At 66.6% G+C, this 113231-nt stretch carries 105 protein-coding genes, 2 tRNA genes and 4 pseudogenes (2 of these 111 cut by a window edge); 82 read left to right on the top strand and 29 right to left on the bottom strand.

What is annotated here, in order from left to right:
- Positions 1-688 carry the 5' portion of an XRE family transcriptional regulator gene (locus ABIE41_RS19555; protein WP_192641916.1) on the bottom strand. The gene continues 296 nt to the left of window position 1, outside the view, so the window shows 688 of its 984 coding nt (coding positions 1-688); the start codon lies at positions 686-688; the stop codon falls past the left edge of the window.
- Positions 689-1207: 519 nt separating this feature from the next.
- On the opposite strand from ABIE41_RS19555, the gene ABIE41_RS19550 reads away from it, so the two are divergent.
- From ABIE41_RS19550 to ABIE41_RS19445, 22 genes are all read left to right on the top strand, one after another.
- Positions 1208-1516: a hypothetical protein gene (locus ABIE41_RS19550; RefSeq protein ID WP_354192869.1), complete on the top strand. Its 309-nt coding sequence runs from the start codon at positions 1208-1210 to the stop codon at positions 1514-1516.
- A gap of 2 nt (positions 1517-1518) precedes the next feature.
- Entirely contained in the window at positions 1519-1998 is a 480-nt protein-coding gene (locus ABIE41_RS19545) for a hypothetical protein (protein WP_192641914.1), read from the top strand.
- Complete coding sequence (locus ABIE41_RS19540) at positions 1995-2204, top strand: hypothetical protein (RefSeq protein WP_192641913.1); 210 nt, start codon at positions 1995-1997, stop codon at positions 2202-2204. The genes ABIE41_RS19545 and ABIE41_RS19540 overlap by 4 nt, the downstream gene beginning before the upstream one ends.
- Complete coding sequence (locus ABIE41_RS19535; protein WP_192641912.1) at positions 2201-2854, top strand: SAM-dependent DNA methyltransferase; 654 nt, start codon at positions 2201-2203, stop codon at positions 2852-2854. The genes ABIE41_RS19540 and ABIE41_RS19535 overlap by 4 nt, the downstream gene beginning before the upstream one ends.
- Entirely contained in the window at positions 2851-3921 is a 1071-nt protein-coding gene (locus tag ABIE41_RS19530; protein ID WP_192641911.1) for a bifunctional DNA primase/polymerase, read from the top strand. The genes ABIE41_RS19535 and ABIE41_RS19530 overlap by 4 nt, the downstream gene beginning before the upstream one ends.
- Positions 3918-5852, top strand: a complete 1935-nt coding sequence (locus tag ABIE41_RS19525) for a DNA cytosine methyltransferase (RefSeq protein WP_192641910.1) — start codon at positions 3918-3920, stop codon at positions 5850-5852. The genes ABIE41_RS19530 and ABIE41_RS19525 overlap by 4 nt, the downstream gene beginning before the upstream one ends.
- Entirely contained in the window at positions 5849-7603 is a 1755-nt protein-coding gene (locus tag ABIE41_RS19520) for a DNA primase family protein (RefSeq protein ID WP_192641909.1), read from the top strand. The genes ABIE41_RS19525 and ABIE41_RS19520 overlap by 4 nt, the downstream gene beginning before the upstream one ends.
- A gap of 332 nt (positions 7604-7935) precedes the next feature.
- Positions 7936-8718 carry a hypothetical protein gene (locus tag ABIE41_RS19515; RefSeq protein ID WP_192641908.1) on the top strand — a complete coding sequence of 261 codons (783 nt, stop codon included), beginning with the start codon at positions 7936-7938 and terminating at the stop codon, positions 8716-8718.
- A gap of 203 nt (positions 8719-8921) precedes the next feature.
- Positions 8922-9575 carry a hypothetical protein gene (locus ABIE41_RS19510; protein WP_192641907.1) on the top strand — a complete coding sequence of 218 codons (654 nt, stop codon included), beginning with the start codon at positions 8922-8924 and terminating at the stop codon, positions 9573-9575.
- 1 nt (position 9576) lies between these two features.
- Complete coding sequence (locus tag ABIE41_RS19505; RefSeq protein ID WP_192641906.1) at positions 9577-11583, top strand: phage terminase large subunit family protein; 2007 nt, start codon at positions 9577-9579, stop codon at positions 11581-11583.
- Between the two features lie 4 nt (positions 11584-11587).
- Positions 11588-11797: a phage head-tail joining protein gene (locus ABIE41_RS19500; RefSeq protein WP_192641905.1), complete on the top strand. Its 210-nt coding sequence runs from the start codon at positions 11588-11590 to the stop codon at positions 11795-11797.
- Positions 11798-11802: 5 nt separating this feature from the next.
- Positions 11803-13314 (top strand): phage portal protein, encoded by a 1512-nt coding sequence (locus ABIE41_RS19495; RefSeq protein WP_192641904.1) that lies wholly within the window; start codon positions 11803-11805, stop codon positions 13312-13314.
- Positions 13311-15296: a phage major capsid protein gene (locus ABIE41_RS19490; RefSeq protein ID WP_192641903.1), complete on the top strand. Its 1986-nt coding sequence runs from the start codon at positions 13311-13313 to the stop codon at positions 15294-15296. Before ABIE41_RS19495 ends, ABIE41_RS19490 begins: the two co-directional genes overlap by 4 nt.
- 97 nt (positions 15297-15393) lie before the next feature.
- The gene (locus ABIE41_RS19485; RefSeq protein ID WP_192641902.1) at positions 15394-15720 is read left to right on the top strand and encodes a DUF2190 family protein; all 327 of its coding nucleotides are present in this window, start codon (positions 15394-15396) and stop codon (positions 15718-15720) included.
- Between the two features lie 192 nt (positions 15721-15912).
- The gene (locus ABIE41_RS19480) at positions 15913-16512 is read left to right on the top strand and encodes a hypothetical protein (protein WP_192641901.1); all 600 of its coding nucleotides are present in this window, start codon (positions 15913-15915) and stop codon (positions 16510-16512) included.
- Positions 16513-16521: 9 nt separating this feature from the next.
- A complete protein-coding gene (locus ABIE41_RS19475; protein ID WP_192641900.1) occupies positions 16522-16926 on the top strand; it encodes a head-tail joining protein in 405 nt (134 codons plus the stop codon).
- 11 nt (positions 16927-16937) lie between these two features.
- The gene (locus ABIE41_RS19470; protein ID WP_192641899.1) at positions 16938-17738 is read left to right on the top strand and encodes a hypothetical protein; all 801 of its coding nucleotides are present in this window, start codon (positions 16938-16940) and stop codon (positions 17736-17738) included.
- Between the two features lie 15 nt (positions 17739-17753).
- A complete protein-coding gene (locus ABIE41_RS19465; RefSeq protein WP_192641898.1) occupies positions 17754-17960 on the top strand; it encodes a hypothetical protein in 207 nt (68 codons plus the stop codon).
- Between the two features lie 40 nt (positions 17961-18000).
- Positions 18001-19503, top strand: a complete 1503-nt coding sequence (locus tag ABIE41_RS19460; protein ID WP_192641897.1) for a phage tail sheath subtilisin-like domain-containing protein — start codon at positions 18001-18003, stop codon at positions 19501-19503.
- Positions 19504-19575: 72 nt separating this feature from the next.
- Positions 19576-19956, top strand: a complete 381-nt coding sequence (locus ABIE41_RS19455) for a hypothetical protein (protein ID WP_192641896.1) — start codon at positions 19576-19578, stop codon at positions 19954-19956.
- The gene (locus tag ABIE41_RS19450; RefSeq protein ID WP_192641895.1) at positions 19953-20321 is read left to right on the top strand and encodes a hypothetical protein; all 369 of its coding nucleotides are present in this window, start codon (positions 19953-19955) and stop codon (positions 20319-20321) included. The genes ABIE41_RS19455 and ABIE41_RS19450 overlap by 4 nt, the downstream gene beginning before the upstream one ends.
- Before the next feature lie 68 nt (positions 20322-20389).
- Positions 20390-22426 carry a phage tail tape measure protein gene (locus tag ABIE41_RS19445; RefSeq protein ID WP_192641894.1) on the top strand — a complete coding sequence of 679 codons (2037 nt, stop codon included), beginning with the start codon at positions 20390-20392 and terminating at the stop codon, positions 22424-22426.
- Here the strand turns inward: ABIE41_RS19445 and ABIE41_RS19440 are convergent, their stop codons facing one another.
- Positions 22427-22780, bottom strand: a complete 354-nt coding sequence (locus ABIE41_RS19440; protein WP_192641893.1) for a hypothetical protein — start codon at positions 22778-22780, stop codon at positions 22427-22429.
- 207 nt (positions 22781-22987) lie between these two features.
- Positions 22988-23248: a helix-turn-helix domain-containing protein gene (locus ABIE41_RS19435; protein ID WP_192641892.1), complete on the bottom strand. Its 261-nt coding sequence runs from the start codon at positions 23246-23248 to the stop codon at positions 22988-22990.
- Between the two features lie 69 nt (positions 23249-23317).
- Here ABIE41_RS19435 and ABIE41_RS19430 point away from each other — a divergent pair, with 69 nt between their 5' ends.
- From ABIE41_RS19430 to ABIE41_RS19350, 17 genes and pseudogenes are all read left to right on the top strand, one after another.
- The gene (locus ABIE41_RS19430) at positions 23318-23674 is read left to right on the top strand and encodes a hypothetical protein (protein WP_192641891.1); all 357 of its coding nucleotides are present in this window, start codon (positions 23318-23320) and stop codon (positions 23672-23674) included.
- A 131-nt stretch (positions 23675-23805) separates the two neighbouring features.
- Entirely contained in the window at positions 23806-24726 is a 921-nt protein-coding gene (locus ABIE41_RS19425; protein WP_210320836.1) for a Rha family transcriptional regulator, read from the top strand.
- Positions 24727-24869: 143 nt separating this feature from the next.
- Positions 24870-25124, top strand: a pseudogene (locus ABIE41_RS19420) (DNA circularization N-terminal domain-containing protein); the annotation flags it as partial.
- A 93-nt stretch (positions 25125-25217) separates the two neighbouring features.
- Complete coding sequence (locus ABIE41_RS19415) at positions 25218-26060, top strand: hypothetical protein (protein ID WP_354193549.1); 843 nt, start codon at positions 25218-25220, stop codon at positions 26058-26060.
- A 383-nt stretch (positions 26061-26443) separates the two neighbouring features.
- Positions 26444-27553, top strand: a complete 1110-nt coding sequence (locus ABIE41_RS19410) for a phage baseplate assembly protein (RefSeq protein WP_192641888.1) — start codon at positions 26444-26446, stop codon at positions 27551-27553.
- Positions 27543-28040, top strand: a complete 498-nt coding sequence (locus ABIE41_RS19405; RefSeq protein ID WP_192641887.1) for a phage baseplate assembly protein domain-containing protein — start codon at positions 27543-27545, stop codon at positions 28038-28040. Before ABIE41_RS19410 ends, ABIE41_RS19405 begins: the two co-directional genes overlap by 11 nt.
- Before the next feature lie 15 nt (positions 28041-28055).
- Positions 28056-28583 carry a phage GP46 family protein gene (locus ABIE41_RS19400; RefSeq protein WP_192641886.1) on the top strand — a complete coding sequence of 176 codons (528 nt, stop codon included), beginning with the start codon at positions 28056-28058 and terminating at the stop codon, positions 28581-28583.
- A gap of 11 nt (positions 28584-28594) precedes the next feature.
- On the top strand, positions 28595-29704 hold the full coding sequence (locus ABIE41_RS19395; RefSeq protein ID WP_192641885.1) for a baseplate J/gp47 family protein: 1110 nt from the start codon (positions 28595-28597) through the stop codon (positions 29702-29704).
- Positions 29701-30330, top strand: coding sequence for a hypothetical protein (locus ABIE41_RS19390; protein ID WP_192641884.1), 630 nt, complete (start codon positions 29701-29703; stop codon positions 30328-30330). The genes ABIE41_RS19395 and ABIE41_RS19390 overlap by 4 nt, the downstream gene beginning before the upstream one ends.
- A gap of 10 nt (positions 30331-30340) precedes the next feature.
- Positions 30341-31654, top strand: coding sequence for a hypothetical protein (locus ABIE41_RS19385; protein WP_192641883.1), 1314 nt, complete (start codon positions 30341-30343; stop codon positions 31652-31654).
- On the top strand, positions 31647-32186 hold the full coding sequence (locus ABIE41_RS19380; RefSeq protein ID WP_192641882.1) for a DUF4376 domain-containing protein: 540 nt from the start codon (positions 31647-31649) through the stop codon (positions 32184-32186). The genes ABIE41_RS19385 and ABIE41_RS19380 overlap by 8 nt, the downstream gene beginning before the upstream one ends.
- A 114-nt stretch (positions 32187-32300) precedes the next feature.
- A complete protein-coding gene (locus tag ABIE41_RS19375) occupies positions 32301-33161 on the top strand; it encodes an N-acetylmuramidase domain-containing protein (RefSeq protein WP_192641881.1) in 861 nt (286 codons plus the stop codon).
- A 1-nt stretch (position 33162) separates the two neighbouring features.
- A complete protein-coding gene (locus tag ABIE41_RS19370; protein ID WP_192641880.1) occupies positions 33163-33726 on the top strand; it encodes a hypothetical protein in 564 nt (187 codons plus the stop codon).
- Positions 33723-34034 carry a hypothetical protein gene (locus ABIE41_RS19365; RefSeq protein WP_192641879.1) on the top strand — a complete coding sequence of 104 codons (312 nt, stop codon included), beginning with the start codon at positions 33723-33725 and terminating at the stop codon, positions 34032-34034. Before ABIE41_RS19370 ends, ABIE41_RS19365 begins: the two co-directional genes overlap by 4 nt.
- A gap of 43 nt (positions 34035-34077) precedes the next feature.
- A complete protein-coding gene (locus ABIE41_RS19360) occupies positions 34078-34455 on the top strand; it encodes a hypothetical protein (protein ID WP_192641878.1) in 378 nt (125 codons plus the stop codon).
- Positions 34455-35726, top strand: a complete 1272-nt coding sequence (locus ABIE41_RS19355; protein ID WP_192641877.1) for a hypothetical protein — start codon at positions 34455-34457, stop codon at positions 35724-35726. Before ABIE41_RS19360 ends, ABIE41_RS19355 begins: the two co-directional genes overlap by 1 nt.
- Entirely contained in the window at positions 35723-36409 is a 687-nt protein-coding gene (locus tag ABIE41_RS19350; protein ID WP_192641876.1) for a nucleoside/nucleotide kinase family protein, read from the top strand. The genes ABIE41_RS19355 and ABIE41_RS19350 overlap by 4 nt, the downstream gene beginning before the upstream one ends.
- Before the next feature lie 65 nt (positions 36410-36474).
- Here ABIE41_RS19350 and ABIE41_RS19345 read toward each other — a convergent pair whose 3' ends face one another.
- From ABIE41_RS19345 to ABIE41_RS19335, 3 genes are all read right to left on the bottom strand, one after another.
- Entirely contained in the window at positions 36475-36780 is a 306-nt protein-coding gene (locus ABIE41_RS19345) for an HNH endonuclease signature motif containing protein (RefSeq protein ID WP_192641875.1), read from the bottom strand.
- A 280-nt stretch (positions 36781-37060) separates the two neighbouring features.
- Positions 37061-37558, bottom strand: coding sequence for a hypothetical protein (locus ABIE41_RS19340; RefSeq protein WP_192641874.1), 498 nt, complete (start codon positions 37556-37558; stop codon positions 37061-37063).
- A gap of 171 nt (positions 37559-37729) precedes the next feature.
- Positions 37730-37807 (bottom strand) — tRNA-Pro (locus ABIE41_RS19335).
- Between the two features lie 218 nt (positions 37808-38025).
- On the opposite strand from ABIE41_RS19335, the gene ABIE41_RS19330 reads away from it, so the two are divergent.
- Positions 38026-38844, top strand: a complete 819-nt coding sequence (locus ABIE41_RS19330; protein ID WP_192641873.1) for a class I SAM-dependent methyltransferase — start codon at positions 38026-38028, stop codon at positions 38842-38844.
- Here ABIE41_RS19330 and ABIE41_RS19325 read toward each other — a convergent pair.
- Together ABIE41_RS19325 and ABIE41_RS19320 are read right to left on the bottom strand one after the other, a co-directional pair.
- A complete protein-coding gene (locus ABIE41_RS19325; RefSeq protein ID WP_192641872.1) occupies positions 38814-40076 on the bottom strand; it encodes an O-antigen ligase family protein in 1263 nt (420 codons plus the stop codon). The two genes, ABIE41_RS19330 and ABIE41_RS19325, sit on opposite strands and share 31 nt — an antisense overlap.
- Complete coding sequence (locus ABIE41_RS19320) at positions 40073-41623, bottom strand: undecaprenyl-phosphate glucose phosphotransferase (RefSeq protein WP_192641871.1); 1551 nt, start codon at positions 41621-41623, stop codon at positions 40073-40075. Before ABIE41_RS19320 ends, ABIE41_RS19325 begins: the two co-directional genes overlap by 4 nt.
- 524 nt (positions 41624-42147) lie before the next feature.
- Between ABIE41_RS19320 and ABIE41_RS19315 the strand changes: the two genes are divergently transcribed.
- Positions 42148-42510 carry a DMT family transporter gene (locus ABIE41_RS19315; RefSeq protein WP_192641870.1) on the top strand — a complete coding sequence of 121 codons (363 nt, stop codon included), beginning with the start codon at positions 42148-42150 and terminating at the stop codon, positions 42508-42510.
- Positions 42507-42845, top strand: a complete 339-nt coding sequence (gene mdtI, locus ABIE41_RS19310; protein ID WP_192641869.1) for a multidrug/spermidine efflux SMR transporter subunit MdtI — start codon at positions 42507-42509, stop codon at positions 42843-42845. Before ABIE41_RS19315 ends, mdtI begins: the two co-directional genes overlap by 4 nt.
- Before the next feature lie 4 nt (positions 42846-42849).
- Here mdtI and ABIE41_RS19305 read toward each other — a convergent pair whose 3' ends face one another.
- Together ABIE41_RS19305 and ABIE41_RS19300 are read right to left on the bottom strand one after the other, a co-directional pair.
- Positions 42850-44007, bottom strand: coding sequence for a glycosyltransferase (locus ABIE41_RS19305; protein ID WP_192641868.1), 1158 nt, complete (start codon positions 44005-44007; stop codon positions 42850-42852).
- Positions 44008-44026: 19 nt separating this feature from the next.
- Positions 44027-44587, bottom strand: a complete 561-nt coding sequence (locus ABIE41_RS19300) for a polysaccharide biosynthesis/export family protein (RefSeq protein ID WP_192641867.1) — start codon at positions 44585-44587, stop codon at positions 44027-44029.
- A gap of 192 nt (positions 44588-44779) precedes the next feature.
- Here ABIE41_RS19300 and ABIE41_RS19295 point away from each other — a divergent pair, with 192 nt between their 5' ends.
- A complete protein-coding gene (locus tag ABIE41_RS19295; protein WP_192641866.1) occupies positions 44780-46957 on the top strand; it encodes a GumC family protein in 2178 nt (725 codons plus the stop codon).
- 6 nt (positions 46958-46963) lie between these two features.
- Here the strand turns inward: ABIE41_RS19295 and ABIE41_RS19290 are convergent, their stop codons facing one another.
- Positions 46964-48214: a GNAT family N-acetyltransferase gene (locus ABIE41_RS19290; RefSeq protein WP_192641865.1), complete on the bottom strand. Its 1251-nt coding sequence runs from the start codon at positions 48212-48214 to the stop codon at positions 46964-46966.
- A gap of 134 nt (positions 48215-48348) precedes the next feature.
- Between ABIE41_RS19290 and ABIE41_RS19285 the strand changes: the two genes are divergently transcribed.
- Complete coding sequence (locus ABIE41_RS19285) at positions 48349-49401, top strand: polysaccharide deacetylase family protein (RefSeq protein ID WP_192641864.1); 1053 nt, start codon at positions 48349-48351, stop codon at positions 49399-49401.
- Positions 49402-49712: 311 nt separating this feature from the next.
- Here ABIE41_RS19285 and ABIE41_RS19280 read toward each other — a convergent pair whose 3' ends face one another.
- On the bottom strand, positions 49713-49925 hold the full coding sequence (locus tag ABIE41_RS19280) for a DUF2842 domain-containing protein (RefSeq protein ID WP_192641863.1): 213 nt from the start codon (positions 49923-49925) through the stop codon (positions 49713-49715).
- Between the two features lie 140 nt (positions 49926-50065).
- On the opposite strand from ABIE41_RS19280, the gene ABIE41_RS19275 reads away from it, so the two are divergent.
- Positions 50066-51133, top strand: coding sequence for a COX15/CtaA family protein (locus ABIE41_RS19275; RefSeq protein WP_354192846.1), 1068 nt, complete (start codon positions 50066-50068; stop codon positions 51131-51133).
- A 122-nt stretch (positions 51134-51255) separates the two neighbouring features.
- Here ABIE41_RS19275 and ABIE41_RS19270 read toward each other — a convergent pair whose 3' ends face one another.
- A complete protein-coding gene (locus ABIE41_RS19270) occupies positions 51256-52533 on the bottom strand; it encodes an O-acetylhomoserine aminocarboxypropyltransferase (protein WP_192641862.1) in 1278 nt (425 codons plus the stop codon).
- A gap of 134 nt (positions 52534-52667) precedes the next feature.
- Positions 52668-52790: pseudogene (locus ABIE41_RS24290) on the bottom strand (IS3 family transposase); the annotation flags it as partial.
- A gap of 176 nt (positions 52791-52966) precedes the next feature.
- Here ABIE41_RS24290 and ABIE41_RS19265 point away from each other — a divergent pair.
- The 4 genes from ABIE41_RS19265 to ABIE41_RS19250 are packed head-to-tail and all read left to right on the top strand — an operon-like array spanning position 52967 to position 56591.
- Positions 52967-53164 carry an alpha/beta fold hydrolase gene (locus ABIE41_RS19265; protein WP_354192843.1) on the top strand — a complete coding sequence of 66 codons (198 nt, stop codon included), beginning with the start codon at positions 52967-52969 and terminating at the stop codon, positions 53162-53164.
- Between the two features lie 12 nt (positions 53165-53176).
- Positions 53177-53728 carry an alpha/beta fold hydrolase gene (locus ABIE41_RS19260; RefSeq protein ID WP_354192841.1) on the top strand — a complete coding sequence of 184 codons (552 nt, stop codon included), beginning with the start codon at positions 53177-53179 and terminating at the stop codon, positions 53726-53728.
- Positions 53729-53742: 14 nt separating this feature from the next.
- Positions 53743-54531, top strand: coding sequence for a PAS domain-containing protein (locus ABIE41_RS19255; RefSeq protein ID WP_192641861.1), 789 nt, complete (start codon positions 53743-53745; stop codon positions 54529-54531).
- Positions 54532-54569: 38 nt separating this feature from the next.
- Positions 54570-56591, top strand: coding sequence for an EAL domain-containing protein (locus ABIE41_RS19250; protein WP_192641860.1), 2022 nt, complete (start codon positions 54570-54572; stop codon positions 56589-56591).
- Positions 56592-56682: 91 nt separating this feature from the next.
- Here ABIE41_RS19250 and ABIE41_RS19245 read toward each other — a convergent pair whose 3' ends face one another.
- Both ABIE41_RS19245 and ABIE41_RS19240 read right to left on the bottom strand, forming a co-directional pair.
- On the bottom strand, positions 56683-57213 hold the full coding sequence (locus tag ABIE41_RS19245) for a CoA-binding protein (RefSeq protein ID WP_192641859.1): 531 nt from the start codon (positions 57211-57213) through the stop codon (positions 56683-56685).
- 164 nt (positions 57214-57377) lie between these two features.
- Positions 57378-58190, bottom strand: a complete 813-nt coding sequence (locus ABIE41_RS19240; protein WP_192641858.1) for an enoyl-CoA hydratase — start codon at positions 58188-58190, stop codon at positions 57378-57380.
- Positions 58191-58308: 118 nt separating this feature from the next.
- On the opposite strand from ABIE41_RS19240, the gene ABIE41_RS19235 reads away from it, so the two are divergent.
- Positions 58309-58752 (top strand): PaaI family thioesterase, encoded by a 444-nt coding sequence (locus ABIE41_RS19235; RefSeq protein WP_354192837.1) that lies wholly within the window; start codon positions 58309-58311, stop codon positions 58750-58752.
- A gap of 24 nt (positions 58753-58776) precedes the next feature.
- Here ABIE41_RS19235 and ABIE41_RS19230 read toward each other — a convergent pair whose 3' ends face one another.
- A complete protein-coding gene (locus tag ABIE41_RS19230; RefSeq protein ID WP_192641857.1) occupies positions 58777-59553 on the bottom strand; it encodes a substrate-binding domain-containing protein in 777 nt (258 codons plus the stop codon).
- Positions 59554-59790: 237 nt separating this feature from the next.
- Between ABIE41_RS19230 and rplM the strand changes: the two genes are divergently transcribed.
- The 6 genes from rplM to argC all read left to right on the top strand — a co-directional run bounded on the left by rplM (position 59791) and on the right by argC (position 64381).
- The gene (gene rplM, locus ABIE41_RS19225) at positions 59791-60252 is read left to right on the top strand and encodes a 50S ribosomal protein L13 (RefSeq protein ID WP_066734687.1); all 462 of its coding nucleotides are present in this window, start codon (positions 59791-59793) and stop codon (positions 60250-60252) included.
- Positions 60253-60254: 2 nt separating this feature from the next.
- Entirely contained in the window at positions 60255-60734 is a 480-nt protein-coding gene (gene rpsI, locus ABIE41_RS19220; RefSeq protein ID WP_192641856.1) for a 30S ribosomal protein S9, read from the top strand.
- Between the two features lie 160 nt (positions 60735-60894).
- Positions 60895-61647 carry an SDR family oxidoreductase gene (locus ABIE41_RS19215; protein WP_192641855.1) on the top strand — a complete coding sequence of 251 codons (753 nt, stop codon included), beginning with the start codon at positions 60895-60897 and terminating at the stop codon, positions 61645-61647.
- A 177-nt stretch (positions 61648-61824) separates the two neighbouring features.
- A complete protein-coding gene (locus ABIE41_RS19210; RefSeq protein ID WP_192641854.1) occupies positions 61825-62106 on the top strand; it encodes a hypothetical protein in 282 nt (93 codons plus the stop codon).
- A 16-nt stretch (positions 62107-62122) separates the two neighbouring features.
- A complete protein-coding gene (gene speB / locus ABIE41_RS19205) occupies positions 62123-63079 on the top strand; it encodes an agmatinase (protein WP_192642877.1) in 957 nt (318 codons plus the stop codon).
- A gap of 366 nt (positions 63080-63445) precedes the next feature.
- Complete coding sequence (argC, locus tag ABIE41_RS19200; RefSeq protein WP_192641853.1) at positions 63446-64381, top strand: N-acetyl-gamma-glutamyl-phosphate reductase; 936 nt, start codon at positions 63446-63448, stop codon at positions 64379-64381.
- Positions 64382-64457: 76 nt separating this feature from the next.
- On the opposite strand, the gene ABIE41_RS19195 is transcribed toward argC, so the two are convergent.
- Complete coding sequence (locus ABIE41_RS19195) at positions 64458-65306, bottom strand: fumarylacetoacetate hydrolase family protein (protein ID WP_192641852.1); 849 nt, start codon at positions 65304-65306, stop codon at positions 64458-64460.
- Positions 65307-65733: 427 nt separating this feature from the next.
- Here ABIE41_RS19195 and ABIE41_RS19190 point away from each other — a divergent pair, with 427 nt between their 5' ends.
- The gene (locus ABIE41_RS19190) at positions 65734-67071 is read left to right on the top strand and encodes an OmpP1/FadL family transporter (protein ID WP_192641851.1); all 1338 of its coding nucleotides are present in this window, start codon (positions 65734-65736) and stop codon (positions 67069-67071) included.
- Positions 67072-67655: 584 nt separating this feature from the next.
- Here ABIE41_RS19190 and phaC read toward each other — a convergent pair.
- The gene (gene phaC, locus ABIE41_RS19185; RefSeq protein WP_192641850.1) at positions 67656-69479 is read right to left on the bottom strand and encodes a class I poly(R)-hydroxyalkanoic acid synthase; all 1824 of its coding nucleotides are present in this window, start codon (positions 69477-69479) and stop codon (positions 67656-67658) included.
- A 272-nt stretch (positions 69480-69751) separates the two neighbouring features.
- Here phaC and ABIE41_RS19180 point away from each other — a divergent pair, with 272 nt between their 5' ends.
- The 5 genes from ABIE41_RS19180 (at position 69752) to glpX (ending at position 74602) form a co-directional block, all read left to right on the top strand.
- Positions 69752-70051, top strand: a complete 300-nt coding sequence (locus ABIE41_RS19180; RefSeq protein ID WP_354192831.1) for a hypothetical protein — start codon at positions 69752-69754, stop codon at positions 70049-70051.
- Positions 70052-70261: 210 nt separating this feature from the next.
- Positions 70262-71482, top strand: a complete 1221-nt coding sequence (locus ABIE41_RS19175; protein ID WP_192641848.1) for an LL-diaminopimelate aminotransferase — start codon at positions 70262-70264, stop codon at positions 71480-71482.
- A 222-nt stretch (positions 71483-71704) separates the two neighbouring features.
- On the top strand, positions 71705-72136 hold the full coding sequence (locus ABIE41_RS19170) for a hypothetical protein (protein WP_192641847.1): 432 nt from the start codon (positions 71705-71707) through the stop codon (positions 72134-72136).
- Between the two features lie 57 nt (positions 72137-72193).
- Positions 72194-73540 (top strand): homoserine dehydrogenase, encoded by a 1347-nt coding sequence (locus ABIE41_RS19165; RefSeq protein WP_192641846.1) that lies wholly within the window; start codon positions 72194-72196, stop codon positions 73538-73540.
- A gap of 63 nt (positions 73541-73603) precedes the next feature.
- Positions 73604-74602: a class II fructose-bisphosphatase gene (glpX, locus tag ABIE41_RS19160; RefSeq protein ID WP_192641845.1), complete on the top strand. Its 999-nt coding sequence runs from the start codon at positions 73604-73606 to the stop codon at positions 74600-74602.
- 96 nt (positions 74603-74698) lie between these two features.
- Here the strand turns inward: glpX and ABIE41_RS19155 are convergent, their stop codons facing one another.
- Positions 74699-75370 carry a GntR family transcriptional regulator gene (locus ABIE41_RS19155; protein WP_192641844.1) on the bottom strand — a complete coding sequence of 224 codons (672 nt, stop codon included), beginning with the start codon at positions 75368-75370 and terminating at the stop codon, positions 74699-74701.
- 197 nt (positions 75371-75567) lie between these two features.
- Between ABIE41_RS19155 and dctP the strand changes: the two genes are divergently transcribed.
- The 7 genes from dctP (at position 75568) to ABIE41_RS19120 (ending at position 82981) form a co-directional block, all read left to right on the top strand.
- The gene (gene dctP, locus ABIE41_RS19150; protein WP_192641843.1) at positions 75568-76557 is read left to right on the top strand and encodes a TRAP transporter substrate-binding protein DctP; all 990 of its coding nucleotides are present in this window, start codon (positions 75568-75570) and stop codon (positions 76555-76557) included.
- 34 nt (positions 76558-76591) lie between these two features.
- On the top strand, positions 76592-77110 hold the full coding sequence (locus ABIE41_RS19145; RefSeq protein WP_192641842.1) for a TRAP transporter small permease: 519 nt from the start codon (positions 76592-76594) through the stop codon (positions 77108-77110).
- Positions 77107-78402: a TRAP transporter large permease gene (locus ABIE41_RS19140; RefSeq protein WP_192641841.1), complete on the top strand. Its 1296-nt coding sequence runs from the start codon at positions 77107-77109 to the stop codon at positions 78400-78402. The genes ABIE41_RS19145 and ABIE41_RS19140 overlap by 4 nt, the downstream gene beginning before the upstream one ends.
- 36 nt (positions 78403-78438) lie before the next feature.
- Positions 78439-78882, top strand: coding sequence for a type II 3-dehydroquinate dehydratase (locus ABIE41_RS19135; protein ID WP_192641840.1), 444 nt, complete (start codon positions 78439-78441; stop codon positions 78880-78882).
- Between the two features lie 82 nt (positions 78883-78964).
- Entirely contained in the window at positions 78965-80767 is a 1803-nt protein-coding gene (gene recJ / locus ABIE41_RS19130; protein WP_192641839.1) for a single-stranded-DNA-specific exonuclease RecJ, read from the top strand.
- A 158-nt stretch (positions 80768-80925) separates the two neighbouring features.
- Positions 80926-81000, top strand: a tRNA-Glu gene (locus ABIE41_RS19125).
- A 142-nt stretch (positions 81001-81142) separates the two neighbouring features.
- A complete protein-coding gene (locus ABIE41_RS19120) occupies positions 81143-82981 on the top strand; it encodes a site-specific integrase (protein ID WP_192641838.1) in 1839 nt (612 codons plus the stop codon).
- 102 nt (positions 82982-83083) lie between these two features.
- Here ABIE41_RS19120 and ABIE41_RS19115 read toward each other — a convergent pair whose 3' ends face one another.
- From ABIE41_RS19115 to ABIE41_RS19080, 8 genes are all read right to left on the bottom strand, one after another.
- The gene (locus tag ABIE41_RS19115) at positions 83084-83479 is read right to left on the bottom strand and encodes a helix-turn-helix domain-containing protein (protein WP_192641837.1); all 396 of its coding nucleotides are present in this window, start codon (positions 83477-83479) and stop codon (positions 83084-83086) included.
- 365 nt (positions 83480-83844) lie between these two features.
- Complete coding sequence (locus ABIE41_RS19110; RefSeq protein ID WP_192641836.1) at positions 83845-84663, bottom strand: hypothetical protein; 819 nt, start codon at positions 84661-84663, stop codon at positions 83845-83847.
- 46 nt (positions 84664-84709) lie between these two features.
- Positions 84710-85951: an AAA family ATPase gene (locus ABIE41_RS19105; protein ID WP_192641835.1), complete on the bottom strand. Its 1242-nt coding sequence runs from the start codon at positions 85949-85951 to the stop codon at positions 84710-84712.
- Between the two features lie 127 nt (positions 85952-86078).
- Complete coding sequence (locus ABIE41_RS19100; protein WP_192641834.1) at positions 86079-87023, bottom strand: hypothetical protein; 945 nt, start codon at positions 87021-87023, stop codon at positions 86079-86081.
- Between the two features lie 128 nt (positions 87024-87151).
- Positions 87152-88249 carry a hypothetical protein gene (locus ABIE41_RS19095; RefSeq protein ID WP_192641833.1) on the bottom strand — a complete coding sequence of 366 codons (1098 nt, stop codon included), beginning with the start codon at positions 88247-88249 and terminating at the stop codon, positions 87152-87154.
- Positions 88250-88272: 23 nt separating this feature from the next.
- Positions 88273-89274 (bottom strand): hypothetical protein, encoded by a 1002-nt coding sequence (locus ABIE41_RS19090; RefSeq protein WP_192641832.1) that lies wholly within the window; start codon positions 89272-89274, stop codon positions 88273-88275.
- 119 nt (positions 89275-89393) lie between these two features.
- Positions 89394-90800, bottom strand: a complete 1407-nt coding sequence (locus ABIE41_RS19085) for a hypothetical protein (protein ID WP_192641831.1) — start codon at positions 90798-90800, stop codon at positions 89394-89396.
- Between the two features lie 11 nt (positions 90801-90811).
- Complete coding sequence (locus ABIE41_RS19080; RefSeq protein WP_192641830.1) at positions 90812-91270, bottom strand: hypothetical protein; 459 nt, start codon at positions 91268-91270, stop codon at positions 90812-90814.
- 517 nt (positions 91271-91787) lie between these two features.
- Here ABIE41_RS19080 and drmD point away from each other — a divergent pair.
- From drmD to ABIE41_RS19065, 3 genes are all read left to right on the top strand, one after another.
- Complete coding sequence (gene drmD, locus ABIE41_RS19075; RefSeq protein ID WP_192641829.1) at positions 91788-94952, top strand: DISARM system SNF2-like helicase DrmD; 3165 nt, start codon at positions 91788-91790, stop codon at positions 94950-94952.
- Between the two features lie 697 nt (positions 94953-95649).
- Complete coding sequence (locus ABIE41_RS19070) at positions 95650-98991, top strand: Eco57I restriction-modification methylase domain-containing protein (RefSeq protein ID WP_354192821.1); 3342 nt, start codon at positions 95650-95652, stop codon at positions 98989-98991.
- Positions 98988-99539: a hypothetical protein gene (locus ABIE41_RS19065; protein WP_192641827.1), complete on the top strand. Its 552-nt coding sequence runs from the start codon at positions 98988-98990 to the stop codon at positions 99537-99539. The genes ABIE41_RS19070 and ABIE41_RS19065 overlap by 4 nt, the downstream gene beginning before the upstream one ends.
- 26 nt (positions 99540-99565) lie before the next feature.
- Here the strand turns inward: ABIE41_RS19065 and ABIE41_RS19060 are convergent, their stop codons facing one another.
- Complete coding sequence (locus tag ABIE41_RS19060; protein ID WP_192641826.1) at positions 99566-99790, bottom strand: hypothetical protein; 225 nt, start codon at positions 99788-99790, stop codon at positions 99566-99568.
- Between the two features lie 99 nt (positions 99791-99889).
- Between ABIE41_RS19060 and ABIE41_RS19055 the strand changes: the two genes are divergently transcribed.
- The 10 genes and pseudogenes from ABIE41_RS19055 to ABIE41_RS19010 form a co-directional block, all read left to right on the top strand.
- Positions 99890-101020: a helix-turn-helix domain-containing protein gene (locus tag ABIE41_RS19055; protein WP_192641825.1), complete on the top strand. Its 1131-nt coding sequence runs from the start codon at positions 99890-99892 to the stop codon at positions 101018-101020.
- 7 nt (positions 101021-101027) lie between these two features.
- Positions 101028-101543 (top strand): hypothetical protein, encoded by a 516-nt coding sequence (locus ABIE41_RS19050; RefSeq protein ID WP_192641824.1) that lies wholly within the window; start codon positions 101028-101030, stop codon positions 101541-101543.
- A complete protein-coding gene (drmA, locus tag ABIE41_RS19045; RefSeq protein WP_354192817.1) occupies positions 101540-104698 on the top strand; it encodes a DISARM system helicase DrmA in 3159 nt (1052 codons plus the stop codon). Before ABIE41_RS19050 ends, drmA begins: the two co-directional genes overlap by 4 nt.
- Positions 104699-104702: 4 nt before the next feature.
- Positions 104703-104993 carry a hypothetical protein gene (locus ABIE41_RS19040; RefSeq protein ID WP_354192815.1) on the top strand — a complete coding sequence of 97 codons (291 nt, stop codon included), beginning with the start codon at positions 104703-104705 and terminating at the stop codon, positions 104991-104993.
- Between the two features lie 10 nt (positions 104994-105003).
- The gene (gene drmB / locus ABIE41_RS19035; protein ID WP_192641823.1) at positions 105004-106881 is read left to right on the top strand and encodes a DrmB family protein; all 1878 of its coding nucleotides are present in this window, start codon (positions 105004-105006) and stop codon (positions 106879-106881) included.
- Between the two features lie 477 nt (positions 106882-107358).
- A pseudogene (locus ABIE41_RS24285) lies at positions 107359-107493 on the top strand (ATP-binding protein); the annotation flags it as partial.
- 217 nt (positions 107494-107710) lie between these two features.
- Positions 107711-107943: pseudogene (locus ABIE41_RS19025) on the top strand (transposase domain-containing protein); the annotation flags it as partial.
- Positions 107944-108697: 754 nt separating this feature from the next.
- Positions 108698-109231, top strand: a complete 534-nt coding sequence (locus tag ABIE41_RS19020) for a hypothetical protein (protein WP_192641822.1) — start codon at positions 108698-108700, stop codon at positions 109229-109231.
- Between the two features lie 548 nt (positions 109232-109779).
- On the top strand, positions 109780-111600 hold the full coding sequence (locus tag ABIE41_RS19015) for a hypothetical protein (RefSeq protein ID WP_354192812.1): 1821 nt from the start codon (positions 109780-109782) through the stop codon (positions 111598-111600).
- A 301-nt stretch (positions 111601-111901) separates the two neighbouring features.
- A protein-coding gene (locus ABIE41_RS19010; RefSeq protein WP_192641820.1) for an AAA family ATPase crosses the window boundary here: on the top strand, positions 111902-113231 show its 5' portion. 815 nt of this gene lie beyond the right edge of the window; the window shows 1330 of its 2145 coding nt (coding positions 1-1330); it begins with the start codon at positions 111902-111904; its stop codon lies off the right edge, out of view.

Below are 113231 nucleotides of genomic sequence, written 5' to 3'. Positions count from 1 at the left end.
CGTTGCGCAGCACCTCCGGCCGCAGGACATAGTCGATAACGCCACCTTCCAACCTAAACGCCCCCTTGCCCAGGCTGCCCGCCGCCGTCCCCATCACCGGCAGATTGCGCCCGCCTGCCGCCATCGTTCCTGCGGGGATGCGGATGTCGGAGACGCGGACATTCGACTTCGGCGCTTCCGTCATGGTCGGCGGGGGTGGTGGCGGGCCGTCTCCGTTGAGCAGCCAATCGACGTTGGTCTCGAGGGTTTGGGCCAGCTTCTCCAGAGTGTCGGCACGCGGGTGCAGGCTGCGGCCGCTCAGGATATTCTTGATCATGTCCTTGCTGGCGCCGTCGCTCGCCTTGATCGACGCGGCGTAGGCGCTGAGGTTCATCTCGGCCAGGCGCTGGCGGATACGGTCGGCGAGGGGCGATGTCATGATGTGAGAATACACCGCCGATGCCTTGTCGGCTTGGCGGTATCGATGCCTTGACAGCGGTGTAAGAATACCCCTAGTGTCCGGGGTATGGACTTCACCGACCAGCTCCTGCTGCTTGCCGAGCGCTACCGGGCCGCCACCGAGGCCCCGGTCGGCCGCGTCTCGCTGCACGCCCTCGGCGACCGGCGCCTGCTGCCCGGTCTGATCGATGGAGCGCTGACCGTCACGCTGCGCCGCGCCGACCGCGCCCTGCAGTGGTTCTCCGATCACTGGCCCGACTCCGCCGCCTGGCCGGAGGGCGTGCCGCGTCCCCCTTCCTCCCTCCCTTCGGTTCCGGACAGTCGGGCTTCCCAGCCCAACACCGACCACCCCCGTGGCTCCGAAGGGCCTTGCCCGGAGGCCGGCTCGCCGGTCTCCGGGCCCTTTGTTCCGGCGGAGGCCTGCGCATGAGCGCGCGCCGCCGCCACCAGCGCCTGCCGCAGCCTCTCTCGCGGTGTCGTTTCGTTCGTCTGCATGGGGCTCGTCCTCCGTGATCTGACGACTGCGACACTGTGCCCGCACCGCCTCTTTCCCAACGAAAAAACCGATGGGGGTTTTTCGTGAGCGCTACCTCTTTGCCTGAGATGCCGATGCTCGAAGGGCTCAACACGCTGCTGAAGAGCGCGGCGCGCAGCCTCGTCAACGCCTGCGCGGCGCCCGGGCAGACCGGGCCGCAGCGTGTCGAGGCTCTGACCGCGCTACAGCGCCGGCCAGATCTCGAAATGGCAGAGCGAGGCCGACCCGACCCTGATGCCCGTGCATGTCGTGGCGCAGCTCGAGGCCGCGACGGGCTTGCCGATCATGAGCCGGGCGCTCGCCAGCCTGTCGGGCCACCATGTCGTGCCCGCCGGTGTCGGGCCGGGCGGCGATTTCGACCTGATGCAGGCCGTGACGCGGCTGACCGCGCATCATTCCCGCTTCGCCACCCAGGCCTGCGACGCCCTGGAGGACGGCAAGCTCTCCCGCGGCGAGCTGAAGCAGCTGCTTTCCACCCTGCTCGCCAAGCAGGAAGAGACAGGGCGGATCATGCGGCTCCTCGCCGAAAAGGTGGAGGGCTGAGGATGGCGCAGGCGGGAGAGATCAAGCCCGGGTCGGTCGCCGAGCGCGTGCTGACCATCCTGCGCGAGGAGGGGCGGCCGCTGTCGCGCGTGACGCTGCGGCTGCGCACCGGCGCCAGCAACGGCAATCACATCGACCGGGTTCTGACGGGCCTGGTCGTCCGCAAGCTGGTGCGCGAGAGCGTGCACGGCTTCCGCCTCGCCGATCTGCCGGCGCCCGCACCCGCGGCGCCAGTGCTCGAGCCCGAGCCCGGCCCGGCGCCGTCTCATCTGATGCGGCTGGTCTCGGCCGTGATCCGCCGGGCGCACCGCCACCGCGCTGCCGGCCAGCTTACGCAGGCGAGCACGCTGGTGCGGCAGGCTGCCGGCGCCTGGGGGCTCGATGGCTTCCCGCATATCCGCGCCGACCTGCTGGCGCTGGCCGACCTCTTCGCCGCGCATGGGGCGACCTATCCCGAGCTCGATCTGCGGAGGGCGGCGTGAAGCGCCCCTTCCGTCGCGAGATCGCCGGGCGCTGGCGCCGGTCTGCCGCGCGGGGCATGGCGCTCGCCGGCTTCGCCCCGCTGACGATCGCCGTGGTGCTTCGGCTGCCGCTGACGGTGTGCCGCGAGATCCACGCCTGCCGCCATGCACCGGCGGGCCTCTGGAGCGCGGCGGAGAAGGCGCTGTTCCGGGAGGTGGGGCGGTGAGCGCCAATCTCTCGACAGCGGTGATGCAGAGGCGCTCGCTCCCGGCGCGCGGGCTCGACTTCTTTCCGACGCCGCCTTGGGCGACGCGGGTCTTCCTGCATGAGGTGCTTCAGGCCGAATTCGCCTCGTTCTGCCTGAACAGCGTCTGGGAGCCGGCGGCCGGCGCCGGCCATATGGCCGAGGTGCTCGGCGAGGTGTTCCCGCGCGTCGTCCGCTCCGATGTCGAGGATTACGGCACCGGCCATGCCATCGGTTCCTTCGTTGGGCAGGGGCCTGACGTGATCCCGCCCCAGCGGGTCGAGTGGATCATCACCAACCCGCCCTTCAATCTCGCCGTCGATTTCGCCGAGCGGGCACTGCGCGAGGCCACCGTCGGCGTCGCGCTGCTGCTCCGGACGAGCTGGATGGAAGGCGGCGAGCGCTATGAGCGGCTTTTCCGCGATCGGCCGCCGCGCTTCGTCGCCCAGTATTGCGAGCGCGTGCCCATGGTGGCAGGCCGATGGGATCCGACAGCTTCGGTCGCGACCTCCTATGCTTGGTTTGTCTGGCATCAGGCGCATTTCCGGAAGGAGACGCGGCTGATCTGGATCGCGCCAGGCGCGAAGGCGCGGCACCTCCGCGACGCCGACCTGAAGCGGTGGGCGTCATGACCCCTCTCGACCACGCGCTCGCCTATGCCGCCGCCGGCTTTCCGGTGTTTCCGTGCAACCCCGCGCAGAAGCCTGATCCTTGGTCTAAGGCGCCCCATACGCCGAAGGAATCGAAACCCGGCGCGCGCGATGGTGGGCACTGGCTGGCATCGACGGACGAGCGGCAGATCCGGCGCTGGTGGCGTGACCATCCCCGGGCGCTGATCGGCTTTCCGACCGGGCTGCGGAGCCGCTGCATCGTCATCGATCTCGATCCGAAGGAGCACGCGCCCAAGGCTATGCTGGCCGCGCTGACGGCCTGGTGCGGCCGGCTGCGGCATGAGGATGGCGAGACGGGCGAGGTGATCGAGCCTGCGCTGGCACGGACGCAATCGGGCGGCTTGCACCTCTATTTCGCTTGGCCGGAGGAGGCTGTGCTCAACGATGTCGAGGCGCGGCTCGGCCGCCGGGGCGAAAGCTTCGACCGTCTGGTCGGCAACCGGACGGGTCTGTTCCGCGGCTTCCTGAAGCATGGCGAATGTGCGCCCGAGCTCGCCTATATCGATGTGCGGGGGGAGGGCGGCTATGTCATCGCCCCGCCTTCCGTGATGACCGATGGGCGCCGCTACGAGTGGCTGATCCCAAGGTCGTTGCAAGGATCTGGCGACGCCCTGCCAGCGCTGCCGCGGAGGCTGCTCGCCGCCATCACCGGCGAGATGGTGCCGCAGGGCGAACAGCGCGAGCGGCAGGCCACCAGTGCCCGGGCGCAGCGCTACAGCGCCCGCGACATCAGCGATGCGCGGGTGCGCCTCTATGTCGAGCGCTCGGTGCGCGGAGCTCTGGCGAAGGCCGCGAGCGCCGGCGAGGGCAACCGCAACGCCGCCGTGTTCTGGGCCGCCTGCCGGCTCGGCGAATTCGTGCGCGGCGGCCAAATGGGCGCCGGAGAGGCCGAGGCGCTGCTGCTGGCACATCTGCCCGCCGGCGTGAACCCGGCCGAGCCGAAGATCCGCGGCACCATCCGCAGCGGGCTTTCCAACACATCATCCCCGGCCTTCTCGCCGGACCATCTCAGGGGGAGGGCGGCGTGAGCCAGGGCCTGATTATCGATTCCTTCGCCGGCGGTGGCGGTGCCTCAACCGGTATCGAATGGGCGCTCGGGCGCTCACCCGACTTCGCGGTCAATCACGACGACGACGCGCTATTGATGCACGCCGCGAACCACCCCGACACGGTCCATCTGAAGGAGAACATCTGGAAGGTCGAACCGCGCGCGCTGACCCAAGGCAAACCTGTCTTCCTGCTCTGGGCCTCGCCCGATTGCCGGCATCACTCGAAGGCCAAGGGCGGCGCGCCAGTGTCGCGCTCGGTGCGCGGGCTCGCCGATGTCGTGCTGGTCTGGGCCGAGACTGTGTCTCCGCAGATCATCCTGCTGGAGAATGTCGAGGAGTTCGCGCAGTGGGGGCCTCTGGCTGAGGACGGCAAGCCCTGCCCGGCCCGCAAGGGCGCCGAGTTTGCCCGCTGGGTGCGGCATCTGGAAAAGCTCGGCTACGCCGTCGACTGGCGTGAGCTGCGCGCCTGCGACCATGGCGCGCCGACGATCCGCAAGCGCCTCTTCGTGGTGGCACGGCGCGACCGCAAGCCGATCCTGTGGCCGGCGCCGACCCATGCCAAGCCGGATGACCCGCGAGTGAAGGCCGGTGTACTAAAGCCCTGGCGCACCGCGGCCGAGATCATCGACTGGTCGCTGCCCTGCCCGTCGATGTTCCTGACGCGGCCGGAGGCGAAGGCGGCCAAACTCCAGGTGGTGCGCCCGCTCGCCGACAAGACGATGGCGCGCATCGCCCGGGGCTTCAAACGCCATGTGCTCGATCGGGCCGAGCCGTTCGTCGTCACGCTCAACCATGCCAGCGAGGGCTTTCGCGGGCAGGCCCTAGGCGAGCCCTTCCGGACGGTGACCTCCGCACGTGACGCGCATGGTCTGGTGACACCCTTCGTCAGCCATGCCCAGCAGGGCGGGCGCTCGCGCCCGGCCGATGCGCCGCTGCACACTGTCTGCGCCTCAGCGAAAGATCAGAACCAGATCCTTGCGCCCTTCCTCGCCCAGCAGAACGGCGGCTGGGATCAGCGTGGCGGGCGCTCGATCGACGAGCCGCTCGCGACGATCACCACCGCCGGAGGGCAGGTGACGCCCATCACTGGCTTCCTCGTCCCTCGCTATGGCGAGCGCCCGGGGCAGGAGCCTCGTTCGCGCAGCGTCGAAGAGCCGGCGCCCGTAGTGGTGCCGACCGGGAACGGCGGCGACCTCGCCGCCTGCTACTTAGCCCAGCAGAACACGGACATGATCGGCCATGATGCCGAGACGCCGCTCTCGACGATCGTCGGCAAGGGCTGCACGCAGACGCCCGTGATGGGCTTCCTCGCCAGCTTGCAGAACAACACGGCGCGCGGCGCCTGCGACGAGCCGGTCGGGACCGTCCTGGCTGCCGGCAACCACCACACGCTGATCTCGCCCTTCGTCACCAGCTACTACAGCGAAGGTGGGCAGGATTCGGCAGCTGATGCGCCCATGCCGACGGTACCGACGCGAGCGCGGTTCTCGCCAATCACGCCGGAAATCGTGCTGCCGCCATTGACGCCGGCCATGGCCGAGCGGGCGCGGCAGGTCGCGTCCTTCCTACGCGCGCATGGCGCCTGGGACGGGCCCGGCGAATTCGTCACGCTCGGCGACTTCATCGTCTGGGACATCGGCATGCGGATGCTGACCCCGCGCGAGCTCGCCCGGGCGCAAGGGTTCCCCGAGAGCTACGACATCACCGCCGGCGGGCGCCTGACCGAGACCGCGCAGCGCCACAAGATCGGCAACTCGGTCTGCCCGCCGCTGGCTGAGGCTGTGGCACGGGCGAACTGCATCAACGCGCTGGCGCTGCCCGATGTGCGGCGCCGCAAGGCCAAGGTCGCATCCTGGGCCGGCCTGCCGCCGCGAACGGTGCAGGACGCTTTCACGGTGATGTTCGCATGAGCGGCGCTCTCGACGACGACACCCTGTCGGCCGACGATCTGCGCGGCGTCATGGCGGCGGCGGAGGCCCCGCTGACGGGCGCCCATGCCGATGACGGCCCCGCAACCCCGTTCGGGGAGGACGAGTCCGACGGGCCTTCCGACATGCCCGTCGGCAATGTCGCGCTCGCCGATGTCGAATGGTGCGCGGCGCTCGACCATTCCGACACGGACAATGGCAAGCGCCTGCTGCGGCACCGCGGCCGCGACCTCGCCAATATGCTCGAGGAGGGCTCCGACAAGGCCAACTGGCTGGTCTGGAGCGGCAAGGTCTGGGACCAGAGCGACGGCTCGAAGCAGGCGCTCGCCACGGCGCAGCAGATCGGCGGGCTGATCGGCCTCGAGGCCGAATATCTCAACCACACGCCGGCGGAGCTTGCGGCGATCCGCAAGGCCGCGAGCGAGCCGACCGAGGACAATCTCAAGGCCAAGGCGGCCGCGATCGAGGCGCTGGAGAAGCGCCAGGGCAAGCGGCGCGCCTTCGGTGTCTCCTCGAAGAACCTGGCGCGGATGAATGCCATGCTGACCTGCGCGGCGCCCTTCTGCGTCGTGAAGCCCGAGGCCTGGAATGCCGAGCAGCGGCTCGTCTATGTCGGCAACGGCTCGCTGCGATTCCGCCGCGAGACGGCCCCGGCCGATCCCGATAGCTGGCAGAGCGAGGAGGCGCGCTTCGTCGGCCTCGTCGACTTCGAGCCGGAGGGCTGGAAGCGCGAGGACCGCGTGACGCGGCTGGTGCCGGTCGATTACGACCCCAAGGCGACCTGCCCGAAATGGCGCGCCTTCGTCGCGAAGATGCTGCCGCAGGATCTGGTGCCCGATGTCGCCTGGGCGGTGCAGAAGTTCTCGGGGCTGGGTCTCACCGGCCTGCCGATCCAGCTTCTGCTGTTCCATTACGGCCTCGGCGCCAACGGCAAATCCGTCTTCCTCGAGGTGCTCGCCCGCGTCTTCGGGGCGCTGGGCGAAGGGCTACCGGCGGAATCCATCACCGGGCAGGCGCAAGGGGCTGCCGGCGGCGCCTCGCCCGACCTCGCCCGGCTGCCCGGCGTGCGCTTCCTGCGCATCACCGAGCTGCCGCAGGGCGAGCCGCTGCGCGAGGCGCTGGTGAAGCGGCTGACCGGCGGCGAGAAGATGGATGTGCGGACCCTGTTCAAGGGCTACTTTTCCTTCCAGCCCCAGTTCAAGGCGCATATGTCGGGCAACGGCTATCCGACGATCGCCGGCTCCGACAACGGCATCTGGCGGCGCATGGCCGTGGTGCCCTGGAAGGTCACCATCCCGCCCGAGGAGCAGCGCGACTTCGAGGAGGTGGTGCGCGAGCTCTGCGCGGAGGCGCCTGGCATCCTCAACTGGCTGATCGAGGGCATGTGCGCCTATGACGCCGAGGGCCTGCGCCTGCCCGCCGCCATGGTCGACGCCGCGAAGGACTATCGCGACGAGATGGACCCGATCTCGGTGTTCATCGAGAGCTGCATCCGCCAGCACCCGCCCGACACGGTCGAGCCCGTCCGCGCCCGGCACGCCTTCGACTGCTACGAGATCTGGTCTCACGAGAACGGCCGGCGGCCGAAGACCGAGACGATGTTCGGCAAGGTGATGGGCCAGCGCTTCGGTCGGGCGAAGACCGCCGCCGGCCAGGTCTATCTCGACCTCGAACTGCACTCGATCCCCGCCAGCACGCGCCGGCCCCGCAACCCCGACGAGGCGGGTTCGTGACCGTCATGACCCTGCAAAACGGCCGATTTCATGGAGGGTTGTGCAGGGTTGTGCAGGGTTTGCGGCCAACCCTGCATCGCGATTTCCGCTTGCGCCTCAACGACTTGGCGGGCGCGATGGAGGGTTTGCAGGGTTTACGCGTGCCTATGCGTATCAAACGGGGTTCGGGGGAAATGGACTTTTCTCATGCGTCTAGACCTCTTCAAACCCTCCATACCCTGCATGACTGTTCTTAAGGTATTGAATTGTTTGATTAAAAACCGATGCAGGGTTTGTTTTGAACCCTGCATGACCCTGCACAACCCTCCATCCTCATGAAACAGGGGCTGACCATGGCGACGAAAGAGATGATCGACATCGAGGCGCTGCTCTACCGGGCCTATGCCCAGTATCGCGTCGACAAGGTCACGCCGCAGAGCGTGCTCGGCCTGGCGCGGATGAAGCCGGCCGGCTCGCTCGTCGGTGCCATGCAGGCCGTGGCGCTGGGGACGATCGTCGACAACTCCGGCGCGGCGGCGCGGATGATCGGCCTGCAGACCATGGCGGCGGCGACGCCTGACGACCTGCTCACCGTCCACGACCATGTGCTGGCGCTGATGGACTGGCGGATCGAGGATGCGCGGGGCGACGAGCCGCGCGCCTGGACGCTGGCCGAGATCGACGGCAAGGGCTGGTATGCCGAGGAGACGGCTTCGGGCGCCTGGCTGGTGCGGCCGGGCGAGGGGCCGAAGGGCGAGGATCTGCTGGCGCCGCTGACCAATCCCTATCTCAGCGTGCTGGTGATCGAGCATGCGCGGGCCGGCACACGGCCGGAGCATGGCGAGCCGTTGGCGGCGCGGCGCGGGCGGCCCAACGCCATGGCGCGCGAGGAGCGGGCCGACCTGCGGATGATGCGGGCGGTCTATGCCGTCTGGCATGCGGCGCTGGCCACGCTTGCGGCGGACCTTGGGAAGGTGTTGCTGAGGCATCATGTGCTGCCCCCTTCCGCTCCCGCCGAGCCGTGGTGCGGGCAGGCTGGGGGCGCCGTGCTCGCCGGTCAGGGCGGGGAGGGCTTCGCGGAGGTTAATTCGGCAGGGCATAAGCCATTGAAAGCGCGAGACAATCGCCGCTTTTGACGGCGTGCCCCTCTTGTGGCACGTTCGAAGCATCCCAATAGAGACCGGCCGCCGCCCCGTCGCCCCCGCGTCGGGGCGGTCGCCGTTCGGGCACCACCCCACCCCCGTCGCGGGTCCTTCCCCGGGCACCCCACCCCGCGACGTGAAAGCGGCGCGGGATTTTTCTAGCGCCGGTCCCTCAAACCTGACCGAACACACCGAACATGGCCGAGATTGACCCGAACACGGCGGATGCCGGCTGGGTGTCGGTCTCGGAGCTGGCGCGGCTGAAAGGCCTGAGCAAGGCGGCGGTGTCGGAGCGGGTCGCCCGCTTCATCAAAGGCGGCCAGCTCTCGACGAAGCCCGGCAAGGGCAAGGTCAAGCTGGTGAACCTGGCCGCCTTCGACCGCGTCGCCGGCGAGACGACCGACCTGGCGAAGGCCACCGGCCACGCGACCCGCAAAGGCCAGACCACCGCCGGCACCCCGGCGCTGACGCTCCCGCCCGGCGCCGATCCGCTGGCGCCAATCTACACCGCCGAGCAGGCGCGAGACATGGCCTATCGCGCCGAGATGCGGCGCATGGATTTGGAAGAGCGGCTCGGCAAGCTCGTCACCATCGCCGAGGTCGAGCAGGCCATCACGGCTGCCGCCGAGGCGCTCGTCCGGGTGATCGACCAGATGCCGCTCCTCGCCGACGACATCGCCGCCGCGGTGGCGCAGTCGGGTGCAGCCGGCGCCCGCACGCTGCTGAAGGCCAAGGCCCGCGAGACGCGCGAGACTGCGGCCCGCGAGCTCGCCGCGGTGCTGACCCTGAAACGGACCGAAGCGTCCCAAGCCCCGGCCGATCCGCCGGAGGAGCCGCCGCCGGAAGCGTGACATGGCCCCGACGAAGCCCGACGCGCTGACGATCGTCGTGCGGGCTCTGGTCGCGGTGCTGACCCCGCCGGAGCAGATCGACCCGCCGACCTGGGCGGAGCGCAACCTCACCGTGCCGGATGGCCCGCGCAAGCTGGAGCCCTGGAGCCGGCAACTGACGCCCTTCGTGGCCGAGCCGCTGTCGCACACCAGCGTCGACAGCCCGGTGAACGAGTTCTGCGTGATGAAGTCGGCCCAGACCGGCTTCACCACGCTGATGATCGCGGCCATCGGCCACACGATCGATGTCGAGCCCTGCGATCAGATGATCGTGCAGCCGACGGACGGCGCGCTGACGGACTTCAACTCGAAGAAGCTGCAGATCGCGATCGACCATTCGCCGAGCCTCTCGGCCAAGGTGTCGCCGCAGACGGCGCGCTCGGGGAAGGCCTCGACGACCTATGAGAAGCGCTACGGCGCCTCGTCCCTGACGCTGGCGCTGGCGTCCTCGACCGCCGATCTGCGCTCGAAATCGGTCCGCAAGGCCTATTGCGACGAGATCGACGAATATGCCGAGGATCTCGACGGGCAGGGTTCGCCCTTCGACATGATCGAGGCCCGGCAGGAGAGCTTCCTGCAGGACGGCTCTTGGAAGCGGATTTACGTCTCGACCCCCACGATCAAGGGCGGCTCGCATATCGAGCGCTATTGGGACGGGTCGGACAAGCGGAAATGGTTCGTCAAATGCCCGCATTGCCGGGACGAAACGGGCGAAAACAGCGAGTTCGTCTTCGAATTCGGTCCGAATTTCCGCTATGACGAGGAATGGCCCTTCCGGGCCTATTACGTCGCCCCCTGCTGTGGCTCGGTGATCGAGGAGCATGAGCGGCGCGATCTCGTCAGGGCAGGCCGCTGGAAGGCGACCGATCCCGGCCCCGGCAAGATGCCGGGCTATCATTTCAACGCGATGTCCTCGCCCTTCGTCCCCTGGGCGAAGATCGCCGAGCGCGCGGTCAAGGCCGGCAGCGATGTCGCCAAGCAGAAGACGTTCTGGAACCTGACGCTCGGCCTGCCCTTCGAGATGAAGGGCGATGCGCCGGACCATGTCAGGCTCTTCGAGCGCCGCGAGGACGGGTTGCCGCGCTACCGCGTGCCGCCTGGCGGTCTGCTGCTCACCGCGGCCGCCGACGTGCAGATGCGCGGCATCTGGTATGAGATCACCGCCTGGGCGCAAGACGGGCAGAGCTGGGTCGTCGACAGCGACTATTGCGACGGCGACACCTCCGACCCCGACAGTCCGGCCTTCGCGCTGCTGCACAAGGCGACGATCGGCCGAACCTTCCCCGACGCCTTCGGTGGCGAGAGGCGGGTCGACGCGCTCGGCGTCGATTCCGGCTACCGCTCGCATGTCGTCTATGCCTGGGTCCGCCAGAACCAGATGCTGCACCCGGACACGGGTAAGGATGTGGTGCTGGCGCTCGACGGGCGCGACGGCTGGAGCCTGCCGGCGATCGGCATGCCCAAGCTGGTCGACATCGACCTGGCTGGGCGCAAGATCCGCGAGGGCTGCAAGCTCTGGCCGGTGGGCACCTGGTCGCTGAAGGGCACGATCTATGACGATCTCCGCAAGGACGGTCTGAAGTCCGGCGCCCTGCGCGATCCCGGCGGCTACTGCCATTTCCCGCTCTGGCTGGGAATGAACTATTTCGAGCAGCTCACGGCGGAATATCTCGCCGACGAGAAGTATCGCGGCCGCTCCCGCAAGGTCTGGAAGGTCCGGCGCGACAACCACCTGCTCGACTGCCGGGTCTACAATCGCGCATTGGCCGATTATCTCGGCCTGTCCTCGACCACGCCGGAGGAATGGGCCCATCTCGCCCGCTCCCGCGGCCTGCCGCCCGAGGTGACCAAGCGCGATCTCTTCTCGGGCCCTGCGCTTCCCGCGCCGGATCCCGCCCCCTCGCAACCGCCGCCCCGCGAAGCGCCGCCCGCCGAAGACTGGCTGGGCGGCCGCGGGCGCAACTGGTGATCCCATGGCCTGGACGCAGACGGATATCGACCGGCTGAAGGCGGCCATGGCGACCGGTGCGCGCAAGGTCGCCTTCGGTTCGGGCGAGACCCGCCGCGAGCAGGAGTTCAGGTCGCTTGAGGAGATGGAGCGCCTGCTCGCCCGGATGGAATCCGAGGTGCTCGGCGTCCAGGCGCCGGCCACCACCGCCTTTGCCCAGCACTCGCGCGACTGAACCCGATGAACCTGCTCGACAAGATCATCGGGGCCGTCTCGCCGGAGGCTGGCGTTCGCCGGCACCAGGCGCGGCAGGCTCTGGAGGCAATTCGCGGCTATGATGCCGCGCAGAATGGCCGTCGCACGGGCTCCTTCCGCCCCGGCCTGCCCTCGGCCAATGCCAATATCGGGCGCGCCCTGCCGCTGCTGCGGGAGCGCTCGCGCGAGTTGGTCCGCAACACCTTCATCGGCGCCCGCGTGCTCGATCTGCACGCCACCCACATCGTCAGCCCGGATCTCTCGGTCCGGTTCTCTGGCACCGGGCCGGCCGTCCGCCAAGCGCAAGCGCTCTGGGACGAATGGGCCAAGGCCTGCGACATCGAGGGCGAGACGAATTTCACCGGCCTCGTCGCGCTGGGCGTGCGCGCCTCGCTCGAGGGCGGCGATTCGATCATCCGCATGATCGACCGGCCGCTGCGCGACGAGCGCGCCGTGCCGCTGGCGCTGCATGTCGGCGAGGGCGACCTGATCGACGAGACGCGCGATGCGGATTCGGCGCTGTCGGGCACGCGCCGGGCGCGGCTCGGCGTCGAGCTCGGCGAGCATGACGAGCGCTTGGGTTACTGGCTGCACAGGGTGGCGCCGGGTGAGCCGCAGCGCGTGCTGGTGTCCGGCCTGCCGCTGTCGGAATTCATCGCCCGCGAGCAGGTTTGCCATCTCTATCGCCGCATCCGGCCCGGTCAGGTGCGCGGCGTGCCGCTCTTCGCCCCCGTTTTGATGGGCGCCCGCGATTTCGCGGATGTGATGGACGCGCTGGTCGTCAAAAGCCGGCTTGAGGCCTCGATCGGCGTCTTCATCAAGTCCAACGAGTCGGCGTCGAGCGTCGGCGCCGCGATCACCGGCAACCAGGGTGCCGACAGCGCCCGCCTGGAGCAGATCCGCCCCGGCCTGATCAAGTATCTGCGCCAGGGCGAGGAAATGCAGGCCTTCGCGCCCTCGTCCAACACCGCCTTCGAGCCGATCGCCCGCTCGGCGCTGATGGGCATCGCCGCCGGCGTCGGGCTGACCTATCACCAGCTCACCGGGGACCTGTCGCAGGCCAACTATTCCAGCCTGCGGGCCGGGCTGCTCGAGCATCGGCGGTTCACCGCCGATCTGCAGTGGCACATGCTGGCCCCGCAGGTGCTCGACCGCATCATCGCGCGCTTCATCGACCGGGCCATCCTCGCCGGGCGGCTTCGTCGTCGTGCCGAGGGCTATCCGGTCGAGGTCATCATGCCTGCCCATGAGCCGGTCGACCCGAAAAAGGATCTCGAGGCCGACATCCTGGCGGTCCGCGCCGGCCGCATGTCGCCGCAGGACTTCATCGGCGCCTGGGGCCGCGACTGGCGCGCCGTGATGGCCGAATACGCCGAGTTTTTTGCCGCCGCCGACGCCGCCGGCGCGATCTTCGACACAGACGCCCGCAAGCGCACGCAAACGGGCCAGGTCGTCAGCGCGGGCACGCCCGCGGCCGCCACCGAGGGGCAACCATGAAAAAGCGTTCCGCCCAGCCTTCCGTCACGCCGGACGGCTTCATTCCCGGCTCGACGCTGGACCGGCGCAGCGGCGGAGACATCGCCGTGCGCTTTGCCTCGACGAGCTACAATGCCGAGGCCCGCACCATCCAGGCGGTGGCCTCTACCGGCGCCCGCGTGCGCCGCTGGGGCATCTATGAAGAGCTGGCGGTCTCGCCGGAGGCGATCGACCTCGCTCGCGTGGCGCTCGGCCAGGTCAAGCTGCTCGACAGTCACGACCAGGGCTCGATCGACCGCATTCTCGGCAGCGTGACCCGCGCCTGGATCGAGGGCGGCAATCTCATGGTCGAGATCCGCTTCGCCGACACCGAAGAGGGACGCGAGGCCGAGATCCGCGCCACTGGCCCGGACGCGCCCGGCCTCTCGGTCGGCTACCGCGTCACGACCTGGACGCTGACGCAGGTCGAGAACGATTCCGAAATCTGGCGGGCCGACCGCTGGGAGCTCCTCGAAGTCTCCCTCGTCGCCGTTCCCGCGGATCCCGCCGCCATGTTCCGCGCGGCTTCCACCACCACCCCCGAAACCCTGGAGACTGACGACATGCGTCGCAATGCACAGCCGGCGGATGCGCCGGTCGCCACGCCGATCACCACCCCGGCCGCGGCCGCGCCGGCCCCGGTCGAGACCCGCGCCGCCCCGGCTACCGCTGGCGCTGCCGATGCCGCTGTCGAGGCCCGAGCCGTCGCCGCCGCCACCCGCCGCGCCAGCGACCTGCTCGACATCGGCACCCGCGCCGGCATGGACGCCGCCGCGATCCGTGCCGCGGTCGAGAACCCCGCCATGACGGTCGAAGCCTTCCGCTCTGCTGCCTTCGACTCGCTCGTCGCCCGCCAGAGCCCGGCCAGCCATGTCCGCGTTGAGCGCGACGAGACCGAGACCCGCCGCCTGGCGATGGAGGAGGCCGTCATCCGCGCGATGAATCCGCGCAACGCCCCGGCCACGCCGAGCGAGGCTTCCCGCGCCTATGCCGGCATGTCGCTGGTCGCGCTCGCGGCCGAGCGTCTCGGCGAGCGGCGCTATCCGGAGACGATCGCGGCCCGCGAGGACGTGCTGCGCCGCGCCATGCACTCGACCAGCGATTTCCCGATCATCTTGGAGAACGCGGTCAACCGCTCGATCGCCTCGAGCTACGCGCTCGCCACCCCGACCTATCGCGAATGGTCGGTGCGCGAGGACTTCAACGACTTCCGCCCGCACATCACCGTGCAGACCGGCGATTTCCCGCTGACCCAGCCCGTGCTGGAAGGTGGCAAGTTCGCCTTCGGCACCGTCGGCGAGAAGAAGGAGCAGGTCGCGGTCGCCGCCTATGCGATCCAGGTCGCGCTCTCGCGCCAGCTCCTGGTCAACGACACGCTCGGCGCTCTCGAGCGCGTCATCGCCAATTACGGCCAGTCGCTCGCGCTGGTCGAGGAGCAGGTCGCCTATGCGGTGCTGCTTCAGAACAGCGGCGACGGCCCGACCCTGCTCGAGGGCTCGGCGGCGATGTTCACCACCGGCCGCACCAACAAGGCCGGCACGGCGACCGCCATCACCGAGGCGGGCGTCTCGGCCATGCGCGCCGCGGTGCTGAAGTATCGCAGCGTCGACAACAACCTGCTGGCTCCGGTGATGCCGACGAAGCTGCTGGTCTCGCCCGACAAGCTGACGGAGGCGGAGAAGTTCGTCTCGGCGGTGGTCGCCGCCCAGACCTCCAACGTCAACATCTTCGCCGGCAAGTTCAGCGTCATCACCTCTTCGCAGCTCTCCGGCAACCGCTGGTGGGGCTTCGTCGACCCGTCGGTGCGCGCCAACTTCCGCTATGGCCTGCTCGCCGGCTACGCGGCGCCGCGCATCCGCACCGACACGCCCTTCGGCCAGAACGGCATGGCGGTCTCCGTCGAGCATGATTTCGGCTTCGGCGGCATCGACTGGCGCGCCGGCTACACCAACGCTGGCGCCTGATCGGCGCTCTCCCGTCTTCGCAGACCTTGCGTCGGTCCCGCCGCCTCGCGCGGCGGGGCTTGGCAAGGTCTGAACCCCTTCAACCAGGAGCTTTCCCATGAAGAATTATGTGCGCGACGGCGACCGGATCCCGCTGATCGCCCCCGCCGGCGGCGTCGTCTCCGGCACCGGCTACCTGATCGGTGCGCTGTTCGCCGTCGCTGTCCACTCGGCAGCCGCTGGCGTCGAGTTCACCGGCCAGACCGAAGGCGTTGTCACCCTGCCGAAGGCGACGGGCGCAATCACGCAGGGTGCTCTCGTTTACTGGGACAACGCGGCCAAGAACGTTACCACGACCAGCGCTGGCAATACGAAGATCGGTTACGCCGCTGCCGCACAGCTCTCCGGCGACGCGACGGTCAACGTCCGCCTGCATCCGGTCTGATCCCATGGCCTGCGGCGGTTGTGCAGAGCGGCGGGGGCTCCTCGCCTCCGCTGGCGGTGCAGCAGCGCGGGGTGCCTGGGCCGAGGCGGCGTCAGCGGCAAGAGCCGCCGCCGCCACGGTGCCGCGCGATCTCGCGCGGGTCGCTTCCGCCGTGGCCCAGGCCGCGGCGGCGGCGAAGGCGGGGAGGGGGCGATGAGCCTGGTCGTCCGGACGGATATCGAGATGCGCGGCGTCGAGCGGCTGATCGCCGCCGCTGGGCCGCGCGCCGCTGGGCCGATCGCGCGGGCTCTCAACCGCACGGGGACGCCAACGGCCAATCGCGGCAAGCGCGAGATCCGCAAGGTTCTCGGACTGCGCAACCACCCCTATGCCAAGAGGCCGCTCGGCGACGCACTCAAGCGCCGCACCAGCATCCGCAAGGCCAATGCCGCCACGCTGACCTTCTCCATGGCCGGTTTCGGCCAGGGGCTTCCGGCACTCTATTACCGCCCGAAGGAAGCCCCGGCCGGGGCCAGCATCAACTGGCTGGGCGGGCGGCGCATGATCGCGCGCTCCTTCTATCTCGGCGGCAAGTTCCCGCGCCGCCGGCGCTCCAAGATCTCGCATGTGGTCTGGCAGCGCACCGGCAAGGGCAAATGGGCGCTCGGGCGCGTGCGCGGTCCCGGCGTGCCGGAGGCCATGCAGACCTTGCCCTTCGGCTCGGCCTGGGAGGGGGAGGCGGCTCGCCGCCTGCCGGCCCAGATGAAGACGGCGCTCGAAGCGCTCTTCGCCGGCTATCACCGCTCCCGCTGAAGGTCCGCCATGTCCGCTTTCGACGCCCTCGACGCGATGGTGCTCGACACCGCACAGCGGCTCTTCGGCGACACGGTGACGCTCTATCCGATGAAGCCCGGCGCGGCGGGCGTGAACGCGAAGCCGGTGGCCGATGCCAGCCGCGCCATCGTCTCCGGCCTGCGCGTCATCCGCTCGGAATGGTCGGAGCGGGTGCAGATCGGCGGGCAGGGCCTGCCGACGCCGCCGGGCCAGTTCCGCCAGGCTGCGGCCGGTGTCGCAGCCATCGCCACCTTCGCCCTCGCGGATCTGCCCTGGCGCCCGCAAAAGGGTGACGAGCTGGTCTATGCCGACCGTCCGGGCGAACGCTGGCGCATTGTCGAGCCGATGCCCGATGGCCTTTCCGGCCTGCATTGCGGCCTCGCCCGGCTCTGAACGGACATCCCATGTCGCTCTCCCGCACCGCGCTGCGCCTCGCCGTGGTCGAGGCTCTGAGCCCCTATGCCCAGAACGTGGCGGCGACGCCGGTCTGGCCGACCTTCGCCGCCGGCCAGGTCTTCGATTCGCAGAACAGCCCCGACGTGCTGCACGCGATCGCCGGCGGCAAGCCCGTCATCGTCGTCTCGGTCGATGGCGGCAAGACGGAAGCCCAGGGCAGCGCGTCCGATGTGACCCTTGCCGGCGCCGGCCTCGAAAAGGCGGCGCTCGCCTTCGAGATCCATGTGCCGGTCGCGGTGCGCGGCGAGAGCGGCGAGGCCGTCTTCGATATCGGCCCGACCGATGCCGCTGCCAAGGCCTTCCTCGAGCTGATCGAGGATCAGATCCTGCAGCGCCTCGCGGAGGCCCGTATGAATGGCCCGCTGCGCCATGTGTTGGTGACGATCGGCGAGGTCGAAAGCCAGCCCTATTCGGACGCCGATGCCGGCGTTCTGCTTTCGGCGACGCGGCTGGAGCTGACCTGCACCATCCGCCAGCGCGAAAGCTGGCCGGCGGCCGGCGCGACGGGGCTCGATCGCCTGCCCGCGCCGCTGCGCGATGTGGCGAAAGCGCTGCATGCCGAAAGCTATGGCGGGCAGATCGCGGCAGGGCTCGCCGAGATCCTCGGCAATCCCGCGCTGTTCCCCGACCTCAACGAGATCCGCCTCGCCGCCAATCTGGCGCGCGCGGCCGGCGATGCTGCCCCGCCCGCGGCGAACGCCGCCCCGACGCCCCCGGTCGGCGATGTCGCCGGCACGCTCTCTCCCTGACGCCCGGAGCCCCTCATGAGCCTGATCAAATCCGTCGTTCTGGCGAATCCCGAGCATGTCGTGCCGCGCCCCGGCGTGCCCGGCGCGATCCTGCCGCAGAACGAGGCCTTCACGGTCTCGGTGCTCGACCCCTTCTTCGCCGGCCTGCTCGCCGACGGAACCCTGATCGACGCTCCCGCGCCGGAGCCCGAGAAGGCGCCGGCCGGCAAGGCCAGGGCCTGATCCTCCTCCCATCCCAGTTCCAACACCAGGAGCGCCAAACATGGCCGTGCTGTTCAACTTCATCCCGGGCAGTGGCCTGATCGCGCCGGGCACTTTCTTCGAGGTCAATTCCGGCGGGCAGTATCAGAGCCAGTCGCGCGGCCTGATCATCGGCCACAAATCGAGCGCCGGCAGCCTCACCGACAACACCCCGACGCTGTGCTCGACGATCGAGGACGCTGCCGCGCTCGCCGGCGTCGGCTCGCAGCTCTATGAGATGTTCCGCGTCGCGCGCCGGGCCGCCCCGGTGCAGGAGCTGTGGATCGCCTCGGTCCCGGTCACCGGCACGGCGGGCGTCTGGACGGCGACGCTGACCGCCATGGCCGCGGCCGGCGGCACCGGCACCTTCGAGATCGCCGGCCGCAAGATTACAGTGGCCGTCGGCGCCTCCGAGGCGGTCAACACCTCGGCCACGAACCTCGCCGCGGCGATCAATGCCTTCGTCGATCCGCTGACCAAGGCCTGCCTCCCGGTCACCGCGGCTGCCGCCACCAATGTGGTGACGATCACGGCACGCCATGCCGGCGTGACGATGGCCGGCCTGGAGCTGACCACCGACGCCAACATCCCTGGCAATGTCTATGCCGGCAAGATCGTGGTGGCGAACCCGACCGCCGCCACCGGCGCCGCCTCGGTCTCGGCCGTGCTGGCGGCGCTCGGTGACGAACCCTTCGACTGGATCATCTCGCCCTTCGGCGATTCGACCAACGTCACCGCGGCCAAGGCCGCCTTCTCCGACCTGTCGGGCCGCTGGGCCTGGAATGCCCAGCTTTACGGGCATTACTTCACCGGCAATGTTGGCACGACCGGCGAAAACACGACCTACGGCCTCGCCCAGAACGATCGCCATGTCTCGGCGGTCGCGATCGTCGCCTCGCCGACGCCAGCCTATGAGTGGATCGCGCAATATGCCGCGCGCCAGCTGCCCTGGCTCGCCGACGACACCAACGGCAATGCCGCGCGCAACATGACTGACCTCGCCCTCGAGGACATTCGCCCGCCCCGCGACCGCACGCTCTGGCCGAATTATGCCGTCCGCAACACGCTGGCCGGCTCGGGCATGTCGACCTTCAAGGTCAATTCGGTCGGCCAGGTCACCATCGACAAATGCGTGACGATGCAGCGCCTCAACGCAGCCGGCCAGCCGGATACGGTGTTCCGTGACGTGCAGGCCATCGCCCAGACCATGCACGCGCTGCGCTACATGCGCGCCGGCCTCAGCTACCGCCACGCCAACAAGGCGGTGGCGGACGCCAACCCGGCGAACCTGCCGACGATCTCGACCCCGGCCGATATCAAGGCGGATGTGATCGCCCTCTATGGCGATCTCGTCGATCGCGGGCTGTTCGAGAACAAGGCCGAGTTCGCCCGGCGCGCCAAGGCCGAGCGCGACGCCTCCAATCCGGCGCGGGTCAATATCGGCATGGACCTCGACCGGGTGAACCCGCTCGACATCCTCGCCGCCAACGCGACGATCTACGCGCAGTATCCCGCCGCGGCCTGATCGCCCTTCACGCCCGCCGCTTGATGCGGCGGGCGACCCTTCTCTCGTCATCGCCAGCGCCAGGAGCCGCCCGTGTCGAATTACGGCCTGATCAAGTTCCGCCTGCCGACCGGCCAGAACCTTTCGGTTCGCGGTTCGGTGACCCGCAACCCCGCCCGCGTCAGCCGCGAATCCGTCGTCAATCTGGACGGCACGGTCGACCGCACCGAAACCCCGATGGGCTATCGCTTCGCCCTGTCGCTGCAGCCGAAGACGGCCGAGGGCGTCGGGATCGACTTCGACGCACTGATGGCCTTCGACAAGGTCACCTTCACCTTCCTGCATGACAGCGAGCGTGTCGACCGGACCTATAGCCGAGCCTCGCTGATCGGCGACCCGCAGGTCGACGACATGACCGGCGAGGTCACCGGCATCACCGGCGTCGCCGAAGGCTATCTGGAGACGCCGCGGTGAGCGCGCCCCGCCGCGAGGATCTGCCTGATGGCACGGTGCGCATCTGGTTCGCCACGCCGATCCTTTTGCATGCCGAGCCCAAGGGCTTCGTCGATCTGCGGCCGCCGACGGCGGGGGAGGTCTGGGAGCTGGGTGACCCCCGCGCCTATATCTTCAACGATGCGGGGCTCGGCACGCCCTATGTCGACCGCCCGCTGCTGCGGCAGTGGATTCCCCGGCTCATGGTCGGGCATGATGCCGACATCCTCGGCCGCGAGCGCGATGCGGGCCTCGGCCTACTGATCGAGGAGGCGGTCCTCGATTTTTTCGCGAACGCTCGGAAGCGGTCGAAGCCCGCATCCGAGCCCTCGCCCAAGCCGGAATAGCCCCCCGCGAGATCGAGGCCATGTCCCTGCCGCGCCTGGCGCGCTGGGCGGAACTCTACAGGTAAGCCATGGTCGTCGCCGTCCGCGCCGAGGCGCTGATCACCGCGCAGAACCGTCTCCGCCCCGGCCTCACGGGCGCGGCGCGCGAGCTGGACCGGTTTCGGGCCCAGCAGACCAAGGCGACCTCCGCCTTCGGTTCGACGGCCGCGCGCGCCTTCGCGGCTGTCGGCGGCATCTATGCCGGCGGCCGTGTTCTCCAGGGGCTCAACCAGGCCTCGAAGCGCTTTGCCGAGGTCGACCGCGCCATGGCGCGCACCGGCATCACCGGCGACGCCAATGTGCGCCAAACCCGCGAGGGCACCGAGGAGCTGCGCAATCTCGCACGCGACACGGCGACACTGTTCGATCCCGCCCAGAAGGGCCTCGACGCGATCACCTCCTCGGGCCGCGACTTCACCGACGCCATGAAGATGATGCCGTCCGTGCTGAAGACGGCGCAGGCTTCGGGCGCCGGCGTGGACGATATCGCCAACACCTCGACCGCCCTGATCGACCATATGAAGATCTCGATCGAGGGGCTGGCGGAGGCGCAGGACACGCTCGCCATGGGCGGCAAGCTCGGCAAGTTCGAGCTGAAGGACCAGGCCCGCTATTTGCCTTCGCTCCTCCCGGCTTACAAGGCCGTCGGCCGGACAGGGCAGGAGGGTCTGCGCAGCCTGATCGCCATGCTGCAGGTCATCCGCAGCGGCACCGGCACGGCCGAGGAGGCCGCCGCCTCGGCGCAGAACATCTTTTCGAAGATGGAGAGCGACGAGACGGTCAAGAACTTCAAGGAAATGGGCGTCGACCTGCCGAAGGCGATGACCAAGGCCCGGAAGGAGGGCAAGGACCTCGTCGCCGTCTTTCTCGAGCTGTCGAACAAGGCCCTGAAGGGCGACCTGTCCAAGGTGCCGCAGCTGTTCAAGGACATGGAGGTGCAGCGTGGCATGCGCCCGCTGCTCGAAAACCTTCAGAAGATCTTGGACTATACGGGCCAGCTTAAGAACGCCAAGGGCACGATCGACAAGGACTTCATCCGCATCAGCGCCGATGCGCAGGCGACCTTCGACCGCTTCGCTGAATCCTCCGATCGCGCCAAGACGGCGCTCGGCGCTCTGGCGGCGGAGGCGACGGCGCCGATCGTCAAGGCCGCCGCCGACCGGCTCAACGAGCTGGCGCAGTCGATGGAGCGCGCCGCGGCCGCGGCCCGGGACGATGGCTTCGGCGCGGCGGTGAAGCGCCTGGCGAAGGACGCCGTCGATTCGGTCGAGCCCTATGCGCCGAAGCCGCAGGACGATCTGACCGAGCTGCAGGCGGGTCAGGATGCCTCGACCATCAGTCGCATTCGTGACCGTGGCCAAAGAGCCAACCGCAAGCCGCGCGACCCCTATGAGGCGGCCAATCTCGACGAGGACATCGCCCAAGCCGAGCAGACCGTGGCGGCCACAACGGGGCCGCAGCGAGAACGGGCACAGCTGCGCCTTGACGCCCTGCGCAACAAGCGCATCGGCAAGGTCACGACTTTCGATCTGACGGAAGAGGAGATCAAGGCGTTCCAGCGCGACCAGATCGCGCGGATGCCACCTCTGCCGATGCTGCCGAAGACGGCAGCATCGGCGACGCCCGAGCAGGCGCCGGATCTGCTCTGGCCCAACGCGCCCAGCTTCGATGCGGCCCGTGAGGCCGATCGCGAAGCGCGGCGTGGAAAAGCATTCCGCAGCGACACCTCCGGTCAGCCGGCCTTCGCGAAGGGCATGGGCCAGAAGGGCCTCGTGCAGCCGCCGAAGCGCCCCGTCGAGCTGAAGGGCGCGATCGACATCCCCGTCCAGCCGCTGGAGGAGGTGCAGTCCAAGGTTTCATCTGTCGCCAACAGCTTCGGGCTGCTCGGCCCGGCAGCTCAGACGGCCGGTTCGGCCATGGCGACGGGCATCAGCTCGGGCGAGGACGCGCTCGACCGCGCCATCGCCAAGGCGCAACGGCTGCAGCAGATCCTGAATGGCCTGAAGGTGCCGCCCCTCGGAGGTGGAGGGGGCGGCTTTGATACGGGCAGGCAAGGCCCGAACTGATCAGCTGCGGCGTTTCAGCAGACCAGGAACGCTTTTCCCGCCGGGTCCATACATGTTCCAGCCGGAGAGGCAGCCCACTGTTTCGCCGGAGGCGTCCATAGCGTCCATGTGGTGCCGATAGCGGGCCTGCCTGAACTCGACAACCTCGGTTCGCTCCATATCGATACGGTGGCGCTTTATCATTGCGCTCAGCTGAAGATCGTTCGCGTAGTATTCTTGGCAGCGATCGGAAAGGACGGAGACCTGGGCGAAATGGTCAACCGCATTGCGTTGATCGATCGACAGGCTCGCGCCGGCGGCGCTCGCGAGTGGGACGAACAGGGCTGCGGCGAGGATTCCCTTCAGCGGCTGCATGGCTTTTTCGACTGGCTGGTCGTCCCATCCTTGCAGACGAAATAGCTGCCCATGCAGTGGCTGACGCCACCTTTCTTGCCGGAGCAAGGCGTGTTTCGCGCCTCAGCCTGGCCGCCCCACCCGATCGCCAATAAGGCGATGACCACACCGCGCATAGCAGCCCCTCCAGAAGGATGGCGGCATCATCATGAGCGTCGTGGTGGTTGTCTAGCGCTCTTTGCGCAACCGGACGCCGGGGCCCTCGCCGTTTTCGGGCACGAAGATCACGCCGGCTCGCTCAAGCGCGCTGCGGATTACGGTTTCGTTCGCTGCATTGATACCCAATGCGCCTTCGGCGGTCTCCGCTCTGCGAACAGTCGAAACGCCTACGCCGGCATTCTTGGCGAGGTCTTCGGCGGTCCAGCCTACGAGCGCCCTAGCTGCTCGCAGCTGCGCGGAAATGAGCGGAAATGGTTCAAGTGAACTCATATTGACCACCAATCAGCCAAGTGATATGTTTCCTATCACGCGAACGGTTTTCGTTCAACGGAGGAAGCGATGTCGATGGCGGCGGCGGTTCAACAGGATGACCAGCGCGACATGCCGCCCGATCAGGCGGTCGCGCTGTATGAGGGGCTAACGACGCTTACCGAGGTGATCGACGCCATGCTTTGCCAGCCGCGATTCGCGGAGGGTGCGGTCTGTAACGCGGCGGGCGAGGTGCTGTCCCATCTGCGCGACCGGATCGGCGAGCAGGCTGAAGCGGCGATGGCCGCGGCCACCGCCAGCGAGCCGAAGGGCCACTACGCCCGGCAGGCCTGGGCAGCGGCGCAGCTCCGCCACGCGGCCGACTCCTCCGAAGAGGTGGACTTGCTCGTCGCCTTTGCCCGGTCGCTGGCCGCCCGGGCTTTCTGACCATGCCGATCCGCCCTGGCAGGGCGGCACGACCCTCGCGGGAATTCAGAGCTTCATCGGCTCCGGTCTCGCGAAAGCGAACCCGTAGCGATGGTCCGGGCCTGCCAGGGCCGGAGCCGATGGAGGCACAGATGACGACGCAGACCCAGACGCAGACAACTTTCGAGCCCGGCGTGATCGCCCCCGTTCTGACGATCAAGGATGGTCGTGTCGTAGCCAACAGCCGCGACGTGGCGATCGCCTTCGGCAAGCGGCACGCCGACGTGCTGCGAGCGATCGAAGATCTCGAGTGCAGCCGGGAATTCACTGAGCGCAATTTTGCGCTCAGTGCGTATCGTGACAGCACGGGCCGCGAGTTGCGGGCTTATGACCTTACCCGCGACGGCTTCGTCTTCCTCGTCATGGGCTTCACCGGCCGTGAGGCCGCCAAGTTCAAGGAAGCCTATATCCTCGCCTTCAACCGGATGGAGGAGGAGCTTCGCCAGATGGGCCTCGCGGTCCATGATCTCGATGGCGAGGATCTGACCGCATGGGGCTTGCCGCTCCGCAAGGTCGACACCGCCTCCCGCCTGATCAGCACTGCGCTGCGGGTCTATGGCCCCGATGCCGCGCGACGGCTCTGGGAGAAGGACAAGTCGCTGCCGAACCTCCGGCGCTTCTCGATCGAGCGGCTGGTCGAGACGCCGGAGGATGATTCCGCCGGCTGCCTGAGGCATCTGCTGCGGATCGAGGCCCGCTCGGGCATGACCATCGGCCAGATGCTCGACCTCGCGATGCGTGACTCGGCCGCCGCCGGCTCGCTGCGCGATTTCGGCATCATCCTCGATCCCGGCATCCACAAGGGCTATGTCGCCTTCGCCGATTCCCATCCCTTCCTGCGCGGCGCCTTCGCCGGCACGCAATGGGCCGGGGCGTGGCGGCGCGCGCTGCTCCTGCTCCTCGGCGCCAAGGCCACGAACAAGAAGCTGATCTTCGCCGGGCAGAGCAGCCTCGCCGTGCTGGTGCCGAAGGAAGCGATCCTGAATCTGCGCCACGGCAGCCCGCTCAACTGACCTAATTCGAAGGGTCATAACTCCTTGACCTGTCACGGCTTTCGACCGTTTTGACAGGCGCAACCCCTTGCGCCTAGAGTGATCACGGTTCCAACCGCCCGGAGGCTCGCGCTTCCGGGCGGTTTTCGTTTGAAGGCATCCCCATGACCGACTGGACGCGCCGCCTGCTGCCGGCCTCGTTCAACGGAATTCCGTTCTATGTCGAGGGCGCGGATGTCGAGGCGGGGCACCGCGTCACCACCACGACCATCCCCAATGGCGCCCATAAAAACGAGGGGTTCGGGCCAAAAGCCCGGAAATATGAGGTCGATGCCTACCTCACCGGCATAACGTCTCCGGTAATCGCTGAGGCCTTGCTTTATGCAAGTGAAAATAAGCATCTTGGTGTTATCGTTTTACCTGACAGTGGCCCTGCTCTTGTCAGACTTTACAAAGCCAAGCGATCCTTTGCGAAGGATAAGCTGGGTTATATTGCAATTGAGATGGAGGCCGTGGCCGAGCCGGCGCTGTCCGGCATTAGGCTTTCGGCCAATGCGCTGGCATCGCAGCTCTTCGCGATCGCCGGGCTGGTGCCGGCGGCGCTGGGCGGCTTCGTCGCCTCGGCCTTTCGGTTGGCAGGCCAGCCTTCCACGGTGCTCGATGCGGCGCTGACCTCGGCCGCCGGCGCGCTGGGCGACCTGGTTGCGTTGCGAGAATCGGTTCGACTGCCCCCTGCCGCTCGCGATGCGGTCTCGCCTGCCTTCGCAGCGGCGACGCTTGCGCTGGGCAACCTGGCCGCCGACCCCGCCGGCTACGGCGACGCGGTCGCCCGTGCGGCCATCGCTCTGGCCGATGCCGCCGACCCCGCCACCCTGACCGAGTCGCTCGTTTCGCTCGGCCCCCCCGTTGATGCCGCGCCGGCGCAGGTCAGCCAGGGCACGGCGCTGGTCATTGCTGCCAATGCCGGCCACGGCGTCGCGCTGACGGCCGCCGTGCGCGCCTTGGCGCTCGGCGAGGCGCTTGGCTATCGCAGCTATCGCGACCGGGGCGAGGCGATCACAGCCCGCGCCCAGGCCGCCGCCGTCTTCGACGATGCGCTCGCGCGGATCGGCCGGCCGGGGCTCGACCTCGCCCGCGAGCTCGCCGCGATGAAGGGCGTGGTCGCCGAGCTGACCGCGCGCCTCGAGGCCGATATCGCACCGCTTATCACGGTCTCTGCTGGGCGGCGCTTGCCGTCTCTGGTCTGGGCCCATGCGCTCTATGACGACCCGAGCCGGGCCGAGGATCTGGCCCGCCGCGCGCGCGCCTTCCACCCGGCCTTCATGCCGGAGCGTTTCGAAGCCTTCGCGGCGTGATGCCGCATTCGTCACGCATGGGGGTTGGAATGTGCGCCGAGCACTGGGGTCCAGATACGAGCCCGACCGGCGGAACGCACACTTTCAACACGTCATTTGCGACGGCGACAGTAAGCCTCGGGTCGTATCCCACGGGCGCGATCGTCTCCTTCGGCGTCGCCGGCCCCGATTTTTCCGCAGGGGTTCCGGTCAGGCCCGAGCGCCGGCGGCCAGCCAAGCGTTCGGCGGCTGCTGTCCGGGTTCGGGATGGCTGGATCGAGACACTCCACCCGACCAAGGGTTGGCGGCGGGGCCGCCGCTTCCTGCCTGAGATTCTCGGGTCTTCGCTTCGCTTCGCCCGAGAATGACGGCTGGCGACTGCCCCGACCATGACGGTGTGACCCATGGCCTTCGAGATCGTCACCATCAAGGCTGGCGGCCTGGTGCTTCGGCCCGTCACCATCGCGATCGAGATCGCCATGGACGAGGCGGCGCGCTCTTTCGAGGCCAAGGTCAAGGATCCCAATCTGACCCAGGCCGCGCTGCTCGACGCGCTCGCCAACCGTCCGGCCTGCACGATTCACAGCCTCGCCTCCGACGGCGTCTCGCTGGCGGCGGGCGAGGGCGGCGATCTGCTGTTGACCGGCTTCGTCGAGAAGCGCTCGCCCTCGCTGCGCTCGGCCGAGGCCGAATTGCCGATCGCGGGGCGCTCGAAGACGGGCGATGCGATCGACAGCGCCGCCGATCATGATAGCGGCGAATTTCGCGACAAGACGGCGAAGGCCGCCTTTGAGACGCTGGCCGGCAAGCAGGATGTGCAGGTCGAGAGCGATCTGCAGCACCCGAAGCGGCCGCTGTTCCGCCTGCGGCCCGGCGAGCGCATTTTCGACGCCGCCGAGCGCTGGGCCCGGGCTGAGGGTTTTGCCATCGGCGACACGCCCGAGGGCAAGCTGAAATTCGCCAAGGCCGGCGAGAAGCGCCATGCCGGCAGCCTGACGGAAGGGCTCAACGTCGTCGATGCCAGCGCCGTGCATGACGATTCCAAGCGCTTCGGCACGGTCAAGGTCCGCGCCCAGGCGCCATCAGGCTATAGCCCCGACGAGCTTCAAATCGAGGCGCAGGCTTCCGACAATGTCGGCGGCAAGCGGCTGAAGGTGATCGTGCCGCCGGAGCAGATCCGCAAGGCCGATGCCCGTCAGCGTGCCAAATGGCACCGCGATCGGGCGGCCGGCGAGGGCACGACCTGCGAGGTCACGACGTCGGGCTGGCGCGACGCGGTCGGCAAGGTCTGGACTCCGGGGCTGCTCGTCTTCGTCGAGATCCCCTCGCTCGGCATCGTCCAGGACATGCTGGTGAAGAAGGTCTCGCTGAAGCAGGACGACAGCGAGAGCGCCGGCACACAGGCCGCGCTCTCCCTGGTTGATCCGCGCGCGTTGGGCGGGAAGAAGAGCAAGGGCTCGAAATCAGGCAAGGCGCTCGACCTCGGCAAAAGTGGTGGCGACGATGCCGAGTGAATTCTGGACGGCGTCCGAGGTCACGACCGGCCGCGTCAAGTCGATCGACGACAGCGGCGACAACCAGAAAATTGTCGCCGAGGGCTACAAGGGTGAGCGCTTCACCGAGGTGGTGCGCGCCCAGCCGCATGGCTTCTCGTCGCATCCGCCGGTCGATGCCGTCGGGCATATCCTGCGCTTCGGATCGTCGGATCGCGTGATCGCGCTGGGCTTCGAGACGCCCGGGCGCCCGAAGTCCCTGCCGGCCGGCGCCTGCGTTCTCTACGATTCCGCCGGCAACGTCATCTTCGCCCGGGCGGCCGAGGGCATCCGCCTCAAGGCCGTGCAGGGCGGCGTCATGGTCGAGGCCGAGACGGGCACGATCGAGCTGAAGCGCGGCGACATGCGCGTCATCGTCTCCGAAGACCGGGTCGATCTCGGCGGGCCCGGCGGCTCGCGCGTCGTCACGCTGGCGGGCCCCTCAACCAAAGTCTTCGCGATTCTCTGACCGGCAAGGCGGGCCATGGCTTACGACATCGCGATCGGCAAGGCCGCGGCCAACGAGCCGGCCCTGTTCTGGTCGACCTTCTGGACTGCGGGCGAGGCTCTCGGCGACTGGCGCATCGCGCCGGCCGGCGACCGCCGCAACCCCGGCGGTCTTGATGCGTCCGGCCAGATCGCCTCGGCGGTTGTGATCTCGCTCTTCACCGACAAGCGCGCTCCGGAAGGCTGGCGCCCCGACGAGCCCGACCGGCGCGGCTGGTGGGGCGACCGGGTCGCGCCCGAGGGTGAGCAGCCGGAGGAGATCGGCAGCCATCTCTGGCTGTTGAAGAACGAGGTCGCCACCGATGCCGTCGCGGCCCGGGCGCAGCTCTACGCCACCGAGGCGCTGGCCTGGATGCTTCGGGACCAGGTCGCGGCGTCCGTCACGGTCGAGACCGGGCTGATCGAAAACCCGCGCCGCGGCGTCTGGATCGACATCCGCATCGCCGGGCGCGACGGCGCGCTGGCCTATTCGCAACGCTTCGAGCGCCTCTGGCGCGATCTGTAGAAGGTCTCCCCATGCCCTGGCAGTCGCGCTCGCTGAAGCAGCACGTCACCGACGCGCAGCGCGCCTTCACCGCGAATTTGCCCGGCGCCGATGCCGCGCTGGCGCGCAACAACCTCGCCCCCGTGGCGCGCATCCTCGCCGGGTTCAACTACGACCTCGAGCGCTTCGCCGCCTGGGCGGCCGATCAGCGCTTCGTGGCGACCTGCGATGCCGACCAGCTCGACCGCCATGGCGCCGAGATGAAGCCCGCCGTGCCGCGCAAGGCGGCGAGCGCGGCGCGCGGGCCGGTGACGGTAACCGCCATTGGTCCGGTCACGCTCGACACTGGCGCCATGCTGCTGCGCTCGGATGGCGCGGCGTTCTCGGTCGATGCCGGCATCGTGCTCGCCGGCGCGGGCTCCGCCACCGTCCAGGTCACGGCGGCGCTCGCCGGGGCCGATGGCGCGACGGCGGCCGATGCGGTGCTGACCGCGGGCTCGGGCCTCACCGGCACGGCGACCTTCGCGGTCGCTTCCGCAGGGCTGGGCGGCGCGGCCGATCCGGAAGCCGACGGCGCCTATCGCGCCCGCCTGCTCTTCGCCAAGGCCTTCCCCGAGCATGCCGGCGCCCCGCCGGACTGGCTGCGCTACACGCTCGCCGTGCCGGGCGTGACGCGGGCCTTCATCGAGCCGCTCGGCCAGGGCCGCGGCACGGTCGTGGTCTATCCATTCTTCGACCAGACCCGCCCGAACGGCATTCCGCTCGAAAGCGACCGGGCCGCTGTGCTCGCGGCGCTAGAGATCGCCGGCCCCGGCGCCGGCCTGCCGGTGGTGCGGATCCCCCAGGCGGTGCCGGTCCATGTCACCGTGCAGAACCTCGCTCCCGACACGCCGGAGGTGCGCCAGGCCGTGGCGGCAGAGATCGCCACCAGCTTCTTCGTCAACAGCCGTGTCGCCGGCCTCGCGACGCCGCATCCCTCCATGCCTTTCCTGGCGACGCCGGCCGCCTTCTCGCGCAGCTGGATCTGGCAGGCGGTCGCCAACGCCTCGGGCGAGGAAAGCCACAGCATCACCGCGCCCGCGACCAACATCACCCTCACCGCCGGGCAGACCGCCGTGCCGGGCACGCTGACCTTCGCATGACCACGTCCTATTGCCACTCCGACGCCACGCTCGGCCGCCAGATCGCCGCCTATCGCCCGCGCGGCGACGCCTGGCGGCATGGCGGGCATGACGGCATCGAAGGCTCGGTGATGGGCCAGGTCTTCGCCGCCTTCGGTGCGGCGATGGGCCCGACCGAGCGGCGCCTCTGCGCGCTGATCGACGAATTTTTCTGTTCGAGCGCTGTCGAGACGCTGGATCTCTGGGCACTCGACTATGGGGTGCCTGACGGCTGCGACCCGTTTGCGGATGTCTGCGAGAAGGTCAATGCCGTCGGTGACAGCACGCCGGAGTATGCGGAAGCCGCCGCGCTGCGCCGTGGCTGGTCGATCGCCATCGCGCAGGAGTGGATTGTCGCACCCCAGTCCTGCGTCATGGGGATTGGCCAGATGGGTGCCGTGCGTATGGGCGCGCAACAGGGCGTCGCCTGGCGCATCGCCATCAATCTGGCGGCCTCCCCGGCCTATGCGCCCGCGGCGATCCAGCCACTCATGGGCCTGACCCGCCTCGGCCTGGGCTTCAACTGCCCGCCCGATGTCGAAGGCCTGCGTTGCCTGGTGCGGCGGATCGCGCCCGCGCACGCAGACCTGATCTTCACAACCGTTTAAGGACAACGTCATGGTCAATCTCTGGGGCCCTTCCGCTTTCGGCGGCGCCAATGCGGCTGCGACCCGTCCGGATTTCACGCCATTGAACGGAGCCGGCGACGCCGACGACTTCGCGAAAGACTGTTCCTCGCCCGCGGCCTTCGACGGCACCGAATGGCGCGCCGCGCTGCTCAATGCGCTGATCGTGAACATGCGCAGCGTTGTGCGCGCCAGCGGCGTGGCGGACGACAATCTCGACGATGCGCTGCTGATGCGAGCCATCCGGTCGAGCGGCTCGATCTATATTCAGGCCGGCGGAACCGCGAACGCCCTGACCGCGACGTTCCCGACGCAGATCAACTCCTACGCTCAGTTGCGGTTGATGCTTCTGGTGGCGGTGCAGGCCAACACCCGATCGGGCGTGACCTTCGCGGCGCCGCCTTTGGCTGCCCGGCCGATCAAACGGCGTGGTGGCGGCGTCCTGCGCCGCGGTGATATCCAACCCGGCCCGGTGATCCTGATCGATGCCGGCTCTCATTACGAAATCGTCGGCGGCGGTGGCGCGGGCCGCACGCTCCTGCAGGCGAATCTGACGCTCTACGTCGCGCCGACCGGCAACGATACGCTCAACGACGGCCTGGACGCAGCCGCGCCGTTCCTGACGCTCCAGCGGGCCTGGTCGGAGATCGTCAACAACTACGATCTCAACGGCTATGTCGCTACGGTCGAGATCGCTGACGGCACCTACACGGCGGGCGTTACCGCGACGGGATCTCCCCAAGGGGCCAACTCAGGCACCGGCTCGGTCATCTTCAAGAGCACTTCGGGCAACGCAGCCTCGCTCGTCGTCGGCGTCACCGGATCCAACGCCTTCACGGCCCAGGGCGGCGCGCAGTTCACGCTCCAGAACTTCACGGTTCAGACGGCGGGGGCCGGCACGTCGTGCCTTGTTGCCACAACCGGCGGCCTCATTGCACACACGGGAATGCGGTTCGGCGCGTCCGTCCTCGCGCATATGAACGCGGCCAACGGCGGCTTCATTCAGGCGACGGGCAACTACACGATCGCCGGCAATGCCTCGTTCCATGCGGTCGGCTCATCGGGCGGCCAAGTGTCTTTGGCCGGGCGGACGGTGACTCTTGCCAGCACGCCGGCTTTCTCCTCCGCGTTCGCCTATTCCCAGCAGGGTCGGGTCGATGCGACCGGGGCGGTTTACAGCGGCGGCGCAACCGGCTCGCGCTACCTCGCCGTCGAGAACGGCGTCGTCACCACCGGCGGTGCGGGCGCCTCCGCCCTTCCGGGCAACGCCGTCGGCTCGGTCGCATCGGGAGGCCAGTATGTTTGATCCTCGCGACCATTACTGGTTGGCGGAGGACGGCCGACTGTTCGGCTCCGCCCGCGCCGGCCTCGTCAACGCGCCTGAATCGGACGAGGCCTATGCCGCATGGCGCGACCTCGGCCGCCTACCGACGCCCTGGCCGAGCGGGGACGGCGGCGAACAGTCGCTTGCGACTCTGCAGGCCGTTCTTTCCCCCTATGGCCTCTTCGCCGATTTGCTTTCCTATGCCCGCGATCGGCGGTGGCGCGCGGAAGTCGGCGGCATGACCTGGAACGGCGTGCCGATCGCTACAGACGACAGCAGCAAGGTGAAGATCGCAGGCGCCCGCATCAAAGCGCAGGCCGACCCCGCTTTCGAGACGACCTGGTATGGCGCCGATGGTGAGGGCGTCGTCGTCGATGCGGCGCTGCTCACCGCGCTGTCTGACGCGGTGCTCGAGCATGTCGACGGCACCTTTACGACCTTCGGCCTCGTCAAGGTCGGTATTGCCGCAGGCGCGATCACCACCACGGCCGAGATCGACGCGGCCTTCGGCTGAAGATCGGCCATATGCCTCTTTCCCCCGTCGGGTCCCCTCCGGCCACCCGGCGGGACTTCACGCCATGCGCCAACCCGCCGCCACCGGGCGGCTTTTTCATGACCGGAGCCTGCCATGATGCTGGGCCAGGGCCGCGCCGCGGCCATTTCCAATGACGACATGGCGGCGCTCGCCCGTGAGCTGGGTTGCCACCCGGCCACGCTCGAGGCGATCGCGGAGGTCGAGTCCAACGGCTTCGGCTGGTTCGACGATGGCCGGATCAAGATCCTGCCGGAGCCGCACAAGTTCGACGACTATCTCCCGGCGAACCGCCGGGCCGAGGCGCTGCGCCTCGGCCTCGCCACGCGCTCCTTCGAGGCCACCAAGGCCTCCGGTCACTACAAGCGGATGACCAACGGGCCCGGCCCCCGCTACGCCTTCCTGGCGCGGCTGATCGCCTTCGACGAGAACGCCGCCTTCAACGCCATCAGCATCGGCCGCTTCCAGATCATGGGCTTCAACCATGATGTCTGCGGCTATCGGACCGCGAAGGCGATGTTCGACGCCTTCGTCGATTCGGAGGCGAACCAGCTGCGCGCCTTCGGCCGCTTCCTTGTCAGCAAGGGGTTGAAGGACGAGCTCGCCCGCGAGGACTTCGCGACCATCGAGACCCTCTACAATGGGGGGGGGCTCAACGGAGTCTATGCCGCCCGCATGCGCGCCGAGGCGGTGAAGCTGAAGCGCGGAAAATGGGCGAAATGGCCCCATGACTGGCCGGGCAAGGGCGTCACGCTGCCGCCGCCGCCGATGGTGCCGCCGGCGCCTGCTGCGCCCGTCGCGCCCGTGGCGCCCTCTCCGGCCCGCGATGCTCGGGTCAAGCCCGAGCATGACGCGCTCCCTCCTGTCCCCGCGCCGCCCCCTGTCGCCCCAGCCGCTCCCGCCCCCTGGTGGTCGCGGCTCTGGTCGGGCTTCTTCACCGCTGCGAAAGGGCCCTGAGATGGATCTCGCCACCACGCTTGGCTCGCTCGCGGGCGAGCTTTTCAAGCAGGGCGCCAAGCAGCTCGGCGGCATCGTCGGCGGGGCGGTCGGCGGCCCGGCCGGCGCCATCGCCGGGACGCTCGCTGGCAAGGTCGTCGAGACGCTCGCCGGCAAGCTCGGCACACCCGCGACGCCGGAGGCCGTCACCGAGGCGATCCGGAAGGGGCCGGAAGCGGCCGCCCCCGTGATCGCGCAGGTCGAGGCCGCGGCGCCGGAGATGATCCGGCTCTGGGAAATCGAGGCGCAGCGCGGCAGCGATGCCCAGGCCGCCGAGATCGAGAAGGGCTTCGGCGCGTGGCAGTTCTGGCGCGGGGCCTGGCAGGGGCTGATCATCGCCGGCTGGGCGGTGATCCTGCTCGCCGGCGTCTTCGGTGGCAATGCCGGCGTCAGGCCGCTCCTGCCGATGGCCGATCTGATCTCCGCCTGGGGCACGGTGACGCTGACCTGGCTCGCGGTCTTCAATGGCGGCCACACCCTGAAGGAAATCGCCCCGCAGCTCGGTTTCGGGCGGGGGCGCAAGTGACGGTCGCCGGCGAATTTTCCCTCGCCGCCGTCCTGCCGCTGCTGGGCATGCTCGCCACGCTGGCCGCGAGCTGGGGCATCGTGCGCTTCCAGGCCGCCCAGCACGACAAGCGCATTGCCCGGCTCGACGAGCGCTGCGAGGCACTCGGCAAGGAATTGGCCGAATTCAAGGTCGAAGCCGTGCAGCGCTTCGTCAGCGACGAGGCGCTCGCCAAGGTCGAGTCGCGCATCTCCGACGGCTTCAACCGCCTCGCCGACCGGCTTGATCGCCTGGTCGAGGCCACGCCCCGGCGCACGCCCCGGAGCTGATCCCAGCCTTCCGCCTTTCCCCGCAACCGAAGGATGCCCCGCCATGTCGAAGCTTGCGCGCGCCGGCCTGCTGCTCTTCGCCGCCCTTCTGCTCCTCGCCGCCACCGTGCCGCCCTTGCTGGCGCAGGAGCCCGGCTGCCGCCCGCTCGAGGTCGTCGCCTTGGAAGCGGCCGAGGCCGGCGCCGCCGGCGCGACCATCCATGTACTGACGGGCGCGGAAGCGCAGGCCGGCATGGCCTTCCTCGAGGCGCGGCTCGGCCCCTGGCCCCGGCCGGAGCGGCCGACGACGCTGATCCTCGCCATCGGCCCGCATGCGGCGCTCGTGGCCTTCGGAGAGGGCATCCAGGTCTGCCTGATGCTGCCGATGCCGCCCAGCCTCGCCACCGTCCTCGTCAAGGCCGCGCGCGGAGAGCCGGCCTGATGCGCGTGACCGGTCGGCACTGGGACGATGATTTAAAGGCGAAGATCGAGCATCGGCATTTCGTCGACGGCGAGAACGCCAGCACGATCGCCGTCGCTCTCGGGCTGCGCTATTGCAGCGTGCAGCAGCATCTGCGGAAGGTGCGGCTGCGCGCGCAGACCGGGGCGCTCGGCTTCAAGCCGGTGCTGCCAGGCTATCGCATCGCTCGCGTCACCGAGCAGACCAACGCCGACGGCTCGCTTCGTGCCCGCTCGGTCGAGCAGAAGATCGCGCCGGGCGAGGCCTTCGCGCTTCCGGCCGGGCATGTCGTCAAGGGCGTCTCGGCGCTGACCGACCCGGACGGCCGCGTGACCCAGCAATGGGTCAAGACGAAGCTCGGCGCCGTCGATCCCTTCGCGGTCGCGGCGGCGCTGAAGACCGCTTTCAAGGGTCTGCGGGGGCCGAAGGAGCCTGTGCCGCAGCCTGCGACCGTGCTATCGTCGCAGATGACGCTCTATCCGCTCGCCGATCTGCATGTCGGCATGCGGGCCTGGGGCCGCGAAACGGGCGTCAACTGGGACCTGAAGATCGCCGAGCGCGTGCTCGGAGGGGCGATGGCCTCCCTGGTGTCGCAGGCCCCGGCATCGGGCCATGCGATCGTGCTCGGTGGCGGCGACCTGATCCATTCCGACAACCAGGAGAACCGCACCGCCCGCTCGGGCCACGCGCTCGATGTCGATGGCCGCTATCCGGAGGTGGTGCGCGCCGCGGCGCGGCTGATGGTCGGCATGGTCGAGGCTGCGCTGGCGCGTCATGAGCGGGTGATCGTGCGTATCCTGAAGGGCAATCACGACGAGCACTCCTCGGTTGCGGTCGCCTATTTCCTGCTCGCCTGGTTCCGAAACGAGCCGCGCGTGATGGTCGACGACGACCCCTCGCTGTTCTTCCGGCACCGCTTCGGCAAGGTGCTGCTCGCCGGCACGCATGGCCACGCGGCGCGGGCCGAGCGCATGCCCGAGCTGATGGCGCATCGTTGGGCCGCCGACTGGGGCGAAACGCTGTTCCGCTACGCGCATATGTTCCACTTGCACCACAAGCGACTGGTGGCGAGCGAGGGCGGCGGCGTCATCGTCGAGACGCATCAGGCCCCGATCCCCCCCGACGCATGGCATTTCGGCTCCGGCTTCCTCTCGGGCCGCTCGCTGCAGGCGATCACCTATCACCGCGATTATGGCGAGATCGGCCGCAACCGCATCGCCATCCTCGACGCTGCCGGAAGCGAGGCCGCATGAAGACCGATCGATGGCCGATGGCCCCGCCGCTGCGCGGGCTGATCCCTCACAAGGATTGCCCGCACTGCGCCCGCAGTTGCGGCAATGACGAGCATGACTGCACCGGCGGCTGCGCCGCGGCTTTCCGCGTGCGGACCATCGGGCTGTGCGGCCCGGCCGGCGCGGGCAAGTCGACGGCGGCCGAGCGTCTCATGCTCCTTTGGCACTTCCAGCGGGTGCGCTTCGCTGGGCCGCTCAAAGCCATGATGCTGGCGCTCGGGCTCGACCCTGCTCAAGTCGACGGCGACCGCAAGGAAGAGCCTTCGGCCCTGCTCTGCGGCCGCACGCCGCGCCAGGCGATGCAGTGGCTTGGCACCGAATGGGGCCGCAACCTGATCGGGGAGGGGTTCTGGATCGCGGCCTGGCAGGCTGCGACGCAGTCCGGTCATCTCCAGCACCCATGGCAAGGGCATCAGCCGCTAATCGTCGCCGACGATGTCCGCTTCGCCAATGAGGCGAAGGCGATCCGCGATCGTGGTGGCCTCGTCGTGCGGATCGAGCGCCCCGGCGCCGGCTCGGCCAGCGGGGGCGACCACGCCTCGGAGCGGATGGACTTCGTGCCAGACCGGATCATCCGCAACACCGGCGACCTGGTCGCCTTCCGCAAGGCGATCGACGATCTCGCGGCCTCGCTGCGCGACTGACCGAGGCGCCCCGCAAACAGGAAGCCCCGCCCCGGCCTTGCAGCCAGGGCGGGGCTTTTCGTCGTTTAGGCGCGGGTCAGCCCTTGGCCCAATTTGCTGATGGCGCTCGCGAGCGACCCGCCGAGCGAAGCGTTCGCGCGGCAATGCAGCGGCCTCAGATTCGTTAGGTCGTCTGAGCCAAGCAAGGCCTGGGGCCTGATGTGGTCGATCTCCCATCCGTATGGAGACGATCTGTCGCCATAGTCACTGCGACGGATCAGATTGCCGAAATCATCACGGCGCCAGACGGCAGGGTCAAGGTTCGGATCAGGCCGGCCTTTTCCGAAGACGTTGAGCCGCTTCAAGGCTTCAATAAGGGTATCGGTAGGCATGTGATGGACCTTTCTGGGAGGCCCAACTGAAGCTTGACACCGTGCTCGTGTTCTCACTTAAGTGAGATGCACCCACTGGAACGGGCTTGGCTTCGGCCGGGTCCTTCCAACGAAAAGCCGGGGCTCTGCCTCGGCTTTTTGGTGACCACGCCGGGGGCGTGGACGTCGTGATGATTCACGAACGCAGTCGCAAACTACCACGCGGATCGGCACAACCCCAAGTCGCGACACGACCATCCACAGCCTGACACGACATGTTGTGGGTAAGTCTGGCTTGTGATCAGCGCCATGCGGTCGCGTCGTCGTGCTTCGCGTCCCAGATCTCGATCGCCAGCACGAGGTCGATCAGCCGCCGCTCTTCGGGTGTGTTCTCGGGCGCGCCGGTGAGGTCCTGGACCTCCTGCGTCGCGGCCTCATACTCTTCGACGGTGGTGATGACGACCTTCGGCATGGCGTGCCCTCCGGCTGGCTCAACGCGGCGCGGGAGCGGGGCGTTCCCATGTGTCATGCCGGTCCGCTCCTGAAGCACGGCATAGTGCATGAGGACGCTCGGCCGCGAGGTCAGGTTGCGGCTGCCGCAGGCCGAACAACGATAACGCAGGCAGATGTCGGGGATGGCGAGCCCGGCCGGCATGCCGTCGGTCGAGACCGCTCCATGGTGATGGCAATCGCCGCACCAGATCTCGGCCTCGGTCACGCCATTACCGCGCTCGCTGCCGACCGTCGCCGGCGCGATCTCGCGACCCTCGGCATCATACGCACGACGGGGGTTCCTCATGGATGGCGAGGCTATCGCGGAATCGCCCAGGCGAACAGCCGGAGAACATCTGTCGGGACTCTGTCGGGACTTTTTGTCCCGAAGCCTGCAGATTGGGCTCGTTTCGTTCCCAATCGCGCCGAAGCAAGCCTTTGGAGGCACAAGCTAAAGTGCTGTAATGATTAGGAAAAATGGTCGGAGCGAGAGGATTCGAACCTCCGACCCCTTGTCCCCCAGACAAGTGCGCTAACCGGGCTGCGCTACGCTCCGACGGGTCGGCTTATAGTGGCGGCGTCGCGCGGATGCAATCCGCTTGCGCCGCTTGTTTTGAGAAGGCGCTCTTCGCCCGTCATCCGTTGGGGCCGGGCCAGCCCGGAACGCCCGGATGTCAGGCCCTATTAACTGTCGAAGCACTCGGTGATTGCGGTTTTCGGGGCGAATCCGCATTGTTTTCACGTTCCCAAAGGGTTGAGCAGGCGGAGAAGACCATGTCACTGGCGACTGTCACGGCCGATCCGGTCCGGCCCGCTACGCGCGCTCAGGTCAACCCGAACCGCTCGGTCGAGGGCTTCTTCCGCGAGCTCGCGCCCGACTGGCATTCGCAATGGGCCTGGGATCACTACGAGCCGACGATTCTCGGCCTCGCCCGGCAATTCGGCCTGCGCCGCGTCTGCGAGATCGGCGGCGGTCGCGATCCGCTCTTCACCGCCGAGCAGGCGGCCGGCCATGGCATCGACCTGATCGTCAACGACATCGACGCCGGCGAACTCGCCCTGACGCCGGCAGGCCTGAAGACGGCCCGCTTCGACATCGCGGGCGATCTCTCCGAGCCCGACATCGCGCGGGGCGGCTACGACCTGATGGTCTCGCGCATGGTCTTCGAGCATGTCGCGGATGTCGAGCAGGCCTGGACCAACATCCACGCCCTGCTGGCGCCGGGCGGCGTTGCGCTCGCCTTCTTCCCGACGCTCTGGGCGCCCGTCTTCGCGCTGAACCATCTGCTGCCGGAGAAGGCCTCGCGCGCCATCGTCCACGCGCTCTTCCCGCTGCGCCGGGACGGCGGCGGCGATCCCAAGTTTCCCGCCCATTACGACTGGTGCCGCGGCAGCCGGGCGACGCTCGCGCCGATGCTGAACCGTGCCGGCTTCTCCGACGTCCACATCCAGCGCTTCTGGGGCCATGGCTATTTCGACCGGATGCCCGGGCTGAAGCAGGCCGACCACGCCTTCAATGCGCTGGCCGCGAAGATCGGCTGGGATTTCGTGACGACCTACGCCTATGTGGTCGTGCGCAAGGACCGCGGCTGAGGCGCCGCCTGCGGGGCGACGGGGAGGGCGGCGAGCCCCCAGACGAGCCCCAGCATCAGATACATGTGGCGCCAGTGGTCGGTGTCGATCTGCATCCCCTGCAGGATCGTGATGAACAGCACCGACCACAGCACGATGACATGGCCCTGGCGCGCCGAGCGCTGGAACACCAGCCGCCAGCCGACGAGGCAGGTCGCCGCCATCAGCGCCAGCCATGAGAAGCCGCCGAGCCAGCCATAGGAGGCGAAGGCGTTGATGTAGACGTTGTGCGGGTCCTCCGGGAACAGCCAGCGGAAGCGCAGCGGCCCGAAGCCGTTCGGCTCGTCCAGCAGCAGCGGGATCGAGCGGAGCTGGTTGCCGAAGCGGCCGGTGACGCCGCCGTCATACTCCTGCACCAGGCTGGCGCGGACCTCGAAGACGCTGCGGATGTTCTCGAAGGAGAGCGCAAAGAGCAGGGCCACGCTGACCAGCCCGAGCGCCGCCAGCGTCAGCGCCACGATGCGGGTGCGGCCGGCCGCGTTCGGCGCGGTCAGGAAGGTCAGCGCGATCATCAGCAGCGTCGCGCCGACGAGATTGCCCCAGGCGCCGCGCGAGAAGGTCAGGAACAGCGCGACCAGCGGCACGCTCATCAGCAGGAGCCCGCGCATCAGGCCGAGCCGGCCGATCAGGACATGGTGCAGCAGATAGACGATCGGCAGCACCAGGAAGGGCCCGAGCACGTTGGGATCCTTGAAGGTGCCCGAGGCGCGGCCATAGAGCGTGAACACAGAGCCGAGGCCGGCGATGTCGAAATAGCCGAGGATGCCGGCCAGCCCCGCGCCCCAGGCGGCGAAGAGATAGCCGCTGCGCAGTGTCTCCAGCCGGCCGAGCGGGTCTTCCGCCATGATCCCGGCGAGGAAGACGGCGGTGATCATCAGGTAGACCGAGACGGCGGTGAAGCGCACAGCCGCGGCATCGTCCATCCACGGGATCAGCGAGAAGGTGCCGCCGATATTGTAGAGCAGCAGCAGCAGCGCCAGCGGCAGCAGCTTCTGCGAGAAGCGGATCCCCGTCAGCGCGAAGACGAACAGCGCGAGCAGGAACACGACCTCATAGGGCGAGGGCTCGATCAGGGCGAGACCGCTGCAGGCGGTCAGCAGCCAGAGCACGCCGCGCTTCAGCGTCGCATAGGAGATGCGCAGCCGGCCGCGTCGTGCCGGCTCCTGGCCGCTCCTGTCGGCGAGCGCGCTCAATAGGCGTTCTCGCTCTTGGTCATCAGCGAGAAGGGGGTCTTGATCAGGATGTAGAGGTCGAGCAGCACCGACCAGTTCTCGATGTAGTAGAGGTCGTGCTCGACGCGGCGCTGGATCTTGTCCTCGGTGTCGGTCTCGCCGCGCCAGCCATTGACCTGCGCCCAGCCGGTGATTCCGGGCTTGACCTTGTGACGGGCGAAATAGCCGTCGACCACCTGCTCATAGGCGCGGTTCGAGGCGGTGGCGTGCAGCGCATGCGGGCGCGGGCCGACCAGCGAGAGATTGCCCTTGAACACGACGTTGAAGAGCTGGGGCAGCTCGTCGAGCGAGGTCTTGCGGATGAAGCGGCCGACGCGGGTGACGCGCGGATCGTCCTTCGTCACCTGCTTGGCGGCGGTGTGGTCGGTCATCTCGTGATAGAGCGAGCGGAACTTGAAGACCTCGATCTGCTCGTTGTTGAAGCCGTAGCGCTTCTGCCGGAACAGCACCGGCCCCTTCGAATCGAGCTTGATCGCGATCGCGGTGGCCAGCATCACCGGCGAGAGCAGGATCAGCGCCAGCGTGCCGACGACCTTGTCGAAGGCCCATTTGACGACGATGTCCCAGTCCGCGATCGGCCGGTCGAACACGTCGAGCACCGGCACCGCGCCGAAATAGGAATAGGAGCGCGGCCGGAAGCGCAGCTTCGACATATGCGCCGATAGGCGGATGTCGATCGGCAGCACCCAGAGCTTGCGCAGCATCGCCAGAAGCCGCGCCTCGGCCGAGATCGGCAGCGTGAAGATCACGAGATCGAGCTTGGTGCGCCGCGCGAACTCAACGAGGTCGTCGATCGTGCCGAGCTTGGGATAGCCGGCAACGAGGTCGGGCGAGCGGTCGTCGTTGCGGTCGTCGAAGACGCCGCAGATGCGCAGGCCCGTGTCGCGCTGTGCCTCTAGCGCCTGGATCAGGGCTTCGCCGCCTTCGCCGCCGCCGACGATGGCGGTGCGCCGCTCGAGCCGCCCCGAGCGCGTCAGATGCCGCACGGCCAGCGTCACCGCCAGACGCTCGCCCAGCAATGCCGCCGCGCCGACGCTGTAGAAGCCCAGCAGCCAGACGCGCGAGACCTGATCGCCGATCTTGAGGAAGAAGAAGGCGGCCAGCGTGATCAGGAACAGCAGGGTCCAGCCGCTGGCGAGCCGCACCGCCATGGCGATAAAGTTCCTGAGCGCACCGACATGGTAGAGATGCAGCGCCTGGAAGGTGGCGAGCGCGCCCACAGCGAGCGCGGGAATCGTGATCTGGTAGGGCAGGATGCTCTCGGTCGTGCCCGCGGCGTAGAGCCAGTAGATCAGGCCGCCGGCCCCCACCACGGCCAGCACGTCGAGCAGGCGAACCAGCCCCTCGATCATCACCGGCGACAGCGTCGGCTTGACCGGGATCGCGGCAATGCGCTCGGCCAGAGGGTGGAACACGCGTGTCCCGCTTCGGGCCGGCCCGAACATGTCGGGCGTCGCCGAGGCGGCGGCATCCGCCTTCATCAGGTCGCGGACATCGAAGGCACCCATGACGTCACATCCCCGTCGCGGTCGGCACCGCCGGACGCGATCTTCGCCGGCCCGCCGATCTTGCCGCTGGCCTACCGGAAAATGCTCACGGAAGGCTTAATCGGACGCATCGCTGTTTCCCGGAGCGGGGCCCGGATTTCGTGCCGCAGCGCGGGATCCCGGGGGCGTCAAATTTCAGGCGCTTTGGAAAGTCGAAATTCGCGTGGTCCGTCAAGGTATTGATGCAGGTTCTGAGCCGACGAAGATCCTTCCATCGGCATCGCTATAATCGACTGTAAAGTGATGAAAGGTTGACGCAAAGCAATTGCGAGGCTATATTCACCGGCGATGAGTGTCTGAGAAGCACATATTTGGGCGATTGCGGGTGCGGCCAGAAAGCCGACTGCGTGCATATTGCCGTGCTGCCTTCGCGACTGATGTCGCGATGGCCTTTTGATCCGGACGCTGATTTCAAACTCGAACTCTTGCCGACCCCTCCGGCCTCGCTCCCGCGTTGGCCACTGCCGGTCCGGCCCGTGTGCAACATGTCTTCCCATTGGTTCTTCCTGCTCGCGGCGATTGCCGTCGAGATCGTCGCGACGGCCGCGCTGAAATCGGTCGTGTCTGAATCCTGGCTGGTCGCGTTCCTGCCGCTCCTGCTCATCGGTCTTTCCTTCGCGCTGCTCAGCGTCGCCCTGCGCGTCATACCGCTCGCGGTCGCCTATGCGGTCTGGGAGGGGCTCGGCATCGTCGGCATCGCCGTGGTCGGCCATCTCCTCTTCGGCGAGCATCTCACCGCGGGGCGCGTCGCCGCGCTGGCGGCGATCCTCGCCGGCATCCTTCTCCTCGAGCGTGGCGTCGGCGAGAGCCCCTCGGCCGCCGAGCCGCGCCAGGGGAGGCTGGCATGACCTCCGCCCTTCTGCCGCAGTCGCTCGCCATCGCCTGGCTCGCCCTGGCCGTGGTGCTCGAGGTGACCGGGTCTTGCCTGCTCAAGCTGTCCGACGGCCTGCGCCGGCGCCTCCCGGGCGCGCTCGGCATCCTGCTGGTGATCGGAGCCTTCGCCGCGCTCACCCAGGCGATCCGCGGCATGGATCTCTCGGTCGCCTATGCCGTCTGGGGCGGGGCAGGGCTGGTGATCACCGCCCTCGTCGGTGCCTTCGCCTTCGGCCAGCGCATCAGGCCGAGCGGCTGGGCCGGAATCGTCCTGGTCGTGGCCGGCGTCGTCGCGCTGAAATCGCTCTGATGGCTCAGCCGCCGGCGCGCTTTGCCAGCGCGTCGCGATAGGCGTCGAGCACGCCGTCGATCATCGGCGCGAGGCGGAAATTCTCCCGCACATGCGCGGCGAGATCGGCGGCCTCGGCCGCGCGATCGGCTTCCGGCGCTGCCAGCAGCTTGGCGATCGCGCCCGCGAGGATGGGGGCGTCGTCGGGCGGGATCAGCCGGTGGCGATGGCGCGGCCCGTAGATCTCGTTGATGCCGCCGACATCGGTGGCTACCAGCGGCTGCGCCGCCGCCGCCGCTTCCAGCACGACATAGGGCAGCGATTCCGCCCGCGACGGCACGACCATGACATGCGCCCGCGAGAGCGCCCGCCTGATCGGGCCCGGCGGCTCGAACTCGCATTGCGCGGCGACGCCGCGGGCGATGGTGAGCGAGCGCAGCTCCGCCTCGTCCGGGCCGGAGCCGACGATCAGGATGCGCGGAGTCAATCCGTCCCGCGTCTTCAGCAGGCCGAGCGCGTCGATCAGCGTGTCGATGCCCTTGGCCGAGCGCAGCTCGCCCAGATAGACGAGATCGAAGAGCGCATCGCTGTGATCGATCGGCTCGAATTCGGGGTCGGACACGCCGTTGAGGACGATGCGGTGGTCGGTACTGGGCTCGTGGCCGATATAGGCCTCGAAGCGGCCGGCGATGAAGCGGCTCTCGAACAGGAACATGTCGGTGGCGCGTTCGAGCAGCCGCTCCACGGCCATATAGACCTTATGCTCCGTGCCGCCGGGCTTGTAGTTGAAGCTGCCGCCATGGGGCGTATAGGCGGTGACGTAGCGCCGTCCGGGACTGACCATCGCCGGCATCCGCCCGTAGACCCCGCCCTTCGAGCCATGGCAGTGCACCACGTCCGGCGCCAGCTTGCGGCGCAGCGCGATGGCGGCGAGCTGGGCGCGGGCGTCGGTGAGGCTCGGATAGCGCGACATCGGCACGCGCGTGATGCCTAGCGAGAGCCGGTCCGACAGGGCGGCGAAAACCTCGTCGGCGCGTTGGCCGCCCGTCGTGGCGTCGCAGAAGATGCCGACCGCGTGGCCGCGCTCGGCCTGGCCGCGAGCGAGGTCGAGCACATGGCGGAAGAGCCCCCCGAGCGGGGCCCGGAAGACATGCAGAATCCGCAGCCGCGCGGCGTCCGTCATCGGGCCTCTCCGCGCAGGCTCAGAACCAGCGTTCCTTGATCACGATCGTGTCGCCCGGCTGCACCTGATAGGTGATCGGCACGCTCGCGGTCACGAGCCGGTCCTCGATCTGGCGCGTCACCTCGGCGGTGCTGCGCTGGCCGCGCGGGGTGAAGCCGCCCGCGATCGCCACCGCGGTCTGCACGGTCATGCCGTGGACATAGGGAAACTGCCCGGAATTGGTCACCTCGCCGAGCACGAAGAAGGGCCGGTAGGTATCGACCTCTACGGAGACCTTTGGCTCGCGCAGGAAGCCGGCGCGCAGCTTGCCCTCGATCGCGCGCTCGAGCTGCTGGGTGGTGCGGCCCTGCGCCTCGACGGTGTCGATCAGCGGCATCGCGATCCGGCCCGAGCCGTCGACTGCGTAGATATTCGAGAGATTGTCCTGTCCGAAGACGATGATGCGCAGCCGGTCGCCGCTGGCGAGCCGGTAGGGGCCCGCGGGTTGGGCAAGGGCGTACTCCGACGGGCCGATACGCGGCGCGCAGGCGCCTGCCATCATGGCGACGGCCAGTGCGAGAGGGGCGAGACGACGACTCATCACAAGCAATACCCATGCGAAGCTCGCCGGAGCATTGCCGGGATATGGTTAAGAAAAGCTTCCGCGCCAGGCAGTCCGCATCGGTTCGGAACGCCGCCCGCGGAGGGCTCTTAACTCAGCACTAACCTTACTGCGCTTTCATCGCCCCGCGTCCTGTCCAGGGCGCGTGCGTTTTGCGTGAATGGATGGGTCATGACCGCTCATACCGAGAGCCTCGTCAGGGATGATCTGCGCGAGCCGTCGGCGCGCGACGACGGTCGCGGCGAGATGCTCGACCTCTCGGCACTGTGGGAGGCGGTCAAGCGCCGCCGCGGCTGGATCATCGGCCCGACCCTTGCTGTGCTGGGCCTGTCCTTCGTCGCGGTGAACCTGGTCTCGCCGCGCTACACCGGCGAGGCGCGCATCCTGCTGGAGAACCGGGGCACCTTCTTTGCGCTGCCCGGCCAGTCCGCCGACGCCTCGGCGCAGTTCGATTCCGAGGCGGTGCAGAGCCAGGTGCAGATCATCATGTCGCGGGATCTCGCCCGCGAGGCGATCAAGCGCATCGGCCTCGTCGGCAATCCCGAATTCGATTCCGGCGCCGGCGCGCTGAATGCGCTGCGCAAGATCGGCGTCCTCGTCGGGCTCGGCGGCCACCCGGCCGACCGTTCGCCCGAGGATCGCGTGCTGGAGAAGTATTACGACCGGCTGCTGGTCTATCCGGTCGGGCGCTCGCGCATCGTCGCGGTCGAGTTCACCTCGCAGGATCCCGCGCTTGCCGCCAAGGGCGCCAACATCATCGCCAACGCCTATCTCGAACTGCAGGAGGCGGCCAAGCAGGACTCCGCCCGCAGCGCCTCGTCCTGGCTGTCCACCACCATCGAGCCGCTGCGCCAGCGCCTGGCCGATGCCGAGGCCAAGGTCGAGCAGTTCCGCTCCCGCAACGGGTTGCTGGTCGGCGCCAACAACACGACGATCAATGCCCAGCAGCTCGGCGATCTCTCGACCCAGCTCTCCGCCGCCCGCAGCCAGCAGGCCGAGGCGCAGGCCAAGGCCGGCCTGATCCGCGATGCAATCAAGCAGGGCCGTACCTTCGAAATCCCCGACGTCGCCAACAACGAACTGGTGCGCCGCCTGATCGAGCAGCGCGTCAATCTGCGCGCGCAGATCGCGCTCGAATCCCGCAACCTCCTCTCCGAGCATCCCCGCATCAAGGAGCTCAACGCCCAACTCGCCGATCTCGAGGGGCAGCTCCGCGCCGCCGCCGAGCGTACGGTCCGGACGCTGGAGAACGAGGCCAAGATCGCCGGTCAGCGAGTCGAGAGCTTTACCGCCGCCCTCGACGGCCAGAAGAAGAGCGTCTCGACCGGCAATGACAGCGAGGTGCAGCTGCGCGCGCTCGAGCGCGAGGCGCGCACGCTGCGCGAGCAGCTCGAGCAATACATGCTGCGCTATCGCGAGGCCGTGGCCCGCGACACCCAGAACGCCACCCCCGCCGATGCCCGCGTGATCTCGCGCGCCATCGAGCCGACCGAACCCTCCTTCCCGAAGAAGCTGCCGACCGTGCTGGTGGCGACGCTCGCGACCTTCCTCGTCTCGCTGGCGACGGTCGTCTCGCGCGAATTGCTGAACGGCCAGCGCGAGGCGCCGGCCTCCGGCCCTCGCCGGACGCCCGGCTGGGTCGGGGGAGGCGCCACCGGCTCCCCCCGTCGCGAAGAGCCGCAGACCGATGCGCGCCGCGAGCGCGTCGCCGGCCTGCTCACCCATGGCGGGCGGCTCGGCCAGGTCACGATCGATCTCGTCCATCCCGAGCAGACGCTCGCCGATCTCGCCGAGCGGATCGAGGAGCCAGCGCGCGGCATGGCGCCGATGGTTCTGGTGCTCGACGGGGCGGGCGAGGGCGCGACCACGCCGCTCGACCTCGCCGATCTGCTCTCCCAGCGCTGCCGCTGCATCATCGTCGACCTCGCGGCCGATGAGGGACGCAGCCAGCCCGGCTTCTCCGAGCTGCTCGCCGGGGAGGCGCTGTTCTCCGACATCATCACGCGCCAGCAGGGCTCGCGCCTGCATCGCATCGGCCCCGGCCGGGCCGGCCGCGACGCGGTGCTGGCGGCGCCTGATCTCGTCCAGGTCGCGCTGGATGCTCTGTGCGAGACCTATGACTGGGTCTTCGTCTCCGCCGCCTCCAATGATGAAGGGCCGGTGCTGGCACCGCTGGCGAAGCGCGCCCAGGGCGGGCTCGTCATGGCCGGCCAGCTCGGCAACGGCCATGCCGTCGAGGCTGCATATCGCCTGGCCGATCTCACCAAGGCTCCGGTGACGCTGATGCTCGATGCGCCCGAGCGCGCGCGCATGGGCGAGCTGCGCGAGCGAGACCCCGCGCCGCTCTGAAGGCGGCTACTCCTCGGCAGCGGGCTTGCGCCCGCGCCGCAGCCAGCCCGACACCCGGTGCGCGAGCTTCAGCGCGACAGGCGAGGCCTTGATGCGCCGCTTCATCTCGCGCTTGGCCCGGCTGAACAGGGCAAAAGCCCGGCCCTTGGCAGTCAGTGGCAGGAAGGTGTCGACGAGATCGTCGCGCTCGTCGCAGATCGTCGTCTTGTAGCGCGCCTCGCCGACGCCGAGATCGAAGACCGTGAACCCCTCCCGGCACTTCAGCTTGATCAGGTCGATCAGCAGAATCTCGCCCGGGCTGGTCTTCGCGACCTCGCTCTCCATGTCGAAGGACGTCGCCATGCCGGAGAAGCGATCGCCCTGGACGGCGCCGACATAGGTCGCGACCGACTGCCCCGCAACATCCAGCGAATACAGCTCCAGGGCCGGCGGCCGGTCCCCTTCCGGGGCCGCTCCACGCTCGAGGAAGCGGCGCATGGCGGGTGGCGCGAAGGGGTCGGCGATGCCCATCATCGCGAAACGGGCCGCCTTCTGCCGCAGGAAGGCGTCGATCACCCGCGCGATCTCTTCCGGCGTCCGCGCCCGCACCATCTCGGAAGGGCCATGGGCGATGAAGCGGTTGCGCTTGTTCTTGAGCTTCTTGTGGGCATGGCTGCTCATCGAGCGCCGCAGCGAGCCCTCGGCGTCGCCGGGCGCGAGCGCGAGCTTGTAGGCCCCGCTCGGGCTCGGGCCTCCGGCGAGCTGCGCCAGCGGGTTCGGCACGCCCTGCCACTGCGTCGGCTGGTTGACGAAGATGAAGGCGTCGAGCCCGCCAATGGCCGCCCCGATCTCGGCCAGCATGAGCCGCGCGCCGGCGGCGTCCAGGCCGGCGGCGAAGGCCGGGTCGTAGAGGCCCATATGATAATTGGCGTGCTTGCCGCCGATGAATTCGGCGAAGCGGATGCCGTTGCGGCGGGTGATGACGAGAGGCAGGATCGCCAGCGCCGCGCCGGCAGCGTCGCGCAGCACGGCATGGCGGAGCACCATGCGCTCGGCCCGGCCGACCGTCTCGGCGAAGGCGCGCACCCAGCCATGGGCCTGGTAGGGCGTGACGAGGGCACGCTCTTCCAGAGCCCGCCATTCCCCTGCGAGCGCGGCGATGTCCTCGACCACGGACAGGCTGGCCCAGCTCCTTGCGACGGCCTCGTCGCGGATGGGCGGCGCATCGGCGAGGCGATGCGTGGCGGCGGAGCGGCTTTGTTCGACGAGCGCTGACATGGAGCTGAAAGCCTCGGAGGCGACGGCAATGCCGCCTCCTTAACCCGCTATTGTGAACGGACTGGCCAAGATCGCCCGCGATGGCGCCGCCATCGGACAACAGCGTTAGCGGGCGGTTGCCGCGGAACGGACAGATGAACCTGCGCCACCTTGCCTTCTCGGCGATCTTCAAGGCGATCGCGGCCACGGGGGCCGACCGCTGGGGCCGGGGCCTCGCGCAGGGCCGCGGCGTGATCCTGACGCTGCATCATGTCCGGCCGCAGGGTGCAGGCGGCTTCCGGCCCAACGGCCTGCTCGAAATCACCCCCGACTTCCTCGATCGCACGCTCGGCCTGATCCACGCCGAGGGCTACGATCTGGTGTCGCTGGACGATGCGCTCGCCCGGCTCGCGGCGCCGCAAACGGGGCGCTTCTTCGTCGCGCTGACCTTCGACGACGGCTACCGCGACAATGTCGAGCAGGCCTGGCCTGTGCTGGCGAAACACGGCGTGCCCTGGACGCTCTTCGTCACGCCGGGCTTCGCCGATCGCACCGCGCGGCTCTGGTGGCTGGAACTGGAAGAGGCGCTTCGTGCGCTGCCGGCGATCTCGCTTTCCCTGCCAGACGGCCCCTTCACGGCACGGACGGCGCGTGATTCCGAAAAGCAGCGCGCTTTCGACAGGCTCTACTGGCGTCTGCGCAAACAGCCCGAAGCGATTCTGCTGTCAGCCATTTCGGATCTGACCGCACAGGCGGGCATCGACCCCGCCGCCTTGGTCGAGCGCGAATGCCTGCCCTGGGAGACACTGCGGGCGCTGGCCGGCGCGCCGGGGGTGACCATCGGCGCGCACACGCTGACGCATCCGATGCTGGCCAAGCATGACGAGGCCTTCGCCCGCGCAGAGATCGTCGATAGCAGGACCCGGCTCGAAGCCGAGCTCGGCATGCCCATCCGCCACTTCGCCTATCCGGTCGGCGACCCGACCTCGGCTGGCCCGCGGGAGTTCGCGCTGGCAAGGGACGCAGGCTTCGCCAGCGCGGTGACAACGCGGCCAGGCCATCTGTTCAAGGAGCATGCCGACCACCTCCACGCCCTGCCGCGCGTCTCGCTCAATGGATTGCATCAGAGCGACGAGGCCGTGAAAGCGCTGCTCTCGGGTTTGCCGTTCTGGCTGTGGAATAGGGGGAGGCGGGTCAATGGCCGATAAAGAGATATTCTTTATCTTCTCAGTCGGTTTGGCGCTATCGGGGTTTTTGATTTCCGAACGAGGGCTCGTGTCAAAATGCATGGGCGTGCTAATATTGGTTCCCTTTATCGTATTCTATTGGCTTAGTCGGAATGTTGACGGGATTCCGAGAGCGAATGCGGCAGCAATCATTGGTTTGATGTTTGTGGCATCTGGATTCGCGAGGGTGTTGCCTAGGCCGTTATTTATTATAGCCTTGTTGACGCCATATATTCTGGTATTCTTGTTAAATTATTTCGATCTGAAAATGTTGTAGTAAGGTTGGTGCTCCGTCATCGTGCGTCGTCCTTCCGCTCCATCCACTTGATCAGCGGCAGGAGCGGCAGCACCCAGGCGAGGCCGAGCGCGACATAGGCGATGGTCTGCACGACCTTCGGTGCCTCGGTGATGCGCCCCTGCGCCAGCGCCATGGCGACGAGGGCGTAGACGCAGACGAAGACGATGATGACGACGGTGCCGATCAGCTTGCGGTGGGTCTGTCTCATCGGCTGTCTCGTCCTGGCGTTCGGGGCGGGGCGCGCCGCCTGCGGCAATGCGGGCGTTGTCGGCCTCGGGCGCGCCGACTATCTGTCACCTGCTTCCACGCTTGTGAAGCCAATCTGATGCGACCGAAGGCCCCGCTTCCGTGACGATCGCTCTCGACAGACACCCCTCGATCATCCTGCAGGGCGGACAGCATGCCGGGGTCCGGCGCTGGCTCTGGGCCGTGGCGGCGCTGGTCTTAGTCATGGTCGTCGTCGGCGGGGCGACGCGGCTCACCGGCTCGGGCCTCTCCATCACGGAATGGAAGCCGATCACCGGCGCCCTGCCGCCGCTCTCGGCCGAGACCTGGGCAAGCGAGTTCGCGAAATACCGCGCCAGCCCGCAATACCAGCTGCTGAACCAGGGCATGAGCCTGGGCGAATTCCAGTTCATCTACTGGTGGGAATGGGGCCACCGCCAGCTCGGCCGCTTCATCGGCCTGGTCTATCTCGGCGGTTTCCTCGTCGTTGCGGCGCTGCGGCTGCTGCCCTGGCGCCAGACGCTGGTGCTGTTCGGCATGGGGCTGCTGCTCGGCCTGCAGGGCACAATCGGCTGGATCATGGTCGCCTCGGGCCTGCAGCCCGGCATGGTCGCGGTCGCGCCGGTCAAGCTGACGCTGCACCTGACCTTTGCCGCGCTGTTCTTTGCCTCGGTGATCGCTTTCGCCACCTGGAAGACGCCGGCTCGCCGGGCCGAACCGGGTCATGGACGTGCGATGGCCTGGGTGCTGCTGGCGCTGCTCTTCGGGCAGATCGCGCTCGGCGGGCTCGTCGCCGGCTCGCGCGCCGGTTTCGTCTACAACACCTGGCCGCTGATGGATGGCGCGCTGGTTCCGGGCGTCGAGACGCTGTTCGTGCGGCCCGCTTTCTGGGAGAACTTCGTCGACAACGCGGCGCTGGTGCAGTTCAACCACCGCATCGGCGCCTATCTGCTGCTGGCGCTGGCGATCTGGCACATGGTCTCGCTGCGCAAGGCGGCGCCGGGCTCGGGCGGCGCCAAGCGCGCCACGGCGATCCTCGGCCTGACGCTGAGCCAGGCCGTACTCGGCATCGTCACGCTGCTGCTCGTCGTGCCGCTCTGGGCCGGACTCGCCCACCAGGCGCTCGGCTTCCTCGTGCTGGCGATGGGCGTCGTCCATGTGACGCGCACGGAAGCTGCCGCGCGCGGTTGAAACGCGCCGTCATGCTCGGGCTCGGCCCGAGCATCTCGTGACGAGATAGCGCCGCTTCCTACGCCTCGACGGCCTGAGGTTCTCGGGTCTACGCTGCGCTTCGCCCGAGAATGACGCGAAGATCAGGCCAGCGCCTGATCCAGATCGTCGATCAGGTCCGCCACATCCTCTAGCCCGATCGACAGGCGGATCACCTGCGGGCCGGCGCCCGACGCCGTCTTCTGCTCGTCGGTGAGCTGGCGGTGTGTGGTCGAGGCCGGGTGGATCACCAGCGAGCGCGTGTCGCCGATATTGGCCAGATGCGAGAACAGCTTCAGCTCGGTGACAAGCTTGACGCCGGCGTCGTAGCCGCCCTTCAGCCCGAAGGTGAAGACCGCGCCGGCGCCCTTCGGCGAATAGCGCTTGGCCAGCTCGTGATACTTGTCGCCGGGCAGGCCGGGATAGCTGACCCATTCCACCGCCGGGTGCTTCGAGAGATGCGTTGCGACCGCCAGCGCGCTCTCGCAATGGCGCTGCATGCGCAGCGGCAGCGTCTCGATGCCGGTCAGGATCATGAAGGCGTTGAAGGGGGAGAGCGCCGGGCCCATGTCGCGCAGGCCGAGCACGCGGGTCGCGATGGCGAAAGCGAAATTGCCGAAGGTCTCGGCCAGCACCATGCCGTTATACTCCGGCCGCGGCTTAGAGAGCATCGGGTAGCGCTCGTCGCCGACCCAATTGAACGAGCCGCCATCGACGATGATGCCACCGATCGAATTGCCGTGCCCGCCGAGGAACTTGGTCAGCGAATGCACGACGATGTCCGCGCCGTGCTCGAAGGGCCGCACGAGATAGGGCGTCGCCATGGTGTTGTCGACGATCAGCGGGATGTTGTGCTTCTTGGCGATGGCCGAGATGCCGGCGATGTCGACGACCACGCCGCCTGGATTGGCGATGGATTCGATGAAGATCGCCTTGGTCTTGGGCGTCACGGCAGCGGCGAAGGCCTCCAGATCGTCCGAATCGGCCCAGATCACGTTCCAGCCGAAGTTCTTGTAGGAGTGGTTGAACTGGTTGATCGAGCCGCCATAGAGCTTCTTGGCCGCAACAAACTCGTCGCCCGGCTGCATCAGCGCGTGGAAGCAGAGGAACTCGGCGGCATGGCCCGAGGCCACCGCGAGCGCCGCCGTGCCGCCTTCCAGCGCTGCGACGCGCTCTTCCAGCACCGCGTTGGTCGGGTTGCCGATGCGGGTGTAGATGTTGCCGAAGGCCTGCAGCCCGAAGAGCGAGGCGGCGTGGTCGACATCGTCGAAGACGAAGGACGTCGTCTGGTAGATCGGCGTGGCGCGCGCGCCGGTGGCCGCATCAGGCGCAGCGCCGGCATGGATGGCGAGGGTGTGGAAACCCGGTGCGCGGTCGGTCATGGCGTGCTCCCTGAATGCTCTGATGGCATGATGAAACGATCATCGTGCCGTTGCGTTCGTTTTAACGAACGACCGGGATGACGTCAAACAGGATCCGGTGTTTCGCAAGCCCGTTCTCTGGTTCGGGCGGACGATTGCAGCGCCAGATCGGCCAGCGCTGTCTCGCCCTCGATGGCTGCCAGCGCGACCTTCGCCTCGAAAGCCGGGCTGTGGTTCCGGCACATGCGTCTCGTCTGACCCGCTGGTGTTCGCGGCAATCATGCCGCGTTCCGGCCGAAAATCCACCGATGACCGATGTCCAAATTTTCCGAGGCAGTCCCTCGTCGAATCCGGAATGCATCACTATACAGTGGCGCCGGGGGAGACGAGACGCCGATCAATGACAGTGTTGAGACGTAATAATGTCACGGTGCATGGCGCTCAGGGGGCGTTCATGGTCTACGCCCATGGATTCGGTTGCGATCACACCATGTGGGCACGTGTCGCGAAGCAGTTCACTACGACCCATCGGGTGGTCCTGTTCGATTATGTCGGCAGCGGCAGGTCAGACATCAGGGCTTTCGATGGCGAACGTTACGGCACGTTGGACGGGTATGTGCAGGACCTCCTCGATGTGTGTGATGCGCTTTAGCTGACATCCGGCGTGTCGTTCGTCGGCCATTCTGTCAGCTGCAGCGTCGGCCTCCTGGCGTCAGTCAGGCGACCGCACCTGTTCGATCGACTGATCCTGCTCGGTCCATCGCCGAGCTTTCTCAACCATCGCCCTGAGTATGAGGGCGGCTTCGAGCGGGAGGATCTGGAAGGTTTGCTGGCGCTCATGGATCAGAATTACATGGGCTGGGCAAATTATCTCGCCCCTGTCGTGGCTGGTCCGGACGGCGCGGGCACCGTATCGGCCGAACTGTCGGACAGCTTCTGTTCAACCGATCCAGTGTCTGCGCGCGTGTTTGCGCAGACGACGTTCTTCGCCGACAATCGATCCGACCTTCAATACGTGACGGCGCCGAGTCTTATTCTTCAACATCGAAATGATGCACTGGCTCCCCTGTCGGTTGGAGCGTATATGCACGAGCGTCTCGTGGGCAGCGAACTCGAAATCCTCGATGTGGCCGGCCATTGCGCGCACATGACCCACCCGGATCTCGTCGTCGCGGCCGTCACACGCTATCTCGCCTCCGACGATAATCAGCGCTGAAAAGAAGACAATCGGTGATCCTCGTCGATAAGCTGCCCTGTTCCGTTCTGATAACCGATGTCAGCGGGACCATCCTCGGGCTGAACCGCCAGATTACAGCTGTGACCGGTCTCGATGCTGCGGATCTGCAGGGCCAGTCGATCGACAGGATCCTCCCGCCTGCCAGCCGGATCTTTCTGCAGACCCATGTTTTTCCGACATTGTTGCGGAATGGGACGATTTCCGAATGCTTCTTTCAATTGATCGGGGCTGATCGGAAAGCCGTACCCGTATTGGCAGATTGCCGGTCGGACAGCTACGAAGGCCGCGAAAGCTACGTCTGGACATTCTTCGTCGCATTGGAGCGCACCCGCTTCGAGGCGGAGCTGATCGGCGCGCGCTCGCGCGCCGTGGAATCGGCGCTCGCAGTGACCACGAGCGAGCGCTTCCTGCGGTCGATGGCGGACGCGCTCCCGGGCTTGGTCGCCTTTTGGTCCAACGATCTGGTCTGCAAGTTTTCCAATCGGCACTATGCCGACTGGTTCGGCCGGAACGCCGACGAAATGGCCGGAGTACACATTCGGGATGTTTTGGGAGAAGAGCTTTTTAAACTCAACGACAAACACATCCGGGCAGCGCTTGCGGGTGAGCCGCAGCAATTTGAACGAAATATGCTCCGGCGAGATGGTTCGATTGCGTTCACCATCGCCCATTACACGCCGTTTTTCGTCAAGGGGAAGGTCGAGGGCTTCATTGCTCAGGCGAGTGACGTTACGGAGCTCAAGCTCTCTGAGGTTGCACTCACAAATCCCAGGAATTCCTGAATCGCACGGGAAACCTTGCAGGAGTAGGCGGCTGGGAGTTGGATATACCCACCGGATCGTTGACGTGGTCGGATGTCATTCGCGACATTCACGGAGTGCACGCCGGCTTCACGCCTGATCTCAATGAAGCCATTGGATTCTACACTGCGGAATCGCGGCCCGTCTTGGAAGCCGCCGTCAATGAAGCCTTTTCGACAGGAAAGAGCTTTGATCTCGAGTTGTCGATCAATCGCGTTGACGGCGTGCAGCGTTTTGTGCGCGCTGTCGGGTCAGCCGAGTTCTCCGACGGCCGCCCGGTCCGTCTCTCCGGCGCCTTGCAGGATGTCACCGAGCGTCGGAAACTCAGTGCTCAACTTGCCGAGCAGCACGAGTTGATGCGCGTGACGCTGCAATCGATTGGTGATGCGGTGATCACCACGGATGCCACGGGCCGGATTACATGGCTCAATCCCGTCGCTGAGCGAATGACGGGGTGGCGACAGGACGAGTCACAAGGCAAAGCTCTGGAAGAGATTTTCAGGATCGTCGATGAGACCACGCGCGCTGTTGCACCCAACCCGGTGGCGGCGTGCCTTGCCGAGGGGCGTATCGTAGGCCTCGCCGATCATACCATCCTGATTTCGAAAGACGGCACCGAATTCGGAATTGAGCATTCCGCCGCCCCGATCGTGCGGAATGACGGCGTGGTCCTGGGTGTTGTTCTGGTGTTTCACGATGTATCGGAACAAAGACGCCTTTCCAAGGAGATGAAGTATCGTGCAACGCATGATGCTTTGACGGGGCTGAAAAACCGCACCGAATTCGAAGCGCGTTTGAAGCTCTTGCTGGGCAAGTCCCGCGAGGACAGGTCCTGTCATGCGTTGCTGTATCTGGATCTCGATCAATTCAAGATCGTGAATGATACGTGTGGACATGCCGTGGGCGATATTCTGCTACGGCAGTTCAGCAGGCTGTTTCGCGATATCGCCCGAAACTGCGATACATTGGCCCGTCTCGGCGGTGATGAATTCGGCATCATTCTCGAAAACTGCTCCGTCGAGCTTGCCGAAAAGCTGGCGCAGCGGATTTGCGATGCCATGGATGATTTCCGGTTCGTGCACGATGGCCGGAAGTTTCGCGTCGGTGCCAGCATCGGACTGGTGCCGATCGACGCCCGCTGGGGTGATATCGCCGCTGTCCAGAAGGCTGCGGACTCGGCCTGCTACGCCGCGAAGGAAGCGGGACGGAACCGCTTTCACGGCTGGCTCGAGACCGATGTGGCCATGCAATCGCGTCAGTTCGAGGTGCAATGGACAAACCGGATCGAACGGGCGCTGGACGATGGCGGCTTCGTCCTGCATGCACAGACGATCCGTGCCCTCTCTGCAGACAAGCCCGGACTGCATGCTGAACTCCTGCTTCGGATGAAGAGCGATGATGGCTCGCTGGCAGCCCCGGGGGCCTTTTTGCCCGCAGCAGAACGGTTCCATCTGATTTCGCGCATCGATCGCTGGGTTCTGCGCGAGGCAACCAGGTGGATTGCCAGCGTCATTGCGGTTCAGGACATTCGGCTGATCAGTTTGAACCTCTCGGGACGGTCGATTGGCGACCGGGCCTTCCACTCCTGGGCGTTTGACGTCTTGGAACGCGCCGGGCGAGACATCTGCTCGAGAATCTGTATCGAGATCACCGAGACCGAGGCCATTACCAATCTCGCGGATGCAGCCGCCTTCATCGAGCGCGTGCGATCGATGGGGATCAAGGTCGCACTGGATGACTTCGGTGCGGGAGCATCGTCGTTTGGCTATCTGAAATCGCTCCGGGTCGATTTCATGAAAATCGACGGCCGCTTCATTCGCGATCTCGTCACCGATAAGCTGAACGACGTCATGGTTCGCTGCTTTGTCGATATTGCGAAAGTCGTCGGCGTCCAGACCGTTGCGGAGTTTGTCGAGACGAGCGAAACGCTAGACCGTCTCCGCATCATCGGCGTCGACTATGCGCAGGGGTTTCTGCTCGGCAAGCCGGAACCGCTCGCTCGCATCTTCGATGGCGTGCCGGCCGTCCTGGAGCCGACCTGACCTGGCACGATTTCGTTAGCCAGCGGAGCCGTCCAGCAGCGCTTCGATTTCACGCGCGAGATGGAGCGGCTGGCCCGCGCCACGTGGCTCTCTATGTCCCCGGGCGGTGGATCGTCAGCTTCTGGAAGCCCTTGCCGGCCAGCACAGGCTTCTTCGAGGAGAGGATGCGGGAGTTGATGCCCTGCCAGCCGATCTCGCCCGAGAGCCGGCCGTATTCGATCTTGGGACAGCGGTTCATGATCACGGTGACGCCCTTCGCCTCGGCGCGCGCCGCCGCCTCGTCGTTGCGCACCGAGAGCTGCATCCAGATCACCTTCGGCAGCGGATCGAGCGTCAGCGCCTCGTCGGTGAGCGGCCCGGCGGCTTCCGAGTTGCGGAAGATCTCGACCATGTCGATCGCGCCCGGCACGTCCTTCAGCGAACCATAGACGGTCTTGCCCAGCAGCGTCTGGCCGGCGAGGCCGGGATTGACGGGGATGACGTCATAGCCCCGGTCGAGCAGGTATTTCGTCACGATCCAGGAGGGGCGCGCCTCGTTGGCTGAGGCGCCGACCAGCGCGATGCGCTTCACGCTCTTGAGGATATCGCGGATCTGGCTGTCAGGGTAGGCGTCGTGGGACATGGAATTCCAAGGGTGAGGCGGCGGGGATGAAGAGCGTCATGCTCGGGCTCGACCCGAGCATCTCCGGCCAGAGATTCGCGGGTCTGCTCGGAGTTTATCCTTGGGCCGATCGAAGATCTGACCCGAGGGCTCCGCCCGAGAATGACGCCAATGTTGCGCCCGCGCTACCCCTTCCACACCGGCGCCCGCTTCCCCACGAACGCACCGATTCCTTCCTCGGCGTCGCGCGCGAGCATGTTCTCGACCATCACCGCCGAGGCGTGGTCATAGGCCGCCGCCAGCCCCATCTCGCGCTGCTCGTAGAAGGCGCGCTTGCCGATGCGGATGGTCGCCGATGATTTCGAGGCGATCACGGCCGCCAGCCGCTGCGCCTCCGCCAGCGCGCTGCCGGCCACCACCACGCGGTTGACCAGCCCCATACGGGCGGCCTCGTCGGCGGGCACCATCTCGCCCAGCAGCAGCATCTCCATCGCGTGCTTGGCGGAGAGGTTGCGCGTCAGCGCCACCATCGGCGTCGAGCAGAATAGGCCGATATGGACGCCCGGCGTGCAGAAGCGGGCGGCTTCGCCCGCCACTGCGAGATCGCAGCTTGCGACGAGCTGGCAGCCGGCCGCGGTCGCCGTGCCCTCGACGGCCGCGATCACCGGTTGGGGCAGGGCGGTGATCTGCTGCATCACGCGCGAGCAGCGCCCGAGGATGTCGGTGAAATAGGCCCTCCCGCGATCGGGATCGGCGCGGTGCGCGCTCATCTCCTTGAGGTCGTGACCGGCGCAGAAAACCGGGCCTTCGGCTGCCAGCACGACCGCTTTGACGCTCCGGTCGGCGGCGATGGCGGTGAAGCTTTCTGCCAGCGCGGCCAGCATCGCCTCGCTGAGCGGGTTGCGCGATTGCGGCCGGTTCAGCGTGAGGACGGCGATACCGTCGTGGTCCTCGCGCCGCAGCGCGGGCGCCGCCTCGGGGCGGGCATGGGCATTCATGACGGGGACCTCGGCGTTTCCGTGAGCGTTTGCCTGTGCGTTTTGACGTATTGTCCGCCGCGCTCCCCCATGCTGCAAGGGGCATCTCCTCATCGCAGCCTGTGCCGGACCGCCCGAGATGACCCTGCGCGACACCACACCCCGCATGAATGCCGCGCAGCTCGAGGCTTTCCTCGACGAGGTCTTCCCGCAGCTCCATAGCGGCGGGCGGACCTATTTCGTCGAGGAGGTCGGGCCGATGACGGCCCGCATGCGCTGCGACTATCATGAGAAGCATCTGCGGCCGGGCGGCACAATCTCCGGCCCGACCATGATGGCGCTGGCCGATCTCGCGCTCTATGCGGCGATCCTCGGCCAGATCGGCCCGGTCGCGCTCGCCGTGACCACGAGCCTGTCCTTCAACTTCCTGCGCAAGCCGGCGCCCGCAGCACTGATCGGGGAGGCGCGGCTGCTCAAGCTCGGCAAGCGCCTGGCCGTCGGTGAGGTCTCGCTCTACTCGCAGGGCGAGAGCGAGATGGTCGCCCATGCGACGGGGACCTATTCGATCCCCGCCGATCGCTGAGCCGATTCGATCACGGTCTGCCGGCTACTTGACCGGCAGCGGCTCGAGCCCGGATTTGCGGATGGTCGGGGCCGACTCCAGCGAGCCGAGGCAGGAGATCAGCCGGCGCGCCGCCTCCGGCTCTTTGGTCCCGGCGGCGAGCCCGGCTGAGAAGATCGTCACCCGCTGCACCTCCTCGGGAAGCGTGCCGACGAAATCGAGCCCGTCGATGGTGACGAGTTCGCTGACCTGCTGGAAGCCGAGCTCGGCCTCGCCGCGTGCGACCACCGAGCCGACGCGCTCGCTGAAGATCTTCTTCGACTTGGCCATCACGGCGCCGCTGGGGTCGAGCTTCGGGAACAGCTCCTCGGAGAGATAGGTGCCGCTGGCGCTGGCCGAATAGGCGATCGACTTCGCCTCCAGCAGCGTCTTCCTGAGGGCCTCGACCGTCGAGATGTCCGGCTTCGGCGCGCCGGCCTTGACCGAAAGGCCGATGGCCGAGCGCACGAGATCGACCCGGCTGCCGGGCACGCCCTTGCCGTCGGCGACGAGCTTGTCGAAGGCCTCCGACGCCAGGATGACGATGTCGGCAGGCTCGCCCCGCGCCAGCCGGTTGGGAATCGCGTCGGGCGCGGCGCCCATCGAGGCGCCATAGGCGCTGACGACCTTCTGGCCGATCTTCGCCTCGCAGCCGGCGACCAGCTCCTTGTAGGCAGCGGTGAAGCCGCCCGAGCTCATGACATGCACATCGGCCAGGGCCGGCGTGGCTGCGAACAGGGCCAGCGCAGTCAGGATGGCGGGGCGGGTCAGTTTCTGTTTCATGGCGTTTCCTCCGGCCGACATGATTTGCCGGAACGAAGAGGGCAGGCAAGCAGCGTGGTTTCGCTCATGCGGTATCTGGATACCTTTATCGGTATCTCTCTCGAAAACTTCGCGATTTCGGCTTCCGCTGCGCATTCGCGTGCTTGACACCGGAGCGGCCTGCCCCTATCCCCCGCTCACACCGCCGCCGGTTTCCGGCGGCTTCTCCTTTTTTCAACGCTCCGAAGGGTGCCCGCGATGAAGACCATCTCGCTCAAGCCCGCCGATGTCGAAAAGAAGTGGGTTGTGATCGACGCCTCCGGGCTCGTCGTCGGCCGTCTCGCCTCCGTGGTGGCGATGCGTCTGCGCGGCAAGCACAAGGCGGCGTACACCCCCCATGTCGACTGCGGCGACAACATCATCGTCATCAATGCCGACAAGGTGGTCCTGACCGGCCGCAAGCGCGACCAGAAGGTGTACTACCACCACACCGGCTATGCCGGTGGCATCAAGGAGCGTTCGGCCAAGTTCATCCTCGAGGGGCGCTTCCCTGAGCGCATCGTCGAGAAGGCCGTCGAGCGCATGCTGCCCCGCGGCCCGCTCTTCCGCCAGATCCTCGGCAACCTGCGCGTTTACAAGGGCGCCGAGCACCCCCATGCGGCCCAGTCGCCGGAGACGCTCGACGTCGCCGCGCTCAACAGCAAGAATGCGAGGGTCTGATCATGGCTGAAGTTCTCCAGTCTCTCGCCGATCTCGGTGGGGTCAAGGCCACGCAGGCCGAGTCCGCTCCGGTTCACGTCAAGAAGGTCGACGCCCAGGGCCGCGCCTATGCCACCGGCAAGCGCAAGAACGCCATCGCCCGCGTCTGGATCAAGCCCGGCACCGGCAAGATCACGGTCAACACCCGTGACCAGGAGGTCTACTTCGCGCGCCCCGTGCTGCGCATGGTCCTCCAGCAGCCGCTGCAGCTCGTCGATCGCCTGACCCAGTACGACGTTGTCGTCACGGTCAAGGGCGGCGGTCTCTCCGGCCAGGCCGGCGCCGTCCGTCACGGCATCTCCAAGGCCCTGACCTTCTATGAGCCCGAGCTTCGCGGCCCGCTCAAGAAGGAAGGCTTCCTGACCCGCGACTCGCGCGTCGTCGAGCGTAAGAAGTTCGGCAAGGCCAAGGCCCGCCGCAGCTTCCAGTTCTCGAAGCGCTGATCGTTTCCAGACTGTCCGATATGTGGAAAGGGCGGCTCGCAAGAGCCGCCCTTTTCGTATTGACTGCTCCGCCAGCCAGCATCCTTCGAGACGCGGGCCAGGGGCCCGCTCGTCAGGATGAGGCCCCGGTATCAAACGCGACAATCCCAAGGAGCCACCCATGTCCCGCCCCGTCCTCCTCGTCACCGGCGGCAGCCGGGGCATTGGTGCCGCCATCTGCGTCATGGCCGCACAGCGCGGCTACGACGTCGCGGTGAACTACCAGAGCGCGGCGCAGGCCGCGGCCGAGGTCGTGGCCGCCTGCGAGGCGGCCGGAGCGAAAGCGGTCGCGCTGCAGGGCGACATGGCCCAGCAGGACGATATCGCGCGCGTCTTCGCGGAAGCGCAGGCGGCGCTGGGCCCGCTCACCCATGTCGTCAACAATGCCGGGATCACCGGCCCGGCGAGCAAGCTGGCCGAAGCCGACCCGCAGACGATCCGCACCTGCATCGACGTCAACGTCACCGGCGCGATTCTGGTGGCGCGCGAGGCGACGCGCGCGCTCCTTGCCAACGCGGAAGCGAAGGGCAGGACGATCGTCAACATCTCCTCGATCGCGTCGGGCCTTGGCGCACCCGACGAGTTCGTCTGGTATGCGGCCTCCAAGGGCGCGATCGATTCCCTGACGGTCGGCATGGCGAAGGAGCTGGCGCCCGCCGGCATCCGGGTCAATGCGGTCGCGCCGGGCATGACCGAAACCGAGATCCACGCTCTTTCGTCAGGCGAGCCCGGCCGCGTCGCCCGCATCGCGCCCTCGATCCCGCTCAGGCGCGCCGCCCAGCCCGAGGAGATTGCGGAGGTCGTGCTCTTCGCCCTGTCGGACGCCGCGTCCTATGTCGTCGGCTCGATCCTGCGCGTCGGCGGCGGGCGGTAGGGCAGCGTACGCGTCATGGTCGGGCTTGATCCGACCATCTCTTGCAGGAGATTCCCGGGTCAGCGCGGAGTTGATCCTTGGGCCGATCGAGGATCGCACCCGAGGGCTGCGCCCGAGGATGACGCATCGCTGATGGCTTCGGCTGGCGTCTCTGCCGCTTCGTGCTAAATCGCCCCCATGCGCGTCCTCCTGATCCTCATCGCCTTCGGCATGATCGCCCTGCCGGCCCTGATCGCACTGGCGCGGCGGGATCTGCCGCGCGGGCGGCGCATCGCCAATGCGCTGGTGATCTTCCTGACGCCCGCCGTGGCACTCGGCCTGATCCATGGGATGCCGGAGCTGGACGGGCGGGCGCTGCAGAACCCGGTCGCCTGGACGACGCTGCGGCTCGTGCTGTCTGGCCTCGCGCTGATCCTGCCCTGGTGCCTCTATGTCTGGCTGGTGGGGCGCCGCCCATGAGGAGGCGAGCGGCGCGATGACCGAGCAGGCCGGCCCGGGATCGATCGACCACGCCTTCACGGGGGAGCGCCGCGGCGGCGCGGCCGACCCGACCTATGCAGGCGCGCTCTCCTTCATGCGCCGCCGCTACGGCAAGGACGTCGCCGGCTGCGATCTCGTCATCTGGGGCGTGCCCTTCGATCTTGCCGTGACGAACCGGCCCGGCGCCCGCTTCGGCCCGCAGGCGCTGCGCCGCGCCAGCGCCATCTTCGACGGCGACCCGCAATATCCGTCCGGCCTCGATCCCTTCGCGCATCTGACGGCGCTCGACTATGGCGACTGCCTGCTGCCGCGCGGCGACCTCGCGGGCTGCGCCCGCGCCATCGAAGCGGAAGCCGCCGGCATCCTCGCCTCCGGCGCGCATCTGGTGACACTGGGGGGCGACCATTTCGTCACGCTGCCGCTGCTGCGCGCCCATGTCGCCCGCCATGGCCGGCTTGCACTGATCCAGTTCGACGCGCATCAGGACACCTGGGATGACGGTGTCGGCGCCATCGGCCACGGCTCCTTCGTGCTGGAGGCAGTGCGCGAGGGCCTGATCGATATCGAGCGCTCGATCCAGATCGGCATCCGCACCGTCGCGCCGCGCGATGGCGGCATCGACATCCTCGACGCCTACACCGTCCACGAACTCGGTGTGGCGGGAACGCTCGCGCGGATCCGCGAGCGGGTCGGGGAGGGGCCGGCCTATCTCACCTTTGACATCGACGCGCTCGACCCCGCCTTCGCGCCGGCCACGGGCACGCCGGTCTCGGGCGGGCTGTCCGCCGAGCAGGCGCTGCGCCTGGTCTGGGGCCTGCGCGACCTCGACATCCGCGGCATGGACCTCGTCGAGGTCTCGCCGCCTTACGACCATGCGGACATCACCGCGATCGCGGGCTCGACCCTGGTGCAGCACCACATCCAGGCGCTGGCGCTGAAGAAGGCCGGTTGAATCGGATTATCCGCGGACGGCACCAAGCGATTCCGATCGTTGAGAAACCCGCGCCTGCTCGGACTTGACCCGAGCATCTGGGGTCGAGCCACCCTCTACGGCCCGGGTCGACGGAGATTCGAGGGGCGTCGCTTCGCGCCGAGCGAGAATGACGATGCAATTGACAGCGCCCCCTCCCTCCCTCATATCCCGCTCATGACCAAGACCCTGTCCCGACGTCGCACCGCACCGGCCGCCCTTGCGCGACCGCGGTGACGCTCGGCTTGCAGCCCGATTGTCCGCGACCGCGCCCGGAGCGCGGTTTTTTTATGCCTGAAGCCGGCCAAGTGTCTTGAGCCGATCCCCCAGACGCCTTGCGAGGGTCCGATGAGCCAGAACCCCAAGTCCATCTTCATCGACGGCGAGGCCGGCACCACCGGGCTCGGCATCCGCGACAGGCTGGCCGCGATGCCGGGCGTCGTCGTCCGCAGCATCGACCCCGACAAGCGCAAGGACCCGGCCGCCCGCCAGGAGATGATGGCGCAGGTCGATCTCGTCGTGCTCTGCCTGCCCGACGACGCCGCCAAGGAATCGGTCGCGCTCGCCGATGCGCTGGGGGCGAAGTCGCCCAAGATCGTCGACGCCTCGACCGCCTATCGCGTCGCGCCGGATTGGGTCTACGGCTTCGCCGAGTTGGAACACGGCCATGCCGCCAAGATCGCCAAGGCCACCCGCGTCTCGAACCCCGGCTGCTATCCGACGGGCGGCATCGCGCTGCTGCGGCCGCTGGTCGATGCCGGCTTCATCTCGCCCGATCACCCCGTCACCATCAATGCGGTGTCGGGCTATTCCGGCGGCGGAAAGAGCATGATCGAGGCCTATGTGGCGGGTACCGCGCCGGCCTTCGAGCTCTATGGCCTCGGCCTCAAGCACAAGCACCTGCCGGAGCTGCAGCAATATGCGCGGCTGTCGCGGCGGCCGATCTTCATCCCCTCGGTCGGGAATTTCCGGCAGGGCATGCTGGTTTCGGTGCCGCTGCATCTCGACACGCTGCCGGGCAAGCCCAAGGCGGCCGATCTCGCGGATGCGCTGGCCGAGCATTACGCCGGCTCGACCTTCGTTTCGGTCGTCCCCGCGGCGCAGGCCGGCGGCAAGCTCGAGCCGCAGGCGCTGAACGACACCAACAAGTTGGAACTGCGCGTCTTCGGCGACGACGATCTGCGCCAGGCGGTGCTGGTCGCGCGGCTCGACAATCTCGGCAAGGGCGCCTCGGGTGCCGCCGTGCAGAACATCCGGCTGATGCTCGGCCTACCGGAGAAGTGAGCCGGCCCGCCTGCGGCGGGCGCGATAAAAAAAGGGCCGCGCGAGCGGCCCTTTTCCATGTCGAGGAGGAGCGATCTCAGCCCTGATAGGCCTTGAAGTGCTGCTGCTGCTCGCCGAGGCCCTCGATGCCGAGCTTCACGATCTCGCCGCCCTTCAGGAAGCGCGGCGGCTTGAAGCCGAGGCCGACGCCGGGCGGCGTGCCGGTGGTGATTACATCGCCCGGATCGAGCCGCATGAACTGGCTGATATAGTGGACGAGATAGGCGCAGCCGAAGATCATCGTCTTGCTCGAGCCGTTCTGGACGCGCTCGCCATCGACTTCCAGCCACATGGCGAGGTTCTGGACGTCCTTGACCTCGTCCGTCGTCACCATCCAGGGGCCGAGCGGGCCGAAGGTCGGGCAGCCCTTGCCCTTGGCCCACTGGCCGCCGCGCTCGATCTGGAACTCGCGCTCCGAGACGTCGTTGCAGACGGCAAAGCCTGCAATCGCGGCCATGGCCTTGTCTTCCGGGATGTAGGAGCCGCCGTCGCCGATGACGATGGCGAGTTCGACCTCCCAGTCCGTCTTCTTCGAGCCCTTGGGAATGATCACGTCGTCATTCGGGCCGACGATGCAGTTGGGCGCCTTGTTGAAGAGGATCGGCTCCTTCGGGATTTCGGCGCCGGTCTCGGCCGCATGGTCGGCGAAGTTGAGGCCCACCGCGATGAAATTGCGGACGTCGCCGACGCAGGCGCCGATGCGCGGCGCGCCGTCGACCTTCGGCAGCGACTCGGGGTCGATCGCCTTGATTTTGGCCAGCGAGGCGGACGTCAGGGCCTTGCCGGCGACGTCCGGGATGGTTCCGGAGAGGTCGCGCAGAACGCCCTTGGCGTCGAGGAGGCCGGGCTTTTCCTGGCCCGCGGCCCCGTAACGTAGCAGTTTCACGTCGTTTCCCCCGTTTCAAACGATCTAATTGGGCCGCGATCCTGACAAGAGCCCGGCCGGAAAGACAAGCCCATTCGCACGCATGGCCCGGATGCGAAGGGCTGCCGGCGGTATTGTTGCGGGAATGCAACGAACGTCATGAAAGCTGACTGCCCGTCTCTTGAGCGGGCCTGTCTTGAAATGCGCCAGAAACACGAAAAGCCACGATAGTTCGCATGTAAACGATGTCTTTGGCGGCGGGTTGAAGCCGGCAACATTAAAAACCGCTGGATTCGGGGCGTTTTCGGCCCTTCCCATTCGTCAAATCCGGCTGCCGCACCAAATTCGGCAACTTCGCGGCGGCATTGCGGCGGCGGGCGGCACACGGCATGCTTGGATTCGAGCGGGACGTCGCAGTCCCGAAGAAACGCAAGACGGGATGGATTCGATGAAGGGCTTCGTTCGTACAGCCGCTGCGGCCACGGTTTCGGTCGCGGCCCTCCTCGCCGCCGGCGCGGCCCAGGCTGGCTCCTTCGCCATCCGCAGCGGCCAGAGCGCCGAGGGCCTCGGCATGGCCTATGCCGGCGCGGCGGCAGGCGGCATTGGCATGGGCTCGATGGCCTGGAACCCGGCCACGATCACCATGTTCCCCGGCCGCAACAGCCAGTGGAACGTCACCTATCTCTATGCCAACGCCGCCTATGACCCGACCTCGCCGACGCGTCTCGGCTCGCCGGTCGGCCCGCTCAGCCCGATCCAGAACGGGTCCGGCAACATCGGCGGCGACGGCGCCTTCATCCCGGCCTCCTACTCCGCCTGGCAGCTCACCGACCGGCTCTGGATCGGTCTGACCACCGGTGCGCCCTTCGGCCTTCGCTCCAAGGCTGACGATCAGGTCTATGCCGGACAGGTCTATGGCCGCTCGGCCAATCTGAAGACGATCAACGTCTCCCCGACCATCGGCTACAAGGTCAACGACTGGCTCTCCGTCGGTGCCGCCGTCCAGGTCCAGTATCTGAAGACGAGCCTGAAGAACGCCACCGGCGCGACGCTGGGCACGGCGATCGGGCCCTTCGCCCCCAACCAGGTCCTGAAGGGCGACACCGTCGACGTCGGCTTCCGCGTCGGTGCGACCCTGACCCCGCTGGCCGGCACCACGATCGGTATCGGCTACCGGTCCTCGATCCACCAGACGCTGGAGGGCACGATCTCGACCGTCGCCGGCGTCGGCCCGATCAAGGCCAACCTCAATCTGCCGGATTCGGTGGTCGTCGGCGTGTCGCAGGTCATCAACGACCAGTGGCAGGCTCATCTCGGCGTCGAGTGGACCAACTGGAGCCGCTTCCGCCGCATCCCGATCGTCAGCCAGATCAGCGGCCTGCCGATCTCGAGCCTGAACTTCGTCTATGACGACAGCTGGTTCTTCAGCGGCGGCGTCGAGTACAAGTACAACCAGGCCCTGACGCTGCGCGCCGGTGTCGCCTATGAGCTGTCGCCGGTGAACGACACCAACCGCACCGTCTTCATCTCCGACAACGACCGTCTCTGGCTCTCGGCGGGCGCGAGCTACCAGGTCAGCGAGAAGATCAAGCTCGATGTCGGCTACACCTACATCAACGTGAACAAGGCCAAGGTGAACTACGGCGGCACGCATCCGCAGCAGGGCCCGGTCTTCTTCACCGCCGAGGCCAAGCCCTACATCCACATCGTCTCGGCCGGCCTGACCTATCGCTGGGACAACCCGGCTCAGACGATCCCGGTGCAGCCGGCGGTTCGCAAGTTCTGAGCGCACCCACAGCGCCTCACGAGAAAGCCGGCCCTCGCGGGCCGGCTTTTTTGTTTGTCCGGAGCGGAGCTGCGAGTCGACAGCCCACGTTGCTGATCATCTAAAAACGAGGGAGTTTCGATGATTGTGGATTTGGAGGAGCCCTTGGCTGAAAAGCATGAAGAGTTGCCGCCACCAGGGATCCATCAGAAACTCAGCTGCGGATTTATAGTCCTCTTCTGTTTTCTCATTATGCCAATGATGAATTGGGTGGTTTTCCCAATTCTCCAGCACTTTCCTGGCAAAGCGGCGTCGTATGTGATCGTTGGCGGTTGTTGCGCGGTGTTGTTATGGGGCGAGTTCCGTCATCGGCGTCGTCGGCCGAGGGGCTGAAGTTGCAGACGAGCCGCAAGCAGCCCCTGACGTCGGCGGATCGGGACGCTCGATCTTGTAGCCGACGGATAACGGTCCGGGCGGCTGCCGTGCGAAGAGTGTTACCCACGCCGGGACTGGGACGCTTCCGTGGTGCAAGCGTCGGCATGATCCTGTTGTGGCAATCATGGCTCGGACCGGCCTAGGATCGGCCCTCGTCCGCCCCAGCCCGCTCAGGCCTTCTTCAGCACATAGGTCCCCGGCGCATCGGCGAGTGCCGGCAGCTTGCCTGAGCCCGGCATCCGCGCCTTGACCCGCTTGGGCGCCTGCGCCTCGACCCAGCCGAACCAGTGCGGCCACCAGGAGCCCGGATGCTCCTGTGCTGCTGCGATCCAGTCCTCATAGCTTCCCCGCGCCGGTCCGCCGGTCCAGTACTGGTACTTCACCTTGCCGGGCGGGTTGACCACCCCGGCGATGTGGCCCGAGCCCGCGACGATGTAGTCGACCGGCCCGCCGAAGCATTGCGAGCCGGTGAAGACCGAGCGGGCAGGGGCGATGTGGTCCTCGCGCGTCGCGAGGTTGTAGATCGGGATTGTCACCGCCCCGAGATCGAGGAGCTTGCCGCCGATCACCATCTGGCCCTTGGAGAGCTTGTTCTCGAGATAGCAGTTGCGCAGGTAGAAGGAGTGGTTTGCCGCCGGCATCCGCGTCGAATCGGAGTTCCAGTAGAGCAGGTCGAAAGGCGTCGGTGCCTTGCCCTTCAGGTAGTTGTTCACCGCATAGGACCAGATCAGGTCGTTGGGCCGCAGCATGTTGAAGGCGCCCGCCATGCGCGCTCCATCGAGATAGCCGCTCTTGGTCATCTGCTCCTCGACGGCCCGGATCTGCTCCTCGTCGACGAAGACGGAGAGCTCGCCGGCCTGCGAGAAATCGACCTGGGTGGTGAAGAAGGTCGCGCTGTCGATACGCTTGTCCCCTATCGCTGCCATATAGGCCAGCGTGACGCCCAGCAGCGTGCCGCCGACGCAGTAGCCGATCGCGCTGACCCTCTTCTCGCCGGTCGCCAGCTCGATCGCGTCGAGCGCCGCGAAGACGCCCTCGCGCATGTAGCTCTCGAAATCCTTGGTGGCGTGGCGCTCGTCCGGATTGACCCAGGAGATGCAGAACACCGTCAGGCCCTGGGCGACCGCCCAGCGGATGAAGCTCTTCTCGGCGTTGAGATCGAGGATGTAGAACTTGTTGATCCAGGGCGGCACGATCAGGAGCGGGCGCTTCAGCACGGTCTCGGTCGAGGCCGCGTACTGGATCAGCTCAATGATGTCGTTGCGGAAGACGACCTTGCCCGGCGTCGAGGCGATGTTGACGCCGATCTTGAAGGCGCCCGGGTCGGATTGCCGGATCTTGAGCTCGCCGCGGCCGGCCTCGATGTCCTCGGCCAGCATCTTCATGCCGCGAACGAGGTTCTCGCCGTTCTGCTGCAGCGTCTCGCGCAGCAATTCGGGATTCGTCGCGACGAAGTTGGAGGGCGAGAGCGCACTGGCGATCTGCTTCACATAGAAGCGCGCCTTCTCGCGGGTATGGGGATCGAGGTCTTCCGCCTGGTCGACCATCGATTCGGCCCAGCGCGTGCCGATCAGATAGGCCTGCTTGACGAAGTCGAACATCGGATGCGCCGACCAGTCGGGATCGGCGAAGCGCGCATCGCGCTTGTCCGGCTCGATCACGGGCTTGGCCTCCTCGCCACCGGCCCGCTTGAGCATCGTGCTCCATAACGTCAGGAAATCGCCCGTCAGCGAGGCCTGCGCCTCGATGATCTTGCGCGGATCGGAGACCCATTTTTCGGCGACGCGGCCCAGCGTCTTGACCATTTCGCTGGCTTCGTCGGCCTGTCCGCCCTTGGCTTCGCCGCGCTCGATCGGCTTGAGATAGGCGGCGGTGACCTTGCCGTATTCCTCGACGAGGCGGCTCATGTTCTGGGCGAAGGCATCGAGATCCGGCACCGGCACTTCGGCCGACCCGGTCGCATCCCCGGACTTATCCCCGGTTCGCCGGTCCATCGCGCTCTCCCCGTCGCACGTCTTATGCGGGGATGCTGTCTGCTCCCCATTTTGGTCCTATTAAGGACGTAGCGGATATCGGCTACAAAGAGAATTCCGCAACGTGCCGGATCAAACCATGCCGCAAGCCCGATTCCAGTCCACGCCGCTCCTGCCGCTCCTGATGCTGGCCAGGCCTCGCGGTCGTCGCGGCAGGCTGCGCGAGCGAGACCGGCAAGGTCGTCGCGGAGGCCACAGGCTTTGCCACCACAGCCGCCGAGCCGAAGCCCTTCGTGCGCGAAACGCGCCCCGGCGAGGTCGCCTATATCCCGGTCGGCACGACCCTGCCGGTCAACCCGCTCTGCGAGGGCGACACGCCCCGGCCGGCCTTCGTTCCGCAGGGACAGGCGGCGCGCTTCATCTATCGCCCCGACGGCCGCAAGCCGAACGAGGACTGCAAGCCCAGGGCCGAGTTCAAGAAGATCGAGGCCGAGCTTGAGGCCAAGCGCACCGCCAACGAGGCAGCCGGCACTGAAGCGAAGACGCTAGGCAGCACGCCCGCCCCCAAGCCGGCCGTGCTGCCCACCAACTGATGTCCACCAATCGAGGTCTCGCCGGGCCAGCCGCTCGCTGGCTTGCGATTGAATCTTGCGTTTTTGATCCGCCCATGACCAAAGATGCGGCCGGAGGCGCGCTGCGCGCAACGATCTGAATCGCGGGGAGGGCGTGGCGCCGTTGGGAGCCGGCCCGGGCATTCCCGCAGACATGATGCTGCCGGTTCATCCGGCGAAGGAACTGTTCGAATGGCCGATTTTCACCGCATCAAGCGCCTGCCGCCCTACGTTTTCGAACAGGTCAACAAGATCAAGGCCGCCGAGCGCGCCAAGGGCGTCGACATCGTCGATCTCGGCATGGGCAATCCCGACCTGCCTGCGCCCAAGCATGTCATCGAGAAGCTGGTCGAGACCGCCGGCAAGCCGCGCACCGACCGCTACTCGGCCTCCAAGGGCATCGGCGGCCTGCGCCGCGCCCAGGCGCATTATTACGAGCGCCGCTTCGGCGTGAAGCTCAATCCCGACACGCAGGTCGTCGCGACGCTCGGCTCGAAGGAAGGCTTCGCCAATATGGCGCAGGCCATCACCGGGCCCGGCGACGTCGTGCTGGTGCCCAACCCCAGCTATCCGATCCACGCCTTCGGGTTCCTCATGGCCGGTGGCGTCATCCGCTCCGTGCCGGCCGAGCCGACGCCGGCCTTCTTCCCGGCGCTCGAGCGGGCGATGATCCATTCGGTACCCAAGCCGATCGCGCTCGTCACCTGCTATCCGGCGAACCCGACCGCCTACACTGCGTCTCTCGATTTCTACCGGGACCTCGTCGCCTTCGCGAAGAAGCACGAGCTGATCCTGCTCTCGGACCTCGCCTATGCCGAGGTCTATTTCGACGAGAACGACCCGCCGCCCTCGATGCTGCAGGTGCCGGGCGCGATGGATGTCACGGTCGAGTTCACGTCGATGTCCAAGACCTTCTCGATGGCTGGCTGGCGCATGGGCTTCGCGGTCGGCAATGAGCGGCTGCTGGCGGCGCTGGCCCGCGTGAAGTCCTATCTCGACTATGGCGCCTATACGCCGATCCAGGTCGCGGCGGCGGCTGCCCTCAACGGCCCCGACGACTGCATCCGCGAGATGCGCGAGATCTACCGCAAGCGCCGCGATGCGTTGGTCGAGAGTTTCGGCAAGGCGGGCTGGGAATTCCCGGCGCCGGCGGCCTCGATGTTCGCCTGGGTGCCGATTCCCGAGAAGTTCCGCCATCTCGGTTCGCTGGAGTTCTCGAAGCTTCTGATCGAGAAGGCCGAGGTCGCGGTCGCGCCCGGTATCGGCTTCGGCGAGCATGGCGACGACTACGTCCGCATCGCCATCGTCGAGAACGAGCAGCGCATCCGCCAGGCTGCCCGCAATGTCGGCCGCTTCCTCAAGGGCGCCGACCACACGCTGCACAACATCATCCAGATGCCGAAGGCGGGGTAAGGGGGAAGTACGGGCCCCGGCCTCAGCCCTCATCCTGAGGAGCGCTCCGCAGGAGCGCGTCTCGAAGGATGCGCTAGGAGGCGCCCGAACCAACTGGACCATCCTTCGAGACGCCGCTGACGCGGCTCCTCAGGATGAGGGCTCGGGAGACTGGACCCCGACCCTAAAACATGGGAACCCCTCGCCACGGACGATCCCGTCCGGGATGGGGCTTCCAGCGCGATGATCAGCAAAGGCCGTTTGCTAGCCGCGGGCGTCATCCTGTTTGCGCTGGTCTGCCTCGTCAGCACCGTCGACTTCTCGCGCGGACGCGTGCCCCAGACGAATTCGCCGTTGATCTCCGACGTGCTCGCCGCGACCACCGCCCGCGAATGCGGGCGCGACGCCACCGAGGTCGTCGCGCGCCATCTGCCGGCCGGCATCGAGCAGGCGGCGGCGGAGCGCATTCTCGCCGAGGCTGTCATCGAGCCGCCGCGGCCCTGGTTCTGGACGCCCGTCAACGAGAACGCCACGACCTGGACCGGCGACACGCTGGAAGCGCTGCGCACCATCAAGATCACCGCTTTCGGCACCAACCTGCTGCGTGTCCACATGACCTTCGGGGAGGGCAGGCTGCGCCGCCTCGCCGCCGAGGTCGTCTGCCGCTTCGGCTGAGCGCGGGACGGGGCTTCGCCGTTGACTCGGCCGCCCCCCTCATGCGACGCCGCCGCCATGACCAGCGCTACTGCCCAGCCCGCCGCCACACCCCTCCGCATCGGCCTCGCCGGGCTTGGAACCGTCGGCGCCTCCGTGCTGCGCATCCTGCGCCGGCAGGAGAATGCGCTGAGCGAGCGCTGCGGCCGCGCCATCCGCGTCACCGCCGTCTCGGCCCGCGACAGGACCCGTGATCGCGGCGTCGATCTGGGCGGGCTGACCTGGTTCGATGATCCGGTGGAGCTGGCGCGTTCGTCCGAGATCGACTGCCTTGTCGAACTGGTCGGCGGCTCGGACGGTCCGGCCAAGGCCGCGGTCGAGGCGGCGCTGTCGGCCGGCAAGTCCGTCGTTACCGCCAACAAGGCGCTGCTCGCCCATCACGGCGTCGCGCTCGCGACGCTGGCGGAGGAGAAGGGCGTCGCGCTCGCCTTCGAGGCCTCCTCGGCCGGCGGCATCCCGATCGTCAAGACGCTGCGCGAGGCGCTCGCCGGCAACACGGTGACGCGGCTCTACGGAATCCTCAACGGCACCTGCAACTACATCCTCTCGCGCATGGAGATGGAGGGGCTGACCTTCGAGGCCTGCCTGAAGGACGCCCAGCGCCTGGGTTATGCCGAGGCCGACCCGACATTCGATGTCGAGGGCTACGACACCGCCCACAAGCTCGCCATCCTCACCAGCCTCGCCTTCGGCACGAAGATCGACGCGGAAGCGATTCATGTCGAAGGCATTTCCTCGATCGCGCCGCTCGACCTGAAGATGGCCGACGAGCTTGGCTACCGCATCAAGCTCCTCGGCGTCGCCGAGCGGACAAAGGCCGGCATCGAGCAGCGCGTCCACCCGACCATGGTGCCGAAGTCGTCTGCCATCGCGCAGGTGATGGGCGTTCTCAACGCCGTCACGGTCGATGCCGACGCCGTGCGCGAACTCACCCTCGTCGGTCCCGGCGCCGGTGGCGACCCCACCGCCTCGGCCGTCGTCGCCGACATCGCCGATGTTGCCCGCGGCACGGCGGGGCTGCCCTTCGGCCTGCCGGTGGCGCGCCTCGAGACGGCGGCCCGCACCCCGATGCAGCGGCATGAGGGCGGCTATTATGTCCGCCTCTCGGTGGTGGACCGCCCCGGCGCCGCCGCCGGAATCGCGACCCGCATGGCCCAGGCCGACATCTCGCTGGAGAGCATCGTGCAGCGCCGCTCCGCGGCTGCCGCGGCGCAGGACCCGGCCGGCCGCTCGGGCACCCCGGTGCCGGTCGTGCTGATCACCTACGCCACGAGCGAGGCCGCCATCCGCTCCGCTTTGGAGCAGGTCTCGGCCGATGGCCATATCGCCGAACCGCCGCAAGTCATCCGGATCGAACGGGAGTAGGGTTCAGGCGTTGTCTTCGCCGTGAACGCTCGCCATCGACCGCAAAACCAAAGGGAACCGCTCATGTCCGACGATCTCCGCATTTCCTCCTCCCAGATCATCGAGCGCTATCTCTCGATGGAGCTGGTGCGCGTCACCGAGCGCGCGGCGGTCTCGGCGGCGCGGCTGCGCGGCCATGGCAATGAGAAGGCGGCGGACCAGGCGGCGGTCGATGCGATGCGTCGCGAGCTGAACCGCCTGCCGATCGACGGCGAGATCGTCATCGGCGAGGGCGAGCGCGACGAAGCGCCGATGCTCTTCATCGGCGAGAAGGTCGGCACGCGGCAGGGCCCGAAGGTCCATATCGCCGTCGATCCGCTTGAAGGCACGACGCTCTGCGCCAAGGACATGCCCGATTCGATCGCCGTGATGGCGATGGCGGAAGCCGGCAAGCTGCTCAACGCGCCCGACGTCTACATGGACAAGATCGCGATCGGCCCCGGCTATGCCCGCGGCGTTGTCGATCTCGACGCCTCGGCCACCGACAACATCCATGCGCTGGCCAAGGCCAAGGGCGTCAAGCCGAGCGAGATCTCGACGCTGATCATGGACCGCCCGCGCCATGCCAAGCTGATCGAGGAGGTCCGCAAGACCGGCTGCTCGATCCGCCTGATCACCGATGGCGACGTCGCGGGCGTGATCTACTGCACAGAGCCGCACAAGACCGGCATCGACCTCTATCTCGGCATCGGCGGCGCGCCCGAGGGCGTGCTGGCGGCAGCGGCGCTGCGCTGCGTCGGCGGCCAGATGCAGGGCCGCCTGATCCTCGACACCGAGGAGAAGCGCGCGCGTGCCCTGACCATGGGCATCACCGACCCCAACAAGAAGTACAGCATGGAAGAGATGGCGTCGGGCGACACCATCGTCTGCGCCACCGGCGTCACCAATGGCGGCATGCTCAAGGGCGTGCGCTTCGGCAAGGAGGTCATCGAGACGGAGACGATCGTCTATCGCTCGATCACCGGCACGGTCCGCCGCATCCATGGCGAGCATCGCGACTTTGGCAAGTTCAAGCTCGACTGAGCATGCCGGCACGGCCCGCGCGCAGCGCGGGCATTGCATCGCTATCAAGGCGGCCGGATTTCCGGCCGCTTTTTCGTTTGTGCGCTTCGGAGACTGCTACGGCAGCAGGCCTGCAGCCAGCGTGTGCTCGACGCAGCCCTCGACATGCCTCGTGAGCACGGCGATGGCACCCCTGGCATCGCGCCTGAGCGCGCAGTCGAGCAGCGCCTCGTGCTCTTCGGCAGCGATCTCGCCCCGGAAGACGACGGCGACCATCTGGTAGCGCAGATACTTGTCGTAGATCGCGCCATGGGTCTCCAGCAGCACCTGGGATCCGCAGGCGGAGATCAGGGCGTGGTGGAATTCCCAGTCATAGCGCTTCCAGAGTTCGGGATCGTCGCGGTCGCGCGCCAGCATCCGGCGCTCCATCAAGGCGAGCTTGTGATGGGCAGCGACCACGCGCCCCTCCCACTCCATGTCCCCGGCCGCGAAGGACTGGGCCAGAGCGTGGCCTTCGAGCAAGAGCCGCATCGCAGCGATCTCGCGCAGATTCGTCGCCGAGACGGGCGTGACCACGAAGCCCTTCTGGCCTTCGGCCTCGATCAGGCCCTCTGACGCCAGACGGCTGAGCAGCTCGCGCAGCGTGCTCACGCTGGCTTCGTAGCGCTCCCGCAGGATCTCGAGCTTCAGCTTCTGGCCCGGGGCCAGCCGACCGAAAATGATGTCGGCACGGATGCGACGATAGGCGGTTTCGCCGACGGACAGCGGCTGTGGCGTGAGGCTGAGCATGAGGTGGCCCTGCTGGGTGCGCCGCGGCGGAGCGATGCAGCGCCGCCATCATAGCCGATTGGCCGACCAGAACAATCCATATGGCGAAATCGAAAATCTCATATGAAACGAGAAATCGATGTTGCGTCGCGCATCTGCCTTGGCGATAGTGCGGACCATAAGGCGGCGTCACAATCCGCTCTCAGGGGAGGTTTCTCATGGCTCTTTCGATCGACAGGCGGGCCTTGCTGGCCGGCGGTGCAGCCCTCGCCACGTCCGGCTTCGCCGGCGGCGCCTTCGCCCAGGCCAAACCCAATCTGCGCTTCTCGGCAGTCTTCTCCGAGCAGGATATCCGCGCCGAGATGATGAAGCGCTTCGGCGAGGCGATCAAAGACGACTTCACGCTCCAGCCCTACTACGGCGGGAACCTGTTCAAGCAGGGCACCGAGCTGGTCGCCATGCAGCGCAACAACCTCGAGATGGGCAACATTGCGCCGCAGGACATCTCGAACCAGATTCCGGAATGGTCGATCGTGACCTCGGCCTATCTGTTCCGCGACGCCGCCCACCTGAAGAAGATGTTCGCCAGCGACGTCGGGGCCGAGCTGAAGAAGGTTGCCGAGGACAAGCTCAACATCAAGATCCTTGGCCCGACCTATTTCGGCGCGCGCCAGGTCGGTCTCAAGCCCAAGAAGAAGATCACGACCCCGGCGGACCTGGCCGGCGTCAAGCTGCGCATGCCCGGTGGCGATGCCTGGCAGTTCCTGGGTCAGTCGCTCGGCGCCAACCCGACGCCGATGGCCTATGCGGAGGTCTATACCGGCCTGCAGAGCGGCGCGATCGACGGGCAGGACAATCCCCTGCCCAACGTCCAGAACATGAAGTTCTACGAGGTCTCCTCGCAGATCGTGCTGACCTCGCATCTCGTCGGCTTCGACCTGCTCTGCGTCACCGACCGGGTCTGGAAGGCGATGTCCCCGCAGAAGCAGGCCGCCTTCCAGGCCGCCGCTGATGCCGCGATCGACTGGAGCGCCCAGCAGCATCTCGACAAGGAGAAGGAGCTCGTCGACTTCTTCAAGAAGCAGGGTCTCGAGGTCTATGCACCCGACGTCGCCGCCTTCCGCGACTTCGCCCAGAAGAAGTATCTCGCCTCCGACCTCGCCAAGAGCTGGAAGCCCGGCATGATCGACAAGATCAACGCGCTCTGACGCTCAGGCACAGGCGACGGGGAGGGCAGCGGCCTTGACGGATCAGCTCCGGGCGCTCGGCGGGTGGCTCGCCCGCCGGGCGGAGAATGTGCTGGTGGCGATGCTCGGCGCGATGTTCGCCGTGTTCATCCTCCAGATCGTCTTCCGATACCTGCTCAACCTCCCGATCGGATGGACGCATGAGATCAGCGTCATCCTCTGGCTCTGGATCGTGCTGTTCGGGGCCGCCTTCGTCACGCGCGAGAGCGACGAGATCCGCTTCGACATCCTCTATGGCTCGGCGGGCCCACGGACGCGCCGCATCATGGCCGTCGTCACCGCCACCGCGCTGGTCGTTCTCTACACCCTCTCCCTGCCGGCGATGGCCGACTACGTCACCTTCATGAAGGTCGAGCGGACAGCCTATCTCAAGCTGCCGTTCAACTGGGTCTATTCGATCTATCTGGTCTTCGCCGTCGCTGCGATCGCCCGCTACCTCTGGCTCGGCTGGCAGGCTCTGCGCGGCCGCGCGCCCGAAGCCTTCGATCCCACCAAGGCTGGCTCGGGGATATGACGAGCCCGTTTTCGCTCTGCATCCTGGCGATCGTCACACTGTCGCTGCTCGGCCTGCCGATCGGCCACGCGATGATTGCGGGCTCGGTCTTCTACCTGCTGCTGACGGGCCAGGACCTCAGCATCGCCGCCGAGCAACTGCTCAACGGCATGTACACCAACTACGTCATCCTCGCCGTGCCGCTCTTCATCCTCGCCGCTGAGCTGATGAACATCGGCTCGATGACGGAGCGGCTGCTGCGCTTCTGCGATGCGCTGGTCGGGCGCTTCCGCGGCGGTCTCGCCCAGGTCAACATCGTCCAGAGCGTCATCTTCGCCGGCATGTCGGGCTCGGCGATTGCCGATGCCGCCGGCACCGGGCGCATGATGCAGGCGATGATGACCAAGGACGGCAAGTACCCGGCGAGCTTCGCCGCGGCGCTGACGGCGGTATCCTCGGTGATCGGGCCGATCATCCCGCCCTCGATCCCGATGGTGCTCTATGCGCTCGTCTCCGACGCGTCGATCGGCTTCCTCTTCCTGGGTGGCGTCATCCCCGGGCTGCTGATGGCCGGCGTCCAGATGGGAATCGTCGGCTACACCGCCAAGGCACGAAACTTCCCCGTCGAGCCGCCGATACCGCTGCGTGAATGGCCGGGCATCACCTGGCGTGCCCTTCCGGCGCTGCTGATGCCGGTCGTCCTGCTCGGCGGCATCTATGGCGGCGCCACGACGCCGACCGAGGCAGCCGCCGTCGCCGCAGCCTATGCGCTGGCGATCTCCGTCGTGCTCTATCGCAGCGTCTCGCTGCGCGATTTCTACACCTCGCTCGCCTACAGCGCCCGCACCACGGCCTCCATCGGCATGCTCATCGCGGGCGCGCTGGTCTTCAATTACGTCGTCACGATCGAGAACATTCCCGAAAGCCTAAAGGTCCTGCTCTCGGGCTGGAACCTCACGCCGATCGGGTTCCTGCTGCTCGTGAACGCGGTGCTGTTGGTTCTCGGCTGCCTGCTGGAAGGCACCGCCATCCTGCTGATCGTGGTGCCGGTGTTCATCCCGACCGCCAAGGCGCTCGGCATCGACATGGTCCATTTCGGCGTCGTGGTGGTGGTCAACATCATGCTCGGGCTGATCACGCCGCCCTATGGGCTGCTGCTGTTCATCATGAACACCATCACCGGCGTGCCGCTGCGCGACATCGTGCGGGAATGCATGCCGTTTCTCGCCGCAATGGTCGCCGCACTGGCGGTGATCACGTTCTTGCCCGGCCTCGTCCTCTGGCTGCCGCGCCTGATGGGCTATCCGGGCTGAGCGGCGAAGCCCTCTCCCCTTTTTCACAGGTGACGCGTGACCAAGCCGATCTACGTCCTCAACGGCCCGAACCTGAACCGCCTTGGCACGCGCGAGCCGCATCTCTATGGCAGCACGACGCTTGCCGAGGTCGAGGCGATGTGCCGGGAAGCGGCTGGCGACTGTCTCGTCGCCTTTCGCCAGTCCAATCGGGAATACGAGCTGATCGACTGGATCCATGAGGCCATCGACGAGGGCTGCGCCATCGTGATCAACCCGGCCGCCTTCACCTTCACCTCGATGGCGATCCTCGACGCGCTCAAGATGTTCCCGGGCCCGGTCATCGAGCTCCACATCACCAACATCCACCGTCGCGAGCCGATCTACCACCGCTCCTATGTCTCCCTGGTGGCCACCGCGATCATCGCCGGGCTCGGGGCCTGGGGATATGGCGTGGCCGTCCACGCGGCGCTTGAGCTCGTCCGCGCAAAGGCGGCCTGACCGGGCGCACCGGAGCGCTCACTCGCGCGGGTTCGCGCGACAAGGTTGACGAAAGCGCCCGCCTGCGCGACGCCCTGCGCCCATGAGTCTCATCGCCCCGCGTGCCTTTCTCGGCGTCACCCGTTCCGCGCTGGGCCGGCCCTGGCGCGACCGGCTCGACGCCGCCGGCCTCGGCCGGGCCGAGGCGCTGGCGCAGGTCGAGGGTATTCCCGACATCCTGGCGCGCCTCCTGGCGGGGCGCGGGGTCGAGCCCAGCGAGGCGCAATCCTTTCTCGAGCCCAAGCTGCGCGACTTGCTGCCCGATCCGGGAACGCTGATCGACATGGGCTCCGCCGCCGCGCGGCTCGCCCGCGCGGTCGAAAGCGGCGAGCGTGTCGCGATCTTCGGCGATTACGATGTCGATGGCGCCTGTTCGGCGGCCCTGCTGGCAGGCTTCCTGACGGCGGGCGGTGCACGCCCGCGCATCCATATTCCCGATCGGCTGATCGAGGGCTATGGCCCCAACAGCGACGCCATCCGCCAGCTCGCCGCCAAGGGGGCGACGCTGCTGGTCACCGTCGATTGCGGCACGACCAGCCATGAGCCTCTGGCGGAGGCGAGGCGGCTCGGCCTCGATGTCGTGGTGCTCGACCATCACCAGGCGCCGGAGCGGCTCCCGGAGGTCGAGGCGCTGGTCAATCCAAATCGGCAGGACGATCTCTCGGGGCTCGGCCATCTCTGCGCCGCCGGCGTCGTCTTCCTGGCGCTGGTGGCGACGCGGGCCGAACTGCGCCGCAGGGGCGCCTGGGCGTCGCGCGGGGGCGAGCCCGATCTGCTCGCCGCGCTCGACCTCGTCGCGCTGGCGACGGTCGCGGACGTCGTGCCACTGCAGGGGCTGAACCGCGCCTTCGTGCGCCAGGGGCTTGCCATCCTGCGCGGGCGGGCCCGGCCGGGACTGGCTGCACTGATGGACGTCGCCGGGCTCGACGGGCCGGTCCAGCCCTGGCATCTCGGCTTCCTGCTCGGCCCGCGCATCAATGCCGGCGGCCGCATCGGCGATGCGGGGCTCGGCGCCCGCCTGCTGCTGACCGCCGACGAGATCGAGGCCCGCACCATCGCGGCCGAACTCAACCGGCTGAACCAGGAACGGCAGGAGATCGAGCGCCAGGCCGTGATCGAGGCGATCTCGCAGGCCGACCATGCGCTGATGCGCGATCCCGCTGCGGCGGTGCTGCTGGCAAGCTCGCCGGACTGGCACCCCGGCATCGTCGGCCTGGTCGCAGCACGGCTGAAGGAGCGCTTCCGCAAGCCGGCCTTCGCGCTCGCCCTGAACGGCGAGGGCGGCGCCACCGGGTCGGGCCGGTCGATCGCCGGTGTCGATCTCGGCCGCGCGGTGCGTGCCGCCGTCGAGGCCGGGCTTGCGGTCAAGGGCGGCGGTCATGCCATGGCGGCCGGCGTCACGCTGGCGCCGGGGCAGGGCGATGGCTTCCACGCCTTCCTCACCGAGCGTCTCTCCGCCGAGGTTGAGGCCGCTGGCGATGCGGAGGCGCTCTTCGTCGATGCGGCGTTGAGCGCCGGTGGCGCGACGCCGCGGCTCCTCACCGAGATCGAGCGCGCCGGCCCCTTCGGCCAGGGCAGCCCCGAGCCCGTCTTCGTCTTCCCGGCCCACAGGCTGACCGATGCGGTCGAGATCGGCAGCGGCGGCCATGTCCGCGTCAAGCTGAAGGGCGGCGACGGCGCCAGCGTCGGCGGCGTGGCCTTCCGCTGCGCACAGGAGCCGCTCGGGCGCGCGCTGCTGGCGGCGCGCGGCGAGAGCGTCCATCTCGCCGCGACGCTGACGCTGAATCGCTGGGGCGGACGGGAGACGGCGGAACTGCGCGTTCTCGACCTCGCGAAACCCGTCTGATCCATCGCGTCCTGACCTCCGACGCCCGCTTCCCCTGACGGGAGGCTGCATGTCGCAGCCGTGTCGCGGGAAAAGCCCAAACGCACGCTTGCGGAGCGCTGAGCCTGCCACTATACCTCGCCCCGCTTCGACACGGACCGCCCGCGGTTCGGAAGCCCGCGACCTTCGTCTATCGGTTAGGACACCAGCCTTTCACGCTGGGGAGACGGGTTCGACTCCCGTAGGTCGCGCCACTCATGTGGCTAAGTTGTTGATTCTCAACAAAATCATTGATAGAAACTAGGGCTCGGGCGGCTCTGGTAGGATTCTTGGTATGAATCCTGGTATGAATCAGTGCCGAGCAGGGCGCTGATGGGACGGTCTTCAACCTCAGGCATGATCTATTTGGTGAAGCGCCCGGAAGGGGGCTTCAGCTATGTTCGCCACCTGGCCAACGGACTGGCTAAATCGGTTTCGGGAGATCTGCAGCTCTCGTGGTCGACCGAGCGGCGCAAGTTGGGTGGCCGGCCCGTGATCAAGGTCTCCTTGGCAACCAGCGACCTGTCGCTCGCGCGCCAGCGGTGGCTTGAAGTCCATCCTCAGGTCGAGCGCCTGATTGATTTCGCGAAGGCAACGTTTTCACGCAAGCGCGGGCGTCCGCCTGCTGCCACACGCCTTCAGGCTCTGTCCCAGGAGACGATCCGACAACTAGCGGATGACGTCTATTATCGAATCCTGGCCTCGGATGACGAGGAGACTCTGCAGGACCGCCCATCTGACCTGACCGAAATCGTCTACGGCGATATGGCAGCGGGTGATGAACCTGTCAGCCTCCACGCCGCGAAGCGGGAAGCCCATCTGCGCGAGTTAGACCATCTGAAGGCGCATGTCCGTCAGGTCGACACATACGACTTCGACGGCGCCAGGAAAGTGCCATCGCTGGAGAGCCTGACCAGAGAAGGACTGCCGATCGATCAAGCACGCTCTGTCAGGAACGACCTCGCAGCCGTGATCGGAGAAAGCGCGGTCGAAGCCGTTCTCGCTGAGATAGGCGTCGATCTGCCGCATGGTCACCCGGACCGCAGGCTTCTGGCTCTCGAAGTCATACGCGCCGGCATCAGGGGCCACCAGGCCGTGCTCGATCGAATGAATGGGGATGCTTTGCCGACCCCGCCGCGAGCGCCGCCGCCGGTTGTCATGGAAGCAGAGCCGGGTTTGAGGTTGGTCGAGGCCTACCAAACTTGGAAAACGGAGCGGAAGCCGTCGGCCCGCACGGCGGAGGCTTATCGGCTCTACGTCGATCGATTCATCGACATCAACGGCGATATCCCGCTCTCAGTGATCTCGAAGAAGCATGTCCGTGCATATCGCGATGCGCTGACCGGATGTCCCCGACAGATTCCGAAAGACATGGCCGGGCGACCCTTCTGGGAACTCCACAGCTGGGCTGCGTCAGAAAGCCAGCCGGTTCTGTCGCGTGCAACCATCAACGACAAGGCGATTGGTGCCATCTCCGCTGTTTTGGCCGTGGCTGTGCGCAACGGAGAGATCGAGACCAATCCCTGTGAGGGGATGAAGTTCGCTCTCAAGGAGGGCGAGGTCTCGACCCGCAAGCCCTATGGCGATGGCGACTTGGAAAGGCTTCTGGCGTCCCCTGTTTACGCCGATGGCCAACGCTATGATGCGGGCGGTGGCGAGGCTCAGAAGTGGCTTCCGCTGATCAGCCTGTTTTCTGGTGCACGCCTGGAGGAAATCGGCCAGCTCCGGTTGGTCGACATCAAGAGCGAAAATGGCATCGCCTACTTTGATATGCGAGAGATCGACGACACACCCGGACAAAGCACGAGCCGCAAAACCAAGTCATCGCGCCGGCGGGTGCCGATCCACCGGGTGCTGATCGGGATGGGGCTGCTCTCCTACGCCGAGGGACAAAAGAAGTGCAGCGTGCTGCGGCTGTTCCCGGAGTTGCGTGAGTATGAGGGCAAGACCACCCACTATTTCAGCAAATGGTGGGGCCGCTACGCGCGGGAGTTCGTGACGACAGATCGAGACAAAACGTTTCACAGCTTCCGGCATAGGGCCGTCGATGAGCTTCGCAAGCGGGCCACGTACCCCGTTGCCCAGGCCGTCTTGGGACACCATCTCGGTGACACGACGAGCGGTTATGGCTCAGGGTTTGATCTCGCCTCATTGAATGAGGCGGTTCAGTCGATTGAGTATCCGCATTTCAAGTAAGCCAGACCTGAGCCTCGTACGGCTGGCTCGTCCCGTTGAACACTACAGCACGCAACACATGGCCGCCCTAGGCGATAGGAGAAGAGGAAGCTTCGGCTCCGCTCATGAGGGAGATTTCTCGCCCTCCCAAATGACGAGGGGATCGAGACGAGAATGGCCGGCATGTGCATCACCGCTCTTTCTGCGGGCAAGCTCGGCCAGTTCCTCGGTGATCAGCTTCATCTTCCCCGGCGTCAGGCGCGGGGCGAGCATCTCGTTCGGGACGAGCGCATACACGAACGTGCAACCGAGTGCCTGGGCAGCCAACCTGAGCGTCTCGATCTTGATCCTGCCCTCGGGCTCGGCTGTCTCCATCTGCGCAAGGCTCTGCGGCTTGATGCCCATTCGATCCGCGACCTCCTGAAGCGTTTGTTTCCGCCCCTCGCGCATCCAGCGAATGTAGCCCTTGTCAGGTACGGCAAAGCGCTCGGCAGAGCCGTCGCCGTCCACGATGCCCATCAGTTTGACCCGTGCTTCGAGTCCAAACTGATCAATTGTGTCCGTCTTGGCCCTCTTCGCTGACCTGCTCATGCTCAAACTCGATTTGCCGTCTCATTTTTCAGGTTAGAGACTGCAAGAACCGCGTTTCGTCCGCCTTAAGTGATCTCGTTCAATTATAACGATCGATGCATGCTACGGCGCACGACCCCATTCAGCGCGGAGGCTGATATCGTCCTGTGGAAGCGAAGTCTGTGTGCCACTACCGGGGGGCGCCGACTTTGCTCCCGGGGAAGCGATCTCTTCGAACGCGATCTGATTGAGCAGCACGAGCCGCCGCGTTCTTTGCAGATGAGCTGCCGCCGGGCACGCGAATGCGCCTCATTTCAGGTTCCAGCCTGACGCTGGGCCTTCGAAATCAGGTTTGCCCCTGAAAATATGCCGGGCATCACGTGCGCGAGGATGACGTTCTCCACGACGCGCACGAGGCGTTGCGCCTGCAGGTGCGGCTTGAAGAGGTAAACCTCCTCGGCCAGCGACAGCCGGGTGGAACCGCACATGTCGTAGCGCGTCAGGCGCCGGAAGCGCGAGGGCGACAGGCCAAACCACGCGCAGTGTGCGAGGCCGTCCGGGGAAGAGGCCCAACTGCCGAGTTCGGCGTCGGCGAGCGCTTGCCGAAGCGATCGGTCGAAGACGACCGCATCGAGGTCATGCGGCAAGATCACCTCGATGCCGCGCCCGTGCAGGACGATTGGCGCATTCGGCGATATTTTCAGACCATCAGGCAGCGTCGACAGAACCCATTCGTCGAACCCCTTGTCCTGGACGATCTCGCCATCCCGTCGGTAGCAAGAGGCGTAGCGGTCTCGCCCGAGCGCTTTCAAGCGCGGTTCGAGGCCACGAGCCTCGATCTGGGAGGTCGAGATCTTCCAGGCGCCGATGTGTAGTGCCTGACCGACAGCGACGCGCAGGCCCGCGCAACCCGGAATATAGACGGCGATCCTTTCCCCCGGCCGATAGAGCTGCCGGAAGGCTTGGCCCTCAAACCGCTCGTCAGGTTCCAGGCTGAGGGAGGCCCCGCCGATTTCAGGCCATTGGGTCGGCGCCCATTCGCCCACTGCCGCGGGCGAGAAAAGGTCCTTGAGACGTCGGGGCGACAGTGGCCGGCGCGTGAGAGCGGACGAGGTGACAGCGGTTTGGGTCATAGCGGTTCTGGTGGTTCGGGATCACGGGTTGGGGGATGGCAGCGGGTCAGTCGAGGGAGTGGCGACTACGTCCACCGAGAAAGCCGATTGGCCGGGACGTTGCGGCGAAATCCATGCAGGCCTCCGCGGCAGTGACGTCGCTTACCTCCAGGTAGCGACGTCCCTGGTCAGCGGCGTAGCCGAGCGCGAGGCCGACGAGCCGACGGATACCGCGCGGATTTGTCCGCGCCAGCCGCTCGATGACGGGCTCGCTGACCGGAGCGAACATATGCCGGTAGCCGGCGATCATGTCGGCCGCGATGCGCCGCGCGATGTCCCGCAGCGCTTCTCCGTCAGGCATGGCGATCTCGACGACGAGAAATCGGTCCAGAATGAACGTCGGGAGCGCATGGATGTCATTGGCCGTCGCGATGATCAGGCAACGCGAGAGGTCGAACTCAACCCTGAGGTACTCGTCGAGCAAGCTCGACGCATTCTCCGGCTCCAAGAGGGTCAGAAGGGAGTGAAACGGCTTCTCGCTCGAATGGGTCACGAACTTGTCCACTTCGTCGAGGATGATCAGGGGATTGCCTGTTTCACCGCCGAGCAGCGCCTCGGTGAGGACGCCCATCCGCGAACCTCGCCAGGTCGGCGGATGACCGACAAGCAGAGCCTGAGCATCGGAATTCGTCGCGCAGCTAAAGGCGTGCGTCTCGCTATTGAGCGCCGTTGCGAGGCGTCGCCCGAAATGCGTCTTTCCGAGGCCGGGCGGTCCGACAAGGAGAATTGCAGGGAAGCCAAGACCGGTGCCGGTGGCCGTCGATAGCGCTGCAGCCCGTTCGATGATTGCCGCGACGCTGCCGAAACCAGGGCATTCGATCCGCAACTGGCGGATACGGTTGATCATGACGACGTCGCCCACGACCAGCGGCCTTTGGCTATGTTGGCTGGCCAAGGCCCGAAGGCGGTCGATCCGGGCCTGCTCGTCGCTGGATGCAGCTGGTGTGACCTGGATATCGTATTCGCCGAAGGTGTCGTCGGCTGCGGCGGCCAGCCTTAGCTGTCGCAGGACGGCCGCCTGATCGAAGATCGTGATGATTGGAGCGTCGACCTCATTCGGTTCGCGGACGAAGAGAGATGTCTGCTCAGTTTCGAGCCCCACGGCCGGCGCCGATTTCGCGGGCGCGGTCGCGTCTCCGAAATCGATGCCGCTATATGGGCTGTTGCGAGGCGTCCGCCCGGTTGGGCGTTTGCGAGTTGAGGTCTTCCTTGCCTTCCGGGCTCTGTCGAGCCTTTGGTCGTCGCTCATATTGTCCATGTCGGGTCGGTCCCTGGGGTCGGCCTGTCCGCCCCTTCACGGACCTGCTTCGTCATGACGAAAGGCGCGCCATGCGGGCGCGCCTTCCATCACTCAGGTCCGGATCGGAGAGAGGCCGTCAGCCGACCGCGTCAATGTTCAGGAACCGGCTCGACTGGCCGGCCACCATCTCCCCCTGGCCGAGTGCGATCTCGAAGAGCGCCCCGAGCCGCTCGGGGTCGGCCGCTCGAGCCCGCACGAGATCGCGGGCCGCGATCTTTGCCTCGACATCCCTCTCATTGCGGGCGGGCCAGAGCGCGACGCGCAGCAGGCGTGCGTAGCTGAGGATGATGGCGCCGTCGGTCGCATCCTCGATGACCCTGGCGGGCAACCCGCTCGCGGAGAAGCCTTCACTGGCGTGCAGCAGCTTGTTGGCGCCGTCGAAGAGGCGCATCAGATCCTGCGGCGGCGCGAAGAAGGCCTTGAGGCTCTCGGCGTGTTCCAGCGGATGCACGGCAGGCGTGCCGTAAGGCGTCGCGGTGAGCGGCTTCGGCTGCAGGGCGCTCGCCCGGCGCGCCATCGTCTCGATCATATCGCGGATGCCGGCCGTGTCGGTCGGAAGCGCCTGATCACCGGGTTCGGGGACGACGGCGCTGGTGGCGCGCCGCGCCAAGGCGAGTTCTTCGCCATCGCCATGACGCTGCGTGTGCTGCAGCAGATGGAAGCCGAAGTTTCGGCTGGCCCAGGCATCGTCAATGCTGCGAGGCGGCAGAAGCAGGAGCGAGAGGTTCGAGGCGTTGACGAGGACCGTCAGCGCGTTGGCGACGTCGATCCAGTCATCGGCCAGCTCGGGCTCTCGGGCGAGACCCTTGATCAGCCGGCGGACCTCGTCGGCATTGGCCTGAGCACGGCCTCGGATCGGCAGCAGGTCGGGCAGATTGGCGCGCCAGTCTGCCAGCGCCCCGACATCGGTATCCGCCTGCGAGAGCCGCGCGTCGAGGGCGAAGAGATCGTCGGTGATCTGATGCGGCGTGGGGTCGAGGACGATGCGGCTGAGGTCGCTGCGGGCGCTGGTCGTGTTCATTGGTCGTCTTTCAGTTTTCCATGGGGGTGATCTGCTCCAGGCAGTCGCTGTTCCTTCTTCTCCGGATATCAAAAAAGGCAGCGCCGGGCTCGGAACTGCCTTCCTTGTTATTGTGCATTGATAGGTAGTTAGACAAGTTCGCTAAAGTCGAACTTTAGTTTGTCTCGCGCGTCTGGCGGCAGCGATTTGACCCAGGCGGCGTCGGCCGTGACGTGCCGGATCGCCGCCAACATGTGCGCGGGATCGCCGATCTCACCGCGCAGATTGATCAGCGCGACGACCTCCTTCTTGGTCGCCAGCGCGGCGCGGTTGTGCACCGGCCAGATCATGACCTGCGCTGCTGCCAGGTTGCCGGCGATGCGGGCGCCTTCGGCCGCGACCATCAGTTCGCTCGCGTTCTCCGGACCACGCTGGGCCAGCGCGATCAGGCGGTCGCAGGTTTCGAACATTGTCTGGGCGCGCTGCAGGAGGACGTCGAGATCGGGGGCGGCGCTCGCGTAGCCGACCCAGTTGGCGATCTCCCGATGCGCGAAGGCTGGCGGACCGCCGCGCAGCTCCAGGCCGGCGGAGAGTTCCCAGCGCTCAAGCGGCCAGGTGGCCAGCCTGCGGCTGTCGCTCTCTGGCGCCGTTTGCGCTGGAGGCAACATGAGCGCCGGCACGCTGAAGGCAGTCCGCTTCCAGCGCAAGCGGCGCGCCAGCGTCGCGTCCATCGTCGAGACAAAGCTCTGGTCGCGGCGATGGTGCAGGGCGCCGGTCGCCTCGGCGAGGGCGAGCTTGGCCTCGGCCTGGTCCAGGTCGTCGCTTGGCCAGATGGCGGTCAGCGCGACCAGGCTAAGGCTCATGATCTGAAGCCCGGCGCAGGCTAGGTCGTACTCGCGTTCGCCGAGTTCCTTCGAGAGGCTGAGCCGGAACTCCTCGTTCGACAGGCTTTTGGCGTTGCGCGCCGCCGCCTTCAGGTCGATCGGCTGGCGCCGGAACGCCACCAGCTCCGCGACGCTCGGGTCATCGCCGTTGATGATCTCGACCGCCATCGCGATCGGATCGCGCAGCGCCCGGTTGGCGGGCTCCTCCACGGGGCCTGCGCCGCGCTTGGCGAGCGAGCGCCCGCCATCCTCAGTCTTCCTGGTCATTTTGAACTTTCCTATGGGGTCGCGACCATCTGGCCGCATGTCTTCCTCCGCCCCTGAGAATCGCAGATGGCGTCCCCGCAAGGACGCCATCGCCATGTCCTCTCTCTCCGGCGATTCCGTTACACAATCGGGAGCCACTGCGGATTAAGCTCGAGCGTTGCCCCGAATCGGAACCGCCGGGCTATGAAGTTCGCCTCGCTGACCAGATGCCGGATGGCGGCTTGCATGTGCAAAGGATCATGCCGGCAGGCGCGGTCGTTGATCAGCGCCACCAGCCTGAGCTTGGCCTGCGCGTCGGCCGAGTGCAGCATCGAGGGCCAGATCGCGGCCCGGGCCGCGGCGAGGTAGGCGAGGATGCGAGCGCCCTCGGCAGCCCGGCGCATCGCCGCGCTGTCGGGCTCGTTGTGATCGGCCATCACCGTGAGGCGATCGGCGATCGCGATCATCGCGCTGAAGCGGTCGACCAGCGCGGTTAGGTCGGGATAGGCGTCGACAAAGGCCTTCCACCGGGCGATGCTGCGCGCATCCAGGCTAGGTGGACCGCCGGCGAGAGGCACCGCGTCGACGAGATCGAACCGCGACAGCGGCCAGGTCGCGAGACCCCTGTCGGAGGGCACCGGTCCGGGAGGGCCTGGGGGCACGACGAGCGCACCGACGTCGAAGGCGGCGCGGTGGAGCCTGATGCGGGCTGCGTCCTCGATCGAGAGCAGCGGAGCCATCGCGAAGTCGGTGTCTTCGTAGTGTGGCTGCGTCTCGCGGGCGAGCGCTCGCTTCGCATCGGCGTCCTCAAGCGTGTCGGTTGGCCAGATCGCGACGATGGCCGCGCAGCTCAAGCCGACGATCTGCAGGCCAACCTCTGCCATCCGCTCCTCGTAGGTCCGTTCGAGGCCAAGCGGCAGTCGGTCCGCTTCGTCGTTGCAGCGCTTCGCCTCGCGCGCGACGACCTTGAGGTCGGGCGCATGGTCGCGCACCGCGATCAACTCGGCGAGCGAGGGATCGTTACCGATGCAGCGGGTCGGCTCGGCGAGCGGGTCACGGATCGGCCCGAGCGGCCGGTCGCCGCCGCCTTGGTGATCCGTCGTCACGGGCGTGAGGTCGCGATCCTGGTTATTGTTCGTCATGGTCTTTTGAATCCTGTGGGTGACAGCCCCATCGGCTGCGCTTCACCTCGGTCCTCCTGGAATCGACGAAAGCGCCCCATGCGGGGCGCCCTTCCTGATATCGGCCACGGTGTTTTGGTTCAGGCGGTGCGCGACAATGTCCGGCCGCGCCCGGCAATCCAGCATTCGATCGAGTCGAGCTGACGGACCCGGGCATCGTTGCCCGCGCCGGTCTCGGCCTTAAGCGCGGCGATGCGCTGCAGGGCGATGGGGCGTGTGAGCCATGGCACGTCGTCCTGGGTATCGAGACGTAGCGCGAACCAGGCCGCTCCTTTCTCGCGCTCTGCGGCGGAGAACTCCTCCGGCGCTTCGAGCCAGGCCCAGCGATTGGCGAAGGCTTTCAGCCGGACGTCGCCGAGAAGCTCGCGGCCGAGCCGCACCCGCTGGTCCCATGCGACCTCATGCCAGCGTCGCGAGGTGATCGCGTCCTCGCGGCTGATGAAGCCGCCACTGTAGAGGCTATCATCCGGCCACGGGCTCGGTGTCTTGTCGGCGAAGCGCCCGGCCAGTGCGATCGCGAGGTTGTCGCGGAAGCTGGCATGGCCCCGGATCCGGGCCAGACGGGCCTGCAACTCGCCATCCGGCGGGACCTCTCCTTGTAAGACAGGTGCCGTCATCTCCCACGGCAACAAGATCGGCTGGGCATTGGTCTTGACCAGCCGGATCGGGCGCTCGCCCCTGGCGAAAAGCATTTCGCCAAGTTGCTCCGGCGTGGCATCGAGATAAGTCGGGTCGACGGTCAGATCGGCGACGGCCCAGGACGACGCGTTCCCTGGCGTAGGCATGATGCCGCCTGCCGGTATCATGCGGTTGAACAGACCGAGCCCGAGCGCTTCGGGGCGCGCCAGCATTCCCGCTGGTCCGCTCTTATGGGCATTGGCCATCATCGCCGCGATGATGGTGGGCGCGCGTTCGCGCAGGAGCCTGAAGAGCGCGATCGTGGCATGGACGTCATTCAGCGCATCATGGGCGTCCGCTTCGTCTAAGGCGATGCCGTTCGCGCGGCAGACCGGCCCCAGCCGCATCGTCGGCTTGCCATGGGGCGTCACCGGGATGGTGATGGCGCCGGGCGCCAGCATCGCCACCGCCCGCAGCATGATCAGCACATCGGCGCGCGCGAAGCCCGGCATCGAGGTGGCGTAAGGCGGGTGCAACGTCCGAAAGGCGCTGTGGCGTTGGAGCTCATCATCGTACTTTAGGTTGCTGTAGCCCAGAATCGTGGCCGGTGATGCCGCGGCGAGGATGCCGGCGATGGCTCGCATCATCTCGAGCTGCGAAAGCGGCGCGGCCTCGATACTGTCAGAGTCGAGGCCGGTGACGAGCAAGGCGTCAGGTGAAGGTACGACATAGGCGGGCAAGCGCGCCCGCAAGACAGTCTCTTGCACAGGGCGAAGGTCGCTGTCGGTCTCGATATAGGCAGCCTGCAGCGGCACATCCCACGCCGGCTCAAGACCGCTAGCCTCGAAATCCATGAAGATGAAGCTCATGGCGGCGACCTTCAGTGCCAGCTCTCGCTGCCAGGCGCGAGCGGGACGCCGGGCAGGGTGATGCCCAGATCGCCCGCGTCTTGCTGCATGGCAGCCCCCACCATCCGGGCGGTGCGCGAGCGGCGGATCTCGTCAGGGTCCGAGGCCATGTCGGCGTAGATCGAGACTTTGGCCTCGAGATGCACCTTGGTCTGCGCGGGGGCTTCCGCCAGCAAGAACGCGAAGAAACGGGCGTGAGCTCGCGCACCTTCGGCGAGCTGCAGGGCGGTCAGGCCGCCATGCTCGGGATAAGTCCGATCACCCTGCTGCTCGAGGAGCAAGGCGTGGGCCATCGCCTGCCGCCAGAGCACGTAGAACCGCTCGACCCGGTCGGTGGTCAGGCGGTAGTTGCGTTCATACTTGCTCAGATCCGCCTCACTGGGGCGGGCCTCATCCCGGGCGGTTTCGCCGCTGTTGTTCACCTTCGTCATTTAGATTCCGTCCGGGCTCGCGTGACCCGGAACGGCTCGTCGGCCTCAGTTCTCGGGGGTTCCCTTAAAGTGGGTTCCGAGGTTTGCCTGCGTCTCACTCAGCATGGTCGCCAGTTTGCCAGCCAATGCGAAAATTTGGCCCTTTTCGGATTTTGAGGACGTCCGCCTTCCGGCGTCTTGGCTCATAAGCAATTCTGCGGAGCGAGTAACGGCCAGCCAGCCAGTAGGGCTTCGCTGACCTGAGGCCCTGATCTTCCTCCAGATTTCAGCAGAGTCCGTCACTCACGAAGACGGACGATGCGCCCCTCATGATTCACCTGATAGAGGGAGTACTACAATCGCCACAGACCCCACTCAGCTCTCAGCAACATAACGATCGCCGAGTTCGCCCTAAATTCCCGCTGGAAAAACAGGCCGCCTAAGGCCAGAACGTAAGCTCAGGACCCTGCCTCAGACCGGAGGAGAAAAGGGTCTCAGGTCACCTGGTTTTGGCCGGCACGATCTCATGCCGACATGAATGGAGTTGGACGCAGTGGGCCCGACTGCTGGAGTTTTCGTTAGCTTGCGAGGTCGGCAGTGGCTTGTTGAGCAGGTCATTGCCGACAAGACCCCTGCTCGCGCTCGCCTCGCCTGCATTGACGATGATGCACAGGGCGAGAGCCTAGAGGTTATCTGGCGCGAAGAGATAGATGCCGAGATCACCGATGCCGGACAGCTGTCTGCGCTCAATCAAGCTGGCACTGACGATCCTGCAGTCTTCTCTGCCTATCTGCGGACCATCCGGTGGAGTACAGCTACAGCGGCCGATCGCAAGCTGTTCCAGGCCCCTTTCAGAGCGGGCATTCATCTCGACGCCTACCAACTCGTACCGCTCGCGAAGGCGCTTGCCCTCCCGCGCGTAAACCTACTCATCGCGGACGACGTCGGCGCTGGAAAGACCATCGAAGCCGGACTGGTATTGCGCGAACTTCTGCTGCGCCGGCGAGTCGACTTCGTCGTTGTCGCCGCACCGCCTTCGATGACCCGTCAATGGCAGGACGAACTGCAAGCAAAATTCGGGCTTCCGTTCACCATCATTGATCGAGACTACTTGGCTGCGGTGCGGCGGGAACGTGGGTTCGCCGTAAACCCTTGGGCCTCTGGATCTATGTTCCTGCTCTCGCATTCCCTCATAGGGGATGAAGGTTACACCGCTGGCCTACGCGATCTCCTAGGCGAATTCCGACCTCGATCGCTCCTGATCCTTGACGAAGCTCACCACGCCGCGCCGGCGTCGGGCTCTCGATACGCTGTCGATAGCCAGTTCACGCGTGCGATCCGAGGCTTGGCGGAACGCTTTGAGCATCGCCTATTCCTCTCTGCCACGCCACACAACGGCCATTCGAACTCCTTCACAAGCCTTCTTGAGATCCTCGATCCACAACGCTTCACCGCAGGGGTCGAGGTAAGGCCGGATGATCTAGCGCCAATTATGGTGCGACGCCTAAAATCTGATCTGAAGCGTTTCGGCGAGCGCTTCCCCACCAGACGCGTGGAGGCGGTCATCATCGATGGCTTGCCAGCCGACGCGCCGGAACTCGTCTTGTCCAACAAGCTTGCCGCATACGACGCGCTTGTCGCCCAGCGGACCAAAGACCTGCCCGCTGCCGCAGCCGCGCGCTCGCGTCTTCTCATGGTCGGGTTGCAGCAGCGCCTCCTGTCTTCCATCGCCGCGTTCAAGCGGACACTGGAGAAGCATCGCGCCCGCCTCGAACGCGCGATCGAGGACAGGCCGGCCATATATCCCGCCGTGTCTCTCATCGAGCCTGTCATCCTCGAAGACGAGCCAGAGGACGAGGCGGAGGCCGAAGCCCGGATCGCCGCCGAAGAGGATCGCGCGGCGCAGATGATCGACGCCGGCGTAGGCGACATCGCGCTCGTCGACGAGATGGTGGAAATCGCCCGCGTCCACGCTAACCGGCCGGACGCCCGAATTAAGAAGTTGGTCGAGTGGGTTCGGGCGCACATGGTCGCCGACGGACGATGGAACGAGCGTCGTCTTCTCATCTTTACGGAGTACGAAGACACGCGCCGTTGGCTCGAACGCAAGCTGACCGAGGCCTTACACGATCTCGAACCCGAGGATCGGGTCGCCCGCTTCACCGGCGCCACGCCGACGGATCGGCGCGAGGAGCTCAAGCGCCGCTTTAATTCCGATCCCGCGGCCGATCCTCTTCGCATTCTGATCTGTACCGATGCCGCTCGTGAGGGCATCAACCTCCAGAGCCGTTGCCATGACCTGATCCACATGGATCTGCCCTGGAATCCCGCCCGCCTGGAGCAGCGTAACGGCCGGATCGACCGCAAGCTGCAGCCCTCGCCTGAAGTTTGGTGCCGCTACTTCGTCTATCGGCAGCGTCCCGAAGATCGGGTGCTGCAACGCCTCGTCGAGAAAACCGAGACGATCCACCGCCAGCTCGGCTCGGTTGGCCAGGTCCTGTCCGATCGCATTGCAGACCTGCTCGCCCGCCGAGGCCTGCGGGACGTCCGCGTGACGGACGAGATCGAGGCGCTGGAGAAGGACCCTCGCGTCGCGAAGTCGCGCGAGGAGATGGACGACCGCGAGGAGCGACGCATCCAGCGCGAGGCCCGCGAACTCGACCGCATGCGCAAGCTGTTGGAGGACTCGCGAAAGCAGGTCGGCGTCGAAACCGCCGACCTAAAGGCTGTTACCGCCGCTGCGCTCGCACGGGCCGGCTGCTCGCTCGATGAATCGCAGGACGGCAAAGTCGGTGGTGCCGAGCTGTTCCGTCTCGATCCTGCTGCGCCGATCTTCGGCCATGGCGGCTGGCAAGAGGCCCTTGATGACCTGCGCGTGCGACGTCGAGGCCGAAAGGAGCGGCTGAAAGAGTGGCGCGCCTCGGCGCCTCTGAAGGCCATCGCTTTTGAACCGGCGCGCGACCCAAGGACCGGCGTCGACGCACCCGACGTGGTGCAAGTCCATCTCGAACACAGGCTCGTGCGCCGCCTGCTGTCGCGTTTCCTTAGTCAGGGCTTCACGAGCGATCTCAAGCGGGTTTGCGCCGTCATCGGTCCAGGCGCGCAGCCCCGCGTCGTCCTTATCGGCCGCCTCGCCCTATACGGAGCCGGCGCGGCACGGCTCCACGAGGAGCTGCTGATGGTCACGGCCGCCTGGAATGAGCCGGATCGGCGGACTGGAACGCTGCGGCCGTTCGGCGAGCGCGGCGAAGAAGCAACGCTTGACCAGCTGGAGCAAGCCTTGCGGGACAATCGCACGCCGCCTCCGCCCACCGTGGATCGCCTGCGTACCTCAGCACTCCGCGACGCTGCCGATCTGGAGCCGGAGTTGAAGCGGCGCGCTGATGCCCGGCGGAAAGAGGTAGCCCGCGAGCTCGTTGCGGTCGGCGAGGAGGAGGCCGATGCGCTCCGCAAGCTCCTCGTCGATCAACGCGACCGCATCGCCAAGCGTGAGGCGTCGTTCGACGACCGGCAGCTTAGCCTCGAGTTCGATCAGGTCGAAGCCGAGCAGGTACGACGCGACCGCCGCCGCTGGCAGGCCAAGTTCGACCGCCTTGCCCGAGACATCGCCGCCGAGCCGGAACGCGTGAGGCGCGGCTATGACGTCGTCGCCGACCGACTGGAGATCGTCGGGCTGATGCACCTCTGGCCGAAAAGCAACTGACATGGCCCAAGGAGACCTCAATCGCGACCCGCATCTCGAATGGCTCGGCTATCTCCAGCCCGTCGGCCTGGTCCTCAGCCCGGCCGTTCTCGACCGCTACAATCTTCCGCCCGAGGAGCAGACGCGGGCCGATGGCGAGGCCGTAGCAGCCTGCCTGACGCCGGAAGGCGAACGTCGAGCCCTGGCAGACCCTTGGACATTCTTCCATCGGGTGTTGGGCTGGCGGAACCATCAGGTCGCGGGCTTACCCGGAACCAAGCCGCTGCCGGACGGCCTATCTGTGGCCATCGACGAAGCGGACGAGGTTCTGGAGCCGCATTGGAGCGTCATCGATCCCGAGGGCAGCCCGACCTTGCTCGTTCGCATCGAGGCGCCAGGCGTCGAACCCGACAAGCGCGGCGCGCTCGCGGGCTGGGAGGCGACCCCGCACCAGCGCTTCGAGCGGCTGCTGCGCGAGAACGAGATCGGCATGCGCGCCGGGCTGCTCGTCACCGATGACCAGATCCGGCTCGTCTACGCGCCCAAGGGCGAGACGAGCGGCTGGCTGTCCTGGCCGATCCGGGCGCTGGCGACGATCGCCGCCCGCCCGATGCTTGGGGGGCTGAAGCTCGCGCTAAACGCCTTCCGCCTGCACAATGAGCCGCCGGAGCGGCGCCTGCCGGGCCTCCTGAAGCAGAGCCGCGACGCGCAGGCCGAGGTGTCTGCCAAGCTCGCCGAGCAGGTTCTCGGCGCCCTGCATCAGCTTCTGCGCGGGCTGCACGCGGCGGACGAAGCCCGCGTCGCCAAGCTCGCGGCCGACAGGCCCGATCATCTCTATGGCGGCCTGCTCACCGTTCTGCTCAGGCTCGTCTTCCTCCTCTATGCTGAGGATCGCGGCCTCATCCCTTCGGCGACCGACGAGGAGTTGCGGCGACTCTACGATCAGGGCTACGGCGTGCGCGCCCTGCACGCGAAGCTTAACGCGGACCTGGCGCGCTACCCCGACACGATGGAAGAGCGGCGCGGCGCGTGGGCGCGGCTCCTCGTCCTGTTCCGCCTCGTACATCGGGGCGGCGGCGACGGCTTCATCCGGGGGCGCGGCGGCGATCTCTTCGATCCGACGGCCTACCCTTTCCTGATGGGCCAGGATGAGCCCACCGATCCGATCAGGCCCGCGACGGTCTCGGACGGCTGCATTCTCGGCGTGCTCGACAAGCTTCTCGTGCTCGGCGGCGAGCGGTTGTCCTACCGCACGCTCGACGTCGAGCAGATCGGCTCCGTCTACGAGACGGTGATGGGCTTCACCGTCGAGACCGCGGCCGGGCCGGCGCTCGCTTTGCGCGGCGGCAAGAACGACAAGGTGCCCGTCTTCGTCGATCTCGCCGAATTGGCCGCGTGCAAGGCCGCCGAGCGGCAGAAGCGGCTGAAGGAAGTCTATGACGTCAAGCTGCCCGACAGGGTCGCGAAGGTGCTCGCGGCGGCGAGATCGCTGCCGGAGGTCGAGGCGGCGCTCAAGCCTCGCGTCGACGAGCGCGGCTCGCCCGGCGGCACGCCGAGCGCCCCCGGCTCGCCGCTGCTCCAGCCGACCGACGAACGGCGGCACACGGGCAGCCACTACACGCCGCGCAGCCTCACCGAGCCGATCGTCCGGCACGCGCTGAAGCCGGCCTTTGAGCGGCTGGGACCGGACGCGAAGCCGGACGAGGTGCTGGCGCTGAAGGTCTGCGACCCGGCCATGGGCTCGGGCGCCTTCCTGGTTGAGGCCTGCCGGCAGCTGGCGACGCGTCTGGTGAAAGCTTGGGCCCGCTGGCCTGAGACGCGGCCCACGATCCCGCCTGACGAGGACGAAGACCTGCACGCCCGACGCCTCGTCGCGCAGCGCTGCATCTATGGGGTCGACAAGAACCCACGCGCGGTGGAGCTGGCGAAGCTCTCGCTTTGGCTCGCCACGCTCGCGCGCGACCACGAGTTCACCTTTCTCGATCACGCGCTCAAATGCGGCGACAGCCTCGTCGGGCTCGACGCGAAGCAGATTGCGGCGATGCATTGGGACGCCTCGAAGCCCGGCCTGCCGCTGTTCCGCAAGTTCGTGGCGGATCGCGTCGCTGAGGCGACGGAAGCGCGCGCAGAAATCCAGTCCGCGCCGGACGACATGCTGCGCGCCGTGCTGGAACAGAAGCACCGTTTCGTCGAGACGAAGGTCGCCGATGTGCGCGTGCTGGGCGACGCTGTGCTTTCGGCCTTTTTCGCGGAGGACAAGCCGCGCGCGAGGGAAAAGCGCCGCGCCACGGTCGAGAGCTGGGTTGCGGGCGATCCGGTCAGGTGGGACGAGTTGCGCGCCGCCGCCAAGAGCCTCCGGATGGATCCGTACCCGCTGACGCCCTTCCATTGGCCGATCGAGTTCCCGGAGGTGTTTTCGGGCGCGAACCCCGGCTTCGATGCGATCGTCGGCAACCCGCCCTTCGCAGGCAAGAACACGACCATCGCCGGCAACCGGGAGCACTACCTGCCCTGGCTTCAGACGCTGCATGAGGGCGCCCACGGCAACGCCGACCTCGTGGCGCACTTCTTCCGCCGCGCCTTTGGGCTGCTCCTGCAGGGCGGCGCCTTCGGCCTCATCGCTACAAATACGATCGGTCAGGGCGACACGCGCGATACGGGGCTCGCGGCGATTCTGGGGGAGGGCGGCGCGATTATTCGCGCCATGCGGCGGTTGAAATGGCCGGGCGAGGCGGCGGTGGTGGTCAGCGTCGTCCATGTTGCGAAGCGTGCGCCGGACGCGTCCGGCGTTGAACGGCTCGCGGTGCTCGACGGCCGCTCCGTGCGCCGCATCTCGGCCTATCTCGTCGCGGGCGATCTCGACCACGCGCCGGCGCGGCTCGCCGCCAACGCCCGCAAGGCATTCCAGGGCTCCATTGTGCTCGGCATGGGTTTCACCTTCGACGACGCGGCCGCCGCCAAAGGCGAGGCGGAGAGCCTTGAGACAATGCGCGCGCTGATTGCTAAAGACCCTCGCAACTGCGAGCGCATCTTTCCCTTCATCGGCGGCGAGGAGGTCACCACGTCACCGGCCCACGCTCATCATCGCTACGTGATCGATTTCGCGGATTTTCCGCTCAAGCGCGATGCCGCTCTGCCGTCCTGGTTCATGAATGCCGGGACGGAGGCCTGCGAGAAGCGGCGGCGCGACTGGCTTCGCGAGGGCGTCGTGCCAGGTGATTATCCGGAGCCGGTGGCGAACGACTGGCCAGACCTGCTTGAGATAGTCAAGCGGCGAGTAAAGGGGAAACGTGGTTCCCATTCGACTGCTCATTGGTGGCACTTTGAGCGTCGGAGAGGTGAGCTATACACCGCTGCTGCGCCGCTGGCGCAGGTTATGGCTAACTCAAGTAAGGCTACCCCGCATCATGCCCTAGCCTTCCTGCCGAGGAGCCTTGTGTACTCTCAGAATCTGAATGTGTTTGCAAAAGAGGGCTTTAGTACATTTGCAGTCCTACAATCGCGGCTGCATGAGGTTTGGGGGCGCTTCGTAGGTACCAGCTTTGAGGATCGCCTCACGTATGTGAAGGACGACTGCTTCGAGACCTTCCCCTTCCCGCCAGGCTTCGAGGCGCACGTGGCCCTCGAAGCCGCGGGCCAGGCCTATCATGATCACCGCGCGGCGCTGATGATCGCCCGCAACGAGGGAATGACGAAGGCCTACAACCGTTTCCACGACGAGGGCCAGCGCGCGGCCGACATCGAGCGCCTGCGCGAGCTTCACGCCGAGATGGATCGCGCCGTGCTCCGCGCTTATGGCTGGGACGATCTCGCCGAGCGCGCCGCGCCTGTTTTCCTCGAAAAGCCGGCCGACGAGAACGGCAAGGGCTATCGCACCGGCGAGCCCGAGGATGACCACACCTACCAGGGCCGCCTCTTCTGGACCTCCACCTTCCGCGACGAGGTGCTAGCCCGCCTCCTCGCCCTCAACGCCGAGAGGGCGGCCGAGGAGCGGGCGATGGGCCTCGCGCCGGCCGCAGCGGCAGGCGACGAGGGAAGCGACGAGGACGAGGCGGCGTGACGCTCTCTCCCGCAGCCGTTCTTCGGCATTTGACGATGATCGAACCGTCGAGGCTTGACGTCCTGCCAAACCAGCATGGCATATACGCGCTCCACGACCATGGTGGCGATATCCGCTACATCGGCATCACCTCGTCCGCCCAAAGCGGGTTCTTCGATCGCATCCACAATCGGCATGCAGCTGGTTCAGAGGGACGTAGCCACAAGTTCTCGCATGCCTACAATGTCGGGCGCATGTGGCGTGCAAAGAGGGACGACGGCGCCGACGCGCGTTTGGCGAAACGGCTACGAAACACTTTCATCCGACGGCACTGTCGAGCGTCGTTCTTGCCTGTCGACGCTCTCCCGGTCGACCTGCGAAACCTAGAAGCGGCCGTCCAATCTCTCGCTTCCGAAGATATGCTCGCATGGGGCCGCCGTCGGCATTTCACTGCGATGGCCGAGCCGGTCGAACTTGTCGACGAGACACTCGACGAGCTCCGCTTCTCACGCGAGCAACGTTTGGCGGTCGAGCGGCAAGCCGCGCTGCACGAAGCCTATGCTTCGTGAGACCGCTCGGCCTGCCCGCCTGGAACCTACTGTCCGGTCTTCCCCTTGCCTTCCAGCAGATCGTTCAGCGACGGCACTCCCTCGCGCTTCAGGAGGGTATCGAGGCGCATGTCGCTGCGCCGCCCCTCGGCGAAATCCTCGCCATAGGTCTTGCGCAACGTCCCGACCAGCGTGTCGCCGCGCTTGGCCCGCGCCTGCCCATCATCGTTCCTGTGCCGACCATTCAGGCCCGGCTGCTTCGCCTGTGGCATATTGGACACTCCAATTCACAGCTCGTTAAGAGATCGCAACATAATCTTGCAATCTGACTTTCGCAAGATAAATGTCCAGGTGTGGAGGATAGAGCGATGATGCAAGCGCTCATCGGACAGCGCTTGAAAGCCCTACGGGAGACCAGAAATCTCTCGCAGGACGACCTCGCGCGTGTTTTCGGCTTCAAGGACCGCCAGACAGTCTCGGCTATCGAGACGGGGGAGCGGAAGCTCTCGGCCGAGGAACTGCTCACGGCCGTCCGCGAGCTGAAGACTGATCTCGACTATTTCACGGACCCGTTCCGCCTCGTCGGCGGCGAGGGGCGGTTCAATTGGCGCCAGTCCGGCGTCGCGCCCGCTCGCCTCGATGCCTATGAGCGGATCGCCGGCCAGCTGATCGCCGCCTTCCGGGCGCTCGGCAGCGATGTCGGCGAGAAACCGGCGCTCCTGCGCCATGCCCTCACCCTGACGAAGCACTCCCGCTTCGAGGACGCCGAGGAGGCGGGCGAACGCTTCGTCGCGGCCTACGAACTAGGCGATGCTCCCGCTTTCCGGCTCGCCGAGACGATGGAGCGCGAGCTTTCGATCCTCGTGCTGATGGTCGAGCCCAACGACGACAAGATTTCCGGTGCGGCCTGCCGCCTGGCCGACCTCGATGTGGTGCTCATCAATCGGAACGAGGTTCCCGGCCGCCGACACTTCGACCTCGCGCACGAGCTTTTTCACATTCTGACCTGGGATGCGATGCCGCCGGAGCGGGTGGAGGACAATTCGGGAACCGGAAAGCGCTCGCGTGTCGAACAGCTCGCCGACTGCTTCGCGGCAGGGCTGCTGATGCCGAAGAAAGTCATAGGAGCCGCGGAGCCGTGGAAGACGCTCGGCGTCGACGTCCTGCCGGCGGCGCTCAACGCGACGGCCGATCGCCTGGGTGTCAGCTCGCTGGCGCTGAAATGGCGGCTCGTCTCGCTCGAGATGATCGACCGCGCCACGGAGCGGCTCATTCCGGGCGATGCCCTGCGCAATAACGGTCGGCAAGCAGGCCTTTTCGAAGACGCCGCCATTCGTGAGGGGCCGCCGCTGTTCTCGCGCAGGTTTGTCGAGATCGTCGCCCGCGCGATCGACGAGGGCCGCGTCTCGACTCGAAAGATCTCTGGCATCCTTGGCATGCCCGTCGATGACCTTGCTCAACTCTTCGAGCAACACGGCGTGCCGGCGCCCTACGAGCTTTGAGGCGGCCATGGCGCGCTGGCGAGGCCCTGTCCTGGTAGACACCAACGTTGTCATCGAGGCGTGGCGGGTCGACGGTTGGCGCGCGCTCTGTGGCGGCTATTCACTCGAGACCGTGGATGAGTGCGTGATCGAAACCCAGACCGGCTTCCAGAACCGCCGTCCCGAGCAGCAGATTGACGGCGCGGTACTTCGCGCGGGGCTTAAGGGCATACACGTCGTGTCCGACGCAGAGCGCGCGGCGGCCTTGTTGCAGGACGGGGACATCGCCCTGCTCGATACCGGCGAGAAAGCGCTTTGGACTCATGCACTGGCGCGCGGCGATGCGTGGGTCCTCTGCGGGCCCGACAAGGCGAGCCTACGCATCGGGGTGCGGCTCGGATTGCGCGATCGGCTTGTCTCTTTCGAGCGGCTCCTCGACGATGCGGGCTATCGTCCCAAGACGCCCCTGAAGCTCCCCTACCGTCAGGAGTGGCTTAGCCGCACCCTCGTCGAGCTTGCGCAGCGGGAAGGAAAAATCGCGTGACCTCCCCGACCTCGAAAGACATCCGTTCGCGCATGGTCGAGACGCTTCGGCGCGACCTGATCGGTCCTTGGCCGCAGGACATCGATTTGGCGCGCGAACGGCTGCGCGAGAAACCGTCAGGCTGGTACGTAACTGGATTTCTCGCGCCGGTGCCGGAGCCAGACGGCCCTACGGCCGAGGCCGAGCAAGCTGACGATCTATTCGAGGAAGGCGATCCGCTCGTCGGTGATGACCTAGGCGCGGACAGTGACGCCGGGCCTGCCCGGGCCGCTGACGATGCGCCCGAGGACTTGGGCCCAGCCGTCCGCGTCCGCGCCCCGTCATCTCTCGGCCTAACAGTTCTCCTCGACGCCTCGGTGGCTGACGTGGAAGTCGAGTTGTGCTGGGGCGATTACGTGACCTCGCCTCCACTCAGCGCAGAGCAACTGCTCGATGAGGCGGCCGACGCGCCCGAGGTCGAATGGGAGCGCGTTCCGGGCCATGCCGCGATGCGCGTACCCGTGCCGGAGGATGGGCGGCGGAGCACCATCACGGTTCCCGCCTCAGGCGGCGCGCAGCGACCGTCGGGAGCCCTTCAAATCGAGGTGCACGCGCGACCCTATGCCTTGGTTGAGCCCAACGGGATCTTGAGGTCGCTTCGCGTGCTCACGTTGATGGTCGTGAACCGCAGGAGCTCCGTGCGCCGACGGTATCAGGACGTGACCTACGCGTTCCAGGTGCGCCTCGGGGTACGATGCGAGGCGGGTCTACATCCCCGCGCAAACATGCGCGGGTTCGACTCGAAAGACTTGGACGAGGCGATAGGCGACCTGCACTACCGCGATGACTATGAATTTGCCGTCGGCGTGAATACGTCAGCCCGCTGGGAAGCCGATCTGGACGGCTTCGTGCGTGAGGCGACGACCGACCACCTGCCGACCGCCGAAGTTGAGCGCGTCGAACCGAACGAGCAGATTCCAACCGTCACCTTCGGCATGGAGGCGCTCGCGGACCTTGCTACCGTCGGACCGGCCGAACTCCGACGCGCGCTGGAAGGTTTGCCGGCGGCCTATGACATATGGATCTCGGCTCAGAACGCCGTGGTTCCAACGATCGCGGGCGCGCCGCGTCAAGCCACTGCCCAACGGCTCATCAAAGGCGCCCATGACGCGAGCCGAAGGATTGCCGACGGGATCGCGCTCCTCGCACGCGATCCACATGCGCGGCTCGCTTTCCGCGCCATGAACGAGGCGGTCGCTCGCGCCAACCGTCAGCGCGGGGCAGGCCATGGCGGTGATCCAGCTGCCCAGCGCGCCCCGGTCTGGCGCCCATTTCAGCTCGCCTTCATCCTCCTGAACCTGTCGGGGCTTCACGACCCGCTGCATGACGACCGCGAGACTGTCGACCTCCTGTTCTTCCCAACGGGAGGCGGCAAGACAGAAGCCTACCTCGGCCTCGCCGCTTGGACGATTGCGCATCGTCGCATCACGAACAGCGGCAAGCTCGGCGCCGGGGTCGCGGTGCTGATGCGTTACACCTTGCGGCTGCTCACGCTCGATCAGCTTACCCGCGCAGCAGGAGTCATCTGCGCGCTTGAGCTCATGCGCGACGAGCCCATCTGGAAGGAGGGCGAGCGGAGGACATTGGGAGACTGGCCCATCGAGATCGGCCTATGGGTCGGGTCGGCAGCAACGCCGAACAGGCTTGGGACGAAGAAGCAAGCTGGTCCTGAAACAGCGATCGGCCGCATTCGTCGCTACCGCAACGGCCGGGGTGGAGCCCCCGCGCCGATCAAGCAATGCCCCTGGTGTGCGGAGCCATTCACCGTCGACAGTTTTCGCTGCACGCCAAGCGACCTCGCGCCCAAGAACATGGAAATCGGCTGCGCGAACTCACGCTGCGCTTTCGGGTCAGGCAAGCCACTCCCAGTTCTGACCGTCGACGAAGCGATCTATCGGCGGCTCCCAGCCTTCCTGATTGCGACCGTCGACAAGTTCGCCGGCTTGCCGTTCCTCGCCAACGTGGGCGCCTTCTTCGACCATGTCGATCGCGAGGATGACAACGGGTTCTATGGCGCCGCCGAGCCTGGCGTAGGGCGCAAACTGTTCGGCAGCGCGCGACTCCTGCCGCCCACATTGATCATCCAGGACGAGCTGCATCTAATCAGCGGACCGCTCGGCACCGTCGCAGCGCTTTACGAGCTTGCGCTCGACCGCCTGTCGTCGCGCAAGCACGGTGAACAGACGGTGAGACCCAAGATCGTCGCCAGCACGGCCACGGTCCGTCGGGCGGAGACGCAAATTAAGGCTCTGTTTGATCGCCCGCGTACGGCGGTCTTCCCCCCGCCAGGACCGAATAGGCGCGACTCTTTCTTTGCCTGCACAACTCCAATTCATGGAGCACCCGGCCGCCTCTACGTCGGGCTCGCAGCGCCTGGCAAAGGACCGAAGCTCCTCTTCCTTAGAGCTTTGACCACCTTGCTCGCGGCCGGCGCCAAGGACATGCCCGTGGGAGACGCCGTCGACCCATACCTCACGGCCCTCTGCTACTTCAACGCGCTGCGGGAGCTCGGGGGCGCCAGGCGGATCGTCGAGGACGAGGTGAGGACCAAACTCGCCGACTACGGCACGCGCCGCCGTCGGGCGGATCCGAATGATCAGCCATTCGATAACCGCGCCCTGCGGGACGTGCTTGAACTCACGTCGCGAGAAAGCACCGACAAGGTCGCTGCCGCCAAAGACGCCCTTGCGCGGTCGGCCCTCGCCCCGAACGGCGTCGACGTCGCGCTCGCAACCAACATGATCTCGGTTGGCCTCGATATCGGCCGGCTGGGATTGATGGTGGTTCAAGGGCAGCCCAAGTCATCGGCCGAATACATTCAGGCGACCAGCCGCGTCGGCCGCATCGCCGATCGTCCGGGTCTCGTCCTCGCCCTCCTTAACGTCCACAAAGCTCGCGACCGCCTCCACTACGAAGGCTTTCGGCAGTTCCACGCCTCATTCTACCGAACCGTTGAGGCCACCAGCGTGACGCCTTGGGCTGCACGCGCCATTGATCGTGCTTTGGCGCCGGCAATCGTGTCGCTCGCCCGTCACCTCGAGCCGCATCTCTCTGGAGAGAGCGCCGCCGCGAGCAGTCGGAAACTACGCGTACCTGAAGCCCATTATCGCCGATGAGGTGATGCGTCGCGCGAGTGCGATGCCGGTGGTCGGCGGGCACGCGGCGCTGCGCGCCCATGTCGAGGCCCTAGTCCAAACGTGGATCGACCTCGCCGCGGACGCTACGCAGAATGGCGGACGCCTGTTCTATGGCTACCCTATGGGCGAAGCACTCGTGCGCGATCCGTTATCGCCTCTCTTGAGAGCGAGCGGTCCGGATTACGAGCGGTTCAAAGCGTCGCGCTCCATGCGCGACGTTGAGCACGTCTCATCGGTCGAGATCCTCGACCCCTTTGGCAACACAATCACCTGAGGGTTCGAGGATGGCCGAGAACGAAATTCGCCTGAGCCAGCTCGTCGGCTACTACGGTCCTGGCGCGATGCTCGATCTGCCGGATCGATCGGTCTTGGTGCTGGGTCTGGACCATTGGGATCAGCGGCGCGACGCCTTTCGGCTGATCGAGGAGCCTCGGTTGTCACGCCTCTTGCGGCTGCGTCTCGAAGGGGACAGCCGGTTGGCAACGAGCGGCGATCCGCAATTGAGAACCCCTCCGCTTAACCTGCGCGATCCGCGGAGAACTTCTCCGAAGATTAGGGCAACGATCTTCCCACGCTGGTTCGCTTGCGATGCCATTGCGGGTGATCCCCCCAATCGTCGGCGGCTCGTGCGCTTCCAACAACTTGATGCACCAAAAAGGCTTGAGCACCGAGGCGACGACGGCAAACGCCGGCAGATTTCGCCGATCCGCTTCGTGTGCGGCTGCGAGGACGGCCATCTGCAAGATGTGGACTGGCGGCGGGTGGTGCACCAGGATACTTCCGATCGGTCGAGTTGCCAGGAACCGTTGTGGCTTGAAGACGGAGGCACCTCCGGCGATCCTCGGCAGACCCGCGTCTACTGCGAATGCGGAGCGTCGTTATCGCTAAACGACCTCTTTCTGCCGGGTCGCTTGGGACCTTGCCGGGCCGAGTGGCCGTGGATCGATAACGGTCGAGATCCGAACGGCTGCAACCACATGCTCCGGCTGCTGACGCGAAGCGCTACAAACACATATTTCCCGCAAATTACCCGCGTTATTTCTCTGCCGGAGTCGGTCGACCAGCTAGCCGATCTGGTGGCAAGCGTCTGGTCGGAACTCCAAGCCTGTGAGTCAGCCGGAGACGTGAAGCAAGCACGACGCTTCAACTCCCGCATCGCTGCGACGTTGGAAGGCTATCCCGATGAAGACGTCTGGGCGCGAATCGCTGCAATGCGGAGTTCTCGCGAAAAGGGCGACGAAGCCGAGAACCCGCGCTTAGCAGAGTTCGCCGTGTTGGCTAGCGGCGAACCCACCATTGGGACTGCGGCTACCGACGCGCTCTTGCATGCCGAAACGCTTACGCGCGCAGAATGGGACCCAACGAGCTCGCCGATCTTGCGCGGCATCTCAGCCCTTGTAGCTGTGCATCGGCTACGCGAAGTGGCGTGCCTCTATGGCTTCACACGTTTCGAGCCGTCTCCCGTGGTTACTGATGAATTCGAGGATGTAGGCTTGGCTGTGCGTGGCGCTCCCCTTGCTCGGGGGCCCTCGTGGTTGCCAGCTGTCGAACAGTTTGGCGAAGGTTTGTTCCTAACGCTCGACCGGAATGTGTTGCAGAGCTGGCGCTCTCGACCCGCAGTTCGGGATCGCATCGCGTCGATCCAAGCAGGGGCTGATAGGTGGGTTCAGCAGCGCCGTCAGCGTGGCGAGAACATCTCGAACGGTGCAATCCGAGACCAGCTGCGCCCGGAATATCTGGTGGCACATTCACTCGCTCACGCCTTGATCGCCGAGGTCGCTATCGACTGCGGCTATCCTGCGAGCTCGATCCGCGAGCGCATTTATATTGGGCCCAGCTTGGGCGCCGAAGTTCCTTCTGTCGGTATCCTGATCTACACCGCTTCGGCGGGAAATCAGGGGACCCTCGGAGGGTTGGTCGAAGTTAGCCGGCGTTTCGGTCAAGTTCTGGAAGCAGCGCTCGAAAGACAAAGGTTGTGCTCGGGCGATCCGGTCTGCGCCGATCACGAGCCGGCTAGCGCAGCTGAGGATCGGACGCTTCACGGTGCGGCCTGTCATGGCTGCTTGGTAATCGCTGAGACAAGTTGCGAGGCGCGGAACCTTTTTCTTGATAGGGCGCTATTGATCGATACGGTAGCTCAAGTTGGGATAGCATACTTCTAGATTAATTTGGTAGTTTGATTTAAATTTGTGGTATCTATTATTAACAATGTTAAATTAATTTTATATTTTACGAAAGTATTTCATTTGAAAACTGTAAAACTCGCCACTGCTTAGCTCCTTAAGCAATGCTGAGAACGCGCAGGGCTGATCCCGAGGCTGATTGCCGAATCAATCGAGCGCAAAAGCTCCTTCCGTACCCATCCGTCGAGGGCCGCCTTGTAGTGTCGGCGCGAAGACGTGAAGTACTAGGGGCAATCCTAGGAGCAGTCATATGGCCATTTCGCGAGTGGAGGTGATTACATCGCTTCTGATGAACGACCATGATCATTTGACCGCCTTGCTCGGCCGTTTGAAGCTGACGGCGCTGCGCGATCAACTCGACAGCCTGATCAACGAGGCCGGCCGTCGCGAACTCACGATCCGGGAGGCGCTGACGCTCTTTGCGGGTGCGAGGTCGCGCGTCGCGACCAGCGCCGGATCGACATCTCCTTCGGCCTTGCCCGCTTCACCTTCGTGCGCGACGTCACCGGCTTCGACTTCGGGGTCCAGCCGTCCCTCGACAAGGCGCAGATCCGCGAGATCGCGACGGGCCGCTTCATCGCCAGTGGCGAGGCAGTGCTCCTCCTGGGCCCGCCGGGCGTGTGCAAGACCCAGCTGGCGGTTGCGCCTGGCGCGAAGCCATCGTCACCGGCTACTCGGTCCTGTTCACGCCGGCGACGACGCTGGTCGCGCAACTGGCCAAACCCACAACCGCCTGAAGGACGATCGGCATGGAAGTCAGTTCCTCATGACGAAAATGGGTCGGATCCGAATGTCGTTGGACACATGCCTCTTCGCCGGCTCCGACCGTGGCGCAGAGCGCACCGCCGCTATGCGACCCTGATCACCAAGGCGAAGCTAGATCTAGACGACGTCGACCCGCAGGCCTGGCTTGCCGGCGTGCTCGCCCGCATCGCGGGGCTATCCCAGGTCCGGCTCGCCAAAACATTGCCGTGGAACTGGCAAACTGTCCGCGCCGATCGCCTGGACGCCGCCTCACGGCCGCCGACGCCAATTTCCTAACCATATGCTCGCGGTCTATGTGCTGGGCGAAACCGAAGATCGGCTCTGGGCACTCGCCGATCATGTGATCCGGAGGACGCCTCGTCTGGATCCATGACACGGATGAACGCCAGGCCATGGCATTTGCGTTCCGCGGCCTCGAAACCCTCAGGGATATGATTGCCGATCGTCCCTCGACCGAAAGCTGAGTTCCCGCGGCTCTCGCCGGATACTTACCTCCGTCCGTTCTGTCGCAGATTTTCACATCGCGCCGCCGGAGGTTCGCGGTGCCTGCCTCAAATTCTGGTTCTGACCTGCCACGCCGAATAGGTGTGCGGCGAGACGAAGTCGATGCTGCGCGGGTCACCGTTGACGATCTCGCTGCACCCATGCCAGCGACGATTGTTTGTCGTGCATTGCTAGAAATCTGAGTGTAGGGCGATAGAGCCCTGCATATTCACGCTTCCGCTGCCTCCTCTTTCGACGCTTTACCCGCGGAAATGGCTCCGTAGCCGCTCATCCTCGTTGTTCGCGTGCTTGCGCTCGCAAATTACACTTTTCGAAATGGCGTGTAACCCTCATCGAAGGGTGTAACTGTCAAAGCTGGACGTGTAGGCAGCTGGTCAGCTGCGCTTCGAAGCCCTCCAGCGGCAAAAACCAGCGGTCCAGGGCAGACTGCCAGACTGCGCGTGCCATTGCCGATCAGTTCGAGGGTGTAGATTTTTCATCTTCTTCTGGCATCATAGGTCGGGTGTCGAACGTGCCGGAGATGGCAATGCCAACCACCAGAACGCTGGTCGAGAGAGTGCGCGGTTTCCGCGTCGAGGAGCAGGAGCTGGCGCGCGCGAGCTCTGATGTAAACTTGCTCGCGCACTACCCCGCGTTCCTGGATCTCATCAACCAACTTGTCGGTGGCCTTGATGGCTCGTCGCCCGGCGGTTCGCCTGAGCTGTTCCAGCCCGAGAGTATCGCCCATCTCGCTGAAGATGTCCGAGTTGCCCTGCGCGAGATACTCGAGGGGCCGAGAGGCCGCGCGGTGGTCGATGATGTCCAGGCCACCTGCTTGGCTCTGCTGTCAGAGAAGGATCGCCATGCGCTTGGGCCCTCTGCGTGCCAAGACGTCGGAGAGCTTGCCGTTCGTGACGCAATGTTGGCCGGCGTGTCCTTCTGGTTGCACGATCACGCCATGGCGCGTCCTTCTCGCGCGGCCCGTTCTGCATCCAAGCCGCGATCAGATGCCTTCCGCAAGCGAATGTCCGAGACGAGCAAGCAGGCGTGGGCGAAACGGCAGAAGCGCGATGCGAATTGAGACGCTGCGAGACCGCCACTATCGGCGCTATCGCCACGCAGCCGCGTCGCGCTCGGCGGCGACACGGACGGCGTCAGCACAGTTGACGTCCAAGACAGCGGATTGCCCGGAGCCTGGCGCGTTCGCCATCGTTGACGAGGTTTACTGGCTCCTCGTGGTCGCAGCCCAGCTGGGCTGGCCCTTTCCTGGCCTGCTCCTGTCCAAATTGCGGCCTTCGCTCAACTACGAGTTCGATATCGAGACGGTCCGCTATCTGGTTCGAAAGGAGCCCAAGGTCCATGTGCTCCTGCTGGCGAGCGCTGGGCTGAGGGTCCGCCTCCTTGATCCGAAGCTTGCAAACGAGAGGATGGCCTCAATCCAGGCGTCAGGCTCGCCGATAAGCAGGGATCCCAAGTACGGCCTTTGGCCGGTTCAATCTCCGCGAGGCGGAGGCAAACTGGGAGACCGAGCGGCGTGCGCTGCTTGATGCCGGGGATGACAATGCGCTGTCGACGAAAGCCGACCGCTGCTACTGGCTCTCCCTGGCGCTGGCGCAGGCCGGATGGCCGATGCCTGCTTCCGTCACCCGCCGATTTTCCGCTAGTTGGGTGACCTATGCCTTCTCGGGCGATAGGCTTGCAGCGTTGTTGAGTACGCGCTCCGACTTCAACGTGGCAGACGCGATACTCGCCGGCGTACGTGTAAAGGGCTTGTCCGAGGCCGCAGTAATGGCCGCAATGGCGCGCCGCTATAATCTTGATGCTCCGGACGCTTTTGTCGTCGATAAAACTGGATTTGAGCGGCTTGTTCGGAGCTTCTCCCCCGAACAGATCGGGCACGTTGATCGCGTCCTCCTGCGCGAACTGGCCGACAAGATGCGGGGTATTCTCACGGGCCGGGACCAGAACGCTGGCCAGAGGTTGACGTTGGAAATTTTCCTTAACTTGCGCGATAATGGCGCACTCTTGGAGGTTGTGCGGAATCTACCAAGCATCCCGGCCGGTCACAGCCCAGAGGCACCGGATCCGGCGATCACCGCCCGCACGGAAATGCTCGCATCTTCCGGAGAGCTGCCGGCCGAGCCTCGTCAAGGGGTCGAAGAAAATGGACCGCGCAGGCCGTCTATTGAGGAGCCGACCCGTTCCGAGGCAGCTTTAGCAGCCCCCGCGCCGCAAACGGCGGGGATGCGCCTCCGTAGCCGAGACGAGATCGAGCGAGAACGTACGAGAGCCGCAGATGAGCAATCTGCTCGACGTGTTGGGCTGATCGCCGCCGACGAGCTTACGCCCGACCACGACGAGATTTTGAGGAGGCTTCAACAGCATGAAAAGGAGCAGCGAGAGTACCAAAGCGCCTTGTACGCTAGGCATAGTGCCGGAAGGCGGTCATCGCCGGTTCTCTATGACCCGGCGTCGGCGGATCAGGGCGAAGGCGATAATGGAGGGGCTAAGGCGGACGAACCTTACGACGATGGGGCAAGCCCCACACAGACTGCTGCGTCGGGATTAGTAAACTCGGACGGAAATTTCGAAGCTGATGTCACGCAGGAGCAGGCTAAGCCTGAGATCAGCCAGCTTGAACCACCTCCGCCGACGACGGCCGGCGAGGCCTGCAAACCACCCGTTTCACCGCCGCAGGCCGATGTAGGTGGATACAACCCAACGGCATCTGTTCCACATGAACAGGTCAGCTTTGGGCACTTGCGAGATCTCGCTGTAATCCAGCATCGCCTCGGCCTGCCGATGGCGCCGGAGCTTGCGGAAGCGGTCCCGGTCGATGCGATGAATATCGGTCTGTCGACGCTTCAGATCGTCGAGGCTCTCCCGTACCCGCGCAAGCCATGCCTGAACGATGCGCTTGTAGCCTTCGGGCATCCGCCGCTACTTTCAGCAGCCGATTGTACGGGACCTATATGGGAACTCCTACAAACGCATGCTAATGCGGGGCGGCAGAAGATCAGGACTTTCGTTAACAGCGAAGAAGCCAAGGTGGTTTCTCGCCAGCACGAAGTGCCTCAGCGCTGGCAGAAGGCTTTGCGGCAGCTGAGGCTAAGCCGCCAGTTCGCCGGGTATCCACCTAAGGGGCCAGATGGGCCCGAGCCATGGGATCCCCTGTTGGAACCGCATCCAACAACGGTCAGCAAGGAAGGAAATCGCCGCGTTCTGCAGCTTGACGCCATCCTACAAACGTACTCGGCTCTGAAAGGAGACCGCGCCCGATCGGTGGTCCTTGACGCGCTGGCGGAACGCGGCGGTGTCTTCAAACGCATGGCGTCATTAGCGAAAATGGCCGCTGATCGGGAGGATTTTTTCACCCGTGCGATGAGCGCTTGGAACTCTGCACGTCAGGAATACGACATCGAGGACTTGTTGCCGGGGTTCGTCGATTGAGGGATAAGATCGTCGGCACAACTTGCTTGGGTTCTCTAGCGGCGTGCCATCCGCGTGATCTCGGGGGCCAGCGTGGGCGCCTCAGTTGCGAGGTCCGCCTCCACCGGCTGGCATGTGGCTCGCGCCGCGCGCTAAGGTAGCGGCGGGAGGGCCAAATGCTTCAAAGAATAATCGGCATCCGTAACGTCGGACATTTTTTGGGAGTTCGGCCGCCCAGCCGAATCCTCAGCTGTCTCGTCACGCGTTCATCTTCGGGCCGAACGGCTTCGGCAAGACGACCTTGTGCGCGGTGCTAAGATCCTTGGAGCGGAACGAACCGGCGCTGGTTATAGGCCGCAAGACGCTCGGCGTAGACGCGGCGCAGCAGGTGAACTTGCTATGGTCCGGCGCACAGCGGACGTTCCAAAACGGCGCCTGGCCGGGACCTGAGCCGAAGCTCTCAATCTTCGATGGGACCTTCGTCGCGGAGAATGTCCACAGCGGCGACCTAGTCGACGTCGCCAATAGGCGGAATTTGTATCGCGTCGTCGTCGGCCGGAATGGCGTAGGTCTAGCGCGGGAGGAGGCGCGGCTGGGCGAAGCGGCGAGAGTGCTCACGCAAGCCGCGACCGCCGCCGAACGCAGGCTGGAGCCGATAGCTGCCGGCCTCGCGGCCCAGGCCTTCGACCAGCTGCCAGCGGATGACGAACTGGCCGCCAAACTTACCGACGCACGTGCCGCGCTGGCCTCGCAGCAGCAGTCGACACAGATCCGGGAGCGCGCAGGCCTGCAGGCGGTGACGCTCCCGACGTTGCCAGCGCACTTGGGAGAAATGATGGGCTGCACAATCGACGGGGCCGACCCGGCGGTCGAGCAGCGCGTCGGCGCGCATCTGGCGCGTCACAAGTTCGGCGACGACGGCGAGCGCTGGCTCGAGCATGGGCTTCGTCATTTGACGGACGAGGACGAATGCCCTTTCTGTGCCCGGGACGGTGTCGGTGGGCTGCCTCTGGTTCAATCCTATCGGGCGTTGTTCGGAGAGGCTTATCGCGGCCTGCGAGATGAAATCGAGACGCTCGGACAACACATCGATCTGCAGTTCGGAGCCGAGGTCTTTGCCGAGCTTAGGGCGTCGGCGATCGCGAATGCCGCAGCTCGCCAATTCTGGGACCAGCATTGCGACTTAGGCGAGGATTTGCCCGCTTTGGCCCAGTTGCGGGACGCCTATTTGAGCGTCCATCATAAACTGCGAAGCCTTGTGGAGCGCAAAGCGGCCCGGCCGCTCGAGGTCGTTGATCGGGAGGGGGACATCGCCGAGATCGCTGAGGAGATCGATGCGATGCGAGGCCAGCTAGCGGCCTACAACCGGGCCGTCGATCGGGCTAACGTCACTATTGAGGCGACCCGCGCGCGAACGGTGGCTGCGGATGAGGCCGTCTTGCGCCGGGCGATCAGCGATTTGGAACGGGTGGCTCGCCGGCATGGTCCGGAAGGGGTCAGCGCGAGCCGAGCGTGGCGCGAGGCAGTAGAAGCGCGGACGGCGAACAATGCCGAGAAAGCAGCCGTGCGCGCGCAGCTGGAGGAGCATTGTCGCCAAGTCGTCAAACCTTATGAGCAACGCATCAACCACTTCCTGCATCTGTTCAACGCCG

Source organism: Bosea sp. OAE506 (assembly GCF_040546595.1).
In the GTDB taxonomy this organism is placed as follows: domain Bacteria; phylum Pseudomonadota; class Alphaproteobacteria; order Rhizobiales; family Beijerinckiaceae; genus Allobosea.
The sequence above is the reverse complement of the archived record's forward strand: the minus strand, read 5'-3'. Positions and strand labels throughout refer to the sequence as shown.

What these genes read in the sequence shown, in the direction of transcription:
- ABIE41_RS19550 (WP_354192869.1), top strand. Translation starts at nt 1,208, where the DNA reads ATGCCCGTGCATGTCGTGGCGCAGCTCGAGGCCGCGACGGGCTTGCCG.
- ABIE41_RS19545 (WP_192641914.1), top strand. Translation starts at nt 1,519, where the DNA reads ATGGCGCAGGCGGGAGAGATCAAGCCCGGGTCGGTCGCCGAGCGCGTG.
- ABIE41_RS19530 (WP_192641911.1), top strand. Translation starts at nt 2,851, where the DNA reads ATGACCCCTCTCGACCACGCGCTCGCCTATGCCGCCGCCGGCTTTCCG.
- ABIE41_RS19520 (WP_192641909.1), top strand. Translation starts at nt 5,849, where the DNA reads ATGAGCGGCGCTCTCGACGACGACACCCTGTCGGCCGACGATCTGCGC.
- ABIE41_RS19515 (WP_192641908.1), top strand. Translation starts at nt 7,936, where the DNA reads ATGGCGACGAAAGAGATGATCGACATCGAGGCGCTGCTCTACCGGGCC.
- ABIE41_RS19510 (WP_192641907.1), top strand. Translation starts at nt 8,922, where the DNA reads ATGGCCGAGATTGACCCGAACACGGCGGATGCCGGCTGGGTGTCGGTC.
- ABIE41_RS19505 (WP_192641906.1), top strand. Translation starts at nt 9,577, where the DNA reads ATGGCCCCGACGAAGCCCGACGCGCTGACGATCGTCGTGCGGGCTCTG.
- ABIE41_RS19500 (WP_192641905.1), top strand. Translation starts at nt 11,588, where the DNA reads ATGGCCTGGACGCAGACGGATATCGACCGGCTGAAGGCGGCCATGGCG.
- ABIE41_RS19495 (WP_192641904.1), top strand. Translation starts at nt 11,803, where the DNA reads ATGAACCTGCTCGACAAGATCATCGGGGCCGTCTCGCCGGAGGCTGGC.
- ABIE41_RS19490 (WP_192641903.1), top strand. Translation starts at nt 13,311, where the DNA reads ATGAAAAAGCGTTCCGCCCAGCCTTCCGTCACGCCGGACGGCTTCATT.
- ABIE41_RS19485 (WP_192641902.1), top strand. Translation starts at nt 15,394, where the DNA reads ATGAAGAATTATGTGCGCGACGGCGACCGGATCCCGCTGATCGCCCCC.
- ABIE41_RS19480 (WP_192641901.1), top strand. Translation starts at nt 15,913, where the DNA reads ATGAGCCTGGTCGTCCGGACGGATATCGAGATGCGCGGCGTCGAGCGG.
- ABIE41_RS19475 (WP_192641900.1), top strand. Translation starts at nt 16,522, where the DNA reads ATGTCCGCTTTCGACGCCCTCGACGCGATGGTGCTCGACACCGCACAG.
- ABIE41_RS19470 (WP_192641899.1), top strand. Translation starts at nt 16,938, where the DNA reads ATGTCGCTCTCCCGCACCGCGCTGCGCCTCGCCGTGGTCGAGGCTCTG.
- ABIE41_RS19465 (WP_192641898.1), top strand. Translation starts at nt 17,754, where the DNA reads ATGAGCCTGATCAAATCCGTCGTTCTGGCGAATCCCGAGCATGTCGTG.
- ABIE41_RS19460 (WP_192641897.1), top strand. Translation starts at nt 18,001, where the DNA reads ATGGCCGTGCTGTTCAACTTCATCCCGGGCAGTGGCCTGATCGCGCCG.
- ABIE41_RS19445 (WP_192641894.1), top strand. Translation starts at nt 20,390, where the DNA reads ATGGTCGTCGCCGTCCGCGCCGAGGCGCTGATCACCGCGCAGAACCGT.
- ABIE41_RS19440 (WP_192641893.1), bottom strand. Translation starts at nt 22,780, where the DNA reads ATGCAGCCGCTGAAGGGAATCCTCGCCGCAGCCCTGTTCGTCCCACTC.
- ABIE41_RS19435 (WP_192641892.1), bottom strand. Translation starts at nt 23,248, where the DNA reads ATGAGTTCACTTGAACCATTTCCGCTCATTTCCGCGCAGCTGCGAGCA.
- ABIE41_RS19430 (WP_192641891.1), top strand. Translation starts at nt 23,318, where the DNA reads ATGTCGATGGCGGCGGCGGTTCAACAGGATGACCAGCGCGACATGCCG.
- ABIE41_RS19425 (WP_210320836.1), top strand. Translation starts at nt 23,806, where the DNA reads ATGACGACGCAGACCCAGACGCAGACAACTTTCGAGCCCGGCGTGATC.
- ABIE41_RS19410 (WP_192641888.1), top strand. Translation starts at nt 26,444, where the DNA reads ATGGCCTTCGAGATCGTCACCATCAAGGCTGGCGGCCTGGTGCTTCGG.
- ABIE41_RS19405 (WP_192641887.1), top strand. Translation starts at nt 27,543, where the DNA reads ATGCCGAGTGAATTCTGGACGGCGTCCGAGGTCACGACCGGCCGCGTC.
- ABIE41_RS19400 (WP_192641886.1), top strand. Translation starts at nt 28,056, where the DNA reads ATGGCTTACGACATCGCGATCGGCAAGGCCGCGGCCAACGAGCCGGCC.
- ABIE41_RS19395 (WP_192641885.1), top strand. Translation starts at nt 28,595, where the DNA reads ATGCCCTGGCAGTCGCGCTCGCTGAAGCAGCACGTCACCGACGCGCAG.
- ABIE41_RS19390 (WP_192641884.1), top strand. Translation starts at nt 29,701, where the DNA reads ATGACCACGTCCTATTGCCACTCCGACGCCACGCTCGGCCGCCAGATC.
- ABIE41_RS19385 (WP_192641883.1), top strand. Translation starts at nt 30,341, where the DNA reads ATGGTCAATCTCTGGGGCCCTTCCGCTTTCGGCGGCGCCAATGCGGCT.
- ABIE41_RS19380 (WP_192641882.1), top strand. Translation starts at nt 31,647, where the DNA reads ATGTTTGATCCTCGCGACCATTACTGGTTGGCGGAGGACGGCCGACTG.
- ABIE41_RS19375 (WP_192641881.1), top strand. Translation starts at nt 32,301, where the DNA reads ATGATGCTGGGCCAGGGCCGCGCCGCGGCCATTTCCAATGACGACATG.
- ABIE41_RS19370 (WP_192641880.1), top strand. Translation starts at nt 33,163, where the DNA reads ATGGATCTCGCCACCACGCTTGGCTCGCTCGCGGGCGAGCTTTTCAAG.
- ABIE41_RS19360 (WP_192641878.1), top strand. Translation starts at nt 34,078, where the DNA reads ATGTCGAAGCTTGCGCGCGCCGGCCTGCTGCTCTTCGCCGCCCTTCTG.
- ABIE41_RS19355 (WP_192641877.1), top strand. Translation starts at nt 34,455, where the DNA reads ATGCGCGTGACCGGTCGGCACTGGGACGATGATTTAAAGGCGAAGATC.
- ABIE41_RS19350 (WP_192641876.1), top strand. Translation starts at nt 35,723, where the DNA reads ATGAAGACCGATCGATGGCCGATGGCCCCGCCGCTGCGCGGGCTGATC.
- ABIE41_RS19345 (WP_192641875.1), bottom strand. Translation starts at nt 36,780, where the DNA reads ATGCCTACCGATACCCTTATTGAAGCCTTGAAGCGGCTCAACGTCTTC.
- ABIE41_RS19340 (WP_192641874.1), bottom strand. Translation starts at nt 37,558, where the DNA reads ATGAGGAACCCCCGTCGTGCGTATGATGCCGAGGGTCGCGAGATCGCG.
- ABIE41_RS19330 (WP_192641873.1), top strand. Translation starts at nt 38,026, where the DNA reads ATGTCACTGGCGACTGTCACGGCCGATCCGGTCCGGCCCGCTACGCGC.
- ABIE41_RS19320 (WP_192641871.1), bottom strand. Translation starts at nt 41,623, where the DNA reads ATGGGTGCCTTCGATGTCCGCGACCTGATGAAGGCGGATGCCGCCGCC.
- ABIE41_RS19315 (WP_192641870.1), top strand. Translation starts at nt 42,148, where the DNA reads ATGTCTTCCCATTGGTTCTTCCTGCTCGCGGCGATTGCCGTCGAGATC.
- mdtI (WP_192641869.1), top strand. Translation starts at nt 42,507, where the DNA reads ATGACCTCCGCCCTTCTGCCGCAGTCGCTCGCCATCGCCTGGCTCGCC.
- ABIE41_RS19305 (WP_192641868.1), bottom strand. Translation starts at nt 44,007, where the DNA reads ATGACGGACGCCGCGCGGCTGCGGATTCTGCATGTCTTCCGGGCCCCG.
- ABIE41_RS19300 (WP_192641867.1), bottom strand. Translation starts at nt 44,587, where the DNA reads ATGAGTCGTCGTCTCGCCCCTCTCGCACTGGCCGTCGCCATGATGGCA.
- ABIE41_RS19295 (WP_192641866.1), top strand. Translation starts at nt 44,780, where the DNA reads ATGACCGCTCATACCGAGAGCCTCGTCAGGGATGATCTGCGCGAGCCG.
- ABIE41_RS19290 (WP_192641865.1), bottom strand. Translation starts at nt 48,214, where the DNA reads ATGTCAGCGCTCGTCGAACAAAGCCGCTCCGCCGCCACGCATCGCCTC.
- ABIE41_RS19285 (WP_192641864.1), top strand. Translation starts at nt 48,349, where the DNA reads ATGAACCTGCGCCACCTTGCCTTCTCGGCGATCTTCAAGGCGATCGCG.
- ABIE41_RS19280 (WP_192641863.1), bottom strand. Translation starts at nt 49,925, where the DNA reads ATGAGACAGACCCACCGCAAGCTGATCGGCACCGTCGTCATCATCGTC.
- ABIE41_RS19270 (WP_192641862.1), bottom strand. Translation starts at nt 52,533, where the DNA reads ATGACCGACCGCGCACCGGGTTTCCACACCCTCGCCATCCATGCCGGC.
- ABIE41_RS19265 (WP_354192843.1), top strand. Translation starts at nt 52,967, where the DNA reads ATGGTCTACGCCCATGGATTCGGTTGCGATCACACCATGTGGGCACGT.
- ABIE41_RS19245 (WP_192641859.1), bottom strand. Translation starts at nt 57,213, where the DNA reads ATGTCCCACGACGCCTACCCTGACAGCCAGATCCGCGATATCCTCAAG.
- ABIE41_RS19240 (WP_192641858.1), bottom strand. Translation starts at nt 58,190, where the DNA reads ATGAATGCCCATGCCCGCCCCGAGGCGGCGCCCGCGCTGCGGCGCGAG.
- ABIE41_RS19235 (WP_354192837.1), top strand. Translation starts at nt 58,309, where the DNA reads ATGACCCTGCGCGACACCACACCCCGCATGAATGCCGCGCAGCTCGAG.
- ABIE41_RS19230 (WP_192641857.1), bottom strand. Translation starts at nt 59,553, where the DNA reads ATGAAACAGAAACTGACCCGCCCCGCCATCCTGACTGCGCTGGCCCTG.
- rplM (WP_066734687.1), top strand. Translation starts at nt 59,791, where the DNA reads ATGAAGACCATCTCGCTCAAGCCCGCCGATGTCGAAAAGAAGTGGGTT.
- rpsI (WP_192641856.1), top strand. Translation starts at nt 60,255, where the DNA reads ATGGCTGAAGTTCTCCAGTCTCTCGCCGATCTCGGTGGGGTCAAGGCC.
- ABIE41_RS19215 (WP_192641855.1), top strand. Translation starts at nt 60,895, where the DNA reads ATGTCCCGCCCCGTCCTCCTCGTCACCGGCGGCAGCCGGGGCATTGGT.
- ABIE41_RS19210 (WP_192641854.1), top strand. Translation starts at nt 61,825, where the DNA reads ATGCGCGTCCTCCTGATCCTCATCGCCTTCGGCATGATCGCCCTGCCG.
- speB (WP_192642877.1), top strand. Translation starts at nt 62,123, where the DNA reads ATGACCGAGCAGGCCGGCCCGGGATCGATCGACCACGCCTTCACGGGG.
- argC (WP_192641853.1), top strand. Translation starts at nt 63,446, where the DNA reads ATGAGCCAGAACCCCAAGTCCATCTTCATCGACGGCGAGGCCGGCACC.
- ABIE41_RS19190 (WP_192641851.1), top strand. Translation starts at nt 65,734, where the DNA reads ATGAAGGGCTTCGTTCGTACAGCCGCTGCGGCCACGGTTTCGGTCGCG.
- phaC (WP_192641850.1), bottom strand. Translation starts at nt 69,479, where the DNA reads ATGGACCGGCGAACCGGGGATAAGTCCGGGGATGCGACCGGGTCGGCC.
- ABIE41_RS19175 (WP_192641848.1), top strand. Translation starts at nt 70,262, where the DNA reads ATGGCCGATTTTCACCGCATCAAGCGCCTGCCGCCCTACGTTTTCGAA.
- ABIE41_RS19170 (WP_192641847.1), top strand. Translation starts at nt 71,705, where the DNA reads ATGATCAGCAAAGGCCGTTTGCTAGCCGCGGGCGTCATCCTGTTTGCG.
- ABIE41_RS19165 (WP_192641846.1), top strand. Translation starts at nt 72,194, where the DNA reads ATGACCAGCGCTACTGCCCAGCCCGCCGCCACACCCCTCCGCATCGGC.
- glpX (WP_192641845.1), top strand. Translation starts at nt 73,604, where the DNA reads ATGTCCGACGATCTCCGCATTTCCTCCTCCCAGATCATCGAGCGCTAT.
- ABIE41_RS19155 (WP_192641844.1), bottom strand. Translation starts at nt 75,370, where the DNA reads ATGCTCAGCCTCACGCCACAGCCGCTGTCCGTCGGCGAAACCGCCTAT.
- dctP (WP_192641843.1), top strand. Translation starts at nt 75,568, where the DNA reads ATGGCTCTTTCGATCGACAGGCGGGCCTTGCTGGCCGGCGGTGCAGCC.
- ABIE41_RS19140 (WP_192641841.1), top strand. Translation starts at nt 77,107, where the DNA reads ATGACGAGCCCGTTTTCGCTCTGCATCCTGGCGATCGTCACACTGTCG.
- recJ (WP_192641839.1), top strand. Translation starts at nt 78,965, where the DNA reads ATGAGTCTCATCGCCCCGCGTGCCTTTCTCGGCGTCACCCGTTCCGCG.
- ABIE41_RS19120 (WP_192641838.1), top strand. Translation starts at nt 81,143, where the DNA reads ATGATCTATTTGGTGAAGCGCCCGGAAGGGGGCTTCAGCTATGTTCGC.
- ABIE41_RS19115 (WP_192641837.1), bottom strand. Translation starts at nt 83,479, where the DNA reads ATGGGCATCGTGGACGGCGACGGCTCTGCCGAGCGCTTTGCCGTACCT.
- ABIE41_RS19110 (WP_192641836.1), bottom strand. Translation starts at nt 84,663, where the DNA reads ATGACCCAAACCGCTGTCACCTCGTCCGCTCTCACGCGCCGGCCACTG.
- ABIE41_RS19105 (WP_192641835.1), bottom strand. Translation starts at nt 85,951, where the DNA reads ATGAGCGACGACCAAAGGCTCGACAGAGCCCGGAAGGCAAGGAAGACC.
- ABIE41_RS19100 (WP_192641834.1), bottom strand. Translation starts at nt 87,023, where the DNA reads ATGAACACGACCAGCGCCCGCAGCGACCTCAGCCGCATCGTCCTCGAC.
- ABIE41_RS19095 (WP_192641833.1), bottom strand. Translation starts at nt 88,249, where the DNA reads ATGGCGATGGCGTCCTTGCGGGGACGCCATCTGCGATTCTCAGGGGCG.
- ABIE41_RS19090 (WP_192641832.1), bottom strand. Translation starts at nt 89,274, where the DNA reads ATGACGAACAATAACCAGGATCGCGACCTCACGCCCGTGACGACGGAT.
- ABIE41_RS19085 (WP_192641831.1), bottom strand. Translation starts at nt 90,800, where the DNA reads ATGAGCTTCATCTTCATGGATTTCGAGGCTAGCGGTCTTGAGCCGGCG.
- ABIE41_RS19080 (WP_192641830.1), bottom strand. Translation starts at nt 91,270, where the DNA reads ATGACGAAGGTGAACAACAGCGGCGAAACCGCCCGGGATGAGGCCCGC.
- drmD (WP_192641829.1), top strand. Translation starts at nt 91,788, where the DNA reads ATGGAGTTGGACGCAGTGGGCCCGACTGCTGGAGTTTTCGTTAGCTTG.
- ABIE41_RS19060 (WP_192641826.1), bottom strand. Translation starts at nt 99,790, where the DNA reads ATGCCACAGGCGAAGCAGCCGGGCCTGAATGGTCGGCACAGGAACGAT.
- ABIE41_RS19055 (WP_192641825.1), top strand. Translation starts at nt 99,890, where the DNA reads ATGCAAGCGCTCATCGGACAGCGCTTGAAAGCCCTACGGGAGACCAGA.
- ABIE41_RS19050 (WP_192641824.1), top strand. Translation starts at nt 101,028, where the DNA reads ATGGCGCGCTGGCGAGGCCCTGTCCTGGTAGACACCAACGTTGTCATC.
- ABIE41_RS19040 (WP_354192815.1), top strand. Translation starts at nt 104,703, where the DNA reads ATGCGTCGCGCGAGTGCGATGCCGGTGGTCGGCGGGCACGCGGCGCTG.
- drmB (WP_192641823.1), top strand. Translation starts at nt 105,004, where the DNA reads ATGGCCGAGAACGAAATTCGCCTGAGCCAGCTCGTCGGCTACTACGGT.
- ABIE41_RS19020 (WP_192641822.1), top strand. Translation starts at nt 108,698, where the DNA reads ATGCCAACCACCAGAACGCTGGTCGAGAGAGTGCGCGGTTTCCGCGTC.
- ABIE41_RS19015 (WP_354192812.1), top strand. Translation starts at nt 109,780, where the DNA reads ATGCCTGCTTCCGTCACCCGCCGATTTTCCGCTAGTTGGGTGACCTAT.